Raw genomic sequence first — 115,013 nt, 5'->3', positions numbered from 1 at the left:
GTCGTGGCCTCCCGGTCGACCACGAGCCGGGGCCGCACCCCGGCCGCCACCAGCTCGTGCTCGTGCCACTGTGCCGCTTCCGCGCCCACCCGCCCCAGCAGTCGTACGTCCGCACAGCCCGCGTGGGCGGCCCAGCAGGCCACATTGGCGCCCGCGCCGCCCGGCAGGGTCCGGATCGCTGCGGCCGTGTCGGTGCCGGCCGCGAGCGGCCCCCGGTGCCGGGCGACGACATCGGTGACGACGTCCCCGACGACCAGCAGCGCCCCGTCCCGTCCCCCGGTCACCCCGTGGTCCACGCCACGGCGATCTGCGCCGCCAGCCGCACATTGCCCCGCACCGCGGCCAGGTTGGCCTCCAGCGACGCGCCGTCCGTGTGCCGGACCAGGAAGTCGAGCAGGAACGGCGTGACCGCCTGGCCGGTGATCCCCTCCTCCTCGCAGGCGCGCAGCGCGTCCGCGAGCACGCGCGCGTGCAGCGCCGGATCGAGCTGCTGGTCCTCCGGGACGGGGTTGGCGACGATCAGTGCCGACTCCGGCGCGTCCAGCGCGTCCTGGGCCCGCATGACCTCCGCGACCTGCTCCGGGCTCTGCAGCGTCCAGTCCACCGGATGTCCGGAGTCGGACAGATAGAAGCCCGGGAAACGGTTGGTGCGGTAGCCGGCGACGGCCACGCCCAGCGTCTCCAGCCGCTGCAGGGTCGCCGGCACGTCCAGGATGGACTTCACGCCCGCGCACACCACCGTGATCCGGGTCCGCGCCAGCAGGCCCAGGTCGGCCGACTCGTCCTGGGTCACCGTCCACTCCCGGTGCACACCGCCCAGCCCGCCCGTGGCGAACACCCGGACGCCCGCCAGCGCGGCCAGCTGGGCCGTCGCCGACACCGTGGTCGCCCCGCTCGCTCCCGCTGCCACGGCCAGCGGCAGGTCACGGTGGCCGAGCTTGCGGATACCGTCCTCGTTCGCGACCCGCTCCAGCTGCTCCTTGTCCAGGCCGATGTGCGGGCGCCCGTGCAGGACGGCGATGGTCGCGGGGACGGCGCCTGCCTGCCGCACCACGTGCTCCAGCTCCAGCGCCACCTGGAGGTTGCGCGGACGCGGCAGACCGTGCGCGATGATCGTGGACTCCAGGGCCACCACCGGCCGCCGCGCGTCGATCGCTTCCCGGACTTCTTCCGACACCACCAGCACCACGCGCCCGCCTCCTGTCCATCGGTCCTTCCCTCATCTCTGGCGGGCGCCACACCCGGCTAAACGCTTGCCGTCTGTGGGGGACACCACCAGCCTGGACGGCATGACCAACCACTCCATGCGTCTCGACCACGTCGTCCTGTGGGTCGCCGACCCGGTCGCGGCGGCCCGCTTCTACCAGGACGCCGTCGGTCTGGAGCCCCTGAGGCTCGCCGAGTTCGCCGAGGGAAAGGTGTCGTTCCCCTCCATCCGTGTCAACGAGGAGACCATCCTGGACCTCGCACCGCGCGGCATCGCGGAGCGCATGAACATGCTCCCCGGCTCCGCCGACAGTGCGGGCCACCCCGTCAACCACGTCTGCCTGTCGCTGCCGTCCGCCGGCTTCGACGCCCTGCGCGCCCGCCTGGCCGAACACGGCGTCCCCATGAGCGACATCGGGTACGACTCCTTCGGCGCCCGCGGAAACGCCACGCGGAGCTTCTACTTCCGAGACCCCGACGGCAACGTCTTCGAGGCCCGGCACTACGCGTAGCCGCACCAGGGGACGTACGGGCCCGGCGCCGTCAGAAAAGAGGCTCGGGCAGCACGCCCTCCAGGGCGAGCAGTTTGCGCTTGGTCTCCAGACCACCGCCGAAACCGCCGATACCGCCGTCGCTCTCCACGACCCGGTGACAGGGCACGACGACCGGCAGCGGATTGGCCCCCATCGCCGCGCCCACCGCCTGGGCCCCGCCCGGCTGCCCGACCCGCCCGGCCAGATCGCCGTACCCGACCACCGTGCCGTAGGGGACACCGGTGGCCAGCTCGCGCAGCACCTGCCGGTTGAAGCCCGAGATCAGCGACCAGTCCAGGGGCAGGTCGAAGTCGTGGCGCTCGCCCGCGAAATACGCCTCGACCTGCCGTATCGCCTCGGCCAGCAGCGGCGAGTCCGGGTCCTCGACGGGCTCCGTGCCCAGCCGGGCCGCCAGCCGCTCCAGGGCCCGCTCGCGCACCGCGTCCGTGGCGTGGAAGACCACGTTGACCAGTCCCTCGCGGGTCGCCGCCAGCATCAGCGGGCCGATGCCGGTGCCCACGACGGCCCACACCACCTGCTGCTCGTCCTGCCCATGGCTGTCCATGCGCCCACGGTACGACCCGCCACTGACAACGCCCGCCGCGCGGCCGCCCCGGCCCGGTCCGCTCAGTCCGCGCCCAGCGCCGCCCGGACCACGTCGGGCTTGTTGGTGATGATCCCGTCGACGCCGTAGCCCGCGACCTTCCGGGCGGTGGCCGCGTCGTTCACGGTCCAGGCGAACACCTGGAGCCGCTTGCCGTGCGGTCCCTTGAAGTGGTGCACGCAGGAGACGTAGTGGGTGGAGATCGACGCGTAGGAGGGATTGATCAGGTCGGTGAAGCGCGCGTATTCGTGCACCTGTGCCACGGAGGGCGTGCCGAGCAGCCCGGTGGTGACCGCCGGCTTCAGCTCGTGCACGGTGCGCAGGGTGTCCACACTGAAGCTCTGCACGATCAGCCGATCGAGGTGCTGCCGGTCCAGCCAGCCCTCGTTGCCGAGGAGCTTCAGGGTCTGCTGCTCGATGCCGGGGTACAGCTGGGGGTTCTTGATCTCCAGGAGCAGCTTCTCGTGGTTGTGGTCGACCCTGCGCATGTACTGCTTCAGCGTCGGCACGCGCGTGCCCGCGTAGGCGGGCGAGTACCAGCTGCCGGCGTCCAGCCGGGCGATCTCGGCGGCGGTGAAGTCCTTCACCTTCCAGGGCGCCCGGCCCGGGAAGACGTCCTCGACGTTCGTGGTGCGCGCCAGGTTGTCGTCGTGGATGACGACCAGTTCGCCGTCCTTGGTGCGCTGCACGTCGTTCTCCACCCAGGTGAAGCCGAGTTTCGCGGCCTTGTCGATGGAGGCCAAGGTGTTCTCGGGAGCGTAGGCGGAGGCACCGCGGTGGGCGACCACCGTGGGCCTGCCGGTCTCACCGGCCCGGGCGTCGGCGGTGAGGCTCACCAGGGCTGCCGTCCCCAGGGTGGCGGCGACCATGGCGGCGCCTGCGCGCGCGTACATGCGGACTCCTCGCGTCGAGCGAATACCGGCTGCACCAGCTTGACAGCAGAGGGTCGGCGGCGCCGGGCGCAGGACCATCACACGATGAATGGTGACGTGCAAGTCCGCTCACCGGTGCCGCACATGTGGGGCAAGGCCGTGTTTCTTTACCGGAAAATCGTTCGACCATTCTGGTGGGGGTCATACTCTCTGCGTCAACCCTGACCGCCGCCGCGGTCCTGGGACGGGGGCATATTTCACACATTCCGGGACGCAAGAGGGTGAAGGGCAGCCGCGCATGCAGGGCACGGTCGACGGATTCAGCTACGGGGTCGTCACCCCGTTGGTGGCCTATCTGATGGCCTGCCTCGGCGGCGCCCTCGGCCTGCGGTGCACCACCCGGTCCCTGCTGGTCACGCACGCGCGGCGGCCCGCCTGGCTGGCTCTCGGCTCGGCCGCGATCGGCTCCGGCATATGGACGATGCACTTCATCGCCATGATGGGCTTCACCATCAAGGAAGCGCCGATCCACTACGACAAACCGATCACCTACGCGAGCCTCGGCCTCGCCATCGTCATGGTGGGCGTCGGGATCTGCATCGTCGGCTACTGGGGCGCCAAGGGCACCGCGCTGTTCACCGGCGGCACGATCACCGGTCTGGGTATCGCCTCGATGCATTACCTCGGCATGGCGGGCGTGCACTTCGACGGGCGGTTCACCTACAACACGTTCACGGTCGCCGCATCCGTCGTCATAGCGGTCGTGGCCGCGACGGCCGCCCTGTGGGCGGCCGGACAGGTCCGGGGCTTCCTGTGGAGCGTCGGGGCCAGCCTGGTGATGGGCCTCGCCGTCACCGGCATGCACTACACCGGCATGGCCGCTCTCGACGTCCACCTCCACGGCACATCCGGCGCCGCCGCGAGCGGCTCGGAGGCCGGGGTGATCGCGCCGATGCTGATCGGCCCGCTCGCCTTCCTGCTCCTCGCCGCCGTCGTCGTGATCCTCGACCCGCTGATGGTCATGGGAAGGACTCGAGCGTCCGTCGAGGAGAAGCCGGGCGTCCCGGCCTCCGCCATCGCCTCCCACCAGGACCGCCACCCGTCGCTCCACTCCGGGGGCAGGCCCGTACGCGACCCCGGGCACCACAGGTCGCGCACCCCGCAGAACCGCTGATCGGGACCCGTTGTCAGTGCGGGGTCGTACGGTGGACTCCATGCGGCCCGTTTCCCACATCGAACGCACGGTGGCGCCCTTCGAGGTCGTCAGCCCCTACCAGCCCAGCGGCGACCAGCCGACGGCCATCGCCGACCTGGCCAAGCGCATCGAGGCCGGTGAGAAGGACGTCGTCCTGCTGGGCGCGACCGGCACCGGCAAGTCCGCCACCACTGCGTGGATGATCGAGAAGCTCCAGCGCCCCACCCTCGTGATGGCGCCGAACAAGACGCTGGCCGCCCAGCTGGCCAACGAGTTCCGCGAGCTCCTCCCGAACAACGCGGTCGAGTACTTCGTCTCGTACTACGACTACTACCAGCCCGAGGCCTACGTCCCCCAGTCGGACACCTACATCGAGAAGGACTCCTCGATCAACGAGGAGGTCGAGCGCCTGCGCCACTCGGCGACGAACTCGCTGCTCACCCGCCGCGACGTCATCGTGGTCGCCTCGGTGTCCTGTATCTACGGCCTCGGTACTCCGCAGGAGTACGTGGACCGGATGGTCCCCCTCCGGGTCGGCGACGAGATCGACCGCGACGACCTGCTGCGCCGCTTCGTCGACATCCAGTACACGCGCAACGACATGGCCTTCACCCGCGGCACCTTCCGGGTCCGCGGCGACACCATCGAGATCTTCCCGGTCTACGAGGAGCTGGCCGTCCGCATCGAGATGTTCGGCGACGAGATCGAGGCACTCTCCACGCTCCACCCGCTCACGGGCGAGATCATCAGCGACGACCAGCAGCTGTACGTCTTCCCCGCCTCCCACTACGTCGCCGGCCCGGAGCGCATGGAGCGGGCCGTCAACGACATCGAGAAGGAGCTGGGGGAGCACCTCGCGGAACTGGAGAAGCAGGGCAAGCTCCTGGAGGCCCAGCGCCTGCGCATGCGGACCACGTACGACATCGAGATGCTCCGCCAGATCGGCACCTGCTCCGGCGTGGAGAACTACTCGATGCACTTCGACGGCCGCTCGCCCGGCTCCCCGCCCAACACCCTGCTGGACTACTTCCCGGACGACTTCCTGCTGGTCATCGACGAGTCGCACGTCACCGTCCCGCAGATCGGCGCCATGTACGAGGGCGACGCCTCCCGCAAGCGCACCCTGGTCGAGCACGGCTTCCGGCTGCCCTCCGCCCTGGACAACCGCCCCCTGAAGTGGGAGGAGTTCCAGGAGCGCATCGGCCAGACGGTCTACCTGTCGGCGACCCCGGGCACCTACGAGCTCTCGCGCGGCGACGGCGTAGTCGAGCAGATCATCCGCCCCACCGGCCTGGTCGACCCGGAGGTCGTGGTCAAGCCCACCGAGGGGCAGATCGACGACCTGGTGCACGAGATCCGCAAGCGCACCGAGAAGGACGAGCGCGTCCTGGTCACCACGCTCACCAAGAAGATGGCCGAGGACCTCACCGACTACTTCCTGGAACTCGGCATCCAGGTGCGCTATCTGCACAGCGACGTCGACACCCTGCGCCGCGTCGAGCTGCTGCGCGAGCTGCGCTCCGGCGAGTTCGACGTCCTGGTCGGCATCAACCTGCTCCGCGAGGGCCTCGACCTGCCCGAGGTGTCCCTGGTGGCGATCCTCGACGCCGACAAGGAGGGCTTCCTTCGCTCCGGCACCTCGCTGATCCAGACCATCGGCCGCGCGGCACGCAACGTCTCCGGCCAGGTCCACATGTACGCCGACAAGATCACCCCGGCGATGGAGAAGGCCATCGAGGAGACCAACCGCCGCCGGGAGAAGCAGGTCGCCTACAACAAGGCCAACGGCATCGACCCGCAGCCGCTGCGCAAGAAGATCAACGACATCGTCGCGCAGATCGCCCGAGAAGAGGTCGACACCGAACAGCTGCTCGGCACCGGCTACCGCAAGACGAAGGACGGCAAGGCCGCCAAGGCACCCGTCCCGTCGCTCGCCGACAAGGCGGCCAAGGGCGCGAAGGCCGGCAAGGCCGCCAAGGGCAAGGCGGGGGCCGTGGTGCCCACGGACCGTCCGGCGGCCGAACTCGCCGAGCAGATCGAGGAGATGACGGAGCGCATGCGCGCCGCCGCCGCCGAGCTGCAGTTCGAGATCGCCGCCCGGCTGCGCGACGAGGTCTCCGAGATGAAGAAGGAACTGCGCCAGATGCGGGAGGCGGGCCTCGCCTGACCCTTGTGACCCTGCCGGACCTCGGCATATACGCCCAGTGTTGCAACACCGACACAAAGGACGGGCCGGGGTTCGGCACTGTCAGTGCCCCTGCGTAGGGTTCTGTCAACTGCGCACGGCGCGGTAACAGGGGACGACCGAGAGGGGAATCAGCCGTGACCGTCAACTTGACCAAGGGTCAGGCCATCAGCCTGGAGAAGAAGGACGGGGCCACCCTGACCGCGGTCCGTATGGGTCTCGGCTGGCAGGCGGCGAAGCGGCGCGGCCTGTTCGGCTCCCGCACCCGGGAGATCGACCTGGACGCCTCGGCGGTCCTCTTCGCCGACAAGGACCCGGTCGACGTCGTCTTCTTCCGCCACCTGGTGAGCGACGACGGCTCCGTGCGCCACACCGGCGACAACCTCGTCGGCGGCGCCGGCCAGGGCGGTGACGACGAGGCCATCCTGGTGGACCTGCAGCGCGTCCCGGTCCACGTCGACCAGATCGTCTTCACCGTGAACTCCTTCACGGGCCAGACCTTCCAGGAGGTGCAGAACGCGTTCTGCCGCCTCGTGGACGAGACCAACGGCCAGGAGCTGGCCCGCTACACGCTGGCCGGCGGCGGCGAGTACACCGCCCAGATCATGGCCAAGGTGCACCGGTCGGGCTCGGGCTGGACGATGACCGCCCTGGGCGAGCCGGCCAGGGGCCGCACCTTCCAGGACCTGATGCCGGCGATCCGGCAGCACCTGTAGGACCGCCCGCTCGCCCGGCGCGACGCGCACGACAACACGACACAGGGGGGCGACGGCGATGACGGCCGAGCTGGTGCGGGGACAGAACCACCCGCTGTCCCAGGTCCGGCTGGAGATCCGGATCTCCGCCGGAGTGCCGGTCCTGGCGGGTGCCACGCTCGGCGACGAGCACGGCACTGTGCACGGCGCGCAGTGGGTGGCGCACCCCGGCGCTCCCACACTGCCCGGAATCGAGGCCTCCGGGCAGGCCGCCGCCGACCACCGGCTGGCCGTCGACCTGGCTGCCCTGCCCGAGGCGGTCCACCGCGTCAGCGTGCTGCTGGCGCTGCCCACGCGGCCGGGAGCCGCGCTCCGGTTCGGCGCGGTCGCCGCCCCGCGGACGGCGGTCACAGGCCTGGACGGCACCGAGATCGTCCGCTTCACGCTCACCGGCCTGGACGCCGAATCGGCCGTCGTCGCCCTGGAGCTGTACCGCCGACAGGGCGCCTGGAAGGTCCGCGCGGTCGGCCAGGGCTACGCGGGCGGTCTCCCTGCTCTCCTTGCCGACCAGGGCCTGCCCCAGGCCGGAGAACTCGCCGCGGGCATCCAGGAGGCGGTGGCCCGAAGCCTCGCCCGCGCGATACCGGTACCGCAGCCGCAGGACCCCTCCGACCCTGCGGCACCACAGCCGACCTCGCCGTACGACAGCCAGGACTCGCACGGCGTGCGGACAGAGGGCGGCCCCATCGACTACACCCACCCCGGCCGCGGCGCCCGCACTGCCCTGCCTGCGCCGTCCCCGGTCCCGGAGGGACAGCCCGCGCAGCCCGTGGCGGGTGACGCGGTGGGCTGGTCGATGGACGAGCGGCTGTACAACCAGGTCTGGGGCATGTTCGAGGACCTGGCCCGCAGCACGGCCGCGTATCGCAGTGCCGTCGACTTCGCCGACTCCCGGCTGGAGAAGGAGCTCGACCAGGTTCTCGCCGACCCGCGCGGCCGGCTCGGCACGGCGGGCGACGCGGCGCGCGAGGCGGCCCACGCCCGGCACACCCAGCTGGTCGACCAGGCGCGGGCCGCCTTCGACCGCGACCTCGCCCAGCTCAGCGCCGAGTCCGAGGTCGTCGAGCCCGCACTCCCGCCGGCCTATGCCCGCTGGGACAACCCCGTCTGGCACGGCTACCGCGTGCCTGCCGAGCCGCCGATGGCCATACGACTCGGCGATCTCCACCTTCCCGAGAGCGCAGCGCTGCGCATTCCGATGCTGGTCAGGCTGCCCCTGGAACGCGGCCTGTGGATCGACAGCGGCCCCGTGCCAGGCCCCGACGACACCTTCCTGGACTCCGCCGAAGTAGGTCGGCTTGCCATGGACGCAGCGGTGGCGCTGGCGGTCCGGCTGCTCGCCGTCCACCCGGCGGGGGAGTTCGCCGTCCAGGTCGTGGACCCGGCCGGTGCCGCAGCCCAGGCGCTCCTGCCTTTGACACGGGCGGGGGCCGTGGCCGCACCGCCTGCGAGCGGTGCGGCGGGCGTGGCGGACGTCCTGGGGCGGCTCACCCGACGTGTCGACCTGACGCAGATGGCGGTCCGCGGCGGTGCCGCCGAATCGCTGCCTCCCGACGTCGACCCGGCCAGGCAGCTGCTGATCGTCAACGACTTCCCGCACGGCTTCGACGACCGGGCGGTGACCCAGCTGCGCTACCTCGCCGACGAGGGCCCGGCCGTCGGCGTCCATCTGCTGATGGTCGCGGACCGCGAGGAGGCCGAGGACTACGGCCCGCTGCTCGACCCGCTGTGGCGTTCGCTGATGCGACTCACCCCCGTGCCCGACGACCACCTCGCCGACCCCTGGGTCGGCCACGCATGGACGTACGAGCCCTCACTCGTGCCGCCCGGCAGCGGGATCCTCCAGCAGGTGCTCACCGAGGTCACAGCGGCCAGTATCAAGCGTGAGTAAAGGGTGCTTGACCAGGTGATTTGATCCATCCTTTGCCAATCGCTTTACCTTCCCTTGGTGATTGGGGTACTGTCTTCCGCACGGAGGGGAGTACTCCCTGACTGCGGCGCACCCGTCAGTACGGATCGATGCGGATCCCGGGGCGTCGGCCCGACGCGGGTGGAAGAGACCTCCGGCAGCGACAACGCTGAATGTGTTTGCCGTTACGTAATGCCGGAGGTGCAGTGGAAGTCTCCATGACCCTGTGGGTCCTGACCGTCGTGGGTCTCGCCGCCCTGATCGCGGTCGACTTCTTCATCGGTCGCAAGCCCCATGATGTGTCGATCAAGGAAGCCGGTATCTGGACCGTCGTCTGGATCGCCCTGGCGGGGCTCTTCGGCCTCGGTCTGCTCGTCTTCGCCGGCGGTCAGCCGGCCGGCGAGTTCTTCGCGGGCTTCATCACGGAGAAGTCGCTGAGCGTCGACAACCTCTTCGTCTTCGTCCTGATCATGGCGAAGTTCGCAGTGCCCTCGCAGTACCAGCAGCGGGTCCTGCTCGTCGGTGTCCTCATAGCCCTGGTCCTGCGGGCCGTCTTCATCGCGGCCGGAGCCGCGATCATCGCCAGCTTCTCCTGGGTCTTCTACCTGTTCGGCGCCTTCCTGATCTGGACCGCCTGGAAGCTCATCCAGGAGGCCCACGCCGAAGAGCAGGACGAGGAGTACGAGGAGAACAGGCTGCTGAGGGCCGCGGAGCGCAGGTTCGGCGTGGCCGACCGGTACCACGGCACCAAGCTCTGGATCCAGCAGAACGGCAAGCGGGTCATGACGCCGATGCTGGTCGTGATGCTCGCCATCGGTACGACGGACGTGCTGTTCGCGATGGACTCCATCCCCGCGATCTTCGGCCTCACTCAGGACTCGTACATCGTCTTCACGGCCAACGCCTTCGCCCTGATGGGTCTGCGTCAGCTGTACTTCCTCATCGGCGGCCTGCTGAAGAAGCTGGTCCACCTCTCGTACGGGCTGTCGATCATCCTCGGCTTCATCGGCGTCAAGCTGGTCCTTCACGCGCTGCACGAGTCCGGGGCTCACGTCACTGAGATCAGCATCCCGGTCTCCCTCGGCGTGATCTGCGCGGTCCTGGTCGTCACCACCATCACCAGCCTGATCGCGTCCAAGAAGCAGGCGGCCGTCGAGGCGAAGGAGAGCGTCGACGCCTGACCCGGAGACGATCACCCGAACCTGGGGGGCACCGGCCGTACCGGCGCCGGTGCCCCGCACTGGAAAGGATGAGAAGGGATCCGAAAAGAACGGAATGCGAACCCTGCACGTGTCTGCCACGATCGCAGCATGATCACTCGGCTCGGGTCGCTCACCTCGCAGTGGACGCTCCTCGTGCCGGTGCTCGCGGTCGTCCTGCTGATCTTCACCTGGGGCCGGGATCTGCCCGGCGCGGTCGTCGCGCTGGTGACCCTGGTCCTCGCGGGAGCCGTTCTCGCAGCCGTGCACCACGCCGAGGTGGTCGCCCACCGCGTCGGTGAACCCTTCGGGTCCCTGGTGCTCGCCATCGCCGTCACGATCATCGAGGTGGCCCTGATCGTCACCCTCATGGCCGACGGCGGCGACAAGAGTTCCACCCTGGCCCGCGACACCGTCTTCGCCGCCGTAATGATCACCTGCAACGGAATCGTCGGGATCTGTCTCCTCGCCGCCTCCCTACGCCACGGCACCGCGGTCTTCAACCCCGAGGGCACCGGCGCCGCCCTCGCGACCGTGGCGACCCTGGCCACGCTCAGCCTGGTGCTGCCCACCTTCACCACCAGCAAGCCCGGCCCCGAGTTCTCCACCGTGCAGCTGACGTTCGCCGCGCTGTCCTCACTGATCCTCTACGGCCTGTTCGTGGCCACCCAGACCGTGCGGCACCGCGACTACTTCCTGCCGATCACCCGGCAGGGCGAGGTCATCACCGCCGAGGAGCACGCGGAGCCCCCGTCCGCGCGCACCGCCTGGACCAGCCTCGGCCTGCTCGGCCTCGCTCTGATCGGCGTGGTCGGCCTTGCCAAGGGGGTGTCGCCCACCATCGAGTCCGGTGTGGAGGCAGCCGGCCTGCACCAGGCGGTCGTCGGCGTGATCATCGCCCTGCTCGTGCTGCTGCCCGAGACGATCGCCGCACTGCGCTCCGCCCGCCGCGACCGGGTGCAGACCAGTCTCAACCTCGCCCTCGGCTCGGCGATGGCCAGCATCGGCCTGACCATCCCCGCCGTCGCCCTGGCCTCGGTCTGGCTGTCCGGACCGCTCGTCCTCGGCCTCGGCCCGACGCACATGCTGCTGCTCCTGCTGACCGTGGTGGTCAGCTCCCTGACGGTGGTGCCGGGCCGGGCCACTCCCCTGCAGGGCGGGGTCCACCTCGTGATCTTTGCGGCCTACCTGGAGCTGGCGATCAACCCGTAGTACGGCGCCCCGGTCAGCCCGTGGCCGGCTCCGCCACCGGCACGGGCGCGGGGAGCGTCTCCGGCAGCAGCGCGAAACAGACCAGGCTCAGCAGGGCGATCCCCGTCAGATACACGCCCACACCCCAGGGAACGCGCCCGCCGTGCTCCGCCAGCGCCGTCGCCACGATCGGGGTGAGCGCGCCGCCCAGGACCCCGCCGAGGTTGTAACCGACCGCGGCCCCCGTGCAGCGCACCCGCGCCTCGTACAGCTCCGGCAGATATGCGGCGATCACCGAGAACATGGTGATGAAGGCGAGCAGGGCACCCAGGATGCCGAGGAACATCAGGAGCGGTTCTCCCGTGGCGAGCAGCGCGACCATCGGCAGCATCCACAGGGCGCATGCCGTGCATCCCGTCAGGCACATCGGACGGCGCCCGTAGCGGTCGCCGAGCAGCGCCATGAGGGGCGTAAGCGCTCCCAACACCACCACGGCGGCCATGACACAGGTCAGCATGACGGTACGGCTCACCCCGAGCCGTTCGGTCGCGTACGCCAGCGACCATGTCGTCACCGCGTAGAACACCGCGTACCCGACGGCCAGCGCCCCGGCCGTCAGCAGCACCAACCGTCCGTGTTGCCGTACGACTTCGAGGATCGGCACGCGCGCGTGGTCGTCGATCTCCAGGAACCGGGGACTCTCCGCGAGCGACGAGCGCAGCCACAGCCCGGCCAGCGCCAGCACACCGGCCGCCCAGAACGGCACCCGCCACCCCCACTGGGCGAACTGCGCCTCGGACAGTGTCGCCGACAGCGCGAGCATCACCCCGTTGGCGAGCACGAAGCCGATCGAGGGCCCCACCTGAGGGAAGCTCGCCCACAGGGCGCGGCGGCTCGCGGGCGCGTGCTCGGCGGTGAGCAGCACCGCACCGCCCCACTCACCGCCGAGCCCCAGCCCCTGCAGGAAGCGCAGGACGAGCAGCAGCACCGGGGCAGACATGCCGATGGTCCCGTACGTGGGTACACACCCGACCGCGACGGTCGAGGCACCGGTCAGGAGCAGGGAGATGACCAGCACCGGCCGGCGTCCGCGGCGGTCGCCGAGGTGCCCGAACAGCACCGAGCCCAGCGGCCGGGCCACGAAGCCGACCCCGAACGTCCCGAACGCCGCGAGCGTCCCCGCCACCGGCGAGAACGTCGGGAAGAACAGTGGCCCGAGGACCAGCGCTGCCGCGGTCCCGTAGACGAAGAAGTCGTAGAACTCGATAGCGGTACCGGCGAGCGAGGCGGCCGCGAGCCGTGGCATGGAAGGGGTCCTTACAGCGCGTACATCGTGCATGCCGCGTCAACTACCCACCGTGATCGAGGGTTACGGGGGCGCACGGAGGTGATCAATAAGCCGCGGCGCGCGCCGAGGTGATCGCCGCGCACCACCCCTCGCCTGCTCCGTGCGCCGTGATAGACCGGTCCGAACGAGCGGTCGCAGACGAACCGCACCGAACGGACCGGAGGAACCGTGCCCCGCACCCTGGCCAACGCCCCGATCATGATCCTCAACGGGCCCAACCTGAACCTCCTCGGCCAGCGCCAGCCCGAGATCTACGGCAAGGACACGCTCGCCGACGTCGAGGCGATGTGCGCCAAGGCGGCGGCAGCGCACGGCGGCACGGTGGACTTCCGGCAGTCCAACCACGAGGGCGAGCTGGTCGACTGGATCCACGAGGCGCGGCTCCACCACTGCGGGATCGTCATCAACCCCGGTGCCTACTCCCACACGTCGGTCGCGATTCTGGACGCACTCAACACCTGCGACGGCATGCCCGTGCTGGAGGTGCACATCTCCAACATCCACCAGCGGGAGTCGTTCCGGCACCACTCCTACGTCTCACTGCGCGCCGACGGTGTGATCGCGGGCTGCGGGGTGCAGGGCTACGTGTTCGGCGTGCAGCGGGTCGCCGCCCTGGTGGGTGCGGCACCCGCCGACGCGTAGCCCACGCGGTACTACAGGCGGCCGGCCTCCACGATCCGCCGCAGGAAGCGCCGCGTGCGCTCCTGCTGCGGGTCCGCGAAGACCTGCTCCGCGGTGCCGCGCTCCAGCACGACCCCTCCGTCCAGAAAACAAACCTGGTCGGCGACGTCCCGGGCGAAGCCCATCTCGTGCGTCGCCAGCACCATGGTCATGCCCGCGTCCTTCAGGCCGCGGACCACCTCCAGAACCTCGCCGACGAGTTCCGGGTCGAGCGCGGCGGTGATCTCGTCGAGCAGCAGCAGCCGGGGCCGCACGGCGAGGGCGCGCACGATCGCCACACGCTGCTGCTGGCCGCCGCTCAGCCGGTCCGGGTAGGCATCCGCCCTACCGCCCAGCCCGAGGCGCTCCAGCAGCTCCCTGGCCCGCTCCTCGGCCTCCGCACGCGAGACGCCGTGCACCCGGCGCGGGGCGAGCGTGATGTTGTCCAGCACGGTCATGTGCGGGAAGAGGTTGTACGCCTGGAAGACCACGCCGATACGGCGCCGCACCGCGTCCTGGTCGACGCGCGGGTCGGTGATCTCCTCGCCGTCCAGCCAGATCGCGCCGTCGTCGATCTCCTCCAGGAGGTTGGCGCAGCGCAGCAGCGTGGACTTGCCCGACCCGGAGGCGCCGATCAGCGCGGTCACGGTGTGCGGGGCGACCTCCAGGTCGACGTCCCGCAGCACGACCGAGCCCCCGAAGGTCTTGCGGACGGACTCCATCCGCAGGACGGGGGAGCCGCCCTGAGCTGCCGTACTCATATCGATCCTCCCTGGTCCCGCTGCCGGTCCATCCTGGACGTCACCCAGTCCGTGAAACGGGTCATCGGGATGGTCAGCGCCACGAAGACCAAGCCCGCGACGATGTACGGCGTGTAGTTGAGGCTCCGGCCCACGATGATGTCGGCAGCCCGTACGGCGTCCACCGCGCCGCCGATCGACACCAGGCCGGTGTCCTTCTGCAGCGACACCAGGTCGTTGAGCAGCGGCGGCACCTGACGGCGCACCGCCTGGGGCAGCACGACGTAGCGCAGGGCCTGCCGGTTGGTGAGGCCCAGCGAGCGGGCCGCGGCGCGCTGCGAGGGATGGACGGACTCGATGCCGGCCCGGAACACCTCGGCCACGTAGGCGGAGTAGGTCAGCGACAGTGCCGTACCGCCCAGGAGCACCGGATCGACCGTCACGCCCTGCAGCCGCAGCGCGGGCACGCCCAGCACCACGATCATCAAGTTGATGATGAGCGGAAGACCGCGGAAGAAGTCCGTGTACGCCGCCGCCAGCACGCGCAACGGGAAGAACACCGGGCCGCGCAGGGTTCGGGCGATGGCGATCAGCATGCCGAGAACCAGCACGGCGGCGCCGCAGACGAGCAGGAGGCGGACGTTCAGCCACAGCCCTTCGAGGACTTTCGGGAACGCCTCGCGCGCGTACCGGGCACTGAAGAACGTCTCCTTGGTGCGTGGCCAGCCCGGCGCGTTGACGACGACCAGGTAGAGCACGGCGGCGGTGACCAGGGTGGAGAACGCGGCAATGGCCGTGGCGCGGCGGGCGCGCGCCCGCTGGTAGCGCTCGCGCTCCAGCCGCCGCTCGGAGGGCACGTAGCCGTCATCGGCGCCGGGTACCGCCTCCCCGGCGCCGCCGGTCATGTCACCCGTGCCGTGTGCCCCCTCCGGAGCGGACTCGCCCTTGGTGACCGTCACTTGAGCACCGGCGCGTCGACGGCGTCGGAGAGCCACTGCTTCTCGATCTTCGCCAGCGTGCCGTCCTTGCGCAGGGCGTCGACGGCGCCGGTCACGCACGAGGTCAGCGCACTGCCCTTGTCGAGCACGAGCCCGAACTGCTCCGGCGTGCCGCCCTGGTTCTCGAACTGGCCGACGATCTTCGCGTTCGTCACCTCGGCCGCGGTGATGTAGAACGCGGTCGGCAGGTCGGTGACGATGGCGTCGACCTGACCGTTCTTCAGTGCGGACTTGGCCTGGTCGTTCTTGGCGTACACGGCGGCCTGCTGCTTCGGCTTCACCACATCGGTGATGTAGTCGAGGCTCGTGGTGCCCACCTGTGCGCCCAGCTTGAGGTCCTTCAGGTCCGCGATGCCGGTCGCCTTGGCGGCCTTGCTGCCCTTCAGCGCGATGACGGCCTGACGCACGTCGTAGTAACCGGAGGAGAAGTCGACGGCCTTCTTGCGCTCGGCGCTGATCGACACCTGGTTGATGTCGAAGTCGAAGGTCTTCACGCCGGGCGCGAACGCCTTGTTGAAGGGCACGCTCTGCCAGACCACCGCGCTCTTGTCATAGCCCAGTTGCTGCGCCACGGCGTAGGCGACCGCCGACTCGAAGCCCTTGCCGTTCGCCGGCTTGTCGTCCTTGAACCACGGCTCGTAGGCGGGCTCGTCCGTCGCGATCGTCAGCTTCCCGGACGTCTTGGTGGCCAACTTGCCCTGGGCGCAGCTCTTCGCGGCGGACCCGGACGGGGCGGCCGCCCCCTTCTCCTCGGGCTGCGGAGCACAGCCGACAGCGGTGGCGAGCAGGGCTACGGTGGCGGCGGCTACCGCGCGGCGCAGTGCGCGAGGGGCAAGGTACATGGCGGGAGATTGGCAGCGAGCCCCCCGTTTGTCCAGGTCATGTCGTTCACTGTCCGCATAGTGGGAACGGGTGTTGCAGCTGTGTGAACACTGCCCCCGACCTGCCCCTGACCTGCTCTGGCCTGGGCCGCCGGCCGAGGGCGGGGTTGGAAGACCGGCGGCCCATACCGCGCAGGAGCCGTCATCCTGTGCGGGGCTGCTGTCAGTTGACTGCGTGACACGGTGTGCCGGGAGCGTGCGCACGACCCCGGCGTGCGTGAAACGTTCACACGGGGCGCGTGGTGCGAGGTGCGCGCCGGGCGCTTCGATGGTCCACAGGTCGAGCTGCGCACGCTGTGGCAAAGGGGCGCGGGGAAGTGTGGGACAAGCCCCACGGCCCCGCAGCCGCACACGAACCAGGCGCCCCGAGCCGGCAGACGCCCGGTGCATCACCACCCGCGCGCGTGCCACTCCGGCAACTGCGGCCGCTCCGCGCCCAGCGTGGTGTCGTTGCCGTGCCCGGGGTAGACCCAGGTCTCGTCCGGCAGCACGTCGAAGATCTTCGTCTCGACGTCGTGGATCAGGCTGGCGAACGCCTTCGGATCCTTGTGCGTGTTGCCGACCCCGCCCGGGAAGAGGCAGTCCCCGGTGAAGACGTGCGGGTGGCCGTGCGGGTCGTCGTAGACCAGGGCGATGGAGCCCGGAGTGTGCCCGACGAGATGGCGCGCGGTGAGCTCCACGCGCCCCACGCGGATGACGTCACCGTCGTCGACCAGGACGTCGGTGGGCACCGGGATGCCCGGGGCGTCCTCCCGGCCGGCGTAGGTGCGGGCGCCGGTGGCCGCGACCACCTCGGCGAGCGCCTGCCAGTGGTCGCCGTGCCGATGGGTGGTGACGACGGATGCGATGCCGTCGTCACCGATCATGCCCAGCAGGGTGTGCGCGTCGTTGGCGGCGTCGATCAGGAGTTGCTCGTCGGTGGCCCGGCAGCGCAGCAGATAGGTGTTGTTGTCCATCGGGCCGACCGCGATCTTGGTGATCATCAGGTCTTTCAGCTCGTGCACGTCGGCCGGTCCGCCGACCCTGACCTCTCCGCTGTACATCATGGCGATCAGCCTATAGCGGGGGAGCGCCCGGCGGGCCGACGTCGCACTAGAGCGGAGGCAGTGGCGGGAGCGCGCCGCCCGTCGCCTCCAGTGCGACCCCCTCTCGGCGTCCGGCGAGCCAGCCCAGCAGGTCCACCGGAGAACCGCTGACGGTGACCTCGGGCTCGGCCGCCTCGCGTCCCGTGCTCCACGCGCGCGTGCCGTCCGTGACGCGGGTCGCGGGGACATCGGGGTGCCCGGAGAACCGCTGCGTCAGGAAGTCGATCTCGCGCTCCGTGAATTCCGCCGGAAGATCCTCCAGCTCGTAGCCGACCCCGAGGTCCACATGATGCAGTTCGACCTCGACCCAGCGCCGGAACGGCACCCGGGAGGCGGAGTCGGTGACCCCGTTGCGCAGCTCGACCGTGCGAGCCCAGTCCGCCGGAGCGGCCCCCGTCCGCTGGAAGCCGGCCGCGCTCTCGCGCAGGTCGGCGAGCTGGACGTCCAGGGGACGCGGGGCGTCCCGCTCGATGTTGGCGTTCCGGGCCTCGGCGCTCGGGTACATGGGCCGGCCCTCGAGGACGTTCACGAGCGCGTCCGCGTTGCGGGCGAGGTGCGCGAGGACGTGGCCACGGGTCCAGCCGGGCAGGCGTGACGGCTCGGCGAGCGAGGCGTTGTCCAGTTTCGCGACAGCGGTGAGGAGCCGCTCGGTCGCGTCGTGTACACAGGCCAGGTCATGGGCGTGATCAATCATGGGCCTGACCCTAGTCCCGCCACACCTTCGGGTGAAGGTGGTGAACCCCGCCCGCAAATCGAATGCACGTCCTATATCGTCAGGGGCGGCGTCGGGCATGCTGGATGGCCGGGGGTTGTTATGCAACCGGAGAATCCGACCGGCGTTGTCAGTGGCTCCCCCTAGGCTCGAAGAAGCACGGGGGCCCCGCCCCTGTCACTCTTCTCAAGAAAGGTGCGGACCGGCGTGGCCGACCGTCTCATCGTCCGTGGCGCGCGCGAGCACAACCTGAAGAATGTCTCGCTCGACCTGCCGCGTGACTCGCTCATCGTCTTCACGGGCCTGTCGGGGTCGGGCAAGTCCTCCCTGGCCTTCGACACGATCTTCGCCGAGGGCCAGCGGCGCTACGTGGAGTCGCTCTCCTCGTACGCCCGGCAGTTCCTCGGCCAGATGGACAAGCCGGACGTCGACTTCATCGAGGGTCTGTCCCCGGCGGTCTCCATCGACCAGAAGTCGACCTCGCGCAACCCGCGATCGACGGTCGGCACCATCACCGAGGTCTACGACTACCTGCGTCTGCTCTTCGCGCGCATCGGCAAGCCCCACTGCCCGCAGTGCGGCCGCCCGATCTCGCGTCAGTCGCCGCAGGCCATCGTCGACAAAGTCCTGGAGCTGCCGGAGGGGAGCCGCTTCCAGGTGCTGTCACCGCTGGTGCGCGAGCGCAAGGGCGAGTTCGTCGATCTCTTCGCGGACCTCCAGACCAAGGGCTACTCACGCGCGCGCGTGGACGGCGAGACCATCCAGCTGTCCGACCCGCCGACCCTGAAGAAGCAGGAGAAGCACACCATCGAGGTGGTCGTCGACCGCCTGACGGTGAAGGAATCCGCCAAGCGCCGCCTCACCGACTCCGTGGAAACCGCCCTCGGCCTGTCCGGCGGCATGATCGTGCTCGACTTCGTGGACCTCCCCGAGGACGACCCCGAGCGCGAGCGCATGTACTCGGAGCACCTGTACTGCCCGTACGACGACCTCTCCTTCGAGGAGCTGGAGCCCCGCTCCTTCTCCTTCAACTCGCCCTTCGGCGCCTGCCCCGAGTGCACCGGCATCGGCACGCGCATGGAGGTCGACCCGGAGCTGATCGTCCCGGACGAGGACAAGTCCCTGGACGAGGGCGCCATCCACCCCTGGTCGCACGGGCACACCAAGGACTACTTCGGCCGCCTGATCGGCGCCCTCGCCGACGCGCTGGGATTCCGGACGGACATCCCCTTCGCGGGTCTGCCGCAGCGCGCCAGGAAGGCCCTCCTCTACGGCCACAAGACGCAGATCGAGGTCCGGTACCGCAACCGGTACGGCCGCGAGCGCGTGTACACCACGCCCTTCGAGGGTGCCGTCCCCTTCGTCAAGCGCCGGCACAGCGAGGCCGAGAGCGACGCCAGCCGCGAGCGCTTCGAGGGCTACATGCGCGAGGTGCCCTGCCCCACCTGTGAGGGCACGCGCCTGAAGCCGATCGTCCTCGCGGTCACGATCATGGAGAAGTCGATCGCCGAGGTCTCCGCGATGTCCATCAGCGACTGCGCGGACTTCCTGGGCCAGCTGACGCTGAACGCCCGCGACAAGAAGATCGCCGAGCGCGTCCTGAAGGAGGTCAACGAGCGGCTGCGCTTCCTGGTCGACGTCGGCCTCGACTACCTCTCCCTCAACCGCGCCGCCGGCACCCTCTCCGGCGGCGAGGCCCAGCGCATCCGCCTGGCCACCCAGATCGGCTCCGGCCTCGTCGGCGTCCTGTACGTCCTGGACGAGCCGTCCATCGGCCTGCACCAGCGCGACAACCACCGACTGATCGAGACCCTGGTCCGGCTGCGCGACATGGGCAACACGCTCATCGTCGTGGAGCACGACGAGGACACGATCAAGGTTGCCGACTGGATCGTCGACATCGGCCCGGGCGCCGGCGAGCACGGCGGCAAGGTCGTACACAGCGGCGCCCTGACGGAGCTTCTCGCCAACGCCGAGTCGCAGACCGGCCAGTACCTCTCGGGCCGCAAGTCCATCCCGATCCCGGACGTACGGCGGCCCCTCGACCCGTCCCGGCGGCTGACCGTGCACGGCGCCCGTGAGAACAACCTGCAGGACATCGACGTGTCCTTCCCGCTGGGCGTGTTCACGGCCGTCACCGGCGTGTCCGGATCCGGCAAGTCGACGCTGGTCAACGACATCCTCTACACGCACCTGGCCCGCGAGCTGAACGGCGCGCGCAACGTGCCCGGACGGCACACGCGCGTGGACGGCGACGACCTCGTCGACAAGGTCGTCCACGTCGACCAGTCGCCCATCGGCCGCACCCCACGGTCCAACCCGGCGACCTACACCGGCGTTTTCGACCACATCCGCAAGCTGTTCGCCGAGACCACCGAGGCGAAGGTCCGCGGCTACCTGCCCGGGCGTTTCTCCTTCAACGTCAAGGGCGGCCGCTGCGAGAACTGCGCGGGCGACGGCACCATCAAGATCGAGATGAACTTCCTCCCGGACGTCTACGTCCCGTGCGAGGTCTGCCACGGCGCCCGGTACAACCGGGAGACCCTGGAGGTCCACTACAAGGGCAAGTCCATCGCCGACGTGCTGAACATGCCGATCGAGGAGGCGACCGACTTCTTCGAGGCCGTTCCGGCCATCTCCCGGCATCTGCGGACGCTGAAGGACGTCGGCCTCGGCTATGTCCGGCTCGGCCAGTCCGCGACCACCCTGTCCGGCGGTGAGGCGCAGCGTGTGAAGCTCGCCAGCGAGCTGCAGAAGCGCTCGACCGGACGCACGGTCTACGTCCTGGACGAGCCGACCACCGGTCTCCACTTCGAGGACATCAGCAAGCTGCTGAAGGTCCTCGCCGGCCTGGTCGACAAGGGCAACACGGTCATCGTCATCGAGCACAACCTCGACGTGATCAAGACCGCGGACTGGATCGTCGACATGGGTCCGGAGGGCGGCGCCGGCGGCGGCCTGGTGATCGCCGAGGGCACGCCCGAGGAGGTCGCGGGCGTTCCGGCCAGCCACACCGGCAAGTTCCTGCGCGAGATCCTCGGCGCCGACCGGATCAGCGACGCGGAGCCGGTGAAGGCACCGCGCGGCACGGCGGCCAAGACGGCCGCGGCCAGGTCGACGGCGAAGAAGACGGTGACGGCCAAGGCCAACAACACGGCGACCAAGAAGGCCGCCACCGTCACGAAGAAGGCGGCTGCCGCGAAGAAGACGACGCGGGCCCGCAAGGCCTGAGGCCGGCTCGGGATATGCCCTGACACATCATCAAAGGCCTGGCACATTCACCGAAAATGCGGCGCCCCGCGGGAACTCCCCGCGGGGCGCCGCTCGTTCGACCAACAGCCACCCCGGCTCCGCGGTTCGGCCGTCCCACGAACCGTAGGTCCGGCTGAACCTTGACACGAGCACAGAGGAAAGAGCCCGCTCACAACTCGCCCAGCTCGGCCGCGTACGGAGGCTCCGCCCCCGCGCGTGAGCAGGTGATCGCTGCCGCGCGTGCCGCGAACCGCAGCAGCCGCTGCCAGCCGTCCGCGCCAAGGGCGGCAAGCGCCTCCGGCGACAGCGCGTCCTGAGCGGACAGGCCGTGCAGCAGGGCGGCGTTCACCGTGTCACCGGCTCCGATGGTGTCCACGACCTCGACCCTCTCGCCCGGTACGGAGTACTCCGCGCCGTCGCGGGTGTGGACGGTCAGGCCGTCGCCGCCCCGGGTGACCACGACGGCCGACGGTCCCGCGGCCAGCCACTCGCGCGGGGTGCCGCCCAGCCAGTCGGCATCCTCCACGGACAGCTTCAGCAGCGTCACCGAGGGCAGCCAGCTCTTGAAACGCGCCCGGTAGGCGTCCGCATCCGGAATGAGTCCGACCCGGATGTTGGGATCGAGGGCGGTGAACAGGCCCTGCGCGGCTGCGGTCCGCATCAGCTCCTCGTAGGCGCTCGCCCCGGGTTCCAGGACGAGCGAGCAGGTGCCGAAGGACACCGCGCGCGTGCCGGCGGGGAGAGCGGCCGGTGCGCTGAAGAGGCGGTCGGCGGTGCCCTCGACGTAGAAGGAGTAGGCGGCCGAGCCGCCGCCGTCGATCGTGGCGACCGCGAGAGTGGTCGGCTCGGGGCCGCGCTGCACGCCGGACACGTCCACCCCGGCCTGCCGCAGCCCGTCGAGCAGGGCCTCACCGAAGGCGTCGTTCGACGTGCGGGAGCAGAAGGCGGTCGGGGAGCCCAGGCGGCCGAGGGCCACCGCGGTGTTGTACGGCCCGCCGCCGAGCGCCGGCTTCAGGTCCGCCAGGGTACCCGGACCGTGCGGTACCAGGTCGATCAGTGCCTCACCGGCGACGACGATCACGAGGCGGTTCCCTTCTCGGACAGGGCGGACAGCGCAGGTGGTGCGGGTGGTGCGGATGGTTCGGTGTCCCTGCCGGGCCCGGCAGGCCTGGGACCCTCGGCCCCGTCCCGGTCCTCCGGGCATCCGCAGGAGGTGCGGTGGATGAAGGTGCAGGGCAGCCGCACGGTCCGGGCGGGCCGGTCGGGCGTGGCCAGCCGGTCCAGAAGCACCCGGACGGCCTGGGCGCCGATCTCCCGGCTGGGCTGGGCGATGGCGGTGAGCCGGGGCGAGAACAGGTCGGCCCAGGCGAAGTCGTCGAAGCAGCACAGGGCGATGTCGTCCGGAACCGCCAGACCCTGGCGGCGCAGGGTGCGCAGGGCGCCGATGGTCATGGCGTTGTTGGCGGTGACCAATGCTGTGGGCGGAGCGGGGAGGGAGAGCAGGGCGGCCGTGGCCCGCTCGGCACCGGCCGACTCCGAGTTGCCGGACACCACGAGGTCGGCGTCGGGGGGAAGGCCGGCGGCAGCGAGAGCTTGCTGGTAGCCCGTGATCCGCTCGCTGGTGGTGCTGAGTCCGGGCAGACCCGCGACCAGGCCGATCCGGCGATGGCCGAGCCCGGCGAGGTGGGCGACGAGCCGGGCCATCGGATCGGCATTCTCCGCGCAGACCTGATCGAACCGAGCCTGATCGAACGGAGCTTGATCGCAAAGGGCCTGGTGGAGATGACCTCGATCAGCTCCCGGGCCGTCCACGGCAGGGGCGCCGGTCGGGAGGACCCGGTCCAAGAACACCGTCGGCACGGCGTGGCGGCCGAGGTAGGCCACGAGGTCGTCCGGATGCGCGGAGGGGGCGACGATCATGCCGTCCACCCGGCGCTCGTGCAGGAGCTGGACGACCTTCCGCTCGTGCGCGGGGTCGTCGTGCGGGTCGGCGATGAGCAGGCTGTAGCCCGCGTCCACGGCGGCGGCCTCGACGCCCTGGAGGATCTCCGTGAAGTACGGGTTGCTGATCGCCGACACCGCGAGGCCGATGGAGCGAGTGCGGGAGGTCACCAGGGAGCGGGCGAGGGTGTTGGGCGTGTAGCCGAGGGCGTCCACGGCATCCAGTACGGCCTGGCGGGTGTGGGGCAGCACCGGACGCGTCCCGTTGAGTACGTGGGAGACGGTCGCCACGGAGACACCGGCACTCCGGGCCACGTCCGCCATGGTGGGCATCGCCCTTCCCCTTCCTGAGCCGCCGAGCCGATGAATCGAGCCGACGAATTCCTGAGCCGCCGAGCCGACGAACTGCCGACCCGGCGCCCCACCGACCCGCGCCGGGTTGCTGACCCAACTGAACGCCGTGAACGTATCCCATCACCCCGCTCGCGTAAACGCTTACGCAAACGTTTACGCCCCCCGACATTCGCCCCCTCCCTGCTCCCCGGCCCCCTCTCGCCCGCTCCCAGCCCCCGCCCCGGAGCCGGCCGTTCTGCCCGGGTATCGTCGGCCTTCACGCCCTCTGACCAGTGGAGACCTGATGCCCGCCCGATCGTCCCGTCCGTCCACGAGTCGTCGTACCGTCCTTCGAGGAGCCGCCGTGGCCCCGGTGGCCGGGCTCGGGCTGGCCGCCTGCTCGGCTCCGGGAGGCACCACGGCCGACGCGACCCCGACCGCGCCGGTCGACCTGGGCGCCGAGAACGAGGTCGCGAAGAGCGGCGCCAAGCTCTACCGGGACCACAACGTGGTGGTCAGCCGGGACGGGAACGGGGCTCTCAAGGCGTACAGCACCATCTGCACGCACGCGGGGTGCCCCATCAACAAGCTCCAGGGGACGACCCTGATCTGCCCCTGCCACGGGAGTCAGTTCGACGCCGTGACGGGCAAGGTGGTCCAGGCGCCGGCCACGGAGCCGTTGAACGAGCTGCCGGTGAAGACGTCGAACGGCAGGATCATCGCCGGTCCGGGCGCCTGACCCGCACGCACGGCCGCACGACGGTCAGGCCTTCACGCGCAGGAGCCCCCAAGGCATGCCGAGGCTCCGCCCCAGCCTCCGTAACCCTAAGCCCCCGTCACTCCCAGCCCCCCGTCACCCCCAGTCCCAGGCGATGCCGACCACGCCCGGCCGTATCCGGGGTTCGACCACGTGGACGCTGTGGTGCAGCCCGCTGACCGCCAGCTCGTGGCGGCCGCTGCGCGGGGCCGCGGGCGAGTGCTGGGTGAAGCGGTGGCAGCGCGCCGGCAGCGCGGTCCGGTCGAAGCGCACTTGGAGCGCGTACTGGCCGCCCGGGAAGCCGAACCGGTGCAGGTACTCGCGCGAGACCCCCGCCGTGCCGTCCTCGATGGCGTAGCGGAAGAGAAAGGTGTCGCCGGAGCGCAGCCGGGTGCCGAAGAGGAGTTCGGCCACCAGCACACCGGTCTCCTGGTCCCAACGGGTGCGCCCCGTGCGGCAGTTCTCCAGCGCGTGCACTGTCATGTCGCGCGGTCTGCAGCCGGGGTCGCCGTGGTGGACGGCGACGAAGCGGTCGACGCCGTCGCGGTGGGCCCGCACGATGTGGTGGGACTCGCGGCTCGCCAGTTCGCGGTGGGCGCCGATCCGGACGCGTTCGTGATGGCCGAGGGTGTGCAGCCCGCCGTCGAGGGACCAGCCGAGGCCGGCCTGGAGCCGGTTCAGGACGTCGGAGGCCTCGACCAGGGAGCGGTAGGAGCGGGCCGAGGGGCGGTCGGCGGAGACGGGCTCGCCCGCCCGGACGAGCAGCCGGATCAGGGACTCGTCGGGCAGCTGAAGGATCTCCTCCAGGGCCCGTACGGCGCGCAGTGACTCGGGTCGCTGCGGGCGGCGGGCGCCCTGCTGCCAGTAACTGAGACTGGTGACCCCGACCTTGACCCCGTGGCGCGACAGGTGGTGCTGCACGCGCTGGAGCGGCAGTCCGCGGGCGGCGATCGCGGCGCGCAGCGCCACGTGGAAGGGGCCGCCCCGCAGGGCCGTGTCCAGTTCCGCGGTGGGGACGTCCGCGTGCTCGGTGGCGTGCCGCATGCACAGGGGCCTTTCTGTGAGGTGTCACGACGGCTGGTCGGACCGTCGGCGCCGGTGCGCGGGGCCACCCCCGTGGGCGCCGGGGACGCCCGTGTCTGCGCATGCCGCGTCCGTTCGCCGGCGTGCACGGCCCCGAGTTCCCCCGCATTGAAGCGTGTTGACCAGACCCCGACAACACCCCGGGCGCGGGCAGGGTGTACTCCTGGCCGAGCCGCGACCCCCGCACGTGCGGGGATCGGGCGGGGACGGCCCGCCGGGGTGTCCCGCCGGAGGGGTCCGCGGGGCGAGCATGGCCGGAATGCTGCCCTCAGGGGCGCAGGGCCGGGACCGCGCCGACCTGCGCCGGACGGGGAGCCGCGCCGGTGGGCGTTGTCCACAGGCCCGACGCGGTGTCGGTGCTCGCCAGTAGGGTGTGAGACATGGCCGACCCCTCCAGCTACCGCCCCAGGCCGGGTGAGATCCCGGACTCCCCGGGGGTGTACAGGTTCCGTGACGAGCACCGCCGGGTGATCTACGTCGGAAAGGCGAAGAGCCTGCGCCAGCGCCTGGCGAACTACTTCCAGGACCTGGCGAACCTGCACCCGCGCACCCGGACGATGGTGACCACCGCCGCGTCCGTGGAGTGGACCGTGGTGTCCACGGAGGTCGAGGCGCTGCAGCTGGAGTACTCCTGGATCAAGGAGTACGACCCCCGGTTCAACGTCAAGTACCGCGACGACAAGAGCTACCCGTACCTCGCGGTGACGATGAACGAGGAGTTCCCGCGCGTCCAGGTGATGCGCGGTCACAAGAAGAAGGGCGTCAGGTACTTCGGTCCGTACGGCCACGCCTGGGCCATCCGGGACACCGTCGACCTGCTGCTGCGGGTCTTCCCGGTGCGCACCTGCTCGGCCGGTGTCTTCAAGAACGCCGCCCGCACCGGCCGCCCCTGCCTGCTCGGTTACATCGGCAAGTGCTCCGCCCCCTGCGTCGGCCGGATCACCCCCGAGGACCACCGGGACCTGGCCGAGGAGTTCTGCGACTTCATGGCGGGCCGCACGGGCACCTACCTCCGCCGTCTGGAGAAGCAGATGATGGAGGCGGCCGAGGAGATGGAGTACGAGCGGGCCGCCCGCCTGCGCGACGACATCGAGGCCCTGAAGAAGGCCATGGAGAAGAACGCGGTCGTGCTCGCCGACGCGACCGACGCCGACCTCATCGCCGTCGCGCAGGACGAGCTGGAGGCGGCCGTCCAGATCTTCCACGTGCGCGGCGGCCGGGTGCGCGGCCAGCGCGGCTGGGTGACCGACAAGGTCGAAGAGGTCACCACCGGCGCCCTCGTCGAGCACGCCCTGCAGCAGCTGTACGGCGAGGAGACGGGGGACGCCGTCCCCAAGGAGGTCCTGGTCCCGGCCCTGCCCGAGCCGGTCGAACCGGCCCAGGAGTGGCTGACCGGCCGCCGCGGGTCGAACGTCTCGCTGCGCATCCCGCAGCGCGGCGACAAGAAGGCGCTCATGGAGACCGTGCAGCGCAACGCCTTGCAGGCCCTCGCCCTGCACAAGACCAAGCGCGCCTCCGACCTGACCACGCGCTCCCGGGCGCTGGAGGAGATCGCCGAGGCCCTCGACCTGGACAGTGCCCCGCTGCGGATCGAGTGCTACGACATCTCGCACCTGCAGGGTGACGACGTGGTCGCCTCCATGGTCGTGTTCGAGGACGGCCTGCAGCGCAAGAGCGAGTACCGCCGCTTCCAGATCAAGGGCTTCGCGGGCCAGGACGACGTCCGCTCCATGCACGAGGTGATCACCCGCCGCTTCCGGCGCTACCTGGCCGAGAAGGAGAGGACGGGCGAGTGGACCGACGGCGAGGACGCGCTCACCGCCGGTGAGAGCAGCCTCATCGACGGTGATCCCCTCACCGGCGCCCTCAAGGACGACGACGGCCGTCCGAAGAAGTTCGCCTACCCGCCCCAGCTCGTCGTGGTCGACGGCGGTCAGCCGCAGGTCGCCGCGGCCCGGCGGGCGCTGGACGAGCTGGGCATCGACGACATCGCCGTGTGCGGCCTCGCCAAGCGCCTGGAGGAGGTCTGGGTGCCCGGCGAGGACGACCCGGTGGTCCTGCCCCGCACCAGCGAGGGCCTCTATCTGCTCCAGCGCGTCCGTGACGAGGCACACCGCTTCGCGATCACCTACCAGCGCACCAAGCGCGCCAAGCGCTTCCGCGCCGGCCCCCTGGACGACGTGCCCGGTCTGGGCGAGACCCGCAAACAGGCGCTCATCAAGCATTTCGGCTCGGTGAAGAAGCTGCGGTCCGCCACAATCGAGCAGATCCAGGAGGTGCCGGGCATAGGCCGGAAGACGGCCGAGACGATCGCCGCGGCCCTGGCCCAGGCGGCTCCGGCCGCACCCGCCGTGAACACGGCGACCGGAGAGATCATTGAGGACGAGGAACCCGATACGACGGGGGGTTCCTCGGGGGAGCCCGTGACCGCGGGCCTCCCGGACGAACGACGGGGGCAGGAGCGATGAACGAGCACGACGAACAGCCCACAGCCGACCGAGATCAGGCGGTCGCAGGGCAGCCGCAGCAGGCGGCTGAGGAAAACGGAGCACAGGTGAGCACGGACGTCACGCCGGCCGGGGCCCCCGACGCGGCGGCCATCCCCGAGCTGGTGATCATCTCCGGCATGTCCGGAGCGGGCCGGTCGACGGCCGCGAAGTGTCTGGAGGACCTCGGCTGGTTCGTCGTGGACAACCTCCCGCCCGCCCTGATCCCCACCATGGTGGAGCTGGGCGCCCGGTCCCAGGGCAACGTGGCGCGGATCGCGGTCGTCGTGGACGTACGCGGCAGGCGCTTCTTCGACAACCTGCGCGAGTCCCTCGCCGACCTCGACAGCCGGGCCGTCACGCGCCGGATCGTCTTCCTGGAGTCCTCGGACGACGCCCTGGTGCGCCGCTTCGAGTCGGTGCGCCGCCCGCACCCCCTTCAGGGCGACGGACGCATCGTCGACGGCATCGCCGCCGAGCGGGAGCTGCTGCGCGAGCTGCGCGGCGACGCCGATCTGGTGATCGACACCTCCAGCCTCAACGTGCACGAGCTGCGCGCCAAGATGGACGCCCAGTTCGCGGGCGAGGAGGAGCCCGAGCTGCGGGCCACCGTGATGTCCTTCGGCTTCAAGTACGGCCTGCCGGTCGACGCCGACCTGGTCGCGGACATGCGCTTCCTGCCCAACCCGCACTGGGTCCCGGAGCTGCGCCCGTACACCGGCCTCAACGAGGAGGTGTCGGCTTATGTCTTCAACCAGCCCGGCGCCAAGGAGTTCCTCGACCGGTACGCCGAGCTGCTGCGGCTGATCGCGACCGGGTACCGGCGCGAGGGCAAGCGCTATGTGACCATCGCCATCGGCTGCACCGGCGGCAAGCACCGCTCGGTCGCGGTGTCGGAGAAGCTCGCCGCGCGCCTCGCGGCCGAGGGCGTGGAGACGGTGGTCGTACACCGGGACATGGGACGGGAATGACGGAACGTACACCGCGGCTGAGCAGACTGCGCCGGGTGGTCCCGGAGGGCCGCTCGAGCCGTACCGGGGCCGAGGCGCGGGCGGCCCGCCCCGCCGAGGTCCGCGGCGGCCGGGTCCGTCGGCGCGGCGCCCAGCCCAAGGTCGTCGCCCTCGGCGGCGGCATGGGCCTGTCCGCCTCGCTCGCCGCGCTGCGCCGGATCACCGGCGACCTCACCGCCGTCGTCACGGTGGCCGACGACGGCGGCTCCAGCGGGCGTCTGCGCGACGAGCTGGGCGTGCTGCCGCCCGGCGATCTGCGCAAGGCGCTGGCCGCGCTGTGCGGCGACGACGACTGGGGCCAGACCTGGGCCCGGGTCATCCAGCACCGTTTCCAGTCCCAGGGCGAGATGCACGGCCACGCGGTCGGCAACCTGCTGATCGTGGCCCTGTGGGAGCAGCTCGGCGATCACGTCCAGGCCCTGGATCTGGTCGGCAAGCTGCTCGGCGCGCACGGGCGCGTGCTGCCCATGTCCGCCGTACCGCTGGAGCTGCAGGCCCTGGTCAAGGGGCATGACCCCAAGCGCCCGGAGGACGTCGACACGGTGCGCGGGCAGGCGACGGTCGCCCTCACGCCCGGCGAGGTGCAGTCCGTGCACCTCGTGCCGAACGACCCGCCCGCCGTCCCCGAGGCCGTCGCCGCGGTCCTGGACGCGGACTGGGTGGTGCTCGGCCCCGGATCCTGGTTCTCCTCGGTCATCCCGCACCTGCTCGTCCCGGAGCTGCTGGACGCCCTCACCGAGACCAAGGCGCGCAAGGTCCTGTCCCTGAACCTCGCCCCGCAGCCCGGAGAAACCGAGGGCTTCTCCCCGCAGCGTCATTTGGAGGTTTTGGGGCGACACGCCCCTAAACTCGCCCTGGACGTGGTGCTGGCCGACGAGGCCGCGGTGCCCGACCGCGACTCGCTCACCGAGGCTGCCAAGCGGCTGGGGGCCGCGGTCGAGCTGGCGCCGGTGGCCCGTACCGACGGCAGCCCCCGGCACGACCCGGAGCTGCTGGCCGCCGCGTACGACCGTATTTTTCGGATGCATGGAAGGATCGGCCCATGGCGATGACGGCAGCGGTGAAGGACGAGATCTCCCGGCTCCCCGTCACCCGGACCTGCTGCAGGAAGGCGGAGGTCTCCGCCATTCTGCGGTTCGCCGGCGGCCTCCACCTGGTGAGCGGGCGCATCGTGATCGAGGCGGAGCTGGACACCGCGATGGCGGCCCGCCGGCTCAAGCGGGACATCCTGGAGATCTTCGGCCACAGCTCGGAACTGATCGTGATGGCGCCCGGCGGCCTGCGCCGCGGTTCGCGCTACGTGGTGCGCGTGGTCGCGGGCGGCGACCAGCTGGCCCGCCAGACCGGCCTCGTCGACGGCCGGGGCCGCCCGATCCGCGGCCTGCCGCCGCAGGTGGTCTCCGGGGCCACCTGTGACGCGGAGGCGGCCTGGCGCGGAGCCTTCCTGGCGCACGGCTCGCTGACCGAGCCGGGCCGCTCCTCCTCCCTGGAGGTGACCTGCCCGGGCCCGGAGGCCGCGCTCGCGCTGGTCGGTGCCGCCCGCAGGCTCTCCATCGCCGCGAAGGCCCGCGAGGTGCGCGGGGTGGACCGGGTGGTCGTGCGCGACGGTGACGCGATCGGTGCCCTGCTCACCCGGCTCGGTGCGCACGAGTCCGTGCTGGCCTGGGAGGAGCGCCGGATGCGGCGCGAGGTGCGGGCCACCGCCAACCGGCTCGCCAACTTCGACGACGCCAACCTGCGCCGTTCGGCCCGCGCCGCCGTGGCCGCCGGTGCCCGGGTCCAGCGGGCCCTGGAGATCCTCGGCGACGAGGTGCCCGAGCACCTCGCGGCCGCCGGCCGGCTGCGCATGGAGCACAAGCAGGCCTCCCTGGAGGAGCTGGGCGCGCTCGCCGACCCGCCGCTGACCAAGGACGCGGTCGCGGGCCGTATCCGCCGCCTGCTGGCGATGGCGGACAAGCGCGCCACCGACCTGGGCATCCCGGGCACGGAGGCCAACCTCACGGAGGAGCTGGCGGACAACCTCGCCGGCTGACCCGACGTCAACTCGCCGGTGCCGACGCCCGTTCGGGTGGTCGGCACCGGCGTTTGCGTGTCCATGAGGCGCCCTTGACTCGATCATGATGTGACATGAGCCTGGCAACCTGTTCGCCGCTGTGGCGGAACACCCTAGGGGGGTTCATGAGACACAGAGCGAGATCGATCCTCGCTGTCGGCGCGCTCCTGCTCGGAGGAGCGAGCCTTGCACCCATCGCCCAGGCACAGAGCGGAAGTCCCCGCCCGTCCGACCCCGACGAGGTCAAGGTCTTCCGTGCCGACGTCACCCAGCAGCAGATTCCCCTGCTCCTCAAGGCCGGCCAGGACGGCCACGAACTCGGTGAGCAGGTCACCGGGAGCGGCAGGACGAAGGTCGAGGTCTACCTCACCGACGAGCAGGCCGAGAAGCTAGAGAAGCAGGGCGTCCGCCTCACCGAGCACTCCCTGTCGGCCAAGGCCGTGGCGCGCGTCCAGGACGCCTCCCAGGGCGTGTTCCGCCCGTACGGCGCGAACGGAGGCCTGGAACAGGAGATCGTCTGGACCGGGCAGGCCCACCCCGATCTCGCCAAGGTGGAGTCCATCGGCAAGACGATCAACGGTCAGGACATCCTCGCGCTCAAACTGACCAAGAACGCGAACAAGTCGAAGGACGGCTCGAAACCCGCCGTTCTGTACATGTCCAACCAGCACGCGCGCGAGTGGATCACGCCGGAGATGACCCGGCGTCTGATGCACTACTACCTGGACCACTACAAGACCGACCAGCGCATCAAGAAGATCGTCGACTCGACCGAGCTGTGGTTCGTCCTCTCGGCCAATCCCGACGGCTACGACTACACCTTCCGGAGCGCCGACACCCGCCTGTGGCGCAAGAACCTGCGGGACGTCAACGGCGACGGCGTCATCAGCACGGGCGACGGCGTCGACCTCAACCGCAACTTCCCCTACAAGTGGGGCTACGACGACGAGGGTTCGTCCCCGAACCCCACCAGCCAGACCTACCGCGGCGCGAGCCCCGAGTCCGAGCCGGAGACCAAGGCCCTCGACGCCTTCGAGAAGCGCATCGGTTTCACGTACGGCATCAACTACCACTCCGCCGCCGAACTCCTCCTCTACGGCGTCGGCTGGCAGGTCGCCACGCCCACCCCGGACGACGTGCTCTACAAGGCGCTCGCCGGTACGCCCGACAACCCGGCCATCCCCGGCTACCGTTCGCAGCTCTCCTCGGAGCTGTACACCACCAACGGCGAGGCGGACGGCCATGCCTCGAACGTCAACGGCATGGCGATGTTCACCCCCGAGATGTCGACCTGTCAGACCGCGTCGGACATCGATCCGAACGACGCCTGGAACGCCGCCGACTGCCAGTCGGTCTTCACCTTCCCCGACGACGAGAAGCTGATCCGGCAGGAGTTCGAGAAGAACATCCCGTTCGCGCTCTCCGTCGCCGAGACCGCCGCCCACCCCGACCGGCCGGTCTCCTCGGTCGGCCTGAGCGCCGCCGACTTCACCCCGGCCGCGTTCTCCACGTCGTACGCGCGCGGTGCGGACCAGGAGGTCTCGGTCGTCGTACGGAAGTCCCTGCGCGACAAGGAGCTGAAGTACCGCGTCAACGGCGGCCGTACGTGGGACCAGTCGCTCAGGCCCTGGAAGGGCGGCGAGACCTACGGCGGCGAGGACAACCTCTACTTCGACGCGTACCGGGCCAAGGTCCAGGACGGCGAACCCGGCGACAAGGTCGAGGTGTGGTTCACCGGTGAGACCAGGAGCGGCAAGAAGGTCTCCAGTGCGCACTTCACCTACACGGTCGCCGAGCGGCCCCGGGCGGACACCCTCGTGGTCGCCGAGGAGGGCGCGGCTGCGACGCAGGCGCAGAAGTACGTGGACGCGCTGAAGGCGAGCGGCCACAGGGCGATCGTCTGGGACGTCGCCACACAGGGTGCACCCGACGCGCTCGGCGTGCTGGGGCACTTCAGGACGGTCGTGCACTACTCCGGTGCCGGCGGACCGCGCAACGCCACCCAGCTCCAGCTGCGCGCCTACCTCAACGAGGGCGGCCGGCTGATCGAGGCCGGCGAACTGGCCGGCGGCAGCGTCGACCTCGGCGGCGGCACCCTCTCGGACGACTTCAGCCAGTACTACCTGGGCGCCTACAGCCGCACGTCGACCAAGGGGGCCACCGGCTTCAGCGGCTCGGGCAGGCTCGATGGCTACACCGCTGCCCTCGGCGGCGCGCCCGACAACCCGCTGGACAAGGCAGGCACCTACGGCGTCACCTCGGACGAGCTGTCCGTGGACAGGTACCCGCAGTTCAGGAGCGCGGGCGCGGGCCGGTTCGCGGGGACGGTCAGCCCGTACGGCCCGTACTCCGGCTCCTACATGGCCGCCGCCCTGCACTCCGACGACGCCTACAAGCGCCTGACCCGCACGATCGACCTCGCCGGTGTCAGCGCCGCCGACCGGCCGACGCTGAGCACCCGGCTGCTGTGGGACACCGAACCCGGCTACGACCACGCGGTCGTCGAGGCCCACACGGTAGGTGCCGACGACTGGACGACCCTCCCGGAGGCCGGCGGGGCGACGAGGACGGCCGTGCCGTCCGAGTGCGGCGGCGGGTTCCTGATCGGCGAGCACCCCTGGCTCAGGCACTACCTCACGCTTGCGGACAACGCCTGCACCGCGACCGGCACCACCGGTTCGTGGAACAGCCTCACCGGCAGCTCCGGCGGCTGGCAGCAGGTGGGCTTCGACCTGAGTGCGTACGCCGGGAAGTCCGTCGAGGTCTCGATCGCGTACGTCACCGATCCGGGCAGCGGCGGGCACGGCGTCCTCGCCGACGACGCCTCGCTCGTCGTCGGCGGCACGGCGAAGGAGACCGAGGGCTTCGAGACGTCCCTGGGCGCCTGGAAGACGGCCGGACCGCCTGCGGGCAGCCCGGCGGTCCTGAAGGACTGGACGCGCACCGGAACGCTCTTCCAGACGTACGGAGCGGTCACCACCGACCACACCGTGCTGCTCGGCTTCGGCCTCGAACAGGTGCCGTCGGCGACCGACCGGACGGCCCTGCTGAGGAAGGCGTTCGCCGCTCTTGACGGATGAGAACGGACCCCACTCGACAGGTGAGCGGGACCCTCTCTCAACGGTGCGCGACAGGGTCACGCATCAGGTGAGCCGACCCGCTCACGAACGAGTGAAAAGAGCGCCAACGGGCCACCGCATTACATAACAAAGACCCGCGAAACGACCGTCGATCCGAGGCGGTCCGTACCCTACTGGCCGGTACGGACCGCCTGCCCGTGTATGCGGCATCTCGATGTCACTGCGGGGGCCTCAGAGAGGTAGGGTCGGGGGTGGTCGGGGACATCCCAAACAGAGCTCGCCGGCACCGCATGGCCGGCGTACCAACGAGGAGATCGGTTCGTGACGATCCGCGTAGGCATCAACGGCTTCGGCCGTATCGGGCGTAACTACTTCCGCGCACTGCTGGAGCAGGGTGCCGACATCGAAGTTGTGGCTGTCAACGACCTGGGTGACACCGCCACCACCGCTCACCTGCTGAAGTACGACACGATCCTGGGCCGCCTCAAGCAGGAGGTCTCCCACACCGCCGACACCATCACCGTCGACGGCCACACCATCAAGGTGCTCTCCGAGCGCAACCCGGCCGACATCCCCTGGGGCGAGCTGGGCGTCGACATCGTCATCGAGTCGACCGGCATCTTCACCAAGCGCGAGGACGCCGCCAAGCACCTCGCCGGCGGCGCCAAGAAGGTCCTCATCTCGGCTCCGGCCAAGGATGAGGACATCACCATCGTGATGGGCGTCAACCAGGACAAGTACGACTCGGCGAGCCACCACGTCATCTCCAACGCCTCCTGCACCACCAACTGTGTGGCGCCGATGGCGAAGGTCCTCGACGAGAACTTCGGCATCGTCAAGGGCCTGATGACCACGGTGCACGCGTACACGAACGACCAGCGCATCCTGGACTTCCCTCACAAGGACCTGCGCCGCGCCCGTGCCGCCGCCGAGAACATCATCCCGACCACCACGGGTGCCGCGAAGGCCACCGCGCTGGTCCTGCCGCAGCTCAAGGGCAAGCTGGACGGCATCGCCATGCGCGTGCCGGTCCCGACCGGCTCGGTCACCGACCTGGTCGTCGAGCTCGGCCGCGAGGTCACCAAGGAAGAGGTCAACGCCGCCTTCCAGAAGGCCGCCGAGGGCGAGCTGAAGGGCCTCCTCGACTACACCGAGGACCCGATCGTCTCCTCCGACATCGTCAACGCCCCGGCGTCCTGCACCTTCGACTCCTCCCTGACCATGGTCCAGGAGGGCAAGAACGTGAAGGTCATCGGCTGGTACGACAACGAGTGGGGCTACTCCAACCGCCTCGTGGACCTGACGGTCTTCGTCGGCAACCAGCTCTGATCGCGGCATCAGCCACCTCAGCGTGAGTGCAGGGCTCGGGCAGCGCAGCGACGCGCGGCCCGGGCCCTGACGCACGTACAGAACGGCCATGACTACGATCACGGAGCACCATCAGCCCTCGGGAGCCTCACTCATGAAGACGATCGACGAACTCCTCGCCGCAGGCGTAGCCGGCCAGCGGGTCTTCGTCCGCGCCGACCTCAACGTCCCGCTGGACGGCGCCACCATCACCGACGACGGCCGGATCCGCGCCGTCGCCCCGACCATCGCCAAGCTCGCCGAGGCGGGCGCCAAGGTGATCGTCGCCTCCCACCTGGGCCGTCCCAAGGGCGCCCCGGACCCGCAGTTCTCCCTCGCCCCGGTCGCAAAGCGGCTCGGTGAAATCCTGGGCAAGAACGTCTCGTTCGCCACCGACACGGTCGGCGACAGCGCGAAGGCCGCCGTCGCCGCACTGTCGGACGGAGAGGTAGCGCTGCTGGAGAACCTCCGTTTCAACGCCGGCGAGACGAGCAAGGACGACGCGGAGCGCGGCGCGTTCGCCGACGCCCTCGCCGTCCTCGCGGACGTCTACGTGGGCGACGGTTTCGGCGCCGTGCACCGCAAGCACGCCTCCGTGTTCGACCTGCCGGCCCGCCTGCCGCACTACGCCGGCTACCTCATCGCCACCGAGGTCGGCGTCCTGAAGCAGCTCACCGAGGACGTCAAGCGCCCCTACGTCGTCGCGCTCGGCGGCGCCAAGGTCTCCGACAAGCTCGCCGTCATCGACGAGCTGCTCGGCAAGGCCGACCGCCTGCTCATCGGCGGCGGCATGGCCTACACCTTCCTGAAGGCCAAGGGCTACGAGGTCGGCATCTCCCTCCTCCAGGAGGACCAGATCCCGGTCGTCACCGAGTACATGGAGCGCGCCGAGAAGCAGGGCGTCGAGCTGCTGCTCCCCGTCGACGTCGTGGTCTCCCGGGAGTTCCCGGACCTGAAGACCAAGGCGCCCACCGAGAACACCGTGGTCGACGCGGACGAGATCCCCGCCGACCAGGAGGGCCTGGACATCGGCCCGAAGACCCGAGAGCTGTACGCCTCGAAGCTCGCCGACGCCGCGACCGTCTTCTGGAACGGTCCCATGGGCGTCTTCGAGCACCCCGACTACGCCCAGGGCACCAAGGCGGTCGCCCAGGCCCTCGTCGAAGCGGACGGCTTCACCGTCGTCGGCGGCGGTGACTCCGCCGCGGCCGTGCGCACGCTCGGCTTCGACGAAAACGCATTCGGCCACATCTCGACCGGTGGCGGCGCCTCCCTCGAATACCTCGAGGGCAAGTCGCTCCCCGGTCTCGCCGCACTGGAGGACTGACCTACATGAGCACGCGCACGCCGCTGATGGCGGGCAACTGGAAGATGAACCTCAACCACCTCGAGGCCATCGCGCACGTCCAGAAGCTCGCCTTCGCCCTGGCCGACAAGGACTACGAGGCCGTCGAGGTCGCGGTCCTGCCGCCCTTCACCGACCTGCGCTCCGTGCAGACCCTGGTCGACGGCGACAAGCTCAAGATCAAGTACGGCGCCCAGGACATCTCGCAGCACGATGGCGGCGCCTACACCGGTGAGATCTCGGGCCCGATGCTGGCCAAGCTGAAGTGCACCTTCGTGGTGATCGGCCACTCAGAGCGCCGCCAGTACCACAACGAGACCGACGAGCTGGTCAACGCCAAGGTCAAGGCCGCCTACAAGCACGGCCTGACCCCGATCCTCTGCGTCGGCGAGGAACTGGACGTCCGCGAGGCGGGCAACCACGTCACGCACACCCTCGCCCAGCTCGAGGGCGGTCTGAAGGACCTCCCGGCGGAGCAGGCCGAGTCGATCGTGATCGCCTACGAGCCCGTCTGGGCCATCGGTACCGGCAAGGTCTGCGGTGCCGAGGACGCCCAGGAGGTCTGCGCCGCCATCCGCGCCAAGATCGCCGAGCTGTACTCGCAGGAGCTGGCCGACAAGGTCCGCATCCAGTACGGCGGCTCCGTGAAGTCCGGAAACGTGGCCGAGATCATGGCGCAGGCCGACATCGACGGCGCCCTGGTCGGCGGCGCCTCGCTGGACGCCGACGAGTTCGTCAAGATCGTGCGCTTCCGCGACCAGTGAGTATGCGGTAGCGGCGATCCGTCGTACCCTTGCGGGGGCACAGCGATGTCGCTGTGCCCCCGTCGTCCATCCGAATCCGAGGAAGTTGGTCCAGCCGTGGTTTTGGGGTTCTCGATCGCCCTGATCGTCTTCAGCCTGCTGATGATGCTGCTGGTGCTGATGCACAAGGGGAAGGGCGGCGGCCTCTCCGACATGTTCGGTGGCGGCATGCAGTCGTCCGTCGGCGGCTCCTCGGTCGCCGAGCGCAACCTCGACCGCATCACCATCGTGATCGGTCTGCTGTGGTTCGCATGCATTATCGTCCTCGGCATCCTGATGAAGACGAACAGCTGATTCGCGTCTCACAAACACATACATTCCGTACGTAAGGCCCCATGTTCGGTACGCGCCCGTGAGCGCGGCCTATCATGGGGCTTGCGTCTAGGTGTGCGGGTTGTAACTCCAATCACTGGACGCGCGTTGGGCCTTACGTAGACTGAGGCGCTCGCGGCGAAGCGAAACGCCGACTCGCTTCGCGGCACCATCACGCAGGGAGTTACGACCGTGGCAAGTGGCAACGCGATCCGAGGAAGCCGGGTCGGGGCGGGGCCGATGGGCGAGGCCGAGCGCGGCGAGTCCGCGCCGCGTCTGCGCATCTCCTTCTGGTGCTCCAACGGGCACGAGACGCAGCCGAGCTTCGCCAGCGACGCGCAGGTTCCCGACACCTGGGACTGCCCGCGCTGCGGCTTCCCGGCCGGCCAGGACCGGGACAACCCGCCGGACCCGCCGCGCACCGAGCCGTACAAGACGCATCTTGCGTACGTACGGGAGCGGCGCAGCGACGCGGACGGCGAGGCGATCCTCGCCGAGGCGCTCGCGAAACTGCGCGGCGAGATCTAGGACTTGTCATCGGCCGGGTGCCCCAGGGCGCCTGGCCGAAGCCGTTCCTCCCCTCGCCTGCGGCCGACTGTCAGTGGCACCCCCTACGGTTTTCGTGAAGGCGCGAACCGCGAGGGGGAGTTGTGACGGCGGTCGGGACGGTGAAGTCAGGCGCGCCCGCGTGGCGCGGGGGATTCGGACGGCTGTGGGGCGCCGCGGTGCTCTCCGGCTTCGGCGACGCACTGCGTACGGCCGCGCTGCCGCTGCTCGCCACATCGCTGACCGACCGGCCCCTGCTCATCGCCGCCGTGACGGCCTGCGGTTATCTGCCCTGGATCGTCTTCGGACTGCTCGGCGGAGCGGTCGCCGACCGGGTGGACCAGCGGCGCGCGATGTGGACGGTGGACGCGGTGCGCGGGCTGCTCGTCGGCTCCTTCGCGGTGGCCGTCGCCCTGGGGCACGCCTCGATCGCCCTGCTGATCGCGCTCGCCTTCGGGCTGACCACACTCCAGACGCTCTTCGACAACGCCGCCACCGCCCTGTTGCCCGCGCTGGTGGACCGGGAGGCCCTTGGCAGTGCCAACGCCCGTCTGCTGACCGGACAGAAGATCGCCGGCGGCCTGCTGGGGGCGCCTGCCGTGCCGGTCCTGATCGCCGCAGGGGCGGCCGTCCCCTTCGCGGCCGACGCGGCCACCTTCCTTGTGGCTGCGGCGCTGGTCGCCTCCTTGCGGACACTCGCACCCGAGCGCAGGCGGAGCCCGGCGGGCAGCACCCTGCGCCGGGACGTCGCCGACGGGCTGCGCACCCTGTGGCGCGACCGGGCACTGCGCGGGCTGTGTGCTTCCACGGCCCTGTGCAACATCGGCATGGGCGCCCTGATCGCCACCCTGGTGGTCCTCGTGACCGGCTGGCTGGACGCGGGCAGCAGCGGATACGCGGCGGCGGTCACCGCTTACACCGTCGGCGGCCTGGCCGGGGGAGTGGCGAGCCGGCGGATCACGGCCGGACTCGGCCCCTGCGGACCGTGCTGCTCGCCGGCACCGTGCAGATCGGCACCCTCGTGGTCATGGGATCCGTGCCCAGCCTGGCCGCCGTGGTGGCCGGCCTCGCGGTCTTCGGGTTCATGGGGATGCTGTGGAACGTCAACACGACCACCCTGCTGCAGCAACGCACCCCCACCGACATGCTCGGCCGGGTCAGCTCCGCCTTCCGCACCCTGGCCGTCGCGGGAGCCCCGCTGGGCGCGCTCCTCGGGGGCGTCGTGGCCACGGCCTGGGGCCTCAACACGCCGGCCTTGCTCACGGCCGCCTTCTTCGTCCTGTCCGTCACCTCGCTGATACCGGTCCGCAAGGAGGACGTACCTGTTGTTGCGCCGGACGACGACGTCGCGACGGCTCGCGCCGTGCGCTGATCAACTAGGTTGGAACAGCTGGGACAGGCACGAAAGAAGGCTGAAGTCGGAAATGAACGCAGACGGCCGTACCAGGCTCAACCAGACGCCCGAGTGGACCGCTCTCGCCAAGCACCGGGAGGAGCTGGCCGACACCCATCTGCGGGACCTGTTCGCCGCCGATCCGCAGCGCGGCGCCGGGTACACCCTGCAGGTCGGTGACCTGTACGTCGACTACTCGAAGCACCTGGTCAGCGACGAGACACTGCGGCTGCTGCGCGAGCTGGCCGCCGCGACGGACGTCTTCGGCCTCCGGGATGCGATGTTCCGCGGCGAGAAGATCAACGTCACCGAGAACCGGGCGGTGCTGCACACCGCCCTGCGCGCTCCGCGGGACGCGGTGATCGAGGTCGACGGTGAGAACGTCGTCCCGGCGGTGCACGCCGTGCTGGACAAGATGAGCGACTTCGCGGAGCGCGTCCGTTCGGGTCAGTGGACGGGACACACCGGCAAGCGCATCAAGAACGTGATCAACGTCGGCATCGGCGGCTCCGACCTCGGCCCCGCGATGGCCTACGAGGTGCTGCGCAGCTTCACCGACCGCGACCTCACCGTCCGCTTCGTGTCGAACGTGGACGGCGCCGACCTGCATGAGGCCACCCGCGACCTGGACCCGGCCGAGACGCTGTTCATCATCGCCTCCAAGACCTTCACCACCATCGAGACGATCACCAACGCGACCTCGGCCCGCACGTGGCTGCTGGACGCGCTCGATGGGGGAGAGTCCGCGGTGGCCAAGCACTTCGTCGCCCTGTCGACCAACGCCGAGAAAGTCACCGAGTTCGGCATCGACCCGGACAACATGTTCGAGTTCTGGGACTGGGTCGGCGGACGGTACTCGTACGACTCCGCGATCGGCCTGTCCCTGATGATCGCCATCGGCCCGGACCGCTTCCGGGAGATGCTCGACGGGTTCCACCTGGTCGACGAGCACTTCCGCACAGCGCCCGCGGAGTCCAACGTGCCCCTGCTCCTGGGCCTGTTGGGCATCTGGTACGACAACTTCCACGACGCCCAGTCGCACGCGGTGCTGCCGTACAGCCACTACCTGTCCAAGTTCACGGCGTATCTCCAGCAGCTGGACATGGAGTCCAACGGCAAGTCCGTGGCGCGGGACGGCAAGCAGGTCGAGTGGCAGACCGGGCCGGTGGTGTGGGGCACGCCCGGCACCAACGGGCAGCACGCCTACTACCAGTTGATCCACCAGGGCACCAAGCTCATCCCGGCGGACTTCATCGGCTTCGCCGAGCCGGTCGCCGAGCTGAGCGGTGACCTCAAGGGCCAGCACGACCTGCTGATGGCCAACTTCTTCGCCCAGACCCAGGCCCTCGCCTTCGGCAAGACGGCCGAGGAGGTCCGTGCGGAGGGCGTGCCCGAGGAGCTGGTCCCGCACAAGACCTTCCCCGGCAACCGGCCGACGACCACCATCCTCGCGCGCGAGCTGACCCCGTCCGTGCTCGGTCAACTGGTCGCGCTCTACGAGCACAAGGTGTTCGTGCAGGGCGCCGTGTGGAACATCGACTCCTTCGACCAATGGGGCGTGGAACTCGGCAAGGTCCTCGCCAAGCGGGTCGAGCCCGCCCTGACCGAGGGCGCGGAGGTGCCCGGCCTGGATGCGTCGACCAAGGCGCTGGTCGCCAAGTACCGGGAGCTGCGCGGCCGTAGCTGATCCATACCGAGGTCCGCCCGACGAGCCGCCGCGGCGGTCGCGGTGGCCGTGGTGGGAAGAAGGCTCCGGAAGCCCGCCCTGAAGCCCGGAAGGACAGGTCCTTCCGATCCGGGCGCTCAGCCGGGCTCAGGCCACCGCGCTCAGGCCACCGCGCTCAGCGTGTCCGCCAGGCGTCTGCGGGCCGCGCGGGTCGCGGGCAGTGCGGCCAGCCCCGCCGCCCCCAGCACCGCGGCCGCGCCCAGCAGGAGCAGCAGCCCGGGGGAGGGGGACCGGGTGATCCCGGCGCCGATGCCGCTCGAGCTGCCCTGGGCGTCGATCAGCCGACGGGCCAGCGGCAGCCCCAGGGCGGTACCGGCGACGGCCGCGGCCAGGGCCGTGCAGCTCATCGCCGTGACGGTGATCGCCGTGATCTGCCGCGGGGACATGCCGATCGCCCGGAGCGCCAGCATGTCCCGCTCGCCCTCCCGGACGCTCCCGCCGATCGCGGTGAGCAGCTCGACCAGCCCGATGAGGGCGAGCACGGCGATCAGCCCGGCGACCACGGCGCGCAGCGGGGACAGCCCGTCGGCGGGGTTGGTCACGGCGTGCACGTCCAGGTGTCCGCGCCCGGCCGCGGACAGGGCGGAGGCGACCAGCTGCGGATCGGCGCCGGGGCTCAGTCGCAGCTGGTAGAAGGCCCGGGACAGCCGCGGATCGTTCTCGCGCAGGGTGTCGAGGGAGGTCGTCACGACCCGGCCGGCGTTCTGCGGTTCGATGCTGCGGCCCACGATGTGCAGGATCTGCGGCTGGTCGCCCACCGTCATCCGCACCCAGTCTCCGACCCGTATGTGCAGCAGGTCCAGCAGGCCCTGGCCGGCCACCGCCTCGTCCGGCCCGTGCGCGGCGCGGCCCTCGGCGAGGGTGTAGGGGTATGGCCGGGCGCGGGTGCCGAGGCCGCGCAGCGCGATCGTCCCGGTCTGGCCGGGGACCAGCGCGGCCACCTCGACGCCCGGGTAGGCGGCGGCGACCCGGTGGTCCGCCGCCAGCAGGGCCCGTACGTCGGTGTCGTCCATGCCGCCGTCCGAGCGGACCGTGAGCGCGGTGGGCAGGCCCACCTGATCCGGGCTGCTGTGGAACCGGTCGATGGTGGTCCACGCGCTGAGGGCCACCACGATCAGCAGCAGCGGAAGCGTCAGCCGGGCCACCCCGGCCAGCGACCGCCCGCGTCCCGCGAACGCCTTGTGACAGCCCAGGACCAGTGCGGCCGGCAGCCGCAGGCCCAGGGCGGCGCGGGCCAGACCGGTCAGCCGGCCGCCCGCCGGGGCCGACGGGCGCGGCACCGGCACCGGCGGCACCCGGCCCGCCCGCCAGGCCGCGAGCCCCGTCGTCAGGCCGATGAACAGCACTGCGGCCACGGGCACCGCGGACAGCGCCACGGTGTGCGCCGGCAGCCCCTGCCACACGCCCACCGCATCGCCGAGCCGACCCGGGATCCGGTTGCCGAGACCCTCGGTGAGCGCGGCCGCGGCCACCGCACCCAGCGCGGCGTACGCCAGGTGCTGGAGCAGGAAGATCCGCACGACCTGGCCGGGCGTGAAGCCGATCGCCTTCAGCACCGAGATGTCCCGCAGATGGCCCCGGATACGGGTGCCGATCGCCCCGTGCACGGCGAATCCGGCGGCGGCCAGGGCGCCGAGCCCGAACAGTCCGAGCACCTGCCCGAGGAGCCGGTTCTCGCCCTGTGCCTCGGCCCGCGCCTGCTGCCAGGTGGAGACCTCGCCGACCGCGCCCGCGCCCAGCACGGTCACGGCACGCTGGACGGCGTAGTCCGTGTCGGCCGGGTCCTTCAGACGCAGCCCGGTCACCTGGCCGCCCGGGGCGCGGACGGCGGACGGCGGTGCCCAGACCAGGCCCGGCTGTGCACCCGGGCTGTAGCCGGGCTCGGCGCTGTCGGCGATGCCCTCGACGGTCAGGGTGCGGGTGGTACCGGGCAGGGTCAGGGTGTCGCCGGGCTCGGCCAGCAGGGCCCGGGCCAGGCGGCTCTCCAGGACGACGCCGTCCGGCTCCGCCGGGTCCAGCCAGTGGCCGGCGGTGAGCAGCGGGCGGCCGACGGAGGGCAGGCGCGGGGTGCCGCGCAGCTCCACGGCGGCACGGGTGCCGCGGGAGGCGACGGTGGCGGACTCGGTCCGGTAGGGGCCGGCCACGGACTCGACGCCGTCCAGCCGGGCGAGTCTGCCGGCGTCGGCGGACGCGGCCGTGTGGATCCACACATGCGCCCCGCGCGCCTGGGTGAAGGTCCGCTGCCAGGGGTTGGTGGCGTAGCCGAAGAGTGCGGCGGCCAGCAGCAGCGAGGCGACGATGCCGGCGGTGGCGAGCGCGATGAACAGCGCCTCGCCGCGGTGCGTGCGCAGATCGGAGTGGGCCCAGCGGAGGGTGGCTCGCACGGCTCAGTCCCCGGTCTCGGGCAGTCGCCGGGCCATCAGTCCCTCAGCTCCAGCACACCGGAGGTCCCGGGCTTCCGGGACGGGGTACCGTCCAACGCGGCGTCGTCGGCTATCCGGCCGTCGAAGAAGCTGATCACCCGGTCGGCGGCGCTCGCCAGCCGGGCGTCATGAGTCACCAGCACGATGGTCTGGCCGCGCCCGTGGAAGCGGGTCAGCAGCCGCATCACCTCACGGGTGCCCTTGCTGTCCAGGCTGCCGGCCGGCTCGTCCGCCAGCAGCAGCGGCGGATGGTTGACCAGGGCGCGGGCGAGCGCCACCCGCTGCTGTTCGCCGCCGGACAGCTCGCCCGGCATGCTGCGCTCCTTGCCTTCCAGGCCCAGTTCGGCCAGCAGCTCCTCGCGCTCGGCCCGGGCCCGCTTCGGCGGGACTCCGGCGAGCAGGGCGGGCAGCTCCACGTTGTCGGCGACCGACAGGTTCGACACCAGGTTGAAGAACTGGAAGACGATCCCGATGGACTTCCTGCGCTCCACCGCCCAGCGCGCCTCGGTGAAGGAGTCCGTGCACCGGCCGTCGAGCCGGATGCTGCCCTCGTCCGGCCGCTGGAGCCCGCCGAGCAGGTGCAGCAGCGTGGACTTGCCCGCTCCGGACGGTCCCGTGATCGCCACGAACTCGCCCCGGGCCACGCTCAGATCGACCCCGCGGACGGCATGCGCGGGCGCGCCCTCGCCGTAGTGGGTCTTCACCAGACCCTCGGCGCACAGTGCAGGAGACCGGCCGTCACTCACTCCAGCTCCTCCAGTTCCTCCTGGCACCGCTCCAGCCAGTCGAGGTCGGCCTGCAGGTGCAGCATCGCGCCCTCGATGAGCAGATGGGCGATTCGGTTGTCCCGATTCTCGGCCGCGGCCAGCTTCGACAGGTTGCGCATGGTGTTGAGGTACTGGCGCCGCTGCTTGTTGATGAGGGCGATCTGGTCGGCGAGACCGGTCTGCGGGGCGAGCGCCAGCTTCATGAAGAACTCGTCCCGGACCCGCGGCTCGTCCTCGGCCTCCTCGAACCAGGCGTGCAGCGCCTCCCGCCCGGCATCGGTGAGGTGGTAGACCTTCTTGTTGGGCCGGCTGGACTGCTCGACGTCCTCGCCCTCGATCAGTCCCGACTTCTCGAGGCGGCCGAGGGTCACGTAGATCTGGCCGACGTTCGGCTGAGGGTACGCGGAGCCCAGCAGTTGCTCAAGGTCCTGCTTCAGCTCGTAGCCGTGGGCCGGGCCGCGCGCGAGGAGTGCCAGGAGGGGCAGGCGCACTCGTGCTGTCCTCCCGTTCTCGTCAATGTGCTCCAGGCCCTAGTATCGCCCATACCTAACAGGTATACATGGCCTCTGACCGCCGGGCGAGGGTGCCCGTGGCCGGGTGTACGTGTTCAGGGAGGAACCTATGCGGTGGATGCGCGCCGCCGGTAGGGGCCTCCTCGTTCTGGCCGTGGTCCTCACCGGGTACGTGGCCTCCGGCGCGCAGGCCGACGAGGGCGATCAGCGGGGGCCGCTCACCTTGGCCACCGCCGGTGACCTCACCGGTTACCTCGGCCCCCTCCTCGAGGGCTGGAACCGTACGCATCCCGCCGAGAAGGTCACCCTCGTCGAGCTGCCGGACTCCGCCGACGAGACCCATGCGCAGATGACCACCGACCTGCGCGGCGGCGACCGGGGCCGGTTCGACGTCCTCAACATCGACGTCAACTGGACCTCGGAGTTCGCGGCCGCCGGCTGGATCCGTCCGCTGCCCCCGGACCGCTTCCCGCTGAAGACCTTCCTGCCGCCGGTCGTGGACACCGCCACGTACGACGGGCGGCTGTACGCCGTGCCGTACGTCACCAACGCCGGACTGCTGCTCTACCGCAAGGACGTCCTCGCCGAGGAGGGCGTGCCGCCGCCGCGCACCTGGGCCGAGCTGGAGCACGACGCGAAGACCATCGCGCCCCGGCACGGCCTGGACGGCTACGCGGGCCAGCTCCTCCCCTACGAGGGCCTGACCGTCAACGCGGCCGAGGCCGTGTACTCGGCGGGCGGCACCATCCTCGGCGACGAGGGCGCCCGCGTCACCGTGGACTCGGACGCCGCCCGCGAGGGCATCGGCTTCCTCGCCCGTGGCCTCGGCGAGGGCTGGATCCCGAGGGCGGCGCTGACGTACAAGGAGGAGGAGTCCAAGCAGGCCTTCCAGGACGGCCGGCTGCTCTTCCTGCGCAACTGGCCCTACGCCTACGCCGTGGCCTCGGCCAGGGGCTCCAAGGTCGCCGGCCGGATCGGCGCCGTACCGCTGCCCGGGCCGGACGGGCCGGGGACGAGCGTCCTCGGCGGCTCCAACCTGGCCGTCAACGCCCACGCCCGGCACCCCGATTCGGCCGCGCGCCTGATCGCCTACCTCACCAGCGCGAGCGTGCAGCGCCAGGTGCTCACCCGGGGCGCGCTGCCGCCCGTGCGGGCCGCGCTCTACGAAGATCCCACGCTGGTACGGCAGTTCCCCTATCTGCCGACCCTGCGCGCCGCCGTGCTCACGGCCGCCCCGCGCCCCAAGAGCCCGCACTACGACCAGGTCAGCCTGGTGGTGCAGGCGGTCGTGCACGACGCGCTGACCGGGCACGAGACGCCTGCGGCGGCGGTACGGCGACTGGCGCGCGAGCTGGCGGCCGTCTCCAGCCACTAGTTACTTGTTAGGTAACGCGGACATCTCATCTGTTGCACGAGTGCCCGGATAAGTCCGTATTTGGCGCCCCAACTCTGCAGTAGCATCTGTTCTTTTCATTGACACTCTCGCGATACGCCTACCTAACATGCATGCATGTTGAGTAAGTACCACTGGTGGCGCGACGCCGTGATCTACCAGGTGTACGTCCGCAGCTTTCTGGACAGCACCGGGGACGGCATCGGCGATCTGGCCGGGGTCCGCGCCGGACTGCCGTACCTGAAGAAGCTCGGCGTCGACGGCATCTGGCTGAGCCCCTTCTACCCCTCGCCCCAGCACGACCACGGCTACGACGTCGCCGACTACTGCGGCGTCGACCCGCTCTTCGGCGACCTCGCCGAGTTCGACCTGCTGATGGCGGCCGCCCGGCGGCTCGGCATCAAGGTGCTCCTGGACATCGTCCCCAACCACTGCTCCAGCGAGCACCCGTGGTTCCGCGAGGCCCTCGCCGCCGAGCCCGGCAGCCCGGCCCGAGCCCGCTTCCACTTCGCCGACGGCCGCGGTCCGGACGGCAGCGAGCCGCCCAACAACTGGCACGCCATGTTCGGCGGCCCGGCCTGGACCAGAGTCGGCGACGGCCAGTGGTACCTGCACATGTTCACGCCCGAGCAGCCCGACTGGAACTGGCGCACCCCCGAGGTCGCCGCCGAGTTCGACCGCGTCCTGCGCTTCTGGCTGGACCGGGGCGTCGACGGCTTCCGCATCGACGTCGCCGCCGGCCTCTACAAGCACCCCGAACTGCCCGACTCGGACGATCCGGAGGCCGACGCCCGCACCCGCGACTCCGTCAACCCGCTCGCCTGGAACCAGCCCGAGGTGCACGAGGTGTGGCGGCGCTGGCGGTCCCTGTGCGAGGAGTACGCCGCCCGCGACGGCCGCGAACGCCTCCTCGTCGGCGAGGTGTCCGTGCCCACGGCCCGCGAACACGCCCAGTACGTCCGCCCGGACGAACTCCACCAGGCCTTCTTCTTCGACCTGCTCGGCGCCCCCTGGGACGCCGACGCCTTCCGCAAGGTCATCTCCGAGGCCATGCAGGACATAGCCGGCACGGGCTCCACGGTCACCTGGGTCCTGAACAACCACGACCAGGTCCGCACCGTCACCCGCTACGGCGAGCCCGCCACCGAGGGCAGCGGTATCGGTGCCGCCCGAGCCCGCGCCGCCGCGCTTCTGATGCTCGCGCTGCCCGGAGCCGCGTACATCTACCAGGGCGAGGAACTGGGCCTGCCCGAGGTGGTCGACCTGCCCGACGACGTGCTCACCGACCCGATCTTCCACCGCACCGGAAGCCGCGCCCGCATACGCGACGGCTGCCGGGTGCCCCTGCCGTGGTCCGGACAGGCCTCCCCGTTCGGCTTCACCTCCGGCGCCGAGGGCGCCAAGCCATGGCTGCCGCAGCCCTCCTACTTCGCCGAGTACGCCACCGACCGCGCCCTCGCCGACACCCGCTCCTTCTGGCACCTGTACCGCGACGGCCTGCAACTGCGGTCCTCACTGCCCCAGTTGGGCGAGGGCTCGCTGCGCTGGCTGGACACCCCGCCCGGCGTCCTCGCCTTCGTCCGCGGCGACGGCCTGGTGTGCGCCGTCAACTTCGGTACGTCCCCCACGCCCGCGCCGGTCTCCGGCACCCCCCTGCTGTCCAGCGGTCCGTGCCCGGCCGGGGTGCTGCCCGGTTCGACAGCGGCCTGGTGGCTGAACGACCTCTGATCCGCACGGTTTTCGGTCAACTCCCATCCCCTGAAGGGACATCGATGATGATGCGACGACGTACGACCCTGCTCACGGGCTGCACCGCCCTCGCCCTGGCCCTCGGCGCGACCGCCTGCGGCGGCGGCCCGGTGAGCGCGGGCGGTGGTGACAAGGCGCTCAGCGGCCAGACCGTCACCGTGGCTGGCGTCTGGTCCGGCAGCGAGCAGAAGAACTTCCAGAAGGTACTGGACGCGTTCACCGCGAAGACCGGTGCCACGACACAGTTCGTCTCCACCGGCGACAACGTCTCCACCGTCGTCGGCAGCAAGATCGAGGGCGGCAACGCGCCCGACGTGGTGATGGTCCCGCAGGTCGGCGTGCTCCAGCAGTTCGCGCAGAAGGGCTGGCTCAAGCCGCTGTCCCCGACCGCCCGGCAGACCGTCGACACCGACTTCGCGCCCGTGTGGAAGAAGTACGGCAGCATCGACGGCACCCTCTACGGCCTCTACTTCAAGGCCGCCCACAAGTCGACCGTCTGGTACAGCCCCGACGCCCTCGCCCAGGCCGGCGTTCAGCCGCCCAAGACCTACGACGAGATGCTCAAGGCCGGGCACACCGTCTCCGACTCCGGGCTCGCGGCCTTCGCCGTCGCAGGTCAGGACGGCTGGACCCTCACCGACTGGTTCGAGAACATCTACCTCTCCCAGGCCGGACCCGAGAAGTACGACGCCCTCGCCGCCCACAAGCTGAAGTGGACGGATGCTTCAGTCGTCAAGGCGCTCACCACGCTGGGCAAGCTCTTCAAGGACAAGCAGCTGATCGCGGGCGGCCAGAAGGAGGCGCTGAACACCGACTTCCCCAGCTCGGTGGAGAAGGTATTCGGTCCCAAGCCCGAGGCCGGCATGGTCTTCGAGGGCGACTTCGTCGCCGGGGTCGCCCATGACCAGTTCCAGAAGACCATCGGCAAGGACGCGAACTTCTTCCCGTTCCCCGCGGTCGGCGGCGGCACCGCACCCGTGGTCAGCGGCGGCGACGCGGCCGTCGTCCTCAAGGACGGCAAGAACGCCAAGGCCGGCATGAAGCTCCTGGAGTACCTGGCCACCCCAGAGGCGGCGGCCGTATGGGCCAAGGCAGGCGGCTTCCTGTCCCCGAACAAGAAGCTCGACCTCGCCTCCTACAGCGACGACGTCACCCGGGCCACCGCCAAGTCCCTCGTCTCGGCCGGCGACTCGGTCCGCTTCGACATGTCCGACCAGGCACCGGCGGCCTTCGGCGGCACCAAGGGCACCGGCGAGTGGAAGCTGCTCCAGGACTTCCTGCGCGACCCCTCCGACCCGAAGGGGACCGCGGCGAAGCTGGAGGCCGCGGCGGCCAAGGCCTACCAGGGCTGACCGGAACCATGACCGCCACGCTCGTACACAAAGAGGCGAACCCGCGGGCCGCCGGCGCGGCCCGCGGGCGCCGCGGCCGGCGGCGCGCCCGGACCGTCGCCCTGCTCTTCGTCTTCCCCGCCCTGCTCCTGCTCGGCGCCCTCGTCGTCTACCCGGTGCTGTTCTCCGTCGGCCGCAGCTTCTTCGACGCCTCCGGCACCCGGTTCGTGGGCGGCGACAACTACGCCGAGATGTTCCGCGACCCGGCGACCCTGAAGGCCGTCCGCAACACCACGATCTGGGTGGTCGTGGCCCCGGCCCTGCTCACCGGACTGGGCCTGATCCTGGCCGTCCTGGTGGAGAAGGTGCGCTGGGCCACCGCCTTCAAGCTCCTGCTGTTCATGCCGATGGCCGTGTCCTTCCTGGCCGCAGGCATCATCTTCCGGCTCGCCTACGACGAGGACCCGGACAAGGGTGTCCTCAATGCGGCCGTGGTCTCCGTCCACGACGCGTTCAAGGGGACCTCGTCGTATCCGGCAGCCCGAGCGCGTGACGGGCAGGGGCTCGCCCCCGGCCGGGACGGCTCGTACCTGACGACCACGGACCTGTCCCCGGGCCGCTCGGTGGCCCTCGGCCTGGTGGGCGTACTGCCCAAGGACCTGCCGAAGGGCGCCTCGCCCGCCTACCCGGCCGCGGCCGGCAAGGCCGCCGCCGACGAGCTGCGCGGTGTCGTCTACCTGGACTTCACGCCCGGCGGGGGAGGGAAGCAGGGCAGGGTCGACCCGAAGGAGAGCGGCCTGCCCGGGATGAAGGTCGAGGCGCTGCGCGACGGCAGGACGGTCGCCGACACGACGACCGCGTCCGACGGCTCCTTCCACTTCTCGGGGCTCGGCAAGGGCTCGTACACGGTGAAACTGCCCGCGTCGAACTTCGCCCCGCCCTACCAGGGCATCTCCTGGCTCGGCCCGACGCTCGTCACCCCGGCGATCATCGGCGCGTACCTGTGGATCTGGACGGGCTTCGCGATGGTGCTGATCGGCGCGGGCCTGTCGGCCCTGCCCCGGGACGCCCTGGAGGCGGCCCGGATGGACGGGGCGAACGAGTGGCAGATCTTCCGCCGGATCACGGTGCCGCTGCTGGCGCCCGTCCTGACGGTCGTCTTCGTGACCCTCGTGATCAACGTGATGAAGGTCTTCGACCTCGTCTACATCATCGCGCCGGGCCCCGTGCAGGAGGACGCCACCGTCCTCGCGACCCAGATGTGGCTGGTGTCCTTCGGCGGCGGAAACAACCAGGGGCTGGGCAGCGCCCTCGGCGTGCTGCTCCTGCTCCTGGTGATCCCCGCGATGGTCTTCAACGTCCGCCGATTCCGAAGGAGCCAGCGATGAACTCGGCGATGACTGCGGTCAGGCGTGGCCTTGGCAACAGCCTGGTGCAGGCCTTCCTGGTGGTGATCGGCCTGGTGTGGCTGACCCCGCTCGCGGGCCTGTTCCTCTCCTCTCTCCGCTCGGCCCAGGACACGGCGAAGGGCGGCTGGTGGACGGCCCTGGCCAGTCCCGGGCAGCTGTCCTTCGACAACTACTCGGCGCTGCTGAAGAACGCCGGGATGACCCAGGCCTTCTGGAACACGGTCCTGATCTCGGTGCCGGCCACGACACTCGTCGTGGTCATCGCGGCCCTCGCCGGCTACGCCTTCGCCTGGCTGGACTTCCCCGGCCGTGAGGCGCTCTTCCTGCTGGTCGTGGCCCTGTTGGTGGTCCCGGTACAGATCGGTCTGCTGCCCGTGGCCAAACTCTTCGGCCAACTGGGCCTGTTCGGCACGATTCCCGGCGTCGTCCTCTTCCACGTCGCCTACGGCCTCCCCTTCGCGGTGTTCCTGCTGCGGAACTACTTCGCCGAGATGCCGAAGGAGATGCTGGAGGCGGCACGGATGGACGGCGGCAGCGAGTGGCGCATCTTCACCCGGCTCGTCCTGCCGGTGGGCCGCCCGGCCATCGCGAGCCTCGCCATCTTCCAGTTCCTCTGGGTCTGGAACGACATGCTGGTGGCCCTGCTCTTCGCCGACAGCTCCTCCCAGCCCCTGACGGTCGAACTCCAGTCCCAGATCCGCCAGTTCGGCAGCAACATCGATGTCCTGGCGCCGGGGGCGTTCCTGTCCCTGATCGTGCCGGTGGTGGTGTTCTTCGCGTTCCAGCGGCACTTTGTGCAGGGGGTGATGGCGGGGTCGGTCAAGTGAGCGAACCGAAGATCACGCGATGTATACCGTTTTCTCACAACAGATCCATACCGTGTTGCCGATCTGCAGTGTGTCAGGAGACGTGAACTGATAGGGAGATACCTCCAGGGGGGCCTGTGAGGGTGGCTACCCCTGTGTGCCGCTCGGGAGGTATCCACCACATGGCCCATCAGCCCCAGCCCATGATGACGGCCGTCCTCGACAGTTGGCGGAACTCCCTGCTGGACATGGGAGGGCGCAATCGGCTCCTGAACTTCCGTCACACCAGAACGGCAACCCTGGAGATCACCACGCCCGGCGCCGCAGCCCTGCTCGCGGACCTGGCGCGGGGCTGGGAGTTTGCACCGGTGCCCGAGAGGGCGGCGGGCGTGGGCCTCGAGAAGGCCGACGACGTACACGGCGGGACCGCCGGTCGGCCGCCTGGCCCTGGGCTGGTGACCCAGAAGAGCACCCAGGCGTCCCTGGACAGTGCGCTCTACCAACTGCGCCAGAAGTCCGGCCAGATGTACAACGACTACGGACTCTGGGTGCTGTGGCTCGGTGTCGGCATGCTCGGCTGGCGTGAGGCCGACGCCCACGAGAGCAGTGCCGCTCCGCTGCTTCTGGTCCCGGTCGAACTGCGCCGGGACGGCAACCGCCGCTACCGGCTCCACCCGGCCGAGGACCAGGAGCGGATCCACAATCCGGCGCTCGCGGTGAAACTCGACCGGCTCGGTGTCGACTGGAGCTCCGTCACCGGTGCCGACACCGCCGATCTGCCCGGAGTGCTCGCCGCGGCCCGCTCGGTCGCGGCCGGCCTGCAGGGCTGTACGGTCCAGGAGCGGGTGGTGCTGGGCCTGTTCGCCTCGCACCGTGAGGCGATGTACCAGGACCTCCAGCAGAACGAGGAGCAGATCCTCGGCCACCCGCTGGTGCGGGCCGTAGCCCTCGGACCGGACACGGGCCTGCCCGCCGACCTGATCGCCTTCGAACCCCCCGATCCGGACCGCATCGACGACATCCAGCTGCCCGAGAAGACGCCCCTGGTCCTCGACGCCGACGCCTCGCAGCGGCAATGCGTGGCCGCCGCCCTCGACCACCGGTCCTTCGTCATGAGTGGCCCGCCCGGCACCGGCAAGAGCCAGACCATCACCAACATGATCGCCGCGCTCATGCACGCCGGTCGTAGCGTGCTGTTCGTCAGCGAGAAGGCTGCGGCACTCGACGTCGTGCGCAACCGGCTGCGCGGGGTCGGTCTCGGGGACTTCGTCATGGCCCTGCACAGCGGTGACACGAGCAAGAAGGCCGTGGCCACCGAACTCGCCCGGGTGCTGACCACCGAGGCGCGCGTCACCGGAGCCGCCGAGCACGAACTGGAGCGCGCCCGGAAGTTGCGCGAGGAGCTGTCCGCGTACGCCGCCGCCATGAACGAGACCCGCGAGCCCCTGGGACGCACGCTCCACGACGTCCTCGGGCGCTTGGTGCTGCTGGAGCAGTCCGCCACCCCGAACCTGCCGCTCGCCGCGGAGAACGCCAAGGTTGTCCGAACTCTGACCGCCAGCGCCCTGCAGGAGCTCGGGGCCGCCGCGCGGGCGGTCGCCCGCGCCTGGCGGCCCGCCGCCGAGGGCGACTCCTTCGCCTGGCGGGGGCTGGTCGGCGTATACGCGCACCAGGTGGTCTCCGAGGCCTCCGACGCCCTCGAAGCCCTGCTCACGGTGGCCAGCCGCCGTCCCTTCGCCGCCACCCAGGACGAGCCCCGGTCGGTACGCGAGGTCCAGCAGCTCGTCCGCCTGCTGCGGGCGGGGCCCCCGGACGGGGCGGCGGATCCGGCGGACAGCAGCCTGCCGGAAGACGTCTCCGCCCAGGTCGCCCAGCTCGCCGACATGCTCGGCATGCCGAAGGCCGACCGCCCCGAGGCCGCGTTCGCCCTGTGCGAGCTCGCCGACCTGACCACATCGGGCCATCGCCCGCCGGGCGGCTGGTTCGACGCCGATTCCCTGCGCCGGGCCCACACGGCGGCCCAGGAGCTGCGTACGGCCCTGGAGGCCCAGGCCACGGCCCGTGCGACGGCTGGCGACGTCTTCCAGGAGCACGTCCTCACCGCCGCCGACCTGCCCGCCCTCGTGCACCGCTTCGCCGATCAGCACCGCGGACTGATGGCTCGCTTCTCCGCGCAGTACAAGGAGGACCGTCGGCGAGTGGCCGAGCTCACTCACGCCGGCACCTGGGACAAGTCGCTGCTGGGCCGGCTGGAGCAGGCGCTCGCCTGGCGGCAGGCCGCTGCAGAGGTGACCCGCCTGGCCGACGGGCACAGCGCCCTCCTCGGCAGGTACACCCCGCGTACCCAGGACGCGTGTGCCGACCTCGACCGGGCCCTGACGACAGCCGACCGCATCGCGACGCTGAGCCGGGATGCCGAACGCCGCGCCCTGCTCACCGACCGCCTGGCCGACGACGCCGAGCCCGATCCCCTCCCGGCCCTCCTCGCCGAGAACATCCGCAGGTCGCTCGGTGCCTGGTGCGCCGCCGCCGCAGCCCGGGCCGAGCGCTGGAACCGCGCCGTGACCGACCTGATCGACCTGTTCGACACCGCCCGCCGCACGCAGCTGTCGCCCTCCCTGCTGGGCCCCCTGGACCAGGCCAGGCAGGTGATCTGCGCCCTGCTCGCCGATCCGGAAGGGCCCGACGTCTGGCGCGCCCACCTAGACGGCATCGCCGTACTCGCCCGGCACGGAGCGGACGCTCTCGTCACGGGCGCTGCCGAGCGCGGCCTCGCACCGGACCGCCTGCCCGACATGGTGGAGCAGGGGCTGCTGCGCGCCTGGGCGGACGGCATCCTTTCCAGCGACCCGCGGCTGCGCAGCACCCGCTCCGACGACCTCGACGCGCGCGTGGCCGATTTCCGGGAGGCCGACCGGCGGCTCGTCGCCGCCGCGTCCGGCGCCGTGATCGAGGCGTGCAACAGGCGCCGGCCGCGCAGCTTCGCCGGCGGGGCCGGCGCCGTCATCGTCCGGGAAGCGGAGAAGAAGACCCGGCACATGCCGGTGCGTGAACTGCTCGGCAGGACCCGCGAGGTCGTACAGGCCATCAAGCCGTGCTTCATGATGAGTCCGCTGACGGTCAGTCAGTTCCTGCCGCCCGACTTCCACTTCGATGTGGTCGTGTTCGACGAGGCCTCCCAGGTCCGGCCCAGCGATGCGGTCAACTGCATCTACCGGGGCCGCACCCTGATCGTCGCCGGCGACGACAAACAGCTGCCGCCGACCTCGTTCTTCGACTCCTCCGTCGACGACGACTCCGACGAGTACGCCGAGGACGTACCGGACTCCTTCGAGTCCCTGCTGCAGGCCTGCAAGGCCGGCGCCATGCGGGAACTGCCACTGCGCTGGCACTACCGCAGCCGCCACGAAAACCTGATCACCTTCAGCAACCGCGAGTTCTACGACAACTCGATGATCACCTTCCCCGGAGCCCTAGTCGAGGGCAACGGCGTCGGCGTCGCCTTCTTCAAGGCCGACGGCGTCTACGACAAGGGCGGGCGCAAGGACAACCGTGCGGAGGCGGACTTCGTCGCGCGGCGCGTCATCCACCACTTCGACACCCGCCCCGGCAAGACCCTCGGCATCGTCGCCCTCTCCCAGGCACAGGCCTCGGCGATCGACCAGGCCGTGCAACAGGCCCGGCTGGCCCGCCCCGACCTCGACCACTGCTTCACCGAGGACCGTCTCGACGGCTTCTTCGTCAAGAACCTGGAGTCCGTGCAGGGCGACGAGCGTGACGTGATGATCATGTCCATCGGCTACGGCCCCGATGAACACGGCAAGGTGGGGCTCAACTTCGGTCCGGTCAACAAGCGTGGGGGCTGGCGCCGGCTCAACGTGGCGGTGACCCGCGCCCGGTACCGCATGGAGGTGGTGGCCTCCTTCCGCGGTACGAGCCTGGCGGACAGCCCCAACGAGAACATGCAGTACTTGAAGCGCTACCTCGAATACGCCGAGAACGGCCCGTCGGTCCTAGCCCGGGACGTCGTCCAGGCTGATACCGAACCGGAGAGCCTCTTCGAGGAGTCCGTCCTCGCGGTCCTGCGGGGCTGGGGCTACCAGGTCCAGCCACAGGTCGGCGTCGCCGGCTACCGCATCGACCTCGGCGTACGCCACCCGGAACTGCCGGGCGCCTACGCCCTCGGCGTCGAGTGCGACGGCGCCATGTACCACTCCTCCAAGGCGGCCCGCGACCGGGACCGGCTGCGCGAGCAGGTTCTGAACGGGCTCGGCTGGCGCCTGCACCGCATCTGGGGCACCGACTGGTACCGGGGGCGCGCCGCAGCCGAGCTGCGCCTGCGGGAAGCGGTCGAGCAGGCCGTCGCACAGGGCCCGCTCGCCGAGTCGACGTCGCCTGCCTCCTTCGACGGGCGGCCGCCCGTTCTGGGCAGCGGCCAGGCGTCGGCGCGCACGGAGACGGCGTATGCGCGGGTCCCCGTCGACAAGGGGACGCAGCGCGACTGGAGCGCCCCCTACCGGACGAGTGCCATCACCGTCGTCCCACGCCACGAACTGCACACGCCCGAGGCCCGGCCCGCGCTGCGCAAGGTGCTGGCGCAGATCATCGAAACCGAAGGGCCCATCCACGAGGACCTGATGGTCCAGCGGGCACGCGAGGCCTGGGGCGTCGGGCGCGCGGGCAACCGCATCCGGGACAACGTCCGGGAAGTGGCGCGTACGCTGGTCCGCTCGGGCCTCGTGCGCGCGGACGGTGCCTTCTACGACGCGGCGGGCCGAGGAGAGCTGAAGGCCCGGCACCCGGAGGACGACGCCACACCACGCAAGGTCGTCCTCATCGCACGGGCCGAACGTCACCTGGTGCTGTACGAACTGGCCGCAGAGTGCCCTGGCATGTCCGAGGACGAGCTCATCAAGCAGGCCTGCGACTTCTTCGGATGGCGCCGCATCGGCAGGGACATCCGGGACTGCCTGGCCGCCGACGTCGCGGAACTGCGTCGCCGGGGCAGGCTCGACGGAGGGCCGGAGCGGGTCAACGCCGTGCGCGGGCAGGAGGGTTGAAGGCAGGACAGGGGCCGGTGGGCCACCGGCCACCGGCCCCTGTGCGCGACGAAACCTACGGGGACGCCGGCGGATACAGCGAGCGCGGCAGCTGCGAGGCCGCGGCCGCGTCCAGCAGCCACAGGGTGCGCTGGCGGCCGTATGCTCCCGCCGCCGGTGCCTGGACCTCGCCCGCGCCCGACAGGGCGATGGCCACCGCCTGGGCCTTGTCCTCGCCGGCCGCGAGGAGCCAGACCTCGCGGGCCGAGCGGATCGCCGGGAGGGTGAGGGAGATCCGGGTCGGCGGGGGCTTGGGGGCACCGTGGACGCCGACCACCGTGCGCTCCGTCTCCCGGACCGCGGGCAGCTCCGGGAAGAGCGAGGCCACGTGGGTGTCCGGGCCGACGCCCAGCATCAGGACGTCGAAGGAGGGAACCGAGCCGTGGTTCTCCGGGCCGGCCGACTTCGCCAGTTCCGCCGCGTACGCCTCCGCCGCCGCCTCCACGTCCGCACCGTAGGGACCGTCGGAGGCGGGCATGGCGTGGACGCGCGCCGGGTCCACCGGTACGGCGTCCAGCAGGGCCGCGCGGGCCTGCGTGACGTTGCGCTCCGGGTCGCCCTCGGGGAGGTAGCGCTCGTCGCCCCACCACAGGTCGAGCCGGCTCCAGTCGACGGCGTCCCGCGCGGGAGCCGCCGCCAGCGCGGCCAGCAGGCCGTTGCCGTTGCGGCCGCCCGTGAGGACCACGGACGCGTGGCCCCGGGAGGCCTGCGCGTCCACGATCTTCGTGATCAGGCGGGCCGCGGCGGCCTGCGCCATCAGGTCCTTGTCGCGGTGCACGACCAGCTGCGGAGTGCTCACTTCGCCGCCGCCTTCTTCGCCGGAGCCGCCGGAGCCTTCTTGGCGGCCGCCTTCTTGGCAGGAGCCTTGGCGGTCTGCGCCACCGGCTCCGCAGAGGCCGGCTCGGCGGCCGGGTTCAGCCGCTCCACGCCGTAGCGCAGCGCCGACGCGTAGGTGTCGTCCGGGTCGAGCCGGCGCAGCTCCTCCGCCATCAGCTCGGCGGTGTCCCGCCGCTTGAGCGCCACCGCGCGGGCCGGCTGGCCCTCGATGGCCAGGGTGGCCAGCGAACCGTCGGCGCGGTCCAGGACGATCGGGCCGCAGCTCGTGTCCATGCGGACGGCCGTCAGGCCGGGGCCCGAGGAGAGGGAGCGCTTGACGGGCACGTCGAGCCGGTCCGCGAGCCACATGGCCAGCAGCTCGCAGCTCGGGTTGAACTCCTCGCCCTCCACCTCGACGGCCTCCACCTCGCAGACCACCTGGTCCAGGGCCGCCGCCAGCATCGAGCGCCACGGCGTGATCCGGGTCCAGGACAGGTCCGTGTCGCCGGGCCTGTAGGCCTCGGCGCGGGCCGCCAGCTCCCGTACCGGCTGCTCGGCGGAGTAGGTGTCGGTGACCCGGCGCTGGGCGAGCGCGCCCAGCGGGTCCTTCGCCGGATCCAGCGGGGCGTTCACCGGCCACCAGACGACGACCGGGGCGTCCGGCAGCAGCAGTGGCAGGACGACCGAGTCGGCATGCTCGGAGACCTCGCCGTACAGCCGCAGCACCACCGTCTCGCCGGTGCCCGCGTCCGCGCCCACCCGCACCTCGGCGTCCAGACGGGACGTCGTACGGTCGCGCGGGGAGCGGGAGACGCGCTTGATGACCACCAGCGTGCGCGAGGGGTGCTCGCGCGAGGCGTCGTTGGCGGCCTTCAGGGCGTCGTAGGCGTTCTCCTCGTCGGTGACGATGACGAGGGTGAGGACCATGCCGACGGCGGGGGTGCCGATCGCGCGGCGGCCCTGCACCAGCGCCTTGTTGATCTCGCCGGCGGTGGTGCCGGTCAGGTCGATCTTCATGGCCTGCGCCAGCTCCGTCCGTCTCGTGCGAGCATCTCGTCCGCCTCGGCGGGACCCCAGGTGCCCGACGGGTACTGAGCCGGCCTGCCGTGCTTGTCCCAGTACTCCTCGACCGGGTCGAGGATCTTCCAGGACAGCTCGACCTCCTCCGTGCGCGGGAAGAGGTTGGCGTCGCCCAGCAGCACGTCCAGGATCAGCCGCTCGTACGCCTCCGGGCTCGACTCCGTGAACGACTCGCCGTAGGCGAAGTCCATCGACACGTCCCGGATCTCCATCGAGGTGCCCGGCACCTTGGAGCCGAAGCGGACGGTGACGCCCTCGTCGGGCTGGACGCGGATGACGACCGCGTTCTGCCCCAGCTCCTCGGTGGCCGTCGTGTCGAAGGGGGAGTGCGGGGCCCGCCCGAAGACGACGGCGATCTCGGTGACCCGGCGGCCGAGCCGCTTGCCGGTGCGCAGATAGAAGGGGACGCCCGCCCAGCGGCGGTTGTCGATCTCCAGCTTCACGGCCGCGTAGGTGTCGGTCTTCGACCTCGCGTCGATGCCGTCCTCTTCGAGGTAGCCGATGACCTTCTCGCCGCCCTGCCAGCCGGCCGCGTACTGGCCGCGCACGGTGCTGCGGCCCAGGTCCTTCGGCAGCCGGACCGCGCCCAGCACCTTGGTCTTCTCCGCCGCCAGCGCATCCGCACCGAAGGAGGCGGGCTCCTCCATCGCGGTCAGCGCGAGCAGCTGGAGCAGGTGGTTCTGGATGACGTCACGGGCGGCGCCGATGCCGTCGTAGTAGCCGGCGCGGCCGCCGATGCCGATGTCCTCGGCCATGGTGATCTGCACATGGTCCACGAAGGACCGGTTCCAGACCGGTTCGAACATCGTGTTGGCGAAGCGCAGCGCCAGGATGTTCTGGACGGTCTCCTTGCCGAGATAGTGGTCGATCCGGAACACCTGGTCCGGCTCGAACACCTCGTGCACGACCTTGTTCAGCTCCTCGGCCGACTCCAGGTCGTGGCCGAACGGCTTCTCGATGACCGCGCGCCGCCAGGAGCCCCCGGTCTGGTCGGCCAGCCCGTGCTTCTTCAGCTGCTGGATGACCACCGGGAAGGAGCGCGGCGGCACCGACAGGTAGAAGGCGAAGTTGCCGCCCGTACCCTGGGCCTTGTCCAGTTCCTCGATGGTGGCGCGCAGCCGCTCGAAGGCGTCGTCGTCGTCGAAGGTGCCCTGGACGAAGCGCATCCCCTGGATGAGCTGCTGCCAGACCTCCTCGCGGAACGGCGTACGGGCGTGCGCCTTGACGGCGTCGTGGACCTCGGCGGCGAAGTCCTCGTGCGCCCACTCGCGGCGGGCGAAGCCCACCAGGGAGAAGCCCGGCGGCAGCAGACCCCGGTTCGCGAGGTCGTAGACCGCGGGCATCAGCTTCTTGCGTGACAGGTCGCCCGTGACGCCGAAGATGACCAGGCCCGACGGCCCCGCGATGCGCGGGAGCCGTCGGTCCGCGGGGTCACGAAGCGGGTTCGCTCCGGAACCAGCTAGGGGTGACAACTCAGCCCTCCGAGGGAGCGAGGCGCTTCAGCTCCGCCTCGGTCGACTTCAGCAGATCGTTCCAGGACGCCTCGAACTTCTCGACGCCTTCGTCCTCCAGTACCTGGACCACGTCGTCGTACGCGATCCCGAGCTTCTCCACCGCGTCGAGCTCGGCGCGGGCCTGCTCGTAGGTGCCGCGGATGGTGTCGCCGGTGATCTCGCCGTGGCCGTCGGTGGCCTCCAGCGTGGCCTCCGGCATGGTGTTGACCGTGTTCGGCGCGACCAGGTCCTCGACGTACAGGGTGTCCTTGTACGCCGGGTCCTTCACGCCGGTCGAGGCCCACAGCGGACGCTGCTTGTTGGCGCCCGCCTTCTCCAGCGCGAGCCAGCGGTCGGAGGAGAAGACCTCCTCGTACGCCTGGTAGGCGAGCCGCGCGTTGGCGACGGCGGCCTTGCCGCGCAGCGCCTTGGCCTCGTCGGTGCCGAGCGCGTTCAGACGCTTGTCGATCTCGGTGTCCACGCGGGACACGAAGAAGGACGCCACGGAGCGGATCAGCGACAGGTCCAGGCCACGCTCCTTGGCCTTCTCCAGGCCGGCCAGGTAGGCGGCCATGACCTCGCGGTAGCGCTCCAGGGAGAAGATCAGCGTGACGTTGACGCTGATACCGAGGCCGATGACCTCGGTGATCGCCGGCAGACCCGCCCGGGTGGCCGGGATCTTGATCAGCGTGTTCGGGCGGTCGACCAGCCAGGCCAGCTGCTTGGCCTCGGCGACGGTGGCCTTGGTGTTGTGCGCGAGCCGCGGGTCGACCTCGATGGAGACCCGGCCGTCCTGGCCGCCGGTGGCGTCGAAGACGGGGCGCAGGATGTCGGCGGCGTCGCGGACGTCCGCCGTGGTGATCATGCGGATGGCCTCGTCGACCGTGACCTTGCGGGCGGCGAGGTCGGCCAGCTGCTGCTCGTAGCCGTCGCCGCCGCTGATCGCCTTCTGGAAGATCGTCGGGTTGGTGGTGACGCCCACGACGTGCTGCTGGTCGATCAGCTCGGCGAGGTTGCCGGACGTGATCCGCTTGCGCGACAGGTCGTCCAGCCAGATCGCGACGCCTTCTTCGGAGAGGCGCTTGAGTGCGTCTGTCATGGAATTACATCTCCTACGTGTCGTATATGAGCGTCAGCGCTGGGCGGCGGCGAGGGATTCCCGGGCCTGGGCGGCCACGTTCTCGGCAGTGAAACCGAACTCGCGGAAGAGGACCTTGCCGTCGGCGGAAGCACCGAAGTGCTCCAGGGAAACGATGCGACCGGCGTCGCCGACGTACTTGTGCCAGGTGAGACCGATGCCGGCCTCGACCGCGACACGAGCCTTCACGGACGGCGGCAGCACGGAGTCCCGGTACGCCTGGTCCTGCTCCTCGAACCACTCCACGGAGGGCATCGACACGACCCGCGTCGGCACCCCGTCGGCCTGCAGCTGCTCGCGGGCCTCGACGGCCACGTGCACCTCGGAACCGGTGGCGATGAGGATGACCTGTGGCTGGCCGCCCTCGGCCTCGAACAGGACGTAACCGCCGCGCGCGGCCTCGTCGTTGGGCTCGTACACCGGCACGCCCTGGCGGGTCAGCGCGAGCCCGTGCGGGGTGCCCTTGCCGAACTCCTTGGTGTAGCGCCCCAGGATCTCGCGCCAGGCGATCGCGGTCTCGTTGGCGTCCGCCGGGCGGACGATGTTCAGGCCGGGGATCGCACGCAGCGAGGCCAGGTGCTCGACCGGCTGGTGCGTCGGGCCGTCCTCGCCGAGGCCGATGGAGTCGTGCGTCCACACGTACGTCACCGGCAGGTGCATCAGGGCCGACAGGCGCACCGCGTTGCGCATGTAGTCGGAGAAGACGAGGAACGTACCGCCGTAGATGCGGGTGCTGCCGTGCAGGGCGATGCCGTTCATCTCCGCGGCCATGGAGTGCTCGCGGATGCCGAAGTGGATCGTCCGGCCGTACGGGTCCGCCTCCGGCAGCGGGTTGTCCGCCGGCAGGAACGAACTGTGCTTGTCGATGGTGGTGTTGTTCGACCCGGCCAGGTCGGCGGAGCCGCCCCACAGCTCGGGGATCACCGCGCCCAGCGCCTGCAGCACCTTGCCGGAGGCGGCACGGGTGGCGACGCCCTTGCCCGGCTCGAAGACGGGGATCTTCTCCTCCCAGCCGGTGGGCAGCTCGCCCTTGCTGATGCGGTCGAACTCGGCCGCACGCTCGGCGTTGGCGTTGCGCCACTCCTGGAAGGACTTCTCCCACTCCGCCTTGGCCTGACGGCCCCGGTCGAGCGCCTCGCGGGTGTGGTTCAGCACCTCGTCGGAGACCTCGAAGGACTTCTCCGGGTCGAAGCCGAGGACACGCTTGGTGGCCGCGACCTCCTCGTCGCCCAGCGCCGAGCCGTGCGCGGCCTCGGTGTTCTGCGCGTTCGGGGCCGGCCAGGCGATGATCGAGCGCATCGCGATGAAGGACGGCTTGTCCGTCACCTTCTTCGCGGCCTCGATCGCGTTGTAGATGGCGTGCGGGTCCAGGTCGCCGTCCGGCTTCGGGGCGATCCGCTGCACGTGCCAGCCGTACGCCTCGTACCGCTTGACGGTGTCCTCGGAGACGGCGGTCTCGGTGTCGCCCTCGATCGAGATGTGGTTGTCGTCCCACAGCAGGATCAGGTTGCCCAGCTCCTGGTGACCGGCGAGCGAGGACGCCTCGGCGGAGATGCCCTCCTGCAGACAGCCGTCACCGGCGATGCAGTAGATGAAGTGGTCGAAGGGGGACTCGCCCTTCGGGGCGTCCGGGTCGAACAGACCGCGCTCGTAGCGGGCGGCCATGGCCATGCCCACGGCGTTGGCGACACCCTGGCCGAGCGGGCCGGTCGTCGTCTCGACGCCCTTGGTGTGGCCGTACTCCGGGTGGCCGGGGGTCTTCGAACCCCACGTACGGAAGGCCTTCAGGTCGTCCAGCTCCAGGCCGAAGCCGGCCAGGAAGAGCTGCGTGTAGAGGGTCAGGGACGAGTGGCCGGCGGACAGCACGAAGCGGTCGCGCCCGACCCACTCCGGGTCGGCCGGGTCGTGCCGCATCACCTTCTGGAAGAGGGTGTAGGCGGCCGGAGCCAGGCTCATCGCCGTACCGGGATGGCCGTTGCCGACCTTCTGTACGGCGTCGGCGGCCAGGACGCGGGCGGTGTCCACGGCCCGCTGGTCCAGCTCGGTCCACTCAAGGTCTGTGGTGGTCGGCTTGGTGCTCACCCTGGGTCAGGGCTCCTCTCCACATGTCGGTCGCCGGTCGTCGGGGCATGCGCCCACCCGGCCGCCGGTGCACTGCGTGCCCACCGGCGGCCACGAGCCTACCCCCGTAAGGACGTGCATTTTTTCGAGTCATTCCAGACTGCCGGGACTCTGGGAGATCCGCCTCCCGACTGGCCGAGGACGCATTCGGCACATGAATACGGAGCCGCTCATCTGACTGCTCAATCGAGCCCTATGACCCCTCTAATGGGCCGTCCGCCAACACGACCCCACCCCCGCGAAGGCCGAGGTATGGGCAACGTCTAAAGTGGCGTGGTACGCGCGAGCCTTTACCGGGACTTCACACGGGGAGGCTTGCTGGGATGTCTCTGTCAGGGGTGTGCGTGACGGCCGTCGAATCCCGGCCTGGGGGCACCTCCCAGGCCGTCAAGGCTCTGGGGGAGGGTGCGCTCGGGACGAGCCAGAGCCCGGTTCACCGGCCGTTCGGGGCTCGTGTCAAGGCGTTTGTGGCTCTCACCAAGCCGCGGATCATCGAGCTGCTGCTCATCACCACCGTCCCGGTGATGTTCCTGGCCGAGCAGGGCGTGCCCGACCTGAAGCTCGTCCTGCTCACCTGCATCGGCGGCTACCTCTCGGCGGGCGGCGCCAACGCGCTGAACATGTACATCGACCGCGACATCGACGCCCTGATGGACCGCACCTCGCAGCGCCCGCTGGTCACCGGAATGGTCAGCCCGCGCGAGTGCCTGGTCTTCGGCATCACCCTCGCGGTCGTCTCGACGCTGCTGTTCGGTTTGACCGTCAACTGGCTGAGCGCCTGGCTGTCACTCGGAGCGCTCCTCTTCTACGTCGTCGTCTACACGATGATCCTCAAGCGACGCACCTCGCAGAACATCGTGTGGGGCGGCATCGCCGGCTGTCTGCCGGTGCTGATCGGCTGGTCCTCCGTCACCGACTCGATGTCCTGGGCGCCGATCATCCTCTTCCTCGTCATGTTCTTCTGGACGCCGCCGCACTACTGGCCGCTGTCCATGAAGGTCAAGGAGGACTACGCACGCGTGGGCGTGCCGATGCTCCCGGTCATCGCCTCCAACAAGGTGGTCGCCCGGCAGATCGTCATCTACAGCTGGGTGATGGTCGTCGTCTCCCTGCTGCTGACCCCGCTCGGCTACACCGGCTGGTTCTACACGCTGGTCGCGCTCGCGGCCGGTGGCTTCTGGCTGTGGGAGGCGCACGGCCTGCAGAACCGGGCGAAGGCCGAGGTGACGGGCGTGAAGCTGAAGGAGATGCGGCTCTTCCACTGGTCGATCACGTACGTGTCGATCCTGTTCGTCGCCGTTGCGGTGGACCCTTTCCTGCGCTGACGTACGTCACAGGGCCCTGCCCTCGCCAGCTGATCTACTCGTGAGTAGCATCCAGACCATGGCAGACACGCAGCAGGTTGACCCGAAGGCCGAGCGCACGGCGGCCCGGCTCGCGAAGCAGATCAGCGCCTTCTCCAAGGCGCACGGCGGTGCCGAGGGCCAGGTGGCCTACATCGGCGAGCGCGGCGCCCGGATCGTGCTCGTGGGCGAGGACGGCGGCTGGGGCGACCTGGTGGCACCCACCACCGAGATCGCCCGGCAGGCGGTGCAGAAGGCGGGCATCACGGTCCACGAGTCCTTCGACGGCGAGTTCGCGGCCAAGGTCCGGACGGGCCCGTACGAGTGGAAGCGCATGGCCGGCATTCAAGTAGGCGGCTGAACCGCGACCTCGAACCGGGTTCACCCGTTAGGACGTGTACGACCACGTCTCACGGGGAGCCCGGATGATCGACACGCCGTCCCTCGTGGACCAGTACTGCCACGGCGTACTGCGCAGCGAACTGGGCCTCGGCACCTTCGAGGCCCAGCTGGCACGCACCGAGGGACCGCCGGCGCCCGGCACCACCCTCTTCGACACACAGACGGGCTTCGCCGTACGTCGCTGGTGCCCGCCCTTGCTCGGCCTGGAACCCCACTGCGCACCCGCCAGATATCTCGCCCGCCGCCGCGAACTGGGCGTTCTGGAATCGGGCCGCAGACTGCTGCGAGGCAGCGGCATCACGACCTACCTCGTCGACACGGGCCTGCCCGGCGACCTCACCGGCCCCACAGAGATGGCCTCCACGGGCAACGCCGAGGCCCGCGAGATCGTCCGGCTGGAGCTGCTCGCAGAGCAGGTCGCCGACACCTCCGGCACCGTCGAGTCCTTCCTCGCCAACCTCGCCGAATCGGTCCACGGCGCGGCAGCGGAGGCCGTCGCCTTCACCTCCGTCGCGGGGCTCCGGCACGGCCTGGCCCTGGCCCCCGAGCCGCCCGGGCCGGGCGAGGTGCGGGGCGCGGCGGGCCGCTGGCTGGCCGGGCGGCGGGTCGGCGGCGAGCTGACCGACCCGGTGCTGCTCCGGCACCTGCTGTGGATCGCGGTCGCCTCCGGACTGCCCCTCCAGCTGCACGCCGGGCTCGGCGAGCCGGGCTCGCGCATCGACCGTACGGACCCCGTGCTGCTCACCGACTTCGTCCGGGCCACGGCCGGGCTCGGCACGGACCTGATCCTGCTGCACGGATACCCCTACCACCGCCACGCCGCTCACCTGGCCGGCGTCTTCCCGCACGTGTACGCCGACTCCGGCGCGGCCCTCGTCCGCACCGGCGCCCGTGCGGCCACGGTCCTCGCCGAGATCCTGGAGCTGGCCCCCTTCGGCAAGATCCTCTTCTCCAGCGGCGCCCACGGCCTGCCCGAGCTGCACGTCGTCGGCGCCCGTCTGTTCCGTGAGGCCCTGGCCCGGGTGCTGGGCACCTGGGTGGCGGAGGGCGCGTGGTCGCTGGGGGACGCCCAGCGGGTGGCCCGGATGGTCGCGGCGGACAACGCGCGCAGGGTGTACGGGCTGGGGTGAGCTGTACACCCTCGGGCGGGTGCTGCAGGGGCGCGTGCCCGCCGGGCTGCTGCCGCCGGTGCCGGACCGGGAACTCGGCGACCGGCGCGTCGGGCCCGGCTGACCCGGGACTACCTGGGCCCGGCGATCGACGCGCTCACGGCGTCGTACGACTGAACGGGGAGGCCGGCCGTGTCATCGGGGCGTTCCCGCAGGGACAGCAGGACGCGCAGGATCCCGATCCACACCAGGCAGGAGCCGAACATGTGCAGGCCGACGAGGACCTCGGGCAGGTGCGTGAAGTACTGGACGTAGCCGATGACCCCCTGCGCCAGCAGGATCAGGAACAGCTCACGGGTGCGGTCGAGGGGACCCTTGGGGGCGTCGACGGCCTTGAGGACGAACCACAGGGCGAAGGTGAGGGTGACCACGATCCAGGCGAGCACCGCGTGCAGCTTGGTGACCGTCTCCCAGTCGATCGGGATCCGCTCGACCTCGCTGGAGTCACCCGCGTGCGGCCCGGCCCCGGTCACCACCGTGCCGACCGCGATCAGCAGCACGGACGCGGCCACCAGGAACCACACCAGCTGCCGCACGGCCTTGCCGACCAGCGGCCGCGGCGCCCCGTCGCCCTCGCGGGTGCGCTGCCACATCACCGTGGCGACGGCGATGAGCCCCGAAGAGAGCAGGAAGTGCGCGGCGACCGTGTACGGGTTCAGGCCCACCAGGACCACGATGCCGCCGAGCACCGCGTTGCCCATGACCACCCAGAACTGCGCCCAGCCCAGCCGGGTGAGGCTGCGCCGGTACGGCTTCTCGGAGCGGGCGGCGATGATCGCCCAGCCGACGGCCGCGCACAGCACGTACGTCAGCATGCGGTTGCCGAACTCGATGGCTCCGTGGAAGCCCATCGCGCTGGTGGTCGTCAGCGAGTCGTCGGTGCACGTGGGCCAGGTCGGGCAGCCCAGGCCCGAGCCGGTCAGGCGGACGGCACCGCCGGTGACGACGATGACCACCGACATGACGAGCGCGGCGAGCGCCGCCCGCCGGACCGTCCGGGGGTCAGGGGTCCAGCGTGCGGCGATGAAGGCGAGCGGGTTGCGCAGGGCCGCTACGGCGTCGGCGCGGGTCAGCTTTGGCACGCGCACCATCGTAGGGCGCCGCTTGTGCACGCTTTCACGAGGGGCACCTCTTCACGAGGAGTTCCCGGTTCGCGCCAGGCACCTCGAAGGCGTCACTCCCAGCGGAAGAACTTCCCGGCCGCGGCCAGCCCCACGACCGCCCACAGCGCGAGAATGCCCAGGTCGCCCCACGGCATCCCGGCCCCGTGCCGGAGCACGTCCCGCAGGCCGTCCGAGAGCGCGGAGATGGGCAGCAGCCCGAGCACCTGCTCTCCGGCCCCGAACTTCTCCAGCGGCACGATCACCCCGCCGCCCACGAGCAGCAGCAGGAAGACCAGGTTGGCGGCGGCCAGCGTCGCCTCCGCCTTCAGCGTGCCCGCCATCAGCAGGCCGAGGCCCGAGAAGGCGGCCGTGCCGAGGATCAGCAGGAGCAGGACGGCGACGGGGTTGCCCTGTGGGGACCAGCCCAGCGCGAAGGCGATCACCGTCAGCAGGATCACCTGGAGGATCTCCGTGACCAGGACGGACGCCGTCTTCGCGGTCATCAGGCCCCAGCGCGGCAGCGGGGACGAGGCGAGCCGCTTCAGGACGCCGTAGCGGCGCTCGAAGCCGGTCGCGATGGCCTGCCCGGTGAACGCCGTCGACATCACGGCCAGGGCCAGGATGCCCGGGGCGAGGAAGTCGACCGCCCTGCCCTTGCCGGTGTCGACGATGTCCACGGAGCTGAAGAGCACCAGCAGCAGGGTCGGGATCACGACCGTCAGCAGCAGCTGCTCGCCGTTGCGCAGCAGCATCTTCGTCTCCAGCGCCGCCTGGGCCGCGATCATGCGGGGGAGGGGCGCCGCACCCGGCTTCGGGGCGTACGTACCGGTCGCGGTCGTCACGAGCGAAGCTCCTTGCCGGTCAGTTCCAGAAAGACGTCTTCCAGGGTGTGCCGCTCCACCGAGATCCGGTCCGGCATCACCCCGTGCTGGGCGCACCAGGAGGTCACCGTGGCCAGCAGCTGCGGGTCGACCTTGCCGACGACCCGGTAGCCGCCCGGGGTCAGCTCGGCGGCCGTGCAGTCGGCCGGGAGCGCCTTGAGCAGGGAGGCCACGTCGAGGCCGGGACGGCCGGTGAAGCGCAGGGTGTTCTCGGCGCCGCCCTTGCACAGCTCCTCCGGGGAGCCCTGGGCGATGACCCGGCCGCCGTCGATGATCGCGACGTCGTCGGCGAGCTGCTCGGCCTCGTCCATGTGGTGCGTGGTGAGGATGACCGAGACGCCGTCGGCGCGCAGGTCCCGCACCAGGTCCCAGGTGGCCCGGCGGGCCTGGGGGTCGAGGCCGGCGGTCGGCTCGTCCAGGAAGACCAGCTCCGGGCGCCCGACGACGGCCATGGCGAGCGCGAGCCGCTGCTGCTGGCCGCCGGAGAGCCGGCGGTACGTGGTCCGGCCGGTGCTGCCGAGTCCGAGCCGCTCGACGAGCGCGTCCACGTCCAGCGGATGTGCATGCAGCTTCGCGACGTGGCGCAGCATCTCGTCCGCCCGGGCGCCCGAGTACACGCCCCCGGACTGGAGCATCACGCCGATGCGGGGACGCAGCTCGGCGGACTGCCGTACCGGGTCGAGGCCCAGGACGCGCACCGTGCCGGAATCCGGCTTCCGGTACCCCTCACAGGTCTCGACCGTGGTCGTCTTCCCCGCCCCGTTGGGGCCGAGTACGGCGGTCACTCCCGCCTGGGCCACCAGGTCGAGGCCGTCCACCGCGGTCTTCGTGCCGTACCGCTTCACCAGGGCCTGGACCTGGACCACGGGCTCACTTCGCATGGATCCAGAGTCTAGGGAGACGCCGTACCACTCGGATGGGCGGGTGCAGGAACTCCTCCTCACGGGGGCGGAGGCCGTGCCGAAGGTGACAAGAGGGCCGGTCGGAGGGGGTGCGGGCACCTGGAGACCCCTCTCGGATGATCGATCAGAAGATCATTCCCGCAGGTCAGATTAGGTATGCCTAAGTGACGCAGGGCACCGCCCGGTGATCCGGACGGCGCTTGTCAGGCTCTGAAGAATTACGCAACAATGGCGTTGTGAAAAACGTCGGCGAGGCTCGGGAGACCCCGGTGGGTACCCCTCAGGAGGAGCTCGCGACTGGGGAGCGCTCGACGCGCAACCGGGTCGCGCGGTCCATCCTGGACCACGGCCCGTCGACCGTCACCGAACTCGCCGGACGCCTGGGCCTGACCCCGGCGGCCGTACGACGGCACCTGGACGCGCTGGTCGCGGACGACGTCGTGGAGGCGCGCGAGCAGCGGGTGTACGGCACGCGCACGCGTGGCCGTCCCGCCAAGGTCTTCGCGCTGACGGACTGCGGCCGGGACGCCTTCGACCAGTCGTACGACAAGCTCGCCGCGGACGCCCTGCGCTGGATCGCGGAGCGGGAGGGCGGAGCCGAGGCGGTCGCCGCCTTCGCCCGGGCCCGGATCGCCGCCCAGGCGAGCGCGTACCGCAAGGCGATCGAGAGCGTCAGCCCCGACGAGCGCACGGAAGCGCTGGCCAAGGCCCTGAGCGTGGACGGGTACGCTGCAACGGCGCGCAGCGCACCGGTCGGCGAACAGCTGTGCCAGCACCACTGCCCGGTCGCCCACGTGGCGGAGCAGTTCCCGCAGCTGTGCGAGGCGGAGACGGAGATCTTCGCCGAGCTGCTGGGGACCCACGTCCAGCGACTGGCGACGATCGCGCACGGCGACGGCGTCTGTACGACGTTCATCCCCAAGATTTCCAAGACCAGCGACAACGCATCTGCTAGCACGGCCGGGAGGAACCCCGCATGACTCTCCCCACGGAGACTGCCCACCCCGAACTCGAGGGTCTGGGCACGTACGAATACGGCTGGGCCGACTCCGACGAGGCCGGTGCCGCTGCGAAGCGCGGCCTGAGCGAGGAAGTCGTCCGGGACATTTCGGCGAAGAAGTCCGAGCCGGAGTGGATGACGAAGCTGCGCCTCAAGGGCCTGAAGCTCTTCGAGAAGAAGCCCATGCCGAACTGGGGCTCGGACCTGTCGGGCATCGACTTCGACAACATCAAGTACTTCGTGCGCTCCACGGAGAAGCAGGCGGAGTCCTGGGAGGACCTGCCCGAGGACATCAAGAACACGTACGACAAGCTCGGCATCCCGGAGGCGGAGAAGCAGCGCCTCGTCGCCGGTGTCGCGGCCCAGTACGAGTCGGAGGTCGTCTACCACCAGATCCGCGAGGACCTGGAGGAGCAGGGCGTCATCTTCCTCGACACCGACACCGCGCTGAAGGAGCACCCGGAGCTCTTCAAGGAGTACTTCGGCACGGTCATCCCGGCCGGTGACAACAAGTTCGCCTCCCTGAACACCGCCGTGTGGTCGGGTGGCTCCTTCATCTACGTCCCGCCGGGCGTCCACGTGGAGATCCCGCTCCAGGCCTACTTCCGGATCAACACCGAGAACATGGGCCAGTTCGAGCGGACCCTGATCATCGTCGACGAGGGTGCCTACGTGCACTACGTCGAGGGCTGCACGGCCCCGATCTACAAGAGCGACTCCCTCCACTCCGCCGTGGTCGAGATCATCGTCAAGAAGAACGCCCGCTGCCGCTACACGACCATCCAGAACTGGTCGAACAACGTCTACAACCTGGTCACCAAGCGCGCCGTGGCCTACGAGGGCGCGACCATGGAGTGGATCGACGGCAACATCGGCTCCAAGGTGACGATGAAGTACCCGGCCGTCTACCTGATGGGCGAGCACGCCAAGGGCGAGACCCTCTCCATCGCCTTCGCGGGCGAGGGCCAGCACCAGGACGCCGGCTCCAAGATGGTCCACATGGCGCCGAACACGTCGTCCAACATCGTCTCCAAGTCGGTGGCGCGCGGCGGCGGCCGTACCTCGTACCGCGGCCTGGTCGAGATCGGCGAGGGCGCCGCGGGCTCCAAGTCCAACGTGCTCTGCGACGCGCTGCTGGTCGACACGATCTCCCGCTCCGACACGTACCCCTACGTGGACGTCCGCGAGGACGACGTGTCCATGGGCCACGAGGCGACCGTCTCCAAGGTCTCCGAGGACCAGCTCTTCTACCTGATGAGCCGCGGTCTGACCGAGTTCGAGGCCATGGCGATGATCGTGCGCGGCTTCGTCGAGCCGATCGCCAAGGAACTGCCGATGGAGTACGCCCTTGAGCTCAACCGGCTGATCGAGCTGCAGATGGAGGGCGCGGTGGGCTGACCCCCCGACCGCAGTCCCCATCAAGCCACTCACGTAAGAAAGCGAGCACTACGACAGCCATGGCTGAGGCTCAGAACATCCCGGTGGGCTCCACCACCGCCGGCCAGATCGCGGTCGCCGCCGAGTCGACCGTCGCCACGCGCATGAGCGCGCCCCCGTCCTTCGACGTGGCGGACTTCCCGGTCCCGCACGGTCGCGAGGAGGAGTGGCGGTTCACGCCGCTGGAGCGGCTGCGCGGGCTGCACGACGGCACCGCCGTCGCGAACGGCGGGGGCGTGAAGGTCACCGTCGAGGCCCCCGAGGGCGTCATCGTCGAGACCGTCGGCCGCGACGACGCGCGGATCGGCAGGGCGGGCACCCCGGTGGACCGCGTGGCCGCCCAGGCCTTCTCGGCGTTCGAGCAGGCCGGAGTGGTCACCGTCCCCAAGGAGACGGTGCTCACCGAGCCGATCCGTATCGCCGCGCACGGCGAGGGCGGGGTCGCCTTCGCCCACCAGGTGATCGAGCTGGGCGCCTTCGCCGAGGCCGTCGTCGTCATCGACCACACCGGTGACGTGGTGCTCGCCGCCAACGTCGACTACATCCTGGGCGACGGCGCCAAGCTGACCGTCGTCTCCGTCCAGGACTGGGACGACAAGGCCGTCCACGTCGCCCAGCACAACGCGCTGGTCGGCCGGGACGCCTCCTTCAAGTCCGTGGTCGTGACCTTCGGCGGTGACGTGGTGCGCCTGCACCCGCGCGTGGAGTACGCCGGCCCCGGCGGCGAGGCCGAGCTGTTCGGCCTGTACTTCACCGACGCGGGCCAGCACCAGGAGCACCGCCTCCTGGTCACCCACAACACCCCGCACTGCAAGTCGAACGTCGTCTACAAGGGCGCGCTCCAGGGCGACGACGCGCACGCGGTCTGGATCGGCGACGTGCTGATCGAGGCCAAGGCCGAGGGCACGGACACCTACGAGATGAACCGCAACCTGGTCCTCACGGACGGCGCGCGCGTCGACTCGGTGCCGAACCTGGAGATCGAGACCGGCGAGATCGTCGGCGCCGGCCACGCCTCCGCGACCGGCCGCTTCGACGACGAGCAGCTCTTCTACCTGATGGCCCGCGGCATCCCGCAGCACGAGGCCCGCCGCCTCGTCGTCCGCGGCTTCTTCGCCGAGCTGGTCCAGCAGATCGGCGTCGCGGACATCGAGGAGCGCCTGATCGCGAAGATCGAGGAAGAGCTGGAGGCTTCGGTCGCATGACGTTCGTACGCGCCTGTGCGCTCAGCGAGCTGGAGGAGGACACCCCGAAGCGGGTGGAACTCGACGGCACGCCTGTGTCCATCGTGCAGACCGAGGGCGAGGTCTTCGCGATCTACGACATCTGCTCCCACGCGAACGTCTCGCTCTCCGAGGGCGAGGTGGAGGACTGCCAGATCGAGTGCTGGCTGCACGGCTCCAGCTTCGACCTCCGCACCGGCAAGCCGTCCGGCCTCCCCGCGACGCGCCCCGTCCCCGTATACCCCGTAAAGATCGAAGGGGACGACGTTCTCGTCTCCCTCACCCAGGAGTCCTGAGGCACCCATGGCAACGCTTGAAATCCGAGACCTGCACGTCACCGTCGAGGCCGACAACGCCACGAAGGAGATCCTCAAGGGCGTCGACCTCACCGTGAAGCAGGGCGAGACGCACGCCATCATGGGCCCCAACGGCTCCGGCAAGTCGACCCTCGCCTACTCCCTCGCGGGTCACCCGAAGTACACGATCACCAGCGGCACCGTGCTGCTCGACGGCGAGGACGTCCTGGAGATGTCCGTCGACGAGCGTGCCCGCGCGGGCCTGTTCCTGGCGATGCAGTACCCGGTCGAGGTCCCCGGCGTCTCGGTCTCCAACTTCCTGCGCACCTCCGCCACCGCGATCCGTGGCGAGGCCCCCAAGCTGCGCACCTGGGTGAAGGAGGTCAAGGAGGCCATGGAGCGCCTCAACATGGACCCGTCCTTCGCCGAGCGCAACGTCAACGAGGGCTTCTCCGGCGGTGAGAAGAAGCGCCACGAGATCCTCCAGCTCGAACTGCTCAAGCCGAAGGTCGCGATCCTCGACGAGACCGACTCCGGCCTGGACGTCGACGCGCTCCGCATCGTCTCCGAGGGCGTCAACCGCGTCCGCGAGACCGGCGAGGTCGGCACCCTGCTGATCACGCACTACACGCGCATCCTGCGCTACATCAAGCCCGACTACGTCCACGTCTTCTCCGCGGGCCGGATCGTCGAGTCCGGCGGTGCCGAGCTCGCCGACAAGCTGGAGGACGAGGGCTACGAGGCGTACACGAAGGGTGGCGCATCCGAGTGACACAGCTGCCGGGCCTCCTCGACACCGAGGCGATCCGTAAGGACTTCCCCGTCCTGGACCGGCTGGTCCACGACGGCAGGAAGCTCGTGTACCTGGACAACGCGGCGACCTCGCAGAAGCCGCGCCAGGTGCTGGACGCCCTGAGTGAGTACTACGAGCGCTACAACGCCAACGTCCACCGCGGTGTGCATGTGCTCGCCGAGGAGGCCACGGCGCTGTACGAGGGCGCGCGCGACAAGGTCGCCGAGTTCATCAACGCGCCGAGCCGCGACGAGGTGATCTTCACCAAGAACGCCTCCGAGTCGCTGAACCTCGTGGCGAACATGCTGGGCTGGGCCGACGAGCCCTACCGGGTGGACCACGAGACCGAGATCGTCATCACGGAGATGGAGCACCACTCCAACATCGTCCCGTGGCAGCTGCTGGCGCAGCGTACGGGCGCGAAGCTGAAGTGGTTCGGCCTCACCGACGACGGCCGGCTCGACCTGTCCAACATCGACGAGATCATCACGGAGAAGACGAAGATCGTCTCCTTCGTGCTGGTGTCGAACATCCTGGGCACGGTCAACCCGGTCGAGGCGATAGTCCGCCGGGCCCAGGAGGTCGGCGCGCTGGTCTGCATCGACGCGTCCCAGGCGGCGCCCCACATGCCCCTGGATGTCCAGGCCCTCCAGGCCGACTTCGTCGCCTTCACCGGCCACAAGATGTGCGGCCCGACCGGCATCGGCGTCCTGTGGGGCCGCCAGGAGCTGCTGGAGGACCTGCCTCCGTTCCTCGGCGGTGGCGAGATGATCGAGACGGTGTCGATGCACTCCTCGACCTACGCCCCCGCACCCCACAAGTTCGAGGCGGGCACCCCGCCGATCGCCCAGGCGGTCGGCCTCGGCGCGGCGATCGACTACCTCAACTCGATCGGCATGGACAGGATCCTCGCCCACGAGCACGCGCTGACGGAGTACGCGGTCCAGCGCCTGGCGGAGGTTCCCGACCTGAGGATCATCGGCCCGGCCACGGCCGAGGACCGCGGGGCGGCCATCTCCTTCACGCTGGGCGACATCCACCCGCACGACGTGGGCCAGGTCCTCGACGAGCAGGGCATCGCGGTCCGCGTCGGCCACCACTGCGCGCGGCCCGTGTGCCTCCGCTACGGAATTCCTGCGACCACGCGAGCGTCGTTCTATCTGTACTCCACGCCGGCCGAGATCGATGCTCTGGTCGAGGGCCTGGAGCACGTACGGAACTTCTTCGGCTGAAGGGCGTGCTGACAAGGTGAAGCTGGACTCCATGTACCAGGAAGTCATCCTGGACCACTACAAGAACCCGCACGGGCGTGGTCTGAGGGATGGCGACGCCGAGGTGCACCACGTGAACCCGACGTGCGGCGACGAGATCACCCTTCGCGTGAAGTACGACGGAACGACGATCAGGGACGTCTCGTACGAGGGCCAGGGCTGCTCCATCAGCCAGGCCTCGGCGTCCGTCCTGAACGAACTCCTCGTCGGCAAGGAGCTGGCCGAGGCGCAGAAGATCCAGGAGACGTTCCTGGAGCTGATGCAGTCCAAGGGCAAGATCGAGCCCGACGACGCCATGGAGGACGTCCTGGAGGACGCGGTCGCGTTCGCCGGCGTCTCCAAGTACCCGGCCCGGGTCAAGTGCGCCCTCCTGAGCTGGATGGCGTGGAAGGACGCAACGGCCCAGGCGCTGGGTGGCGCCGACGCCGAAAGGAAGACGGCATGAGCGAGACCGTTGAGATGAAGCCGGCCTCGGAGGAAGAACTCCGCGAGGCGCTGTACGACGTCGTCGACCCCGAGCTGGGCATCGACGTGGTCAACCTCGGCCTGATCTACGGCATCCACATCGACGACGCGAACATCGCGACGATCGACATGACCCTGACGTCGGCGGCCTGCCCCCTGACGGACGTCATCGAGGACCAGGCCAAGTCCGCCACGGACGGCCTCGTCAGCGAACTGCGCATCAACTGGGTCTGGATGCCCCCGTGGGGCCCGGACAAGATCACGGACGATGGCCGGGAGCAGCTTCGGGCGCTCGGGTTCAACGTCTGACAGAGAGTCGGCGAAAGGGGCCATGGCAGTGTGCCGTGGCCCCTTGTCGTTCACCGGCGGCGCATGATGGCCTCGGTGAAGATCCGGAAGGCTGCGACGCGCTGACTGCCCCGGAGGCCGCGCAGGGTCGCGAAGTGGCCGACGAGCAGTATCAGGCTGATGGCCAGCGGGATTCCTGCGAGCAGCAGAAACTCTTGGATAAAGGGCATGGGACGAAGCCTTTCCGTGCTGAGAGGACCTGTTCCGCGATCGCGTGCGACCACGGAACCGGATCGACATACCCCTCGGCCATCACACCGGCCGAGGGGCTGGGCGTTCTCCCAGCTCAGAGCCGGTACCCGGGCTTTCCCGGCGGGAAGCGGGCAGTGACTCAGCGGCGGAATCCGCGGTCGCGGGCTCGTGCCCTGTCTTCGTAGAAGGGCTTGAACCAGTCCTCGGCTTCGAGGTTCGCCACCCCCATGTGCTGGCTGATGTAGGGGTCGGAGTCTTCGATGCCCTGAGCCCAGGGCTCGTAGAGGAACAGCACGTCGGTGTCCTCAAAAAGCATGGCGATGCACAGGCCCCAGTCCCAGTCGTCATGGTGTGGCGGCACCCCTTCCACGATCTCCATCACTCGTTCAGGTTCATCCACGACCCTGCTCGACGCGTGATCGATGGCTATGTGGAGTGCCATCTCCTCGCCCGTGCAGGTCGGCTGCGGCCATCGTCCGGCCCTGATGTCAGCCGCCAAGTCATCGAAGCAGCGGGCCATCCGGCGGCGCCACTGGGCGTCCTGACGCCAGGTGATGACGGGCATGTCGCTGAAGATGAACGCGTAGTCGTCACCGAGGTCGACAGCGCGGTCACCGATGTCTTCAAGGCCGTCGTACGCCATGTCGGCCAGCAAGGCGAGGGTTGCCTCCAGGAGGCAGAGGGTGCGAGCCGACGGACCCCATTCCCGCTCCTCGTCCCAGTCTTCCTCCTCGTGCACCGCGGGTTCGGGTTCCGGAGGCGGGGTCAGTTCATCCGGCACGGGACGACGGTCCACGCTCGGGTAGTTGTAGTACGACTGTGATACCTCGTCACCGGCTCCCGCCGCCAGCCTGTACCAGTCATGAGCGGTCTTGCGCTCCCGCCCCCGGAAGTGGAGGTTGCCCATTAGGCGCAGGGAGAGGACGTCTCCGGCGTCGATGGCACGCTGGAGCCAACGGATCGCTTCCGTTCTGTCGGATCGTTCGTGCAGCAGGCCCAGCGTGCGGAAGGTGTCCACATCGCCCGCGTCCGCAAGGGACTGCAGCGCACGCCGGCCGATGTCCATGCGATCGTTGGCGTGGGCGGCCAGGGCGATGCTGAATCGCTGATGTTTCTCGGTCCCGCGTTCAAGGGCGACCTCCCAGATCTCGTCCGGGATCAGGTCCGGTGAAGGCGCCCGGTCGCGAAGATGAGCATCGAGCAGGTAGTCGAACGGCCGTAGCCCCTCTCCTTCGGGGATCAGGAGCCGCGTCACGGTGTCTCGGGGAGTGGTCGCCCAGAAAAGCGCCGACTCGAACGGCTCCGGCGCGATCAGTTGTTTGTTGCGGCCGGGCAGATACCGTTCGTGCAGTGCTCTGAGCAGTTCCACGGGTTGTGGCTCTTCCAGCCCGGCCAGCGCCAGGTCGATCGCCGTCCATACCAGGGCGGCACCGCGCGGGTTGCCGTCGACCACAGAAGCACTGCGCAACTCCTGCCACAGCTGGGGGCCAGTGGCGAGCGTCTCCGCCACCCCGAAGTCCTCGGCCTGGTCCAGGGCCAGACGCAGACGCTCGTCCCGGTCGTTCCGCAGCTGCACACGAGCGCGTCCGATCTCCTGCGGCGACCACAGCCTCCTCACCTCGAACTCTTCGGCAAGGCGCACCAGTTCGTGGGAAGGGAGGTTCGCGCGGATGCGAGAACGCATGGTGGCCAGCACTACAGTCCGAGCCCGGCGCAGCGCCCGAATGTCGTTCAGTGTCAGACCGTGCGGGCCCAGATACTGCTCCAAGTCGTTGAGCCAGAGGACGCTGGGCGCCCCCGACCGGCCTGCACGGACGCATTCGGTGACGGCATCCGGCAGATCGGTGATGTGCGGCGGAACGATGAGCAAGTGGTCCGGCAGTACGGACGTCATCGCCTCGTAGGCGCAGCGGGTTTTGCCCGCGGTGGACTCGCCGACCAGGAGGACGACACCGCCGTCGGAGCCAAGCCGGACGAGCGCATTGCGCACCGTGGGGTCGATGTCGCGTGGAATGTAGGCAGGCACTGCGTTGCCGTCGTTCAGCGTGCGCGCTCGATGCACCTTCAGCTCAAGCGGGTCGGCGCCCCGCACGGGAAACACTGCCACTCTCGAACTGAGGGCAACCGCAGGCATGCTTCGGGCACGCCGGTAGATGCGTTCCCAGCGGCGCCGGTCGAACCTGCCCCGCGGCAGCGAGGCGGCCTGTTCCAGGGCAGTCAGGAACGACTCCAGAGCGGCCCAGGACGACGGCAGTCGCTCGCCCTTCCTCCAGGCACTGATCGAGGACGTGGTCAGACTGGGCCGGGCCGGGCCCTGTGAGGCCCTGGCGATACGCTGCAGGGTGGGCTTGGTGGCGCCCTTGTGTGTGGCCTCGGCCATCACCTCCTGAATCGCGCGGGCTAGTTCGGCTCGGGCGTCCGCACCGTCAGCTGAATGGTTCATGGCTTGATGGTGTCGGACGCCACTGACAGTGCTGGTCTGCGAGGTTCCGCTCAGCTAAGCCCGTCCACCAGCCGGAACGCCGAGTCCGCCCGGTACAGGTCCGTGTTCTGGTACGGGTCCAGCTTCAGTTGGAAGTTCTGGTGGCGCAGGAAGCGGCCCGGGTAGTTGACCGACTCCAGCATGGTTGCGCCGGTGAAGGAGGACGTGCGCGGGCAGAAGGTGGCGTCCTGCTCGAACAGGCGGGAGCCGTCGTCGTGTTCGGCGCGCAGGAGGAAGTTCCGGTGACGGAGGTAGCCGCCGTCGGCCGTGGAGAAGGAGTAACAGCGGGCGTCGGACAGGCCCTTGACCAGGGTGAAGGTGGCGGCACGGCGGGCGGAGGGCGAGCCGACCGGGTCGAGCTTCACGTAGTCGCCGACGATGTGCCAGTACCTGTCCGGGTAGTTGAGGGAGCGCACGGATCGCCGGTCGGCGGCGGGCTTCGAGGAACTCGTACGGGGCGCCCGGGACTTGGCGGGCGCGGGCGTCGATGCGGCCGTGCGCGCCGGCCCGGAGGACACGGTGACGGAGGGCGTCACCGAGGACAGGGCCGTCTTGCCCTTCGGTGGAGCGGCCGTGCTCGCCGAGGGGGAGGCGAAGGAGAGCAGGCCGGGGCCGTCGGTGGGCGCTCCGGTCACGGGCGGGGTGGCCTGCTGCCCGGGGGCGCTGTCGATCACGGCAATCGCCGTCACACAAGCCGCGACCGTGGCCACGGCCAGCGCGCCGGCCAGCCAGAGTCTTCGGGTGCCGGGGGCCCGGGAGGCGTCCGGAGTCCAGCCGTTCTCCCAGGGCCGGCGCTGCGGGGGGTGGGGGGTGTTGTCAGGCATGCGCGGTTCTCCTCCGCCGCGCCGGGCGGCGGCCGGGGTTGTGAGCGTGAGGTGAGTGAAACGTGAAGCAGAAGTGGTGCCGAGGGGCCGCACACTAGTGGAGCGGGGCGTCTTGGCGAGCGGTTTCTATGAAACTGAAACTTTCTGGTTGTGTACGGCCGTACACAACGCTGAGTACGCTTCTCCCCATGGGATACCTGTTGCTCGCCGGCGCCATCGCCGCCGAGGTCGCCGCCACGACGGCGATGAAGTACAGCGAGGGCTTCAGCAGGCTCTGGCCCTCGCTCGTGACGGCTCTGGGCTACCTCGTCTCCTTCGCGCTGCTCGCCCAGACCCTGAAGTCCGTGTCGATCGGCACGGCGTACGCGATCTGGTCCGGGGTCGGCACCGCAACCATCGCCGTCATCGGCCTGATGCTGTTCGGGGAGGGGCTGAGCGCGACCAAGATCGCCGGGATCCTGCTGATAGTCGGGGGAGTGGTGGTCCTGAACCTGGGCGGGGCGCACTGATGCCCCGGCGCTACGACCCCGAGCGGCGGCAGCGGATCATCGACGCGGCGATCCGGGTCGTGGGGGAGAAGGGCATCGCCGGGCTGAGCCATCGCACGGTCGCCGCCGAGGCGGACGTTCCGCTCGGCTCCACGACGTACCACTTCGCCACCCTGGACGACCTCCTGGTGGCCGCGCTGTGCCAGACCAACGAGGGTTTCGCGCGGGTGCTCGACGCAAGCGGGATCCTGGACGACGGCGACGGCGAGGGCGCCGGCGACGGTTTTGGCCAAGGCCATAGCCATGGCGACCTGGCGGCCGGTCTCGCCCGCGTCCTCGGTGAGTGGCTGGGCGGCGACCGGCCGGGCGTCGAGCTGGAGTACGAGCTGTATCTCGCGGCCCTCAGGCGCCCTGCCCTGCGTCCCGTCGCCGCCCAGTGGACGGAGGAGACGGCCGCGCGGCTGGCCGGGCGGACCGATCCGGTGACGGCACGGGCCCTGCTCGCACTGATGGACGGCATCTGTCTGCAGGTGCTGCTGACCGGCGGTTCGTACGACGAGGAGTACGCGCGCGCCGTGTTGGCTCGGGTGATCCCCTGAACCCGAGCCCGGCACATGAGACGGGGCCCGCACGGGTTCGCCCCCACGACCTCCCCCACGTTAGGTTTCCTACATGACCGACACTGCTTCTCGTACCACCGGCGCCGTCGCCGCCGGTCTCGCCACCATCGCCTCCGACGGCACCGTTCTCGACACCTGGTTCCCGGCCCCCGAGCTGGTCACTGTGACTGCCGAGGGCCTCGGCCCCGCCGGCACCGAGCGGCTCTCCGCCGAGCGGGCCGCGGAGCTGCTCGGCGCCGGCGCCACCGCGGCCGTCGGCCCGGACGCCCGCCGGGGCGTCGAGGTGGTCGCGGTCCGTACGGTCATCGCCTCCCTCGACGACAAGCCGCTCGACGCGCACGACGTCTACCTGCGCCTGCACCTGCTCTCGCACCGCCTGGTCAAGCCGCACGGCCAGAACCTGGACGGCATCTTCGGGCACCTCGCCAACGTGGCCTGGACCTCGCTCGGCCCGGTCGCGGTCGACGACATCGAGAAGGTGCGGCTGAACGCCCGCGCCGAGGGCCTGCACCTCCAGGTGACCTCGATCGACAAGTTCCCGCGCATGACGGACTACGTGGCCCCGAAGGGCGTCCGCATCGCCGACGCCGACCGCGTCCGCCTCGGCGCGCACCTCGCCGAGGGCACCACGGTCATGCACGAGGGCTTCGTGAACTTCAACGCGGGCACGCTCGGCACCTCCATGGTCGAGGGCCGCATCTCCGCGGGTGTCGTGGTCGGCAACGGCTCGGACATCGGCGGCGGCGCCTCCACCATGGGCACGCTGTCCGGCGGCGGCAACGTGGTCATCGCCATCGGCGAGCGCTGCCTGATCGGCGCCGAGGCGGGCGTCGGCATCGCGCTCGGGGACGAGTGCGTGATCGAGGCGGGCCTGTACATCACCGCGGGCACCCGGGTGACGATGCCCGACGGCCAGATCGTCAAGGCCCGCGAGCTGAACGGCGCCTCCAACATCCTCTTCCGCCGCAACTCGGTCACCGGTGTCGTCGAGGCCCGTCCGAACAACGCGGTGTGGGGCGGTCTGAACGACATTCTGCACAGCCACAACTGATCCTTGGCGGCCGCGACTTGCGGCCGCCTAACCGATCAATGCTCTGACCTGCCACTGAGCTGTCGGTAGCTGTCGACGTTGGTCACCATTGAGCGCCCTTCCACGGCCCGAGGACGGCCTGGAAGGGCGTTCGTGCGTGAGCACCGCATTAGGAGTTCGATCCGAGCACGGTCAGGCGGCATCAGCGGGTGGTCAGGTCGGACGTGCCGGGCCGTGCATGGACGCCTGCGTCCGGCGCTGTTGATGTCACCCTTGGATGTCAGCCGGAGCTAGCGGTTCTTGCGGATCTTGCGCTTCTTCTCCTTGGCTTCCTTCCCCTTGCGCTGGGCGACACCGTACGCGGACCACGGCCCCTGATGGACCGGGCACCGGGACGTGCCGGTCACCACCGCCCGTTGGCACCGCCCCCCGGCCTTGGTCGGGGCGCCACACTTCGCCATGCTGCTTCCCCCTCTACTCGTCACGCAGTACGTGAAGCCTTATGCACCGTGGCTCGGGTTCTGCTGGCAGGGACGGCGCACGCTGCCTCTGCCGGGTGCACGCGGGCGCTCCCGACGCCAGCAGCTTGGGAAGCGGGGCTATCTACGGGGGCGTTCGGTGGACGCTGTTGAGCGGCCTCGAGCGGCTCAAAGACGGCCAGGTCGTAGTCCGTACGGGGTCGGGACCGCTCGTAACGAGAGCCGCCCGATCCCCGGAAACCGATGCCCTCTGTGCAAGTTGGCCGCTGGCACACACACTGTGCGGATGGACAACAGCGCTTTGTGGGTAGCCCTGCTGACCGCTGTCACAGCGGTAGTCGCCAGTTTGGTGACCAGCAGGGGCAACGCCCAAGCTGCTCGTGTCCAGGCGCAGGCCGCTGCCGAAGCCGCAAGCGTCGCTCGGGAGCGCGAAGCACGCAGAACCACACAATTGGACTTCATCCAGCAGGCCAACGAAATGGGGATCCTGTACCGCAGGATCCCCAAGTACCTGAGGGTGGAGAACGAAGAGGCACGACGGGCATCCCTCGCAGAGCTCCGGGATCAACTGCGCGACTCATACGGGCCCTTCCTACGCGCCCTAGCCGTCGTCTCACTGGAATGCCACCCCGAGCCGATAGCGGCGGCGAACGCAGTCCACGCAGCCTCCGGTGAGGCGTACCTCCGCCTCACCGCCGTCGAAGAGGACATACGCGCGGCCGAGGGCTTCCGCCACGCTGTCGACGCCTACCAGGCCTCGGTCGACTCGTTCATTGAAGCGGTGCGACAGGCCCAGAGTGAGTCTTAGGCTCACATCCGATAGACGGCCCGGGGCAAGCCGCAGCTGCAGCTTGGGAAGCTGCGGTCTTTTGCAGGCGGCTGGAGCCCTGACCAGGGCAAAACGATTGAGCAGGGGCCTCGCCGAGCCAGGCTGCTTTCACCGTGATTCCCCGCTGTTCCCCGCTCGATCTGGTGCGTTTGTGGTGCGCCGAGCTAAGGGGTTGGCGTCTCGTCGAAGTACCCGAGCAACTGGCCGCAGGGAGTCCAGCGGTCTCGGGGGACTAGGCCAGGGGCCTTCGCTTCGGCGCAGACGCTCGGTGTGAGGATGTCGGGGAGGCCCTCATCAGGGACACTGCTCGGGGGGTCGTAGGACAGGTCGGGGCCCGCAGTTTGCGTCTCGGTCACAGTCACGGTCGGTGATGGAGCAGGGTCGTCGTTCAGATTGAACAGGAAGTTGATCCCGCCGAGGAACGTGACGAGCGTGACGGCGGCTAGCAACAGCCACCACAGGGCAACGATCAGACTGGGTTCCGATGGGGGCCGGCGACTCGTCATGGCTCATGGTGACGCTGAACCTCGTGCTCGCGTGGCCGCTTCGGGCGACTCCTTGAGCTGATGGCTGTGCACACCTGTGTTCTGAGCTTGGGAAGCTTAGGTTTTCTACGGGTGGTGGTTGGGCTGACCTGTGGCGAAGCAGCAGCGGGGTTTGATCGGCCGACTCCCTGTTCCTCACCATTCCCCGTGGTTCCCCGCACGGCCTGGCACGGTTCTGGCACGACCTCTGTGTCCCGAACTCTCGGCCGGGAAATCAGCAGGGGCTAGTGGGCTGGTCGGTTGACCACATTGCACTCCAGGATGCTGATCGAGCGGGGATCGGGGGCAGTTGATGGTTGGCGGCGGTTGCGGCGGTTGCCGTGCTCCACTGCTGGCGGCGGGCGCGGGGTTGACGGGTTTGGATCTGGAAAGGCAGCTGGGGAGCTGACGTCGGCGCGGCTTAGGTATCCGCCGAGATGGCGTGAGCCCGGCAGTGCGGGCGGATCGCCGACTTCGGTCGAGAGAGGATGAGGCCGCCGCTCTTAGAAAGCGGCAGCCTCTCTGCTCTTGCTCCTGCGCTGTACTGAGTCGACGCATAGTGGCGCCGACAGACTCGCATCACCAAGTGACACGACCATGCGGCGTTGGCCTCAGCCTGTTCCGAGGCTTGCTACCGAGTGCTGAGCCACCAAACGAGGACAGAGAAGGCGTAGGTTCCGGCTGCGTAGCCCAAGCCGCGGAGGGCGGCGTGCACAACGGCTTGGATGGCTCGCTTCAACTTCGTCTTGAAGCTGGGACGGAGCGTGGGCTTCCTGACGATCATGTGATCCACCTTGCGACTCGATCTCCGTGAGGGTGTCGAGGGAAGTTTGCGCGCGGAGGCCGTTTGGTTTCGCCATGGAACGGAGATGTTGTGCATCGTGGCTGGTAGACGCTCCGGCGCTTGGTTGATCCGGCTCAAACCGAACAGTGGAGAGTGGTCAAGATCCCACCGATCAATCCTCATCAGATAGAGAGCGCCGAGCAGCTAAACGAGCAGTTGATTGCGTTGTTTCATCAGGGGAACTGGAGTCAGCATCGTCTTGCTGTGGCTGCAGGGATCAGCAAGGCCACAATTAACGACATCCTCAATCGCAGGACCCGTCTACCTCGCAAAGGAACCTTGGTCGCATTCGTGGAGGCGTGCGGACAGGAGTCAGGACCCTGGTTGGCGGCGCGTGGTCGCGTCCAGGCCTCAGCTGCGCCTTCTGACGCCGCATCTCGCAGTCGCCGGGCTCGCGCGAACGGCGGTGGCGACTCAGAATATCTTGCCGGGCTAGCTATTGGTGCGGTGCAAGGCCTGAGGGGTGATCTCCCGAGAACCTTAGACATGTTGGCCGACCAGGCGCATATTCGATCGATCACCAGCCTCCTAGCCGACGCCGATGCGAACGAGGCGGCAGCGATCCTTCCAACGCTAAATCCCCGCATTGCCGCGCGCTTATTAGATTCTATCGAAATACAAACAGCAGCCGTATGGGTTGGCGGCATGCCTGCGTCTGAAGCGATTCTGATTCTTTCGCTCATGGACGGCAATAAGCTAGCGCCTCTTCTGGTCTATTTAGGGAGGCAGAAAGTGCGAGAGCTGAAGGAAGCGGCGCAAGCTTTGCCGGGCATCTTCTCTCCATTTGTGGTGGTTCCGGAAATCGGTGAAGAAGGTGGTGGACTGAATTCCAGGCGAATTAGCGTGCCCCCTGACATCGAATGGACGTTTCCTCTTGGTTCTGGTGGCGGTTACGCCTCTTTTCTTGCTGTGGCTGAAAGAACGATTTATGTCAGCGACGCGACGTGTCTTTGGGCCGTAGACGCCACTAGCGGCGAGAGACGATGGGACCGGGCGTTGTCCTATGCGTCCGCCCCAGCAGTAAATGATGGCCTCCTATTTGTGAGCGATGGGCGTCATCTTTATGCGTTCGATGCGGCTGACGGAGGTGAAGTTTGGCGACTTGCTACTAAGAACGCAGACTGCTCACCCCCAACGGTGGCTGAAGGGGTGGTCTACATTGGGGGAGACGCGTACTTGTGGGCGGTGGATGCTCGCACGGGCCAACTGCACTGGCCGGAACCCTATCGCGCACTAGAAACCGTACGAGCGGCACCAGCCGTAGCATTTGGGCGAGTCTATTTCGGCAGTTATGACCACCGTTTTCGATCTTTGGACACTGCTACCGGACGTCAAGTGTGGAGCTTTGAGGCGGATGGCGCCTGGTTGCATTCCCCCCTAGTAACTGAGGGCGCGATTTTTGCCCCAAATAATCGGCGACTTTATGCGATTAATCCAGAAAATGGCGACAGGCGATGGACGTATGAGGGTTGGTGGTGGACACCTGCGTTCGCAGAGGAGTTCGTCTACGTGGGCGGCCCCGAGCGGATTGTCGCGCTTGATGCGTCATCGGGGAGAGAGCGCTGGAGGAGAGAGGGAGTCGGTGGTGCCCCCGTAATTTCGGATGGAACCCTCTACGCTGCCCAAGGTGGGGTCTTGCGAGCAATGGACCTAGCCACAGGTCGCGACTACTGGGTGTCTCATTTGAGTGGCCACACTTGGTGGAAGCCTGTCGTAACCCTGGGCAGAGTCTATGTAGGCGTGTCTTACTCTCCAAGAAATGAAGCCGTACTTCTCGCCATGCGGTCGTGAGGGCAACTGGAATCCCATTTCAGAAAAGTCATCTGTGGGAGTTGGCTGTGTATAGGGATTCACTGCCACCGTTGGCTGTTCAAGAGATGTGTTCCACGGTTGGTGGGCGTGGTCGCTGAATCAGACAGACGAGTCTGGTTGTGGATAGTTCTTCGCCCTCGTCATCTCGATGCAGCGCTACCGGGGAATTACAAGGTTGGTGGAGCGGCTTTGGGGTGGCGCTGCTTTGGCGCGAGTGATCATTGCCCCGTAAGCTTCCGGCGCGTCGGGCAGTCTGTGGACCTGCCCGGTAAAGCACGACGTTGGGGCCATGATCTTCGAGGCTCGCGCCAAAGTGGCTCCGTAAAGCCGTGGAGCCGACCGCCCCAGCCACGACGTACCCCTTCTCTGGCATCAGGCGGCTGATTGCTCTGAGCGCGGCACGGGCGCCGGCCGGGCTGGAGCGGGGCGGAGACAGGAGCGCAGGCCCGGCCGGGGGCCGGGCCGCGTGCGGTGAGCGGAGCGAGCCGCCTTGAACCAGTAGAGAAAGTTGTAACTCAGTCGGCCGCGTGGGGTTTGTCTTGTCTCGGTTGATGCTTGACGTTGTGGCTTCACCTGATGCTTGACACCGCTTGCCTCGGCTTGGCTGTGCGCGTCTGATCGGCGTGTGCAGGGAGGGCCGGGGCCGTGCTGGTGGAGTTGAGCGTGGTCGAGCAGCGGTATCACGCGGTGATGGAGGTCGCCGCGGGGGTTCCGGTCACTCAAGTCGCGGCCCGGTATGGGGTGTCGAGGCAGTCTGTGCATGCCTGGGTGCGCAAATACGAGCAGTCGGGCCTGCCGGGGCTGGCGGACCGGTCGCACTGGCCGGCCTCGTGTCCGCACCGGATCTCTGGAGAGGTGGAGGCGGTGGTGTGTGAGTTACGGCGCCGGCATCCCGGCTGGGGTCCGCGCAGGCTGGTGCACGAGCTGGAACGCAAGGGCATCACGCCGGTGCCGTCCCGGGCGACGGTCTACCGGGTCCTGGTCCGCAACTCTCTGATCGAGCCCGGGGTGCGTCGGCGTCGCCGGTCGGATTACCGCAGGTGGGAGCGGTCGGCGGCGATGGAGCTGTGGCAGATGGACATCGTCGGCGGGCTGCTGCTGGCCGACGGCAGCGAGGGCAAGATGGTCACCGGGATCGACGATCACTCGCGGTTCGTGGTGATCGCGAAGGTGGTGCAGCGGGCCACGGCCCGGGCGGTGTGTCTGGCCTTCGGGGAAGCGCTGGTGCGGTTCGGGGTGCCCGAGGAGGTGCTGACCGACAACGGCAAGCAGTTCACCGCCCGCTTCAGGCCCGGCAAGCCGGGAGAGACGATGTTCGACAGGATCTGCCGGGAGAACGGCATCGCCCACCGGCTGACGAAGCCGCAGTCCCCGACCACGACCGGGAAGATCGAACGCTTTCACCAGACTCTGCGGCGTGAACTCCTCGACGGCCACGATCCGTTCGCCGATGCGGTGGCCGCGCAGGTGGTGGTGGATGCCTGGCTGGAGGACTACAACCGGATGCGGCCGCATCAGGCCCTGGACATGGCTGTCCCGGCCAGTAGGTTCGTCCCCAGGCCGCGGTCTGAGCAGGATGCGTTGCCGGCGGTGCTGCCTGCCCGCCTCGATGCGGTCCCCGCTCTGGCTGTCCCAGAGCCTCCGCCCGAGCCGGTGGCCTGGCCGATGGCCGAGGGGGAGGTCGGCGCGATCGAGCTGGAGCGGGCGGTTCCCGCGTCGGGGAACCTCAGCTTGCGCGGGCAGCAGATCTGGTTCGGCCCGGCCCTGGCCGGCGTCACCGTGACCTTGCGGGTCGACGTGCACCGGCTGCACGTGCTGATCGGCGGTGGGCGGCACAAGACCCTGCCCTCGAAGCTGTCAGGCCGGGACCTCAAAGCCCTGCTGGCGGGTGGAGGTGCACGTCCGACGGTGGACGGACGACCCCGACCCCCGGGAACGATGCCGATGGGGCGGTGGAGGTGGATCGGACCGTCAACGCGGTCGGCTACGTCGGTCTGGGCGGCGACAAGGTCCTGATCGGCTGGCCGTTCGCCGGACAGCGGGTCACCCTCAAGCTCGACGGGAAAGTCCTCCAGGTCCTCGACGAGCAGCGTGTCCTCAAGGCCACCCTGCCCAGCCCCCTGCCGGCCTCAGCCTACGGACGCCTGCAAGGTGGCCGTCCGGCCGGGCCGCCTCCGCAGCTGCCACCGCCCGCCGAGCAGATCGCCGAGCGGACGGTCAGCAGCGTCGGCGGCTTCATGGTCGCTGGACAGCGCATCCAGCTCGGCCGCGGCTATGCCCACCAGGTCGTCACCGCCCACCTCAGCGAGGACCTGATCCGCATCTTCCACGGAACCGAGCTGATCACCACCGTCCCGCGCGTGACCAGGAAGGAGGTGGTGGTCCGCAAGTCCGGCAAACACAACCGCCGGAAGATCGTCTAGGGCAGACGTCAAGCATCACCCGACGCCAACCCGTCAACCATCAACTGAGACTCGACACGTCACCGGACGACCGCCATGATGCGACGGCTCTACCCGGGCTGGGAGATCGAGGAGTGCGGGGGCTCGAATCTCTGGGACGGCGTTTACCCCTTGAAGGGAACGGCGTACGCGGCCAGTTGGCCGGGAGTGGAATGTCGTCGGCGATCAGAGGGTGATGATCGACGCCCCCTCCCGGCAGGTACCGGCCGACGACTCGTCCGCTCCCTGAGCCTGTCCCCGGACAGCGGCATCATCGAGAACATCGGCGAACCGCTCCCCTTTGAGCTGCCCTACTGGGCTGGTGACCGCCCGGCTGACGTCGTCCCGTGGCCCGGCGAGGAGGACGAGCCGTACGCCCTGCCCTTTCACCCCTTGGACCTGGGCGAAGACGCGTTGCGTGCGCTCTGCGGCTTCATCCAGGAAGGTCGTCCGCAGTCCGATGATGTCGACGCGGAGGCCATCGAGTTGTACGGATTCCACGTGCGAGACCCACACGGGCCTGATCGTGGCGAGCAGGAAGCGGCGCTACGGAGAGCGGTTGAAGCGATGCAGCCGCCGCGCGTTTACACGTTGGGGCCCGATGGCGCGCTGATCGAGCGCGACGGCCTGTAGCTCACCTCCGCCACAACTGACACTCGGCGGCCGTGACCGGCGGCCGTGTCACCGTTGAGTGCCCTGCCATGGCCCCAGGACGGCCCCGGGCAGGGCGCTCACGCGCCGGTCGATTCTCCCACTCGGCAGTGCCGTCGCCACGTCAGGCGTTGTTGCTCAGGTGGACTCCCTTGGCGGCGGTGTCGAAGACCGGCCGGTACTGGTGCCATTGCGCGTCCGGCGCGGAGAGGTAGATCACGTACTGGGTGCCGTCGGCGTCGGCGAAAGCCAGCTCGGCCGCCCGGTACTTCCGTGCCCTGCCGTCGAAGGTGAACTCCCAGTATCCGGCAGGTCGTCCGCGGAAGGTTGTCGCAGCCATCCTCACGCGTTCGTAGCCGGGATTGTCGCGACGGGTCTGGTCCTCTTCCGTCTCACGCCAGTGCTGCAGCGGATCGGTGCCCGCGAACTGGACGACGTTGATCCTCAGGCCCACCAAGCCGGTCGGGTCTATGTAGGCGACCTCACCACCGGGCATCGTCTTGCTGGTCCAGTCGTCCCGTACGGGCACAAAGATGCCGCTGTCCGCCTTTTCGAGGTGGTATCCGACGGGCAGCGGCGGCAGGGTGGGGCTGGCACTCGGAGAGGGGACGGCGGCAGTGTGGCTACGCGTCGGCCTGTCAGCAGTGCTCTTCATCCACCACAGTGCGCCGCCTGCCGCACAGGCGGCGAGTACCACTGCCACGACCGACCGCAACACCGTACGACGACGGTTGCTGCCGCCCTTTCGCCCAGGAGGCACGAGGTCGCCGGCCCGGTCTGACCGCGTGGGGGAATCGACGGGAGCGGTTCGGGTGCCGGTCATCAGATCGCCCAGGCGGAATTCGACCTCGTGTACGTCCATGCGCTGGTCCGATTCCTTGACGAGCAGGCCCTCGATCACCGGGGCCAGGTCCCCAGCGCTGCGCAGGGGCTCGTACGGTTCGGTGGCGATGGCGTACGCGGTCTCGATCGGGGTGTCACGGTGGAACGGGGGCCGCCCCTCGACCGTCTGATAGAGGGTTGCTCCCAGGGCCCACAAATCACTGGCGGGACCGGGCCTGGTGTTCGCGCTTCTGAGGCGTTCGGGCGCCAGGTAGCGGACGGAGCCGATCAACTCGCCCGACTTGGTCAGTGAGGACGTTCCCGACTCCATGGCGATCCCGAAGTCGGTGAGGACGATCCGCCCGTCGTCGCCGAGCAGAACGTTGGCGGGTTTGACGTCCCGGTGCAGGACCCCGGCGTCGTGGGCGGCGCGCAGGGCGGCGGCCATGGCACGGCCGATCCGGGCGGCTTCATCGGGTGGCAGCGCACCCCGACGCTTGAGGACGTCACTCAGCGTGAGCGAAGGTATGTACTCCATGACGATGCACGGCAGGCCCTCGTCATCGACGACGTCGTGCACCACGATCACGTTGGGGTGGGCGATCCGGGCGGCACTGCGGGCTTCGCGCCGGGTGCGCTCATGGAGCGTCTGGACCTCGTCGTCGTGCAGGTGCGGCGGGATGCGCAGTTTCTTCACGGCGACATGGCGGCCGAGCAACTTGTCCTCGGCGCGCCACACGGTGCCCATGCCGCCGCTGCCCACCCGCTCCACCAGCAGGTACCGGCCGGCGACGAGCCGCCCAAGATCGGACACCGTGTCTCCTTCTGCGCTCCCCATTCGCGAATGGGACGGGTCGACGAGGCACGATATCCCATTCGGCTGAACGGGCAGGGCAGCTGCTCGACCAGCGGTCTCCGGGCGTGCATCGCGCAGACCCGCCCTCGCTCCGAGCGCACCGCCAAGGAAGTGACCCCCATGGCTGACCGCCTCATGACCGCCTCCTCCGTCGCCGAGGCCAGCGAGATGCTCGGCACGGGCGAGCGTTTCGTACGTCGCCCGATCGCCGAACGCCGCATCCGCCACGTCAAGCTCGGCCGCCCGGTGCGCACACCGGAGAGCGCGGTCGCCGAGTACATCGAAGTGCGCACCGTTGAGCACCTCACCCGCGCCGACATCGAGCGCAACCACTGGCGTGACCCGGACGCCGGGGAAATGAACTTCGAGCAGCGCACCCTGCGTTGGCTGTCGGAGTGCGGTCTGGCCCCGACCGCGGTCGACCGTTACGACGGGCTGTTGCGTCTGCACATCCTGCAGACGTTCGGCGACAGGGGCCTGGACGAGAACCCCTGCCGCATCGAGGGCGCCTCGCACTCCTGGGCACGGTTCTCGTCGGCCGGTCAGGGGTGACCGCGGCCTGCTGCATTGGCATCACCGGCGTCACCGGGTCGGGGGACTGTGCCGTCGGCTGCCGAGCCGGACATCCCGGATGAGTGTGATCATCACCCTAAGGTGACATGGCGACTCCAGGCCGTCACCACAGCTGGCAGGAGGACCAATCGATGAACCTCACCCTGAGGCGCCTGCTCGGCGCTGCCGTGGCGGTGGCCACGGGCGCCACGGCCCTGCTCGGCACCGGAGCCGGCACCGCGGGCGCCGCCGACAGGGCGCACTGCGACCGCGCCGAACGGGCCATATGGAGCGAAGGGCCCAGCCGCAACGTGACCGGCCACGGCTGCAGCATCCCGGACAACAGGCACCGCTGGTACACCGTCGAGATCGACACCCTCGTGCAGCCCCACTACAAGACGGAGTACCTGAACGGAGGGGTCGACCGCACCGAGACCCTGCACAGCAGAACCATCAGATGCCTGGGCTACACCTCCGGCAACGGCACGGTGAACTGGTTCGGCTGCCCGCCCGGCTGACACACCCCGACTGACAGACTCAAAGGATCGACGGCGGCCGCGTCCGCGGCCGCCGATGTTTTCGCCCGCCTCTCCGTCACAGTCCCAGGGAGATCGCCAGCCGGGTCAGCTCGGCCGTGCTGCTGATGTTGAGCTTGGCGCGGATGCGGCGCAGGTAGGCGTCGACCGTGTGCTTGGAAAGGCCCATGTGGCGCGCCGTCTGCAGGTAGGTGCGGCCGGCGGCGATGTGCCGGAGGGTCTCGCGCTCACGCGGCGCCAGCTCGGGGGTGGCGGCTTCGGGGGTGGTGAGGGTGAGGCTCATGGGTTTTCCTTAGACGGATCGACGGGTCGTCGCTGCTCGCATCCTCGAAAGCAGTGGGCGAATGTCCGATATCGGCTGTTCGTCCTCTTTATTCGAGTTTGATCCGCCCAGGTCATGGCCTTGTCCGCCAACTGTCACAGCCGTGTCACGAGCCCGCCCGGAGCGTTTGCCAACGCCGCGAAGTCCTCCTCCCGCAGCCCGACTCTCGGGTCGACGTGGTGCAATAGCGCAGGTCCGGGGTGGTGGGCCGCCACGCGCGGTCGCCCAGCACAGTTCGTAGCCGAGGTTGAGGGGGCCGTCGACGTCCAGGAACAGCAGGGGGCGGCTCACGGGGTCACCGTATGGCGGCGGGCGGTATGAGCCGGGGGATTTTTCGTGGCGGGCAGGTCACGCCGCCGCCAGCTCCTCGTAGAGGGCCCGCAGGGCGTCGGTCGTCTCCCGGTTCGCGGGCAGCAGGGGTTCCCGTACCGGGCCCGCCGGATGGCCGAGTGTGCCGAGGAGGGCCTTGGCGGTGACCGTGCCGGGCAGGCCCGCGGCCATCATCGCCTCGATCAACGGTGTGGCGCGCAGCTGGAGTTCGGTCGCGCGGGCCGTGTCGCCCGCGTCGAACGCGTCCAGGACGGCGGCGATGTGGCCCGGGACGGCATTGGCGACCGTGCTCACGCAGCCCGCCGCGCCCACCGCGTACAGCGCGAGGACGTGCTCGTCGCAGCCCGCGTAGTACGCCAACTCCGTGTGCGCCAGCACCTTCTGGGTGCCGAGGAAGTCGTAGGAGCAGTCCTTGACGGCCACGATCCGCGGGTGCTCGGCCAGGCGGATCATCGTCTCCGGCTCGATCCGCGTGCCCGTGCGGGCCGGGATGTCGTAGAGCATCACCGGCAGTCCGCTCGCGTCCGCGACCCGGCGGAAGTGCGCCTCCAGCGACTCCTGCGACGGTCTGCTGTAGTACGGCGTCACCACCAACACCCCGTCGGCGCCCGCCTTTTCGGCCGCCAGGGTCAGCTCGATCGTGTGCCGGGTGTCGGCGGTGCCGACGCCCGCCACCAGCGAGACGTCGTTGCCGACTGCCTCCCGGACGGCCGTGATCAGCTCCGCCTTCTCCGCGTCCGTGGTGGTCGGCGACTCGCCCGTGGTGCCGTTCAGCACCAGGCCGTCGCAGCCCTCGGCCACCAGCCGACCGGCCAGCCGGCCCGCCCCCTCCGGGTCCAGCGTGCCCGTCTCGGTGAACGGGGTGATCATCGCGCAGAGCGTGCGGCCGAAGGGCTTGCGTCGGTTCGTCATGGGAGTAGTCTCGGCACGACGAAGCTGAAGCTCTACTTAATTCTCCTAAGGGCTATTGCTAAGTATTTCTGATGAATCTAGCGGGCGGCCGAAGGCCCTGTGTCCAACTCGGCCCTTCATGGGTCACTATGGGGCCCGGACGGTCATCGACGTCGCTCATGGGAGGCACCATGAAGCTCGGCAAGGCACTGGCCACCGGAGTGGCCGAGGAACGGCCGCTCGTCCGTGCGGAGGAGCCGCAGCTCCCCGAGGAGAAGACCCTCACCGCACCGGCCGAACCGGCCCGCGAAGAGGTACCGGCGGCCCGATGAGGCTGCGGCTCCCGGTGGAACGCCCCACGGAGCCGCCGACCGGATACAAGATCGCCCACCCGGTGCTGTCCCAGGACGGCACCCGGGCCGGGTTCACCGGTGTGTCACTGGGCGGCGCGCTGCCGTACGGCGTGCTCGACGACGCCGCCTGCGTCTACGGGCGCAGGCACCGCCCGCCCGCGCGCCTGTGCGACTGCGGCTTCCACTGCGTGCACGACCGCGCGGCCGCCGAGGCCCTGCTGTGCACGGCGGAGCACCGGGCCGCGGTCCTGCTCGAGGTCTCCGTGCTCGGCGCCTACATCCGCTTCGAGCGCGGTTTCCGCTACGCCCGGCAACGGGTGCGCACGGTGACCGCCGGTCCGTGCGCCTGCGGTGCCGCCGCGGTCGCGCTGGCCGACGCCGACTGGGGCAGGCCCGGCTGGCGGGCCCTCGCCCCCGCGTGCGCGGGCTGTGTACGCGGGCGTACGTCCCTCTCGCTCGCCGGATTCGCCCGGCTGGCCGGGGAGGGGCTGCGGGTGGTCGCGGGCAGTGGCGCCGCGGCGGCACCGCCCGCCGAGCCTGCGGCCGACGGGGAGTTCGGCGTGCCCGAACTCGTCGCCGAGGCCGCCCTGTTGCAGGCCCGGCTCGACTGGTTCCAGACCCAGCTCGCGCGGCTCGGCGAGCGCGGGGCCGGGGGAGGGGAGAAGGGCTGAGGGCCCTCGGCCGGGGTACTCGGATGTTCCGTACGGAGAGGAGGCGGAGCACCGTGACCGCGACGGCGCGCGCCCGGCCCGCGACCGGACGCGCCCGGCAGCGCCGCGCCGACCCGCCCGCACCCGAGGAGACGCTCGGTGGCGGCGCGGCGGACGTCGGCGTGATCAGGGAAAGGGCACACCGATGAAGGACAGGACTCCGCACGGCTCGGGTGCCAAGGGACCCGACGAGCTGCGGCAGCAGATCGAGCATGCCAGGAGCCAACTCGGCGACACCATCGCACACTTCGTGGACAAGGCCGATGTGACGGGCCGGGCCCGGGCCCGGGCCGCCGACCTGCGGGACAAGGCCGGCGCCATGACCGTCCAGCTGCGCGAGAGTGCGACCCATGCCGGACACACCGTGCACGACAGGGCGAGCAGGACCGGGCACGCGATGCAGGACCGGGCCGCCCACGCCGGGCATGCCGTCCAGGACCGGGCGGCCCGCACCGGCCATGCGATGCAGGACCGCGCGTTCAGGACCGGGCACGCGGTGCAGGACCGGGCCGCCCACGCCGGACACACCGTGCGTGACAGGGCGACCAGGACCGGGCACGCCCTGCAGGAGCGGGCCGGACGCACGGGACACCGCGCGGAGGGCGCCGCACCGGAACCCCTGCGACGCCTGCGCGAGGCGCTGCACGAGGGCCCACGCCATCCGGGACAGGCCCTTGTCCTGGGCGCACTGGCCGCAGCCGCGGCCGCGGCGGGCATGGTGTGGCGCAGGCAGCACCACCACTGACCTCACCCCGGCACCCGGCTCCACCGAGCGGCTCCCGTCACCCTCTCACCGAAAACTCTGACTGCCTGGACAAAAAAAGTTTTCGGTGCGAGGGTGGACGCATGCTGGACGTGACCGTGATCGAGGACCCCGAGGCGGCAGCCGTATCGCTCGACCCGATACGGGCCCGGCTGCTCGCCGAGCTGGCCGCCGGACCCGCGTCGGCGGCGATGCTGGCCGGCCAGGTCGGACTGCCCCGGCAGAAGGTGAACTACCACCTCAAGGCGCTGGAGCGGCATGGCCTGGTCGAGCTGGCCGGAGAGCGCCGCAAGGGCAATGTCACCGAGCGGCTGATGCGCGCGACCGCAGCGTCGTACGTCATCTCGCCGACCGCGCTCGCCCCCGTGCAGCCGGACCCGGACCGCTTCCGTGACCAGCTCTCCGCGCGCTGGCTGCTCGCGCTCGGCGCCCGCCTGGTGCGGGACGTCGGCGCGCTGATCACCGGCGCCGAACGGGCCCGCAAGCGGCTGGCGACCTACGCCCTGGACGGCGAGGTCCGCTTCGCCTCCGCCGCCGACCGCGCGGCCTTCGTGCAGGAGCTGACGGCGGGCGTGAGCGCCCTGATCCGCAAGTACGACGCCACCGACGCCGAGGGCGGCCGTGACCACCGGATCGTCGTCGCCCTCCATCCCACGGTCAAGGACCAGCCCGCCCCCGAACCGGAAAAGTAGGCAGCAGGAGCCCCGCCATGTCCAAGGAATTCGAGATCGTCCGCGAGTTCGAGGTCGACGTCCCGCCCGAGAAGGTGTGGGAGGCGATCACCACCGGAACCGGTGGCTACCTCTGGCCGATGGACCCGCCCGAGCCCCGGGTGGGCGGCAGCGGGCCCTTCGGGTCCACCGTGACCGCCTGGGACCCGCCCCACCGCTACACCAACCGCAGTGAGGACGTCGGCTTCCCGATCCAGACCGTCAACCAGCTCGACTACACCATCGAGCCCCGCGACGAGGGCCGCCGCGCCTGGGTGCGCTACGTCCACAGCGGCATCTTCACCGACGACTGGAACAACCAGTACGACGGCGCGAGCAAGCACACCAACTTCTATCTGCACACCCTGTGCGAGTACCTCACGCACTTCGCGCCCCGCCCGGTCACCTTCGCCCAGCTGGAGGGACCCGCGGCCTCGCAGACCACGGAGGCGCTCGCCGCCGTCGCACGCGCGCTGGGCCTCGCGGACGACACGGCCGCGGGCACGAAGGTCAGCGCCCGGGGGCCCGGCGGGCGGACCCTGGACGCCGTACTCGACTACCGCAACCCGTACTTCATCGGGCTGCGCACCGACAACGCCCTCATCCGCTTCTTCGGCCGCGGCCACTGGGGCGCGCCGCTCGGCATCAGCGTCCACGACTTCGCGCCGGACGCCGACGCCCAGGCGAACGAGACCGCCTGGCAGGACTGGCTGAACGGCGTGTTCAGCCAGTCCTGAGGTCGCAGAGGGTTACGGGCGGAACCGCAGCACCTGCGGGTCGTGGTCGCTGATCTGGTCGTTGAACTCCGCGTTGACGTGCACGCTGTCGTACTCGAAGTCGCACCCGCGCCGGATCGCCGGGCTGATCAGGACCTGGTCCAGGACCTGCTCGTTGCCCTGGTAGTCGTAGGTGTAACGCTCGCTCTTCGGCAGCGACTTGATCGCCGACCACAGCTCGCCGTCACCCTCGAGGATCTTCGCGGTCCCGGAGAACTCGAAGTCGTTCATGTCGCCGAGCGCGATGACGTTCGCGTTCTTCTGGACCGACAGGATGTCCTTCACGAACGCGTTCACCTCGGTCGCCTGTGCGTGGCGCTGGATCTCCGAGCTGCGCACCGGCGGCTGGTACTGCGAGGTCAGACCCTGGTCGCCGCCCTTGGAGTTGAGGTGGTTGGCGATCACGAACACCGTCTTGCCACGGAAGACGAACTCGCCGGCCAGCGGCTTGCGGCTGCTGTTCCAGGCCGCGTTCGCCGGGTCGATCCGGCCCGGCGACATCGTCAGCTGCGCCTTGCCGTTCACCTTGGTGACGCCGACCGCGGTGGTGGAGTCGCCGCCCGCGCGGTCCACGAAGGACACGCGCTGCGGGTTGAACAGGAACACCTGGCGGATGTTGCCGCCCGGCTGACCGCCGTCCTGGTCGTTGACCGGGTTGACCGAGCGCCAGTCGTACGTCGGGCCGCCCGCCGCGACGATCGCGTCGATCAGCTTGTTGACCGTCTCGCTCGCGTCGACCGTGCCGTCGTCCTTGACGCCGTTGTTGTCCTGGATCTCCTCCAGGGACACGATGTCGGGCGACTGCAGGTTGTTCACGATCGCGGCCGCGTGCTGGTCGAAGGTGGCGTCCGACGGGTCGAGGTTCTCGACGTTGTAGGTGGCCACCGCCAGCTCGCCGCGCGACTGCTTCTGCGTGGTCTCTCGCTTGAGGCCGCCGTTCTCCAGCGTGCCGAGCTTGCTCGCGACCAGGGTGTAGCCGCCGAACTGGTTGAAGTCCAGCGGGCCCGTGGTGGTGCCCTCCAGGGCGTCGCCGACGTTCGCCTTCGGGAAGTCGGCGGTCGAGCCCAGCGACTGGATCTGCAGCCGGCCGGTGTTCTGGGACTCGTAGGAGCCGTAGACCGTGCCGCCGCGGCGGTTGCGGTGCTCCCACGGCTTCACCGTGACCCACAGCTCGCTGTACGGGTCGGTGGCGGTGACCACGCGGGCGTCGGCGACCTGGACGTTCATGCCCTCCAGGGACTCGTAGTAGTCCAGGGCGTACGTCGACGGGTCCAGGGCCAGGCCGTTGACGGAGCCGGCCGCGGCCGTGTCGCCGGCCGGGGCGTACTCGTCCGGCACCGAGTCCTCGTCGATCAGGGTCGCCGCGGGCACCGCGTTGCCGGTGGAGACGGTGGTGATCGTCGGCTTGGTGACCTCCGTCACCGACTGGTTGCCGGAGGAGGCGCCGCCCGGGACGTACTCGGAGACCGTGCCGGTCACCGTGACCGAGTCGCCGACCGCGACCTTCGGCGTGGAGCTGGTGAAGACGAACACGCCCTCGCTGGTCGCCGGGTTGTCGTCCGGCGTCGGGTCCTGGATCCAGAAGCCTCTGGAGGAGCCGTAGGTGCGTGTGGCCGTGACGACGCCGGGCACCTCCGTGACCTTCTGGCCCGCGAACGGCGATATTCGGGTCGTGCCCTGGATGTCGTGGATGCGCACGGAGTCGGCGTGCGCAGGCGAGGTGAGGACGACGGCCGACGCGGCGGAACAGACGGCGGCGACGGTGAGCGCGGCGAGGCGCGCGGAAGACCTGCTCGGCAAGGGAATCCCTCCGGGGGCGTACATGAGCGCCGGGACGAGGTGGTGACGGGAGCGTGCCGGGCCGTAGCCCTGTGTGACACGCGTAGAGCAGAGTGAACAGTTGTCCCCCCAACTTCTACGCGCGTCAATCTCCTGCCTGCTGGCGGGAGTTGTCAAGGTTTCGGCCATGTGCGGCCGCCGACGGAGAGATGAACCGGGCGGCATGGGTGGAAATCCGTCTACGCTGAGCGGCTGAGTGCTTTCACGGTCCGAGGAGAACCAGCCGATGTCAGACAGCTCCCCCCTGCCGCCCGTACGGCTGCACCCCGAAGCGGAGCTGGCGCGTGCCGCGCTGTCCACGCCGGTGCTCTCCCGTGCCGCCCGGCTCGCCCGCTGGGCCGGGCCCGACACCCGCGTGGACGCCGGCGGCGGGCTGGTGGAGGAACAGCTTCCGGCCGCCGCCGAGCTGCTCGGACTGAGCGGGGACGACGCCGCCGCGTATGCCGGCGAGGCCTGGCGGGTGGCCCTGGACGCCGGGCTGGTCGAGATCACCGACGAGGAGGCCGGGACCGTCGCCGCCGGGGCGGAACTGGCGCTGCTCACCGGTGGCTCCCCGCACGACGTGCTCACCGTGTGGCTGGCCGCCCTGGAAGCCGTCGTCGGGGACGCGAGCGTGCCCGATCTGGACGGTCTCGTCGAGGCGATGGAGGAGGGCGGCGAGGTCGATTTCTCGTCACTCGACTGGGACCCGGAGGCCGAGGCGGAGTTCCTCGACGGCGTCCTCGGCAACCTCTATCTGCTGACCGTCAGTGAGGACGGCCCCGGCGAGAGCCCGGTGCCGCTGCCCGCCCTCGCCGCCTCGATGATCGTCCCCAGCGGCATGGGCGAGCCCACCAACGATGTCCTCGAACAGGTCTCCGACGCGATGATGCGCCTCGACGACCAGTTCCGGATGCTGGAGCCGGTCGGACTCGTGGAGTACCAGCCGGTGGACGAGGCACTCATGGCCGACGCGGACGAGGAGCCCGCGGCACCGGTGGACGAGACCGACGTCTCCCGCTACGGCATGGTCCGGCTGACCCCGCTCGGCGTGTACGGGCTGCGGGCGCGGCTGTTGGAGGCCGGATTCGAGGCGCCCGCGGTCGGTGAACTCGCCGACAAGGGAGCGGACGTACTGCTCGACGGCACCGCCCACTTCGGGCAGTTCGCCGCGCGGGCGGAGACCGAACAGTGGCTGGACCGGCGTGAACCGCTCGCCGCGGCACGGGAGTTGCTGGCGGCGGCGCGGGGCGCCGACCCGGCCGCGCCGCTGCGCAGGCTGCGCTGCCAGCAGGCCCTGTCCCTGGTCGGCCCGGAGGCCGAGCCGGCGCTGCGGGATGTCCTCGACGATCCCGAGCTGGGCGGGCTCGCCCGGGTGTGGCTGAGCGAGCGGGGCGCCTCCGACGTTCCCGCGCCCTCGCAGGAGCTGGTGTTCTGGCTGACCATCGACACGGTGGCCGCGCAGCTGGCCGCCGAGGGCAACTCGGAGGAACTCCAGGCGCTGGTGGAGGGGCTGGCCGAGCAGCACAGCGGGTTCTTCGCGGCCGCCTGGCGGGTCGAGCATCCCGCCACCGCGGAGGTGCTGGAGGCGATGGGGCGGCTGCATCCGGACAAGAAGGTGGCCAAGGAGGCCCGGAAGGCCGCGTTCAAGGCGCGCTCCCAGCAAGCGGGGTGAGTCGCTGCCGGGTGTGACCATGGCTGGTGCTTTTGCTGGCCGTGGGGCGATGCCGACGGATTCATGGAACCGGGGTATCTGACGTAGCCGGGTGTTCAACTCCCGTTCAAAAGGTGGCGGGAGCGTGTGCGCCGAACCGCGGCCCCGCCACCCTCCACGGCACGCCCACCGTCACAGGAGAGACCATGTCGCTCACCCGCAGGGACTTCGCCAGAAAATCCGCGATCACCGGTGCCGGGGTCGCACTGGCGGGCAGTGTCGGCGCCCTCGCTACCGCCCCGAACGCCCTCGCCGCCACGGACGACATCGAGACCGTGGACGGCGAGTCGGCGTACGGGCACCACGGCGTCGGCTACGGCCCGCTGATCCCCGACCCGGACGGCATCCTCGCGCTGCCCGAGGGCTTCGAGTACCGGATCATCACCTACAGCGGGAAGACCAAGCTGGAGTCGGGCGAGTTCACCCCGTCCAACCACGACGGCACCTCCACCTTCGACGGCCCCCGCGGCGCCACCCTCCTCGTCAACAACCACGAGCTGAAGGGCCCGCGCGCCAACTGGAAGTACCCGGTGCCGCTCACCGAGGGCCTCGTCTACGACCCCGCCGCCTCCGGTGGCTGCACGGTGGTCGAGGTGCGCCGCGACCACGTGGCCGAGTGGGTCGGCATCGCCGGTACCTCCACCAACTGCGCGGGCGGCAACACCCCGTGGGGTACCTGGCTGACCTGCGAGGAGACCGAGGACAAGGCCGGCCAGAACGGCATGACCAAGGACCACGGCTATGTCTTCGAGGTCGACCCCGAGGACCGCCGCGCCAACCAGGCCCCCAAGCCCGTCAAGGCGCTGGGCCGCTACGCCCACGAGGCCGTCGTCGTCGACCCCAGGCGCGGCCACCTCTACCTGACCGAGGACGCGGGCAACCCCAACGGCCTGCTCTACCGCTGGACCCCGCCGGAGGGCTACCGCCACGGCCGCGGCAAGCTGCGCACCCTCGCCGACGACGCGGGCGTGCTCCAGGCCTTCAAGTGCTTCGACTCCGGCGGCAAGTTCGTGGACGACCTGTCTCGCGCCACCAGGATCGGGACCGTGTACGGCGTCGACTGGGTCGACGTCCCCGACCGTGACGCCAGGACCGTCTCGGTGCGCAAGCAGTTCACCGAGGGCCAGGTCACCCGCGCCCGCAAGCTCGAGGGCATGTGGTGGGGCGACGGCGGCGCCTACGTCGTGTCTTCCTTCGCCCGTACCGAGAGCCCCGTCCAGCACGACGGCGCCGTCTGGTTCTACGACCCCAAGCGCCGCACCCTGACCCTCAAGGTCCTCCTCGGCGTCAACCCGGACCCTGCCGCCGACAACGGCAACTTCGACGGCCCGGACAACATCACCGTCTCCCCGTACGGCGGCCTGGTCATCGCCGAGGACGGCGAGGGCATCCAGCACCTGTTCGGCGCGACGGAGAGCGGCCGTACGTACCCCATCGCCCGCAACGAGCTCAACATCGGCACCGAATCCGCCCCCGAGTACAGCGAGTTCACCGGCGTCACCTTCTCGCCCGACGGCCGCACCCTGTTCGCCAACATCCAGGAGCCCGGCATCATGCTCGCCATCACCGGCCCCTGGAAGCGGCAGAAGTGCGACTGACGTCCGCACGGTGATTAATTCGCTCGCTCGTCCCGCGGCTCCCCTCCTAAAGTGATCCTCGTCCAGGTGCGACAGGCAGGACCTACTTCCGCTCATAACGGGGAGGCCGCGGGTTCGAGTCCCGCCACCGGCTCCAACAAGCCGGTGTAGCTCAGGGGTTAGAGCACCAACACGTCGGTTCCGCCGACCTCGATCTCTGGACACCGAAAACTTCATGCACCTCCCGGTGCGCAGGCTGCGGTTACTTCTTTTCCAAAGAGAATCCCATGACCGCCGCCGAATTGATCTCGGGAGGCGCAGCACATGGTGGGTGTCCGGTGCGCAGGCAGCGGTTACTTCATTGGATCGGACGGTTGCGGGTTCGAGTCCCGTCATCGACCTCGGGTCGGTGTAGCTCAATCGGAAGAGCATCTGGGTAAAGTCCGCCGCCGACTCCTGACCTCGGACACCCTCCATTTGCTGTGCCTCCCTCCGAAACACGAATGAATTCGGGGGAATTCACCATGGCGCGATTCAACACGCGTGCCGCCAAGGCGCAGCTGAAGTCGGCGGTGACGTCGACGGGCCGCATTCTGCGGACCTACCAGGGCGGCCTGGGCCAGGAGCGCGAGCCGCGCTCCGAGCTTTTCCTTCTCGCGGTCTCCGACTTCGTCTCGCAGAAGACCTTCTACGAGAGCGGCGCCGACCGCGACGACCGGTTCACCCGCCTCGTCCGCGACCTCGCCGTCAGCGACCCGGACTTTACGGCCGGCCTGCTCCGCTGGCTGCGCGGCGAGGGCAACATGCGGACGGCCTCGATCGTGGGCGCCGCCGAGTACGTGCACGCCCGGCTGACGGCGGGTGCCACCGACGGCCCGTCCAACCGGCAGGTCGTGGACTCCGTGCTCCAGCGCCCGGACGAGCCCGGCGAACTGCTCGCCTACTGGACGGCGACGTACGGCCGCGCCATCCCCAAGCCCGTCAAGCGCGGCGTCGCCGACGCCGTACGACGGCTGTACCACGCCAAGTCGCTGCTGAAGTACGACACCGCGTCCAAGGGCTACCGCTTCGGCGACATCCTCAACCTGGTGCACGCGGCGCCGGCCGCGGACAAGTCGTGGCAGGGCGAGCTGTTCCGGTACGCGCTCGACCGGCGGCACAACCCGGACACCGCCGAGCCGCCCGCGTCGAGCCCGGTGCTCACCGCGCACCGCGAGCTGATGGCGCTGCCCGTCGAGCAGCGGCGGGCGGTCGTCACCGCACCCGGCGGCGCCGAGCGGCTGGCGGCGGCCGGTATCACGTGGGAGGCGCTGGCCGGCTGGCTGCAGGGCCCGATGGACAAGGCGGCCTGGGAGGCCGTGATCCCGTCCATGGGCGCGATGGCGCTGGTCCGCAACCTGCGGAACTTCGACGAGGCGGGCGTCTCGGACGAGGTCGCCGCCCGGGTCGCGGCGAAGATCAGCGACCCGGAGCAGGTGGCACGCTCGCGACAGTTCCCGTTCCGCTACCTGGCCGCCTATCGGCACGCGCCCTCGCTGCGCTGGGCGTACCCGCTGGAGCAGGCACTCGGCCACTCGCTGGCCAACGTGCCCGCGCTGCCGGGCCGGACGCTGGTCCTGGTCGACCGCTCGGGCTCGATGTTCTGGTCGCCGGTGTCCGAGCGCGCCCAGCTCACCCGGGCCGACGCGGCGGCGATCTTCGGCACGGCGCTCGCGCTGCGGGCGGAGGACGCCGACCTGGTCGAGTTCGGCTCGACCAGCGCCGAGGTGGAGTTCCGCAAGGGCGAGTCGGTGCTGAAGATCCTGGAGCGCTTCGGCAACCTGGGCGGCACCGACACCACCGAGGCGGTCCGCCGGCACTACAAGAAGCACGACCGGGTGCTGATCGTCACCGACGAGCAGTACGCCCCGCACCAGCACGGCGACCCGACGGCCCAGATCCCGGACCGCATCCCGGTCTACACCTGGAACCTGGAGGGCTACCGGGCGGGCCACGGCCCGTCGGGCACGGGGAACCGGCACACGTTCGGCGGCCTTTCGGACTCGGCTTTCCGGATGGTGAGCCTGCTTGAGGGCGCGCGCGACTCCAGCTGGCCGTGGGAGGCCTGAAACCGCGGCCGGACCTGATCGTGGCCCGCACTTCTACGGGGGGTGCGGGCCACACCCCTTCCCATGAATGCCACTGATATCTAACATTTCAGTCCGTGGAGACGCTACGACCCCTTCCCCGCACCCTGCTCCGGGACCGCGCCTACGCAGCGATCCGGGATGCCATCGTGGCGGGGGAGATCGAGCCCGGCGCGGTGGTGCGCGACGCCGACCTGGCCGAGCGGCTCGGGCTGTCCCGGGCACCCGTGCGCGAGGCCTTCGCGCGGCTCGTGGACGAGGGGCTGCTGGAGAGCAAGCCGCAGAGCTACACGCGCGTCACCCCGCTCGTCGCCGCCGACGTACGGGACGCGGCGGCCGTGGTCGGTGCCCTGCACGAACTGGTCACCCGGGTCGCCGTACCCCGGCTGCGCCCGGCGGACGTCGATCGGATGCGCGCGGCCAACGACCGGTTCGCCGCCGCTGTACGCGCGGGTGATGTGGACGAGGCCCTGCGCGCCGACGACGAGCTGCACGACGTCCTGATCCGGGTCAGCGGCAACCGTGCGGCCGCCGCGACCGTCGCCCGCTACACCCCCCTCATCCGCCGCCTGGAACGGCAGCGCTTCGGCGAGGGCGGCTCCTGCCGCTCGGCCGGGCTGCACGAGCGGCTGATCGGGGCCTGTGCCGACGGTGACGTGGCCGGCGCGGTCCGGGTCACGGCCGACATCTGGCGCACCCTCGCCGACCTGGCCGACCCCGACTGACCCTGGAGGCCCCGTGTCCCCGTCGTCCTACGCCCGCTATCCGCTGCTGTTCGGCCCCTCGCCCGTGCACCCCCTGGAGCGCCTGACCGCCCACCTCGGCGGCGCCACCCTGTGGGCCAAGCGGGAGGACTGCAACTCCGGGATCGCCTACGGCGGGAACAAGACCCGCAAGCTGGAGTACCTGGTCGCCGACGCGCTTGCACAGGGCTGCGACACGCTCGTCTCGATCGGCGGGGTGCAGTCCAACCACACCCGCCAGGTCGCCGCCGTCGCCGCCCGCGCCGGGCTCAAGTGCGTGCTGATCCAGGAGAGTTGGGTGCAGTGGCCGGACTCCGTGTACGACAAGGTCGGCAACATCCTGATCAGCCGGCTCGCCGGGGCCGAGGTGCGGCTGGTGCGGGCCGGGTTCGGGATCGGGTTCAAGGAGAGCTGGGAGCAGGCGCTGCGGGACGTCGAGGAGGCGGGCGGAAAGCCGTACGCGATCCCGGCGGGCGCCTCCGACCACCCGCTCGGCGGCCTCGGCTTCGCCCGGTGGGCGTACGAAGTCGCCGAGCAGGAGCAGGAGTTGGGGCTCTTCTTCGACACGGTGATCGTGTGCTCGGTCACCGGGTCCACCCAGGCGGGCATGGTCGCCGGATTCCGCGCGCTGGAGGAGGCCGGCGGGCGGCCGCGCCGGGTGCTCGGGATCGACGCCTCGGCCGAGCCCGCCCGCACCCGCGAGCAGATCGCCCGGATCGCTCACGCCACCGGTCGACTCATCGGGGTGAAGGGCGAGATGACCGTCGAACTGGACGAGCGGTACCACGCGGGGACCTACGGCATCCCGGACGAGGCCACCCTGGAGGCGATGCGGCTCGCCGCGCGGACGGAGGGCATGGTCACCGACCCCGTCTACGAGGGGAAGTCCATGGCCGGGCTCATCGACCTCGTACGGCGCGGCGAGATCGGCGCGGACTCGACCGTGCTCTACGCCCATCTGGGCGGACAGCCCGCGCTGAACGCCTACAGTGCCCTGTTCCAGTCGCCGACACGGCAACCTGCCTAAGATCACTAATTGCTACGATCTGTGATTCTATTCTCACGCTAAGTATTCAAGCTTGAGACATCATACTTAAGGTGAGAAAGGGTTAGAAGATGCGCACGTTTCAGCGCGCAGCACTCGTGGCCGCAGTGGTCGCGGGGATGTCCACCCTCGGCGTAGGCGTCGGCTTCGCCGACGACTCCGACGGTCCGCAACAGGTCTCCGCGGTGGCTTCCGCTCAGGCCAGCGCCGTGGTCACGTCGGGAGCCTCGACCGTCGAGTCGCACTCCGAAGCGCACGGGACTCCGCAGGAGGCGAAGGGGAACGACCAGAAGCAGCAGGCGTCGAAGCCTGGGAGTAAGCAGCAGGCGTCGAAGCCTGTGCACAAGCCCGAGGCGCCCAAGCCTGGTCAAAAGCAGCAGGCGTCGAAGCCTGCTCATAAGCATGAGGCGTCGAAGCCTGGTCACAAGGACCAGGTGTCGAAGCCTGGTCATAAGCACGAGGCGTCCAAGCCCGGGCACAAGCATCAGGTGTCGAAGCCTGCTCATAAGCACGAGGCGTCGAAGCCTGGTCACAAACACGAGGCGTCGAAGCCTGGGCATAAGCATGAGGTGTCGAAGCCCGCTCACAAGCACCACAAGCACCACAAGCACCACGTGTCCAAGCCTGGTCACAAGCACCAGGTGTCGAGGCATGGCCACAAGCACCACGGGGCGAAGCACGGTCACAAGTACTCGGTGTCGAAGCACAGTCGCAAGTCCGTGGGTGGCGTTGAGCGTCTCTCCCACACTTCGGTTGACATGCAGACGTCGGTTGCCTGAGCGCTCCGCGCTGTGGGTGTCCGGGGGCCGTGAGCCATCCGCCGGAGTCCAGGGGCGGCGACCGTCGGCGGGCGGGGCCATGATGGCGGTGTGTCCCGCCCCTCGACGCCCGGCCCGGCCGAACCCTTCGGCCGCCTCGAGTCGGCCGCCACACCCCGGACCGCCGTGGTATGGCTTCCCCCGGCCGAACTCTGGCCCGCCATCCAGCGCATCCGCGCCGAGCACGACCCGCAGATCCGTCGCTGGCCGCCCCATGTGAACCTGGTCTTCGGCTTCGTACCGGAGGAGGACTTCCCGGCGGCGCTCCCGCTGCTGGCCGCCGCGGCTGCCGGGTGCGACCCCTTCGACATCCGGCTCAGTGGGGTCCACGCCTTCCGCCACCGGTCCTACGCCACCGTGTGGCTCGACCCCGCGGCGGCCGACGCCGCGCCCTGGACGGAGCTCCGGCGCGCGCTGGCGGAGCCCTTCCCGTACTGCACGGATCGCTTCCCGCGCTTCACCCCGCACCTCTCCCTCGGGCGCACCCGCGTCCCGCGCGTCCTCGCGGCCGAATGCGCCGCGCGGCTCGGCGTGCTGCACGCGCGTGTGGACGAGATCCAACTGCTCTCCCGCCGCGGTGACGGCCCCATGCGGACGCGGGCCACGATCGGCCTGGGCACCGGCGCGGTACGCCGCAACCTCGGACCGGACCCGGCCACCGGCGGGTACGAGCCACCGGAGCGGCACTGACCGGGCGGCGGCGGGGACCGTCTGCGATCGGTGCTCGATAGGCTGCGGAGAGGATCCCCGGTTCGCAAGGAGTATCTGGATGACGCGGGTCAGACCCATGCGTGCGGACGCTCGGCGCAACTACGAGAGGTTGCTGAAGGTGGCGGCCGAGGCCTTCGCCGAGCATGGGGAGAACGCGTCGCTGGACGACATCGCCAAGCGCGCCGGCGTCGGCTCCGGCACCCTCTACCGGCACTTCCCGACCCGGCAGGATCTGCTGGAGGCCGCGTACGTGGACCGGATCAAGGCCATGGCGGCGAGGGCCGACGAGTTCGCCGCGGAGCTGCCGCCGGGTGAGGCGCTGGTGGAGTGGCTCAACGAGGTGTGCGTCGGGACGATCCAGGTGCGCGGCATGAAGGCGCTCCTGGGTTCGGCCGTCACCGACGGCAGCTCCGTCGCGGCCACGGCCTGCGGGACCTCTCTGTCGGATGCGGCGCGGCGGCTGGTGGGGGCGGCGCAGCGGGAGGGCAGCCTGCGGAAGGACATTGAGCCGGTCGAGGTCTTGCGCCTGGCGCATGGCGTGGCGTTGGCGTCGGAGCTGGCGAACGGGCAGGGGCGGGAGATCCGGCGCTATCTGTCACTGCTGACGGAGGGACTGCGGCCGTAGCTGGAGCGGGCTTTCCGGTGCCGCTGTCGGGCTGGGCCGGGGGTGGGCGCGCTCACCGGCACTGGCCGGGTGCCGCTGCGCCCACCCGTGCCGCCCTGGGGGTCCCCCCAGATGCGGCTCCGCCGCGTGGGCGCGACCAGCCCCCGCGCGCTCGCAGCCAAGGAGTTACAGCGCCCGTGCCCCCGGATCCACCATGTTCCTCACCGTGCGCGCCTTCACGAAGTCGCCCATCGCCGTCATGTCCCACTCGCCGGAGAACTGCCGGATCAGCTTGGCCATCATCACGCCCGTCTGCGGCTCGGCGTTGGTGAGGTCGAAGCGGACCAGTTCCTCGCCGGTGGCCGCGTCCACCAGGCGGCAGTAGGCCTTGGCGACCTCGGTGAACTTCTGGCCGGAGAAGGAGTTGACCGTGAAGACCAGGCCGGTGACCTCCTGCGGGAGACGGCCGAGGTCGACGGTGATCACCTCGTCGTCGCCCCCGCCCTCGCCGGTGAGGTTGTCGCCGGAGTGCCTGATCGCGCCGTTCAGGATCGTCAGCTTGCCGAAGTAGCAGCTGTCGATGGCGTTGCGCTGGGGGCCGTAGGCGATGACGGAGGCGTCCAGGTCGATGTCCTTGCCGCGGAACGCGGGCTCCCAGCCGAGGCCCATCTGCACCAGGGAGAGCAGCGGGCGGCCGCCCTTGACCAGGGACACGGTCTGGTTCTTCTGGAGGCTGACCCGGCCCTTGTCCAGGTTGATCTTCCCGGCTCCGGGCGCCGGAGCCGGCGGGGCGGCTGGGGCGGCCGGTGCCTGTGCGACGGGTGCCGGGGCAGGTTGCTGCGGGGCCGTCGGCGCGGCGGCCGGCTCCTCCACCGTCACGCCGAAGTCCGTCGCGATGCCCGCCAGTCCGTTGGCGTACCCCTGGCCGACGGCGCGGGCCTTCCACTGGCCGTTGCGCCGGTAGATCTCCACGACCACCAGTGCCGTCTCCGTGCCGAGCTGCGGCGGTGTGAACGTGGCCAGGGCCGAGCCGCCGTCCGCGTCCCGGATCGTGGCCGTCGGCTCGATGCCCTGGAAGGTCTGGCCGGCCGCGTCCGGGCTGGCCGTGACGACGATCTTCTCGATCTCCGGCGGCACGGCGGCGGTGTCGACCGTGATCGCGTCGGGTGCCGCACCGCCGCCGGAGGTGTACGTCACGCCCGGGCCGGCGGGCTGGTTGTAGAAGATGAAGTCGTCGTCGGAGCGCACCTTGCCGTCGGCGGTGAGCAGCAGGCCCGACACGTCGAGCCGCACCGGTGCGGAGACGTCCACCGTCACGCGGGCGACCGACAGAGGGATGTTCGAGCCAGGGGTCATAGCTGTCATGCCGGGTGAACGAACGACACCGCTTTACCGTTCCCTTACCGACGAGCGGACCCCCGATCGGCTCAGGGCACCACCACGATCTTCCGCCCCACCCCCGACGCGAACTGCTCCAGCGCCTCGGGGTACCGCTCCAGCGGGATCCGGTCGCTGATGAACACCTCGGGGTCCAGCACTCCGTTCGCGAACAGCTCGGCCGCCCGTTCGAAGCTGTGCAGGACCGCCATCGAACCGGTGATGGTGATCTCCTGGTTGTAGATGCGGTACGGGTCGATCGTCACGCGGGTCGCGTAGTCGGCCACCCCGAACTGCAGGAACGTGCCGGCCTTCGCCACCCGGTCCAGGCCGTCCTGGATCGCCTTCGCGTTGCCGGTCGCGTCGACCACCACGTCCCAGCCCTGCGGGCGGTCCAGCTCGTCCGCGCTGCCGGCCGCACCGGAGACGCCGAGCCGGCGGGCCGTCTCCAGGCGGGCCGGGTTGATGTCCACCACGTCCACGCTGGCCGCGCCGGTCCGCTTGGCCAGCTCCAGCATCATCAGGCCCATGGTCCCGGAGCCGTAGATCAGGACGTGGGCGCCGAGGCGGGACTGGAGGACGTCGTAGCCGCGCACCGCGCAGGACAGGGGTTCCACCAGGGCCGCGTCCGCGGTGCGCACGTGCTCGGGCAGCTTCACGCAGTTCGCCACCGGGGCCAGCGCGTACTGTGCCGCCCCGCCCGCCGTCGACACGCCGATCGCGGCCCAGCGCTCGCAGAGGTTGTTGTGACCGGTGCGGCAGTAACGGCACTCGTAGCAGTACAGGGACGGGTCCACCGCCACCTGGTCGCCGACCGCGACCTCGGTGACCTGGCTGCCCACGCCGACCACCGCGCCGGCGAACTCGTGCCCGGGCACGATCGGCAGCTTGGGCGCGAACTCGCCCTGGAGGATGTGCAGGTCGGTGCCGCACAGGCCGCAGGCGGCCACCTCGACGACCACCTCGCGGGGGCCCGGCGTCGGGTCCGGTACCTCGGCGACGACGGCGCGGCCCACGGACTCGATGACGGCGGCCTTCATTTCACGGCTCCCAACGACAGGCCCTGGACCAGCTTGTCCTGGGCGGCGAACCCCGCGGCGAGCACCGGCAGGGAGACGACGAGCGATGCGGCGCACACCTTGGCCAGGAACAGGCCCTGGCTGGTGATGAAGCCGGTCAGGAAGACGGGGGCGGTCCCGGCGACCACGCCCGTGAGGACTCGGGCGAAGAGCAGTTCGTTCCAGCTGAAGATGAAGCAGATCAGGGCCGTGGCGGCGATGCCGGGCAGCGAGATGGGGGCCACCACGCGTGCGAGGATCGTCGGCAGCCGGGCGCCGTCGATCTGCGCCGCCTCGATCACCGCCACCGGCACCTCGGCGAGGAACGACTGCATCATCCACACCGCGATCGGCAGGTTCATGGAGGTGTAGAGGATGACCAGGAACCAGATGTTGTCCAGCATCCCGGTGTTCTTCGCGAACAGGTAGATCGGCAGCAGCCCGGCCACCACCGGCAGCATCTTCGTGGACAGGAAGAAGAACAGGACGTCCGTCCACTTCTTCACCCGCCGGATCGACAGCGCGTACGCCGCCGGCAGGGCGAGGAGCAGCACGCAGACCGTCGAGAACACCGACGCGACCGTCGAGTTGATCAGCGCCGGCCAGGGGCTCGCCCCGCCGCCGCTGCCGAAGAACTCGCGGTAGCCGTCCAGGGTGAGGGCGGCGCCGAAGGAGGGCGGGTTGGTCGCCGCGTCCGCCTCGGAGTGGAAGGACGTCAGCGCCATCCAGGCGATGGGGAAGAAGAACACGATGCCGGCCAGCCAGGCCATCAGGCCGATGCTCAGGCCCCGGTGCTTTCTGATGAGTTCGGCGATGCCGCTCATGCGCGGGACACCTCCTCGCGGAACAGGGACGACACCACGCGCAGGGCGAAGGTCGCGATGATGATCGAGCCGATGACCACCAGGACGCCGGCGGCCGAGGCGAGGCCGTTCTCGTGGGCCTGGTAGAAGCTCTGGTACACGGTGTAGGGAAGGTTGGCGGTGCCCAGGCCGCCGGACGTGATCGTGAAGACCGCATCGAAGTTCTGGACGATGTAGATCGACCCCAGCAGGGCGCCGAGTTCGAGGTAGCGGCGCAGGTGCGGGAGCGTCAGATAGCGGAACACCTGCCATTCGTTCGCGCCGTCCACCCGCGCGGCCTCGATCTGCTCCGGGTCACGGCTCTGCAGACCGGCGAGCAGGATCAGCATCATGAAGGGCGTCCACTGCCACACCAGGGCGGCCTCGACCGCCATCAGCGGCGTGTTGGAGATCCAGTCGGGCTGCGGGCCGCCGACGTAGTGCAACAGGCCGTTGAGCAGGCCGTATTCGGGGTTGTACAGGACGTGCTTCCAGAGCAGGGCCGCGGCCACCGGGACCACCAGGAACGGGGCGATCAGCAGGGTGCGGACGATGCCCCGGCCGAGGAACCTGTGGTCCAGGAGCAGCGCCAGCGCCAGGCCGAGGACCAGGCTGACCAGGACCACCGTCACCGTGAGCAGCACGGTCGTCAGCACCGAGTGGCGCAGGTCCGCGTCGGTCAGGACATGGCGGTAGTTGTCGAAGCCGGCGAAGTGGCGGGCCTTCGGGTAGAGGGAGTTCCAGTCGAAGAGGGAGATCACCACCGTGGCCACGAACGGCAGCTGGGTCACGACGATCATGAAGACGAGCGCGGGCATGAGGGGGGCCCGGGTGGCCCAGGCGCGCAGGCGGGCGGAGGGTTTCCGCGTCGCGCGTACCGGTGTTGCTGCACAGGGTGCTGTCGTCGCTGTCATCGCCCCTTGTACTCCTTGGAGATCTGCTCGGCGAGCTGCTGGGACTTGTTCAGGGCCGAGCCTGTGGACTGGCGCCCGGCGATGGCCGCGCTGATCTCCTGGGAGACCTTGGTGCCGAGGTCGGTGAACTCGGGGATGCCGACGAACTGGATGCCGGGCGCGGGGCGCGGCTGTACGCCGGGGTCGTTCGGGCGGGCGGTCTCGATGGCCTCCTTCGTCATCTCCTGGAAGGCGGCGGCCGACTTGCGGTAGGCGGCGTTGGTGTACGTCGACGCGCGCTTGCCCGCCGGGACGTTGGACCAGCCGCTGGTGTCGCCGACCAGCTGCTCGTACTGCTTGCTGGACGCCCAGGACACGAACTTCCAGGCCTTGTCCGGATTGCGGGAGGCCTTCTGGATGCCCCAGGCCCAGGTGTAGAGCCAGCCGGAGGACGGCGTCTTCTCCACGGGCGCGGGCGCGTAGCCGAGCTCGCCCTTGACCGGGGAGCCGTTCGCCTCCAGCAGGCCGGCCGCGGAGGTGGCGTCGTACCACATGGCGACCTTGCCCTGGGTCATGTTGTTGAGGCACTCGGCGAAGCCGGACTGGGGCGCACCGGACTCGCCGTGGCTGCGGACGAGGTCCACGTAGAACTTCGTCGCCTTCTCGAACTCGGGGGAGTCGAGGTGGGCCTTCCAGCTCTTGTCGAACCAGGTGCCCCCGAAGGTGTTCACGACGGTGGTCAGCGGCGCCATCATCTCGCCCCAGCCGGGCAGGCCGCGCAGGCAGATGCCGCGCATGCCGGGCTTGGCGCCGTCCACCTTCGCGGCGAGGTCGGCCACCTGCTGCCAGGTGGGATGCGCGGGCATCGTCAGACCCTTCGCGGCGAACACGTCCTTGCGGTACATCAGGAAGGACGACTCGCCGTAGAAGGGCTGGCCGTAGAGCTTGCCGTCGTTGGCGGTCAGGGACTCGCGCATCGGCCTCAGCACGTCCTGCTCGTCGTACGACGGGTCCTTCGCCACGTACGAGTCCATCTCGTGCAGCCAGCCGTTGCGGGCGTAGATCGGTATCTCGTAGTTGCTCAGGGTGGCGATGTCGTACTGGCCCGCCTGGTTGGCGAAGTCCTGGCTGATCTTGTCGCGGACGTCGTTCTCGGGCAGGACGGTGAAGTTGACCTTGATTCCGGTCTCTTGGGTGAAGCGGGGGGCGAGCTTCTGGAGCTCCGTCATCTGGGGGTTGTTGACCATCAACACGTTGATGGAGTCGCCGCCTGAACCGGACCCGCCCGCACCGGCCCAGCAGCCGGAGAGCAGCGGGGCGAGCAGCGTCCCTGCGGCGGCCGCGGCGAGTGTGGCTCGCGGCCTCCGTCGGCTCGGGGTTCGCATGGATCGCTCCTGGATTTATCGGGATATAAGGGGCAGTACAGGGTATGGAGAGGCCCTCGGGGGAGTGAGTTTGTTTTTCAGACCCGGATGACCTGCGGGCCCAGCAGGGAGTAGCGATGGGCCTCGGCCGCCGGGAGCTGTGTGCTGGTCACGATCGCCTCCAGTTGGCCGACCTCGGCGAACCGGCAGAAGCTGACCGCTCCGAACTTGGTGTGAACGCCCGCGAAGATCGTCCTCCGCGCGGCCCGGACGGCCTGGGCCTTGACCTCGCTGACCGCGGGGTCCGGGGTGGTCAGGCCGTGTTCGCGAGAGATGCCGTTGGCACCAATGTAAGCAAGGTCGACGACGAAGCCGGCCAGCATCTTCGTCGTCCAGTGGTCGACGGTCGCCAGCGTGCCGGCGCGGACCCGCCCGCCGAGGAGCAGCACCGACATGTTCTCGGCCTCGGCGAGGGCGCCCGCGACGGGCAGGGACGCGGTGACCACGGTCAGCGGCCGGTCCGTGGACAGGACTTCGGCGATGAGCTGCGGGGTGAAGCCCTCGTCGACGAAGACCGTCTCCGCGTCCCCCAGCAGCTCGGCCGCGGCGGCCGCGATCCGGCGCTTCTCGGGGACGTGGCTGGTGGCGCGGAAGGCGAGTGTCGTCTCGAAACCGGCGCTCTCGACCGGGTAGGCGCCGCCGTGGGTGCGACGGACCAGCCCGTGGTCCTCCAGGGCGCGCAGGTCGCGCCGGATGGTCTCCTTGGCCACGCCCAGCTGAGCGGCGAGCGCGGTGACGTCGACCGCGCCGGTGGCGCGCGCGGCCAGCACGATCTCGCGCTGGCGTTCTTCCGCCGTCCTCGTGGTCATGTCGTCACCCACTTCCCTGTGGAGCTGCCCGTTCGGGCCCATGTGGGAAGTTCTACAGCGGGTGTGCGGCGCTGACCAGGTCTGTTGTGGGTCCGATACTGCCCGTGTGTGCCCGTTTGCCGTACGGGGTGCCCGCCTCGGACCTGCGCGGCTGTCCGGTGCGGGGTGGGAGCGGGCGGTCCGGATGCCCGAATGCGGCGGGGGGGGGGGGGGGGTTGTTTTCGCCCCCCGCCCTGTTGGGTCGTTTTTCTCCCCTGGGGGGGGGCGTTTAGGGGGGGGTTGAGGATTCCCCCATTCACCCCCTTCG

Annotated in this window: 96 protein-coding genes and 5 pseudogenes (1 of these 101 running past the window's edge); 63 read left to right on the top strand and 38 right to left on the bottom strand. The window is 70.0% G+C overall.

Annotated features, from left to right (window positions below):
• Together ACZ5DS_RS01090 and ACZ5DS_RS01085 are read right to left on the bottom strand one after the other, a co-directional pair.
• On the bottom strand, positions 1-284 hold the start of the coding sequence (locus tag ACZ5DS_RS01090; protein ID WP_468232703.1) for a carbohydrate kinase family protein. Its footprint begins 682 nt before the window's first position; only the first 284 of its 966 coding nucleotides appear in the window; its start codon is at positions 282-284; its stop codon lies off the left edge, out of view.
• Positions 281-1,189, bottom strand: coding sequence for a pseudouridine-5'-phosphate glycosidase (locus ACZ5DS_RS01085; protein WP_468232702.1), 909 nt, complete (start codon positions 1,187-1,189; stop codon positions 281-283). The genes ACZ5DS_RS01090 and ACZ5DS_RS01085 overlap by 4 nt, the downstream gene beginning before the upstream one ends.
• A gap of 100 nt (positions 1,190-1,289) precedes the next feature.
• Between ACZ5DS_RS01085 and ACZ5DS_RS01080 the strand changes: the two genes are divergently transcribed.
• Positions 1,290-1,718 carry a VOC family protein gene (locus ACZ5DS_RS01080; RefSeq protein ID WP_468233851.1) on the top strand — a complete coding sequence of 143 codons (429 nt, stop codon included), beginning with the start codon at positions 1,290-1,292 and terminating at the stop codon, positions 1,716-1,718.
• Positions 1,719-1,749: 31 nt separating this feature from the next.
• Here the strand turns inward: ACZ5DS_RS01080 and ACZ5DS_RS01075 are convergent, their stop codons facing one another.
• Positions 1,750-2,304: a methylated-DNA--[protein]-cysteine S-methyltransferase gene (locus ACZ5DS_RS01075; protein ID WP_468232700.1), complete on the bottom strand. Its 555-nt coding sequence runs from the start codon at positions 2,302-2,304 to the stop codon at positions 1,750-1,752.
• A 62-nt stretch (positions 2,305-2,366) separates the two neighbouring features.
• Positions 2,367-3,236 (bottom strand): glycerophosphodiester phosphodiesterase, encoded by an 870-nt coding sequence (locus ACZ5DS_RS01070; protein ID WP_468232699.1) that lies wholly within the window; start codon positions 3,234-3,236, stop codon positions 2,367-2,369.
• A 277-nt stretch (positions 3,237-3,513) separates the two neighbouring features.
• Here ACZ5DS_RS01070 and ACZ5DS_RS01065 point away from each other — a divergent pair, with 277 nt between their 5' ends.
• The 6 genes from ACZ5DS_RS01065 (at position 3,514) to ACZ5DS_RS01040 (ending at position 11,670) form a co-directional block, all read left to right on the top strand.
• Positions 3,514-4,389: an MHYT domain-containing protein gene (locus ACZ5DS_RS01065; protein ID WP_468232697.1), complete on the top strand. Its 876-nt coding sequence runs from the start codon at positions 3,514-3,516 to the stop codon at positions 4,387-4,389.
• Positions 4,390-4,429: 40 nt separating this feature from the next.
• On the top strand, positions 4,430-6,577 hold the full coding sequence (gene uvrB / locus ACZ5DS_RS01060; RefSeq protein WP_468232695.1) for an excinuclease ABC subunit UvrB: 2,148 nt from the start codon (positions 4,430-4,432) through the stop codon (positions 6,575-6,577).
• A gap of 155 nt (positions 6,578-6,732) precedes the next feature.
• Positions 6,733-7,311, top strand: coding sequence for a TerD family protein (locus ACZ5DS_RS01055; RefSeq protein WP_468232694.1), 579 nt, complete (start codon positions 6,733-6,735; stop codon positions 7,309-7,311).
• A 58-nt stretch (positions 7,312-7,369) separates the two neighbouring features.
• Positions 7,370-9,241, top strand: coding sequence for a TerD family protein (locus tag ACZ5DS_RS01050; RefSeq protein ID WP_468232693.1), 1,872 nt, complete (start codon positions 7,370-7,372; stop codon positions 9,239-9,241).
• Between the two features lie 224 nt (positions 9,242-9,465).
• On the top strand, positions 9,466-10,440 hold the full coding sequence (locus ACZ5DS_RS01045; protein ID WP_468232691.1) for a TerC/Alx family metal homeostasis membrane protein: 975 nt from the start codon (positions 9,466-9,468) through the stop codon (positions 10,438-10,440).
• Between the two features lie 129 nt (positions 10,441-10,569).
• A complete protein-coding gene (locus ACZ5DS_RS01040; protein WP_468232689.1) occupies positions 10,570-11,670 on the top strand; it encodes a calcium:cation antiporter in 1,101 nt (366 codons plus the stop codon).
• A gap of 13 nt (positions 11,671-11,683) precedes the next feature.
• Here the strand turns inward: ACZ5DS_RS01040 and ACZ5DS_RS01035 are convergent, their stop codons facing one another.
• Entirely contained in the window at positions 11,684-12,955 is a 1,272-nt protein-coding gene (locus ACZ5DS_RS01035; RefSeq protein ID WP_468232688.1) for an MFS transporter, read from the bottom strand.
• Positions 12,956-13,165: 210 nt separating this feature from the next.
• On the opposite strand from ACZ5DS_RS01035, the gene aroQ reads away from it, so the two are divergent.
• The gene (gene aroQ, locus ACZ5DS_RS01030) at positions 13,166-13,639 is read left to right on the top strand and encodes a type II 3-dehydroquinate dehydratase (RefSeq protein ID WP_468232686.1); all 474 of its coding nucleotides are present in this window, start codon (positions 13,166-13,168) and stop codon (positions 13,637-13,639) included.
• Positions 13,640-13,650: 11 nt separating this feature from the next.
• Here aroQ and ACZ5DS_RS01025 read toward each other — a convergent pair whose 3' ends face one another.
• The 5 genes from ACZ5DS_RS01025 to ACZ5DS_RS01005 all read right to left on the bottom strand — a co-directional run bounded on the left by ACZ5DS_RS01025 (position 13,651) and on the right by ACZ5DS_RS01005 (position 18,055).
• Entirely contained in the window at positions 13,651-14,418 is a 768-nt protein-coding gene (locus ACZ5DS_RS01025) for an amino acid ABC transporter ATP-binding protein (protein ID WP_468232684.1), read from the bottom strand.
• Positions 14,415-15,356 carry an amino acid ABC transporter permease gene (locus ACZ5DS_RS01020; protein WP_468232682.1) on the bottom strand — a complete coding sequence of 314 codons (942 nt, stop codon included), beginning with the start codon at positions 15,354-15,356 and terminating at the stop codon, positions 14,415-14,417. Before ACZ5DS_RS01020 ends, ACZ5DS_RS01025 begins: the two co-directional genes overlap by 4 nt.
• Positions 15,353-16,237 carry an ABC transporter substrate-binding protein gene (locus tag ACZ5DS_RS01015; RefSeq protein WP_468232680.1) on the bottom strand — a complete coding sequence of 295 codons (885 nt, stop codon included), beginning with the start codon at positions 16,235-16,237 and terminating at the stop codon, positions 15,353-15,355. Before ACZ5DS_RS01015 ends, ACZ5DS_RS01020 begins: the two co-directional genes overlap by 4 nt.
• 428 nt (positions 16,238-16,665) lie before the next feature.
• The gene (locus ACZ5DS_RS01010) at positions 16,666-17,322 is read right to left on the bottom strand and encodes an MBL fold metallo-hydrolase (protein ID WP_468232679.1); all 657 of its coding nucleotides are present in this window, start codon (positions 17,320-17,322) and stop codon (positions 16,666-16,668) included.
• Between the two features lie 46 nt (positions 17,323-17,368).
• Positions 17,369-18,055, bottom strand: coding sequence for a maleylpyruvate isomerase family mycothiol-dependent enzyme (locus ACZ5DS_RS01005; RefSeq protein WP_468232677.1), 687 nt, complete (start codon positions 18,053-18,055; stop codon positions 17,369-17,371).
• A gap of 225 nt (positions 18,056-18,280) precedes the next feature.
• Here ACZ5DS_RS01005 and uvrA point away from each other — a divergent pair, with 225 nt between their 5' ends.
• Positions 18,281-21,304 carry an excinuclease ABC subunit UvrA gene (gene uvrA / locus ACZ5DS_RS01000; RefSeq protein WP_468232676.1) on the top strand — a complete coding sequence of 1,008 codons (3,024 nt, stop codon included), beginning with the start codon at positions 18,281-18,283 and terminating at the stop codon, positions 21,302-21,304.
• A 190-nt stretch (positions 21,305-21,494) separates the two neighbouring features.
• Here the strand turns inward: uvrA and ACZ5DS_RS00995 are convergent, their stop codons facing one another.
• On the bottom strand, positions 21,495-22,406 hold the full coding sequence (locus ACZ5DS_RS00995) for a carbohydrate kinase family protein (protein WP_468232675.1): 912 nt from the start codon (positions 22,404-22,406) through the stop codon (positions 21,495-21,497).
• Positions 22,403-23,599: a LacI family DNA-binding transcriptional regulator gene (locus ACZ5DS_RS00990; protein WP_468232673.1), complete on the bottom strand. Its 1,197-nt coding sequence runs from the start codon at positions 23,597-23,599 to the stop codon at positions 22,403-22,405. The genes ACZ5DS_RS00995 and ACZ5DS_RS00990 overlap by 4 nt, the downstream gene beginning before the upstream one ends.
• 304 nt (positions 23,600-23,903) lie before the next feature.
• Between ACZ5DS_RS00990 and ACZ5DS_RS00985 the strand changes: the two genes are divergently transcribed.
• Complete coding sequence (locus ACZ5DS_RS00985) at positions 23,904-24,338, top strand: Rieske (2Fe-2S) protein (protein WP_468232671.1); 435 nt, start codon at positions 23,904-23,906, stop codon at positions 24,336-24,338.
• A 114-nt stretch (positions 24,339-24,452) separates the two neighbouring features.
• Here ACZ5DS_RS00985 and ACZ5DS_RS00980 read toward each other — a convergent pair whose 3' ends face one another.
• Complete coding sequence (locus ACZ5DS_RS00980; protein ID WP_468232669.1) at positions 24,453-25,400, bottom strand: hypothetical protein; 948 nt, start codon at positions 25,398-25,400, stop codon at positions 24,453-24,455.
• A 419-nt stretch (positions 25,401-25,819) separates the two neighbouring features.
• Between ACZ5DS_RS00980 and uvrC the strand changes: the two genes are divergently transcribed.
• From uvrC to pgi, 12 genes and pseudogenes are all read left to right on the top strand, one after another.
• Positions 25,820-27,907 carry an excinuclease ABC subunit UvrC gene (gene uvrC / locus ACZ5DS_RS00975; protein WP_468232668.1) on the top strand — a complete coding sequence of 696 codons (2,088 nt, stop codon included), beginning with the start codon at positions 25,820-25,822 and terminating at the stop codon, positions 27,905-27,907.
• Positions 27,904-28,896 carry an RNase adapter RapZ gene (gene rapZ / locus ACZ5DS_RS00970; RefSeq protein WP_468232666.1) on the top strand — a complete coding sequence of 331 codons (993 nt, stop codon included), beginning with the start codon at positions 27,904-27,906 and terminating at the stop codon, positions 28,894-28,896. Before uvrC ends, rapZ begins: the two co-directional genes overlap by 4 nt.
• Positions 28,893-29,987, top strand: coding sequence for a gluconeogenesis factor YvcK family protein (locus tag ACZ5DS_RS00965; RefSeq protein ID WP_468232664.1), 1,095 nt, complete (start codon positions 28,893-28,895; stop codon positions 29,985-29,987). The genes rapZ and ACZ5DS_RS00965 overlap by 4 nt, the downstream gene beginning before the upstream one ends.
• Positions 29,978-30,967: a DNA-binding protein WhiA gene (gene whiA / locus ACZ5DS_RS00960; protein WP_189815507.1), complete on the top strand. Its 990-nt coding sequence runs from the start codon at positions 29,978-29,980 to the stop codon at positions 30,965-30,967. The genes ACZ5DS_RS00965 and whiA overlap by 10 nt, the downstream gene beginning before the upstream one ends.
• 146 nt (positions 30,968-31,113) lie before the next feature.
• Entirely contained in the window at positions 31,114-34,068 is a 2,955-nt protein-coding gene (locus ACZ5DS_RS00955; protein ID WP_468232662.1) for a M14 family metallopeptidase, read from the top strand.
• 321 nt (positions 34,069-34,389) lie between these two features.
• Complete coding sequence (gap, locus tag ACZ5DS_RS00950) at positions 34,390-35,397, top strand: type I glyceraldehyde-3-phosphate dehydrogenase (protein ID WP_468232661.1); 1,008 nt, start codon at positions 34,390-34,392, stop codon at positions 35,395-35,397.
• 133 nt (positions 35,398-35,530) lie between these two features.
• Complete coding sequence (locus tag ACZ5DS_RS00945) at positions 35,531-36,742, top strand: phosphoglycerate kinase (protein ID WP_468233848.1); 1,212 nt, start codon at positions 35,531-35,533, stop codon at positions 36,740-36,742.
• Between the two features lie 5 nt (positions 36,743-36,747).
• Positions 36,748-37,524, top strand: a complete 777-nt coding sequence (gene tpiA / locus ACZ5DS_RS00940) for a triose-phosphate isomerase (RefSeq protein ID WP_468232659.1) — start codon at positions 36,748-36,750, stop codon at positions 37,522-37,524.
• Between the two features lie 102 nt (positions 37,525-37,626).
• Positions 37,627-37,857 (top strand): preprotein translocase subunit SecG, encoded by a 231-nt coding sequence (gene secG / locus ACZ5DS_RS00935; RefSeq protein ID WP_468233845.1) that lies wholly within the window; start codon positions 37,627-37,629, stop codon positions 37,855-37,857.
• 210 nt (positions 37,858-38,067) lie between these two features.
• On the top strand, positions 38,068-38,403 hold the full coding sequence (locus ACZ5DS_RS00930) for an RNA polymerase-binding protein RbpA (RefSeq protein WP_003957010.1): 336 nt from the start codon (positions 38,068-38,070) through the stop codon (positions 38,401-38,403).
• Positions 38,404-38,525: 122 nt separating this feature from the next.
• Positions 38,526-39,793: pseudogene (locus ACZ5DS_RS00925) on the top strand (MFS transporter).
• A gap of 52 nt (positions 39,794-39,845) precedes the next feature.
• A complete protein-coding gene (gene pgi / locus ACZ5DS_RS00920) occupies positions 39,846-41,501 on the top strand; it encodes a glucose-6-phosphate isomerase (RefSeq protein ID WP_468232658.1) in 1,656 nt (551 codons plus the stop codon).
• A gap of 140 nt (positions 41,502-41,641) precedes the next feature.
• Here the strand turns inward: pgi and ACZ5DS_RS00915 are convergent, their stop codons facing one another.
• Genes ACZ5DS_RS00915 through ACZ5DS_RS00905 form a run of 3 tightly spaced genes read right to left on the bottom strand, consistent with a single transcriptional unit; the run spans position 41,642 to position 45,221 of the window.
• The gene (locus tag ACZ5DS_RS00915; protein ID WP_468232656.1) at positions 41,642-43,924 is read right to left on the bottom strand and encodes an FtsX-like permease family protein; all 2,283 of its coding nucleotides are present in this window, start codon (positions 43,922-43,924) and stop codon (positions 41,642-41,644) included.
• Between the two features lie 35 nt (positions 43,925-43,959).
• The gene (locus ACZ5DS_RS00910; RefSeq protein WP_468233843.1) at positions 43,960-44,748 is read right to left on the bottom strand and encodes an ABC transporter ATP-binding protein; all 789 of its coding nucleotides are present in this window, start codon (positions 44,746-44,748) and stop codon (positions 43,960-43,962) included.
• Positions 44,706-45,221 carry a PadR family transcriptional regulator gene (locus ACZ5DS_RS00905; RefSeq protein ID WP_468232655.1) on the bottom strand — a complete coding sequence of 172 codons (516 nt, stop codon included), beginning with the start codon at positions 45,219-45,221 and terminating at the stop codon, positions 44,706-44,708. The genes ACZ5DS_RS00910 and ACZ5DS_RS00905 overlap by 43 nt, the downstream gene beginning before the upstream one ends.
• A 130-nt stretch (positions 45,222-45,351) precedes the next feature.
• Between ACZ5DS_RS00905 and ACZ5DS_RS00900 the strand changes: the two genes are divergently transcribed.
• The 6 genes from ACZ5DS_RS00900 to ACZ5DS_RS00875 all read left to right on the top strand — a co-directional run bounded on the left by ACZ5DS_RS00900 (position 45,352) and on the right by ACZ5DS_RS00875 (position 56,990).
• Positions 45,352-46,617, top strand: a complete 1,266-nt coding sequence (locus ACZ5DS_RS00900) for an ABC transporter substrate-binding protein (protein ID WP_468232653.1) — start codon at positions 45,352-45,354, stop codon at positions 46,615-46,617.
• Positions 46,618-46,752: 135 nt separating this feature from the next.
• A complete protein-coding gene (locus tag ACZ5DS_RS00895; RefSeq protein WP_468232651.1) occupies positions 46,753-48,363 on the top strand; it encodes a glycoside hydrolase family 13 protein in 1,611 nt (536 codons plus the stop codon).
• A 47-nt stretch (positions 48,364-48,410) separates the two neighbouring features.
• Complete coding sequence (locus ACZ5DS_RS00890; protein WP_468233841.1) at positions 48,411-49,736, top strand: ABC transporter substrate-binding protein; 1,326 nt, start codon at positions 48,411-48,413, stop codon at positions 49,734-49,736.
• A gap of 8 nt (positions 49,737-49,744) precedes the next feature.
• Positions 49,745-51,103, top strand: a complete 1,359-nt coding sequence (locus tag ACZ5DS_RS00885) for an ABC transporter permease (RefSeq protein WP_468232649.1) — start codon at positions 49,745-49,747, stop codon at positions 51,101-51,103.
• An 8-nt stretch (positions 51,104-51,111) separates the two neighbouring features.
• Entirely contained in the window at positions 51,112-51,951 is an 840-nt protein-coding gene (locus tag ACZ5DS_RS00880) for a carbohydrate ABC transporter permease (protein WP_468233839.1), read from the top strand.
• Positions 51,952-52,112: 161 nt separating this feature from the next.
• Complete coding sequence (locus tag ACZ5DS_RS00875; protein ID WP_468232647.1) at positions 52,113-56,990, top strand: DUF3320 domain-containing protein; 4,878 nt, start codon at positions 52,113-52,115, stop codon at positions 56,988-56,990.
• 55 nt (positions 56,991-57,045) lie between these two features.
• On the opposite strand, the gene pgl is transcribed toward ACZ5DS_RS00875, so the two are convergent.
• From pgl to tkt, 5 genes are read right to left on the bottom strand one after another with little or no spacing between them, the layout of a single operon-like run.
• Positions 57,046-57,828 carry a 6-phosphogluconolactonase gene (pgl, locus tag ACZ5DS_RS00870; RefSeq protein WP_468232645.1) on the bottom strand — a complete coding sequence of 261 codons (783 nt, stop codon included), beginning with the start codon at positions 57,826-57,828 and terminating at the stop codon, positions 57,046-57,048.
• Positions 57,825-58,862 (bottom strand): glucose-6-phosphate dehydrogenase assembly protein OpcA, encoded by a 1,038-nt coding sequence (gene opcA, locus ACZ5DS_RS00865; RefSeq protein WP_468232644.1) that lies wholly within the window; start codon positions 58,860-58,862, stop codon positions 57,825-57,827. The genes pgl and opcA overlap by 4 nt, the downstream gene beginning before the upstream one ends.
• Entirely contained in the window at positions 58,859-60,397 is a 1,539-nt protein-coding gene (zwf, locus tag ACZ5DS_RS00860; RefSeq protein WP_468232642.1) for a glucose-6-phosphate dehydrogenase, read from the bottom strand. The genes opcA and zwf overlap by 4 nt, the downstream gene beginning before the upstream one ends.
• A 1-nt stretch (position 60,398) precedes the next feature.
• Positions 60,399-61,517, bottom strand: coding sequence for a transaldolase (tal, locus tag ACZ5DS_RS00855; protein ID WP_468232640.1), 1,119 nt, complete (start codon positions 61,515-61,517; stop codon positions 60,399-60,401).
• Positions 61,518-61,550: 33 nt separating this feature from the next.
• The gene (gene tkt / locus ACZ5DS_RS00850; protein ID WP_468232638.1) at positions 61,551-63,638 is read right to left on the bottom strand and encodes a transketolase; all 2,088 of its coding nucleotides are present in this window, start codon (positions 63,636-63,638) and stop codon (positions 61,551-61,553) included.
• 377 nt (positions 63,639-64,015) lie between these two features.
• Here tkt and ACZ5DS_RS00845 point away from each other — a divergent pair, with 377 nt between their 5' ends.
• The 3 genes from ACZ5DS_RS00845 to ACZ5DS_RS00835 all read left to right on the top strand — a co-directional run bounded on the left by ACZ5DS_RS00845 (position 64,016) and on the right by ACZ5DS_RS00835 (position 66,552).
• Positions 64,016-65,002 carry a heme o synthase gene (locus ACZ5DS_RS00845; protein WP_468233836.1) on the top strand — a complete coding sequence of 329 codons (987 nt, stop codon included), beginning with the start codon at positions 64,016-64,018 and terminating at the stop codon, positions 65,000-65,002.
• A 58-nt stretch (positions 65,003-65,060) separates the two neighbouring features.
• Positions 65,061-65,381, top strand: a complete 321-nt coding sequence (locus ACZ5DS_RS00840; protein WP_468232636.1) for a hypothetical protein — start codon at positions 65,061-65,063, stop codon at positions 65,379-65,381.
• Positions 65,382-65,445: 64 nt separating this feature from the next.
• Positions 65,446-66,552, top strand: coding sequence for an amidohydrolase family protein (locus tag ACZ5DS_RS00835; RefSeq protein WP_468232634.1), 1,107 nt, complete (start codon positions 65,446-65,448; stop codon positions 66,550-66,552).
• A gap of 110 nt (positions 66,553-66,662) precedes the next feature.
• Here ACZ5DS_RS00835 and ACZ5DS_RS00830 read toward each other — a convergent pair whose 3' ends face one another.
• The 3 genes from ACZ5DS_RS00830 to ACZ5DS_RS00820 form a co-directional block, all read right to left on the bottom strand.
• Entirely contained in the window at positions 66,663-67,682 is a 1,020-nt protein-coding gene (locus ACZ5DS_RS00830) for a COX15/CtaA family protein (protein WP_468232632.1), read from the bottom strand.
• An 83-nt stretch (positions 67,683-67,765) separates the two neighbouring features.
• Positions 67,766-68,479, bottom strand: coding sequence for an ABC transporter permease (locus ACZ5DS_RS00825; protein ID WP_468233833.1), 714 nt, complete (start codon positions 68,477-68,479; stop codon positions 67,766-67,768).
• A 53-nt stretch (positions 68,480-68,532) separates the two neighbouring features.
• Positions 68,533-69,456 (bottom strand): ABC transporter ATP-binding protein, encoded by a 924-nt coding sequence (locus ACZ5DS_RS00820; RefSeq protein ID WP_468232630.1) that lies wholly within the window; start codon positions 69,454-69,456, stop codon positions 68,533-68,535.
• Positions 69,457-69,713: 257 nt separating this feature from the next.
• On the opposite strand from ACZ5DS_RS00820, the gene ACZ5DS_RS00815 reads away from it, so the two are divergent.
• Genes ACZ5DS_RS00815 through ACZ5DS_RS00780 form a run of 8 tightly spaced genes read left to right on the top strand, consistent with a single transcriptional unit; the run spans position 69,714 to position 76,271 of the window.
• Positions 69,714-70,457: a helix-turn-helix transcriptional regulator gene (locus ACZ5DS_RS00815; RefSeq protein WP_468232628.1), complete on the top strand. Its 744-nt coding sequence runs from the start codon at positions 69,714-69,716 to the stop codon at positions 70,455-70,457.
• The gene (gene sufB / locus ACZ5DS_RS00810) at positions 70,454-71,875 is read left to right on the top strand and encodes a Fe-S cluster assembly protein SufB (protein WP_468232626.1); all 1,422 of its coding nucleotides are present in this window, start codon (positions 70,454-70,456) and stop codon (positions 71,873-71,875) included. Before ACZ5DS_RS00815 ends, sufB begins: the two co-directional genes overlap by 4 nt.
• Before the next feature lie 59 nt (positions 71,876-71,934).
• Positions 71,935-73,119 (top strand): Fe-S cluster assembly protein SufD, encoded by a 1,185-nt coding sequence (gene sufD, locus ACZ5DS_RS00805; protein ID WP_468232624.1) that lies wholly within the window; start codon positions 71,935-71,937, stop codon positions 73,117-73,119.
• The gene (locus ACZ5DS_RS00800) at positions 73,116-73,433 is read left to right on the top strand and encodes a non-heme iron oxygenase ferredoxin subunit (protein ID WP_468232622.1); all 318 of its coding nucleotides are present in this window, start codon (positions 73,116-73,118) and stop codon (positions 73,431-73,433) included. Before sufD ends, ACZ5DS_RS00800 begins: the two co-directional genes overlap by 4 nt.
• Positions 73,434-73,440: 7 nt before the next feature.
• Positions 73,441-74,205 carry a Fe-S cluster assembly ATPase SufC gene (sufC, locus tag ACZ5DS_RS00795; RefSeq protein WP_468232620.1) on the top strand — a complete coding sequence of 255 codons (765 nt, stop codon included), beginning with the start codon at positions 73,441-73,443 and terminating at the stop codon, positions 74,203-74,205.
• The gene (locus ACZ5DS_RS00790; protein WP_468232618.1) at positions 74,202-75,458 is read left to right on the top strand and encodes a cysteine desulfurase; all 1,257 of its coding nucleotides are present in this window, start codon (positions 74,202-74,204) and stop codon (positions 75,456-75,458) included. Before sufC ends, ACZ5DS_RS00790 begins: the two co-directional genes overlap by 4 nt.
• Positions 75,459-75,474: 16 nt before the next feature.
• Complete coding sequence (sufU, locus tag ACZ5DS_RS00785) at positions 75,475-75,942, top strand: Fe-S cluster assembly sulfur transfer protein SufU (protein ID WP_468232616.1); 468 nt, start codon at positions 75,475-75,477, stop codon at positions 75,940-75,942.
• The gene (locus tag ACZ5DS_RS00780) at positions 75,939-76,271 is read left to right on the top strand and encodes a metal-sulfur cluster assembly factor (protein ID WP_094214784.1); all 333 of its coding nucleotides are present in this window, start codon (positions 75,939-75,941) and stop codon (positions 76,269-76,271) included. Before sufU ends, ACZ5DS_RS00780 begins: the two co-directional genes overlap by 4 nt.
• Before the next feature lie 50 nt (positions 76,272-76,321).
• Here ACZ5DS_RS00780 and ACZ5DS_RS00775 read toward each other — a convergent pair whose 3' ends face one another.
• The 3 genes from ACZ5DS_RS00775 to ACZ5DS_RS00765 form a co-directional block, all read right to left on the bottom strand.
• Complete coding sequence (locus tag ACZ5DS_RS00775) at positions 76,322-76,480, bottom strand: hypothetical protein (RefSeq protein ID WP_381783634.1); 159 nt, start codon at positions 76,478-76,480, stop codon at positions 76,322-76,324.
• A gap of 161 nt (positions 76,481-76,641) precedes the next feature.
• A complete protein-coding gene (locus tag ACZ5DS_RS00770; RefSeq protein WP_468232613.1) occupies positions 76,642-78,945 on the bottom strand; it encodes a hypothetical protein in 2,304 nt (767 codons plus the stop codon).
• Positions 78,946-78,995: 50 nt separating this feature from the next.
• Positions 78,996-79,808, bottom strand: a complete 813-nt coding sequence (locus ACZ5DS_RS00765; RefSeq protein WP_468232611.1) for an AbfB domain-containing protein — start codon at positions 79,806-79,808, stop codon at positions 78,996-78,998.
• A gap of 188 nt (positions 79,809-79,996) precedes the next feature.
• On the opposite strand from ACZ5DS_RS00765, the gene ACZ5DS_RS00760 reads away from it, so the two are divergent.
• The 3 genes from ACZ5DS_RS00760 to dapD all read left to right on the top strand — a co-directional run bounded on the left by ACZ5DS_RS00760 (position 79,997) and on the right by dapD (position 81,967).
• Positions 79,997-80,317, top strand: coding sequence for a DMT family transporter (locus tag ACZ5DS_RS00760; protein WP_468232609.1), 321 nt, complete (start codon positions 79,997-79,999; stop codon positions 80,315-80,317).
• A complete protein-coding gene (locus ACZ5DS_RS00755; protein ID WP_468232607.1) occupies positions 80,317-80,895 on the top strand; it encodes a TetR/AcrR family transcriptional regulator in 579 nt (192 codons plus the stop codon). Before ACZ5DS_RS00760 ends, ACZ5DS_RS00755 begins: the two co-directional genes overlap by 1 nt.
• Before the next feature lie 73 nt (positions 80,896-80,968).
• Positions 80,969-81,967 (top strand): 2,3,4,5-tetrahydropyridine-2,6-dicarboxylate N-succinyltransferase, encoded by a 999-nt coding sequence (gene dapD / locus ACZ5DS_RS00750; RefSeq protein WP_468232605.1) that lies wholly within the window; start codon positions 80,969-80,971, stop codon positions 81,965-81,967.
• A 269-nt stretch (positions 81,968-82,236) separates the two neighbouring features.
• On the opposite strand, the gene ACZ5DS_RS00745 is transcribed toward dapD, so the two are convergent.
• The gene (locus tag ACZ5DS_RS00745) at positions 82,237-82,407 is read right to left on the bottom strand and encodes a hypothetical protein (RefSeq protein WP_468232603.1); all 171 of its coding nucleotides are present in this window, start codon (positions 82,405-82,407) and stop codon (positions 82,237-82,239) included.
• Between the two features lie 304 nt (positions 82,408-82,711).
• Here ACZ5DS_RS00745 and ACZ5DS_RS00740 point away from each other — a divergent pair, with 304 nt between their 5' ends.
• From ACZ5DS_RS00740 to ACZ5DS_RS00725, 4 genes and pseudogenes are all read left to right on the top strand, one after another.
• Positions 82,712-83,233, top strand: a complete 522-nt coding sequence (locus ACZ5DS_RS00740) for a hypothetical protein (protein ID WP_468232601.1) — start codon at positions 82,712-82,714, stop codon at positions 83,231-83,233.
• Between the two features lie 1,449 nt (positions 83,234-84,682).
• Positions 84,683-86,413 (top strand): outer membrane protein assembly factor BamB family protein, encoded by a 1,731-nt coding sequence (locus ACZ5DS_RS00735; RefSeq protein ID WP_468232600.1) that lies wholly within the window; start codon positions 84,683-84,685, stop codon positions 86,411-86,413.
• Between the two features lie 678 nt (positions 86,414-87,091).
• A pseudogene (locus tag ACZ5DS_RS00730) lies at positions 87,092-88,857 on the top strand (IS481 family transposase).
• Between the two features lie 66 nt (positions 88,858-88,923).
• A pseudogene (locus ACZ5DS_RS00725) lies at positions 88,924-89,508 on the top strand (DUF6928 family protein); the annotation flags it as partial.
• Between the two features lie 142 nt (positions 89,509-89,650).
• Here the strand turns inward: ACZ5DS_RS00725 and ACZ5DS_RS00720 are convergent.
• Positions 89,651-91,162, bottom strand: coding sequence for a serine/threonine-protein kinase (locus tag ACZ5DS_RS00720; protein ID WP_468232598.1), 1,512 nt, complete (start codon positions 91,160-91,162; stop codon positions 89,651-89,653).
• 162 nt (positions 91,163-91,324) lie between these two features.
• Here ACZ5DS_RS00720 and ACZ5DS_RS00715 point away from each other — a divergent pair.
• From ACZ5DS_RS00715 to ACZ5DS_RS00705, 3 genes and pseudogenes are all read left to right on the top strand, one after another.
• A pseudogene (locus ACZ5DS_RS00715) lies at positions 91,325-91,516 on the top strand (helix-turn-helix domain-containing protein); the annotation flags it as partial.
• Positions 91,505-91,690 (top strand): annotated as a pseudogene (locus tag ACZ5DS_RS00710) (tyrosine-type recombinase/integrase); the annotation flags it as partial. The pseudogenes ACZ5DS_RS00715 and ACZ5DS_RS00710, both read left to right, overlap by 12 nt.
• Positions 91,691-91,908: 218 nt before the next feature.
• Positions 91,909-92,274, top strand: a complete 366-nt coding sequence (locus tag ACZ5DS_RS00705) for a hypothetical protein (protein WP_468232596.1) — start codon at positions 91,909-91,911, stop codon at positions 92,272-92,274.
• Between the two features lie 76 nt (positions 92,275-92,350).
• On the opposite strand, the gene ACZ5DS_RS00700 is transcribed toward ACZ5DS_RS00705, so the two are convergent.
• Both ACZ5DS_RS00700 and dapA read right to left on the bottom strand, forming a co-directional pair.
• A complete protein-coding gene (locus tag ACZ5DS_RS00700; RefSeq protein WP_468232594.1) occupies positions 92,351-92,575 on the bottom strand; it encodes a response regulator transcription factor in 225 nt (74 codons plus the stop codon).
• Positions 92,576-92,962: 387 nt separating this feature from the next.
• Positions 92,963-93,856, bottom strand: a complete 894-nt coding sequence (gene dapA / locus ACZ5DS_RS00695; RefSeq protein ID WP_468232592.1) for a 4-hydroxy-tetrahydrodipicolinate synthase — start codon at positions 93,854-93,856, stop codon at positions 92,963-92,965.
• 170 nt (positions 93,857-94,026) lie between these two features.
• Here dapA and ACZ5DS_RS00690 point away from each other — a divergent pair, with 170 nt between their 5' ends.
• The 6 genes from ACZ5DS_RS00690 to ACZ5DS_RS00665 all read left to right on the top strand — a co-directional run bounded on the left by ACZ5DS_RS00690 (position 94,027) and on the right by ACZ5DS_RS00665 (position 97,108).
• Positions 94,027-94,167 carry a hypothetical protein gene (locus ACZ5DS_RS00690; RefSeq protein WP_468232590.1) on the top strand — a complete coding sequence of 47 codons (141 nt, stop codon included), beginning with the start codon at positions 94,027-94,029 and terminating at the stop codon, positions 94,165-94,167.
• Positions 94,164-94,859 carry a hypothetical protein gene (locus ACZ5DS_RS00685; RefSeq protein WP_468232588.1) on the top strand — a complete coding sequence of 232 codons (696 nt, stop codon included), beginning with the start codon at positions 94,164-94,166 and terminating at the stop codon, positions 94,857-94,859. The genes ACZ5DS_RS00690 and ACZ5DS_RS00685 overlap by 4 nt, the downstream gene beginning before the upstream one ends.
• A gap of 53 nt (positions 94,860-94,912) precedes the next feature.
• Positions 94,913-95,047 (top strand): hypothetical protein, encoded by a 135-nt coding sequence (locus ACZ5DS_RS00680; RefSeq protein ID WP_468232586.1) that lies wholly within the window; start codon positions 94,913-94,915, stop codon positions 95,045-95,047.
• Complete coding sequence (locus tag ACZ5DS_RS00675; RefSeq protein ID WP_468232584.1) at positions 95,044-95,643, top strand: DUF3618 domain-containing protein; 600 nt, start codon at positions 95,044-95,046, stop codon at positions 95,641-95,643. The genes ACZ5DS_RS00680 and ACZ5DS_RS00675 overlap by 4 nt, the downstream gene beginning before the upstream one ends.
• Positions 95,644-95,744: 101 nt before the next feature.
• Positions 95,745-96,353: an ArsR/SmtB family transcription factor gene (locus tag ACZ5DS_RS00670; RefSeq protein ID WP_468232582.1), complete on the top strand. Its 609-nt coding sequence runs from the start codon at positions 95,745-95,747 to the stop codon at positions 96,351-96,353.
• Positions 96,354-96,370: 17 nt separating this feature from the next.
• Entirely contained in the window at positions 96,371-97,108 is a 738-nt protein-coding gene (locus tag ACZ5DS_RS00665) for an SRPBCC family protein (RefSeq protein WP_468232580.1), read from the top strand.
• Positions 97,109-97,120: 12 nt separating this feature from the next.
• Here ACZ5DS_RS00665 and ACZ5DS_RS00660 read toward each other — a convergent pair whose 3' ends face one another.
• Positions 97,121-98,947, bottom strand: coding sequence for an endonuclease/exonuclease/phosphatase family protein (locus tag ACZ5DS_RS00660; RefSeq protein WP_468232578.1), 1,827 nt, complete (start codon positions 98,945-98,947; stop codon positions 97,121-97,123).
• Positions 98,948-99,212: 265 nt separating this feature from the next.
• Between ACZ5DS_RS00660 and ACZ5DS_RS00655 the strand changes: the two genes are divergently transcribed.
• The 8 genes from ACZ5DS_RS00655 (at position 99,213) to ACZ5DS_RS00620 (ending at position 108,324) form a co-directional block, all read left to right on the top strand.
• Entirely contained in the window at positions 99,213-100,640 is a 1,428-nt protein-coding gene (locus ACZ5DS_RS00655; RefSeq protein WP_468232576.1) for a hypothetical protein, read from the top strand.
• 185 nt (positions 100,641-100,825) lie between these two features.
• Positions 100,826-102,277: an alkaline phosphatase PhoX gene (locus ACZ5DS_RS00650; RefSeq protein ID WP_468232574.1), complete on the top strand. Its 1,452-nt coding sequence runs from the start codon at positions 100,826-100,828 to the stop codon at positions 102,275-102,277.
• A gap of 503 nt (positions 102,278-102,780) precedes the next feature.
• The gene (locus ACZ5DS_RS00645) at positions 102,781-104,364 is read left to right on the top strand and encodes a TROVE domain-containing protein (protein WP_468232572.1); all 1,584 of its coding nucleotides are present in this window, start codon (positions 102,781-102,783) and stop codon (positions 104,362-104,364) included.
• 95 nt (positions 104,365-104,459) lie between these two features.
• On the top strand, positions 104,460-105,107 hold the full coding sequence (locus tag ACZ5DS_RS00640; protein ID WP_468232570.1) for a GntR family transcriptional regulator: 648 nt from the start codon (positions 104,460-104,462) through the stop codon (positions 105,105-105,107).
• 13 nt (positions 105,108-105,120) lie between these two features.
• Positions 105,121-106,152 carry a 1-aminocyclopropane-1-carboxylate deaminase gene (locus tag ACZ5DS_RS00635; protein ID WP_468232568.1) on the top strand — a complete coding sequence of 344 codons (1,032 nt, stop codon included), beginning with the start codon at positions 105,121-105,123 and terminating at the stop codon, positions 106,150-106,152.
• A gap of 89 nt (positions 106,153-106,241) precedes the next feature.
• Complete coding sequence (locus ACZ5DS_RS00630) at positions 106,242-106,949, top strand: hypothetical protein (protein WP_468232567.1); 708 nt, start codon at positions 106,242-106,244, stop codon at positions 106,947-106,949.
• A gap of 90 nt (positions 106,950-107,039) precedes the next feature.
• Complete coding sequence (locus tag ACZ5DS_RS00625; protein WP_468232565.1) at positions 107,040-107,678, top strand: 2'-5' RNA ligase family protein; 639 nt, start codon at positions 107,040-107,042, stop codon at positions 107,676-107,678.
• 79 nt (positions 107,679-107,757) lie between these two features.
• Complete coding sequence (locus ACZ5DS_RS00620; protein WP_468232563.1) at positions 107,758-108,324, top strand: TetR/AcrR family transcriptional regulator; 567 nt, start codon at positions 107,758-107,760, stop codon at positions 108,322-108,324.
• A 165-nt stretch (positions 108,325-108,489) separates the two neighbouring features.
• Here the strand turns inward: ACZ5DS_RS00620 and ACZ5DS_RS00615 are convergent, their stop codons facing one another.
• From ACZ5DS_RS00615 to ACZ5DS_RS00590, 6 genes are all read right to left on the bottom strand, one after another.
• Positions 108,490-109,659, bottom strand: coding sequence for a TerD family protein (locus ACZ5DS_RS00615; protein WP_468232561.1), 1,170 nt, complete (start codon positions 109,657-109,659; stop codon positions 108,490-108,492).
• A 71-nt stretch (positions 109,660-109,730) separates the two neighbouring features.
• Positions 109,731-110,720: a zinc-dependent alcohol dehydrogenase family protein gene (locus tag ACZ5DS_RS00610; RefSeq protein WP_468232559.1), complete on the bottom strand. Its 990-nt coding sequence runs from the start codon at positions 110,718-110,720 to the stop codon at positions 109,731-109,733.
• Positions 110,717-111,562, bottom strand: coding sequence for a carbohydrate ABC transporter permease (locus ACZ5DS_RS00605; protein ID WP_468232557.1), 846 nt, complete (start codon positions 111,560-111,562; stop codon positions 110,717-110,719). Before ACZ5DS_RS00605 ends, ACZ5DS_RS00610 begins: the two co-directional genes overlap by 4 nt.
• Positions 111,559-112,494 carry a carbohydrate ABC transporter permease gene (locus ACZ5DS_RS00600; RefSeq protein ID WP_468232556.1) on the bottom strand — a complete coding sequence of 312 codons (936 nt, stop codon included), beginning with the start codon at positions 112,492-112,494 and terminating at the stop codon, positions 111,559-111,561. Before ACZ5DS_RS00600 ends, ACZ5DS_RS00605 begins: the two co-directional genes overlap by 4 nt.
• Positions 112,491-113,858, bottom strand: coding sequence for an ABC transporter substrate-binding protein (locus ACZ5DS_RS00595; protein ID WP_468232554.1), 1,368 nt, complete (start codon positions 113,856-113,858; stop codon positions 112,491-112,493). The genes ACZ5DS_RS00600 and ACZ5DS_RS00595 overlap by 4 nt, the downstream gene beginning before the upstream one ends.
• A 77-nt stretch (positions 113,859-113,935) precedes the next feature.
• Complete coding sequence (locus ACZ5DS_RS00590; protein WP_468232552.1) at positions 113,936-114,706, bottom strand: DeoR/GlpR family DNA-binding transcription regulator; 771 nt, start codon at positions 114,704-114,706, stop codon at positions 113,936-113,938.
• Positions 114,707-115,013: the final 307 nt, after the last annotated feature.

The sequence above is a fragment of the Streptomyces sp. NPDC031100 genome (assembly GCF_055570785.1).
Note: the sequence above shows the minus strand (reverse complement) of the source record. Positions and strands in the feature narration are given on the sequence as shown.

Coding starts and splice junctions, on each gene's coding strand:
- ACZ5DS_RS00835 (WP_468232634.1), top strand. CDS start 65,446: ATGATCGACACGCCGTCCCTCGTGGACCAGTACTGCCACGGCGTACTG.
- ACZ5DS_RS01080 (WP_468233851.1), top strand. CDS start 1,290: ATGACCAACCACTCCATGCGTCTCGACCACGTCGTCCTGTGGGTCGCC.
- ACZ5DS_RS00705 (WP_468232596.1), top strand. CDS start 91,909: ATGAACCTCACCCTGAGGCGCCTGCTCGGCGCTGCCGTGGCGGTGGCC.
- tpiA (WP_468232659.1), top strand. CDS start 36,748: ATGAGCACGCGCACGCCGCTGATGGCGGGCAACTGGAAGATGAACCTC.
- ACZ5DS_RS00955 (WP_468232662.1), top strand. CDS start 31,114: ATGAGACACAGAGCGAGATCGATCCTCGCTGTCGGCGCGCTCCTGCTC.
- pgi (WP_468232658.1), top strand. CDS start 39,846: ATGAACGCAGACGGCCGTACCAGGCTCAACCAGACGCCCGAGTGGACC.
- ACZ5DS_RS00650 (WP_468232574.1), top strand. CDS start 100,826: ATGTCGCTCACCCGCAGGGACTTCGCCAGAAAATCCGCGATCACCGGT.
- uvrB (WP_468232695.1), top strand. CDS start 4,430: ATGCGGCCCGTTTCCCACATCGAACGCACGGTGGCGCCCTTCGAGGTC.
- ACZ5DS_RS00990 (WP_468232673.1), bottom strand. CDS start 23,599: ATGCCCACCATGGCGGACGTGGCCCGGAGTGCCGGTGTCTCCGTGGCG.
- ACZ5DS_RS00590 (WP_468232552.1), bottom strand. CDS start 114,706: ATGACCACGAGGACGGCGGAAGAACGCCAGCGCGAGATCGTGCTGGCC.
- ACZ5DS_RS00825 (WP_468233833.1), bottom strand. CDS start 68,479: ATGATCGCGGCCCAGGCGGCGCTGGAGACGAAGATGCTGCTGCGCAAC.
- ACZ5DS_RS00965 (WP_468232664.1), top strand. CDS start 28,893: ATGACGGAACGTACACCGCGGCTGAGCAGACTGCGCCGGGTGGTCCCG.
- dapA (WP_468232592.1), bottom strand. CDS start 93,856: ATGACGAACCGACGCAAGCCCTTCGGCCGCACGCTCTGCGCGATGATC.
- ACZ5DS_RS00685 (WP_468232588.1), top strand. CDS start 94,164: ATGAGGCTGCGGCTCCCGGTGGAACGCCCCACGGAGCCGCCGACCGGA.
- whiA (WP_189815507.1), top strand. CDS start 29,978: ATGGCGATGACGGCAGCGGTGAAGGACGAGATCTCCCGGCTCCCCGTC.
- ACZ5DS_RS00645 (WP_468232572.1), top strand. CDS start 102,781: ATGGCGCGATTCAACACGCGTGCCGCCAAGGCGCAGCTGAAGTCGGCG.
- ACZ5DS_RS00945 (WP_468233848.1), top strand. CDS start 35,531: ATGAAGACGATCGACGAACTCCTCGCCGCAGGCGTAGCCGGCCAGCGG.
- tal (WP_468232640.1), bottom strand. CDS start 61,517: ATGACAGACGCACTCAAGCGCCTCTCCGAAGAAGGCGTCGCGATCTGG.
- ACZ5DS_RS00840 (WP_468232636.1), top strand. CDS start 65,061: ATGGCAGACACGCAGCAGGTTGACCCGAAGGCCGAGCGCACGGCGGCC.
- ACZ5DS_RS00895 (WP_468232651.1), top strand. CDS start 46,753: ATGTTGAGTAAGTACCACTGGTGGCGCGACGCCGTGATCTACCAGGTG.
- ACZ5DS_RS00595 (WP_468232554.1), bottom strand. CDS start 113,858: ATGCGAACCCCGAGCCGACGGAGGCCGCGAGCCACACTCGCCGCGGCC.
- sufB (WP_468232626.1), top strand. CDS start 70,454: ATGACTCTCCCCACGGAGACTGCCCACCCCGAACTCGAGGGTCTGGGC.
- ACZ5DS_RS00700 (WP_468232594.1), bottom strand. CDS start 92,575: ATGAGCCTCACCCTCACCACCCCCGAAGCCGCCACCCCCGAGCTGGCG.
- ACZ5DS_RS00775 (WP_381783634.1), bottom strand. CDS start 76,480: ATGCCCTTTATCCAAGAGTTTCTGCTGCTCGCAGGAATCCCGCTGGCC.
- ACZ5DS_RS00900 (WP_468232653.1), top strand. CDS start 45,352: ATGCGGTGGATGCGCGCCGCCGGTAGGGGCCTCCTCGTTCTGGCCGTG.
- ACZ5DS_RS01005 (WP_468232677.1), bottom strand. CDS start 18,055: ATGATTGATCACGCCCATGACCTGGCCTGTGTACACGACGCGACCGAG.
- ACZ5DS_RS00600 (WP_468232556.1), bottom strand. CDS start 112,494: ATGACAGCGACGACAGCACCCTGTGCAGCAACACCGGTACGCGCGACG.
- ACZ5DS_RS00620 (WP_468232563.1), top strand. CDS start 107,758: ATGACGCGGGTCAGACCCATGCGTGCGGACGCTCGGCGCAACTACGAG.
- ACZ5DS_RS01025 (WP_468232684.1), bottom strand. CDS start 14,418: ATGAGTACGGCAGCTCAGGGCGGCTCCCCCGTCCTGCGGATGGAGTCC.
- ACZ5DS_RS00610 (WP_468232559.1), bottom strand. CDS start 110,720: ATGAAGGCCGCCGTCATCGAGTCCGTGGGCCGCGCCGTCGTCGCCGAG.
- dapD (WP_468232605.1), top strand. CDS start 80,969: ATGACCGACACTGCTTCTCGTACCACCGGCGCCGTCGCCGCCGGTCTC.
- ACZ5DS_RS00985 (WP_468232671.1), top strand. CDS start 23,904: ATGCCCGCCCGATCGTCCCGTCCGTCCACGAGTCGTCGTACCGTCCTT.
- ACZ5DS_RS00740 (WP_468232601.1), top strand. CDS start 82,712: ATGGACAACAGCGCTTTGTGGGTAGCCCTGCTGACCGCTGTCACAGCG.
- ACZ5DS_RS00800 (WP_468232622.1), top strand. CDS start 73,116: ATGACGTTCGTACGCGCCTGTGCGCTCAGCGAGCTGGAGGAGGACACC.
- ACZ5DS_RS01070 (WP_468232699.1), bottom strand. CDS start 3,236: ATGTACGCGCGCGCAGGCGCCGCCATGGTCGCCGCCACCCTGGGGACG.
- ACZ5DS_RS00885 (WP_468232649.1), top strand. CDS start 49,745: ATGACCGCCACGCTCGTACACAAAGAGGCGAACCCGCGGGCCGCCGGC.
- ACZ5DS_RS01015 (WP_468232680.1), bottom strand. CDS start 16,237: ATGTACCTTGCCCCTCGCGCACTGCGCCGCGCGGTAGCCGCCGCCACC.
- ACZ5DS_RS00760 (WP_468232609.1), top strand. CDS start 79,997: ATGGGATACCTGTTGCTCGCCGGCGCCATCGCCGCCGAGGTCGCCGCC.
- ACZ5DS_RS00630 (WP_468232567.1), top strand. CDS start 106,242: ATGCGCACGTTTCAGCGCGCAGCACTCGTGGCCGCAGTGGTCGCGGGG.
- ACZ5DS_RS00780 (WP_094214784.1), top strand. CDS start 75,939: ATGAGCGAGACCGTTGAGATGAAGCCGGCCTCGGAGGAAGAACTCCGC.
- ACZ5DS_RS00980 (WP_468232669.1), bottom strand. CDS start 25,400: ATGCGGCACGCCACCGAGCACGCGGACGTCCCCACCGCGGAACTGGAC.
- ACZ5DS_RS00890 (WP_468233841.1), top strand. CDS start 48,411: ATGATGCGACGACGTACGACCCTGCTCACGGGCTGCACCGCCCTCGCC.
- ACZ5DS_RS00745 (WP_468232603.1), bottom strand. CDS start 82,407: ATGGCGAAGTGTGGCGCCCCGACCAAGGCCGGGGGGCGGTGCCAACGG.
- ACZ5DS_RS01050 (WP_468232693.1), top strand. CDS start 7,370: ATGACGGCCGAGCTGGTGCGGGGACAGAACCACCCGCTGTCCCAGGTC.
- rapZ (WP_468232666.1), top strand. CDS start 27,904: ATGAACGAGCACGACGAACAGCCCACAGCCGACCGAGATCAGGCGGTC.
- ACZ5DS_RS01010 (WP_468232679.1), bottom strand. CDS start 17,322: ATGATGTACAGCGGAGAGGTCAGGGTCGGCGGACCGGCCGACGTGCAC.
- ACZ5DS_RS00670 (WP_468232582.1), top strand. CDS start 95,745: ATGCTGGACGTGACCGTGATCGAGGACCCCGAGGCGGCAGCCGTATCG.
- ACZ5DS_RS00690 (WP_468232590.1), top strand. CDS start 94,027: ATGAAGCTCGGCAAGGCACTGGCCACCGGAGTGGCCGAGGAACGGCCG.
- ACZ5DS_RS00615 (WP_468232561.1), bottom strand. CDS start 109,659: ATGACCCCTGGCTCGAACATCCCTCTGTCGGTCGCCCGCGTGACGGTG.
- ACZ5DS_RS00675 (WP_468232584.1), top strand. CDS start 95,044: ATGAAGGACAGGACTCCGCACGGCTCGGGTGCCAAGGGACCCGACGAG.
- ACZ5DS_RS01075 (WP_468232700.1), bottom strand. CDS start 2,304: ATGGACAGCCATGGGCAGGACGAGCAGCAGGTGGTGTGGGCCGTCGTG.
- ACZ5DS_RS00755 (WP_468232607.1), top strand. CDS start 80,317: ATGCCCCGGCGCTACGACCCCGAGCGGCGGCAGCGGATCATCGACGCG.
- ACZ5DS_RS00605 (WP_468232557.1), bottom strand. CDS start 111,562: ATGAGCGGCATCGCCGAACTCATCAGAAAGCACCGGGGCCTGAGCATC.
- ACZ5DS_RS01040 (WP_468232689.1), top strand. CDS start 10,570: ATGATCACTCGGCTCGGGTCGCTCACCTCGCAGTGGACGCTCCTCGTG.
- ACZ5DS_RS00655 (WP_468232576.1), top strand. CDS start 99,213: ATGTCAGACAGCTCCCCCCTGCCGCCCGTACGGCTGCACCCCGAAGCG.
- sufC (WP_468232620.1), top strand. CDS start 73,441: ATGGCAACGCTTGAAATCCGAGACCTGCACGTCACCGTCGAGGCCGAC.
- ACZ5DS_RS00770 (WP_468232613.1), bottom strand. CDS start 78,945: ATGAACCATTCAGCTGACGGTGCGGACGCCCGAGCCGAACTAGCCCGC.
- ACZ5DS_RS00820 (WP_468232630.1), bottom strand. CDS start 69,456: ATGCGAAGTGAGCCCGTGGTCCAGGTCCAGGCCCTGGTGAAGCGGTAC.
- opcA (WP_468232644.1), bottom strand. CDS start 58,862: ATGAAGATCGACCTGACCGGCACCACCGCCGGCGAGATCAACAAGGCG.
- ACZ5DS_RS00665 (WP_468232580.1), top strand. CDS start 96,371: ATGTCCAAGGAATTCGAGATCGTCCGCGAGTTCGAGGTCGACGTCCCG.
- ACZ5DS_RS01035 (WP_468232688.1), bottom strand. CDS start 12,955: ATGCCACGGCTCGCGGCCGCCTCGCTCGCCGGTACCGCTATCGAGTTC.
- sufD (WP_468232624.1), top strand. CDS start 71,935: ATGGCTGAGGCTCAGAACATCCCGGTGGGCTCCACCACCGCCGGCCAG.
- uvrC (WP_468232668.1), top strand. CDS start 25,820: ATGGCCGACCCCTCCAGCTACCGCCCCAGGCCGGGTGAGATCCCGGAC.
- ACZ5DS_RS00880 (WP_468233839.1), top strand. CDS start 51,112: ATGACTGCGGTCAGGCGTGGCCTTGGCAACAGCCTGGTGCAGGCCTTC.
- ACZ5DS_RS00875 (WP_468232647.1), top strand. CDS start 52,113: ATGGCCCATCAGCCCCAGCCCATGATGACGGCCGTCCTCGACAGTTGG.
- ACZ5DS_RS01065 (WP_468232697.1), top strand. CDS start 3,514: ATGCAGGGCACGGTCGACGGATTCAGCTACGGGGTCGTCACCCCGTTG.
- ACZ5DS_RS00765 (WP_468232611.1), bottom strand. CDS start 79,808: ATGCCTGACAACACCCCCCACCCCCCGCAGCGCCGGCCCTGGGAGAAC.
- ACZ5DS_RS00830 (WP_468232632.1), bottom strand. CDS start 67,682: ATGGTGCGCGTGCCAAAGCTGACCCGCGCCGACGCCGTAGCGGCCCTG.